Below are 113198 nucleotides of genomic sequence, written 5' to 3' on the forward strand. Positions count from 1 at the left end.
ATTACGAAAATCCCCTCAAAAGTCGATTCAATTTTTCAAAAACGCTAAACCATACCACCAGAACGGCGATGGCTCAAGGAAGGCGGTGCGGCTGAAACGGTTAATGGTGAGATATTTTATGCCATCCAATGTGAAATGCCCCGCCGGAGCAAATCGCTCAGACGGGGCATTTATCCCGTTCCCGGCGTCGCGTCGCTCGGCCGGGCTACTCGTTCAGGTTCGCGTCAGGAAGCCAGCAGCTGGTTCATACGGCGGATAAACTGGTTCGGATCTTCCAGCGTGCCGCGCTCGGCCAGCAGCGCCTGATCCAGCAGCAGTTCCACCCATTCGCCGAACTGCGCGTCATCCTGGGTATCGGCTGCGCGTTTCACCAGCTGATGCGCCGGGTTCAGTTCGAAGATGTATTTCACTTCCGGCGCCGCCTGGCCCGCAGCCGCGAACAGCTTCGCCATCTGGGTGCTCATCTCGTCGGCATCGGTGGTGACAATCGCCGGGGTATCGGTCAGACGATGGGTCAGACGCACCTCTTTGACCCGGTCGCCAAGCAGGTTTTTCACACGCTCAACGAACGGCTCCAGCGCTTTTTCGGCTTCTTTGGTGGACTCGTCCACTTCGTCCGCCAGTTTGTCCAGCGACTCGTCGGCTTTAGCGACAGACTGGAACGCTTTGCCGTCGAATTCGGTCAGGTAGCTCATCATCCACTCGTCGATGCGATCGGAGAGCAGCAGCACTTCGATCCCTTTCTTACGCAGCAGTTCGAGGTGTGGGCTGCTTTTCGCCGCCGCATAGCTGTCGGCTGTGATGTAGTAGATCTTCTCCTGACCGTCTTTCATACGCGAGACGTACTCTTCCAGCGACACGGTCTGCGCGGAGGAGTCGGTATGGGTGGTCGCGAAGCGCAGCAGTTTGGCGATCGCCTCCTGGTTGCTCGGATCTTCCGCCGGGCCCTCTTTCAACACCAGGCCGAACTGTTTCCAGAAAGTCTGATATTTTTCGGCGTCGTCTTTCGCCAGCTTATCCAGCATCTGCAGCGCGCGTTTGGTCAGCGCGGTGCGCAGGTTACGGGTCACGCTGCTGTCCTGCAGGATTTCACGGGAGACGTTCAGCGGCAGATCGTTGGAGTCTATCAGGCCGCGTACGAAGCGCAGGTAGTTCGGCATAAACTGCTCGGCGTCGTCCATAATGAACACGCGCTGGACGTACAGCTTCAGGCCGTGTTTATGATCGCGGTTCCACATATCCCACGGCGCCTGCGACGGGATATACAGCAGGCTGGTGTACTCCTGCTTACCTTCCACGCGGTTGTGGCTCCAGGTCAGCGGGTCGCTGTAGTCATGGGCAATGTGCTTATAGAACTCTTTGTACTCGTCGTCGTTAACTTCAGACTTGCTGCGGGTCCACAGGGCCTGCGCCTTGTTGATTTTTTCCCAGCTGATAACGGTTTCGCCGTCTTTCTCTTCCTGTTTTTCAATCTCAACCGGCAGCGCGATGTGGTCGGAATACTTGCTGATGATGGAGCGCACGCGCCAGTCGTTGAGGAAATCGTCCTCACCTTCACGCAGATGCAGGGTGATTTCGGTCCCGCGATCGGCTTTGGTGATGTCGGCCACGGTATATTCCCCTTCGCCGGCGGATTCCCAGAACACGCCGTTTTCAGGTTTATCGCCTGCCGCACGGGTGCGCACGGTCACTTTATCTGCCACGATGAAGGCCGAATAGAAGCCGACGCCGAACTGGCCAATCAGCTGGCTATCTTTTGCCTGGTCGGAACCCATGGATTCCAGGAACGCTTTGGTGCCGGATTTGGCGATGGTGCCGAGATGATCGATAACCTCTTCCCGGTTCATGCCGATACCGTTATCGGCGATGGTCAGGGTACGGTTGTCTTTATCAAACGAAACCCGCACGCGCAGCTCGCCGTCTCCCTCATACAAATCCGGCTGCGACAGCGCGCGGAAACGCAGCTTATCGGCCGCATCAGAGGCGTTGGAAATCAGCTCACGCAGAAAGATTTCTTTGTTGGAATAGAGGGAATGGATCATCAGGTGCAGAAGCTGTTTTACTTCTGACTGAAAACCACGAGTTTCTTGTCCTTTCATCTGATTCAACCTCAACAATGCCATTTTAAATGGGTAAAAAACCGTTGAGTGGGAGATGGGGACAGCGGGGAAATTTTTCAAGCGGAGGCGGCGATGGCCGCCTCCATTTGTTCAGAAAGTAATCTTGTGGCGACCGGCCAGCGAGTGGGACAGCGTGGTGCCGTCGACCATCTCCAGCTCGCCGCCCACCGGCACGCCGTGGGCGATTCGGCTGGCGTCGACGCCATACTGCGCGCACAGCTCTGCGATGTAGTTGGCCGTCGCCTCGCCCTCAACGGTCGGGTTGGTGGCAAGGATCACCTCGGTGATCGACTCCGCCTCCAGCCGTTGTTCCAGGCGATCGAGCCCGATGTCGTCAGGCCCGATGCCGTCGAGCGGCGACAGGTGCCCCATCAGCACGAAGTAGCGGCCGGAATACTGCCCGGTCTGCTCAATGGCGTAGATGTCCGCCGGACTCTCCACCACGCAGATTTGGCCGTTTTCCTGGCGACGCGGGTTGCTGCAGATATTGCACACCTCCTGCTCGGTGAAGGTGCGGCAATCGGCGCAGTGGCCGATCTCCGACATCGCGCGCGTCAGCGCCTGCGCCAGACGCATCCCGCCGCTGCGATCGCGCTGCAGCAGGGTAAACGCCATGCGCTGCGCGGACTTCGGGCCGACGCCCGGCAGACAGCGCAGCGCTTCCATAAGCTGAGTTAACAGCGGGCTGGTTTGCATCAGAACGGCATCTTGAAGCCTGGCGGCAGCTGCATACCGGCAGAGACGGAAGCCATCTTCTCTTTCTGGGTCTCTTCGATACGGCGCGCGGCGTCGTTGAACGCGGCAGCCACCAGATCTTCCAGCATCTCTTTGTCATCTTCCAGCAGGCTTGGGTCGATCTCCACGCGGCGGCAGTTGTGCGCGCCGTTGATGGTCACTTTCACCAGACCCGCGCCGGACTCGCCGGTCACTTCCAGCTGAGCGATCTCTTCCTGCATCTTCTGCATTTTGTCTTGCATCTGCTGGGCCTGCTTCATCAGGTTACCCAGGCCGCCTTTTCCACCAAACATAGGCTTCTCTCTCAGTCAGTCATCATTAAAGGTACTGACTGCAAGTCAAACTTGCAGTCAAATGGGGCGGATACTCTCTTCATCCAGATCGGCGTCGAAGAAACGACGCAGGGTCTGAATGTTATTATCCGCAATAATCGCGTCGCGCGCCTGCGCGAGCTTCTCTTCATAAATAGCCTGCCGCCACTCCAGCGGCGTGCGCATCGCGGGATTATCGTCTTCCACGATGGTCAATTCAACCGGCGTACCGTACAACACCCCCAGCGCTTCAGCCAGCTTTTGCTGCGCGCCGGCGGAATTGAGGTGGCGCTGACTGGGGCGCAGATGCAGACAGACGCGATTGCCCTCCTGCTCTTTCCACGCGTTGAGCGCCACCTGCTCGACCAGCTTCGGTACCGCCAGCTGGCTCACTTCCGCCGCCCAGCTGTCGCGCTCGACCGCTTCAACGGCAAGCTTAGCCGCCAGCTCCGGCGTTTTTTCATGCTCCAGCGCTTTTTTCAGCGCTTTAGGCGTGGCGACTTCGACTTTGGTCTCTTCAACCACCGTCGTCGCCTTCCAGCGATAGGCCTCTTTCTTCGCCGGGGCCTGCTCCAGCGCCGCCGCGGCCGGACGAGCCTGGACGCGCTCGGTAATCGAACTCAGTCGCTCCAGCGCAGCGTTATTCACCGGCCGCGCGCGGGAAGCGGCTGCCGGTTCACTCTTTTTTGGGGTGGTTGCTCCCTGGCTGCGCTGCAGGTGGCTGCGGGCCGCCAGCACCTGGCTGGTGGTCGGCGGCAAACTCTGCGACGGCTGCGGCGGCGGCGCTGCGGGGGAAACCGGCTGGCGCGGCGCGGGCGCGGCGGCCTGTGCCGGCTGCACCTCCGGCTCGGGCAGCGGCTTACGCGGATGAAACGCCAGGGCGCGCAGCAGCGTCATTTCGACGCCCATCCGCCGGTCCGGGGCATAGGGCAGCTCTTTGCGGCCAATCAGCAGCGTTTGGTAGTAAAGCTGAACGTCGCCCGGCGGTACGGTGCGCGCCAGTTCGCGCATTCGCACTTCGACCGCGGCCATGTCGGCGCCCAGCGCCGAAGGGGACAGCTGAACCATGGCGATGCGGTGCAGCAGGCTCTGCATCTCCACCAGCAGCGCCTCCCATTCAACGCCGCGCGCGGCGGCGTCATTGACGCCCGCCATGACCCGCTCGCCATCGGCGGCGACCAGGGCTTCAATCAGCGACAGCGCCTGATCGTCATCGAGGGTGCCGAGCATGGCGCTCACCGACGCCGCCGTCAGTTGCCCTTCTCCACTGGCAATAGCCTGATCGGTCAGACTTAAGGCATCACGCAGGCTGCCGTCGGCGGCGCGCGACAGGAGCTGCAGCGCGCGGGGCTCGAAGGCAATCTGCTCTTCGCCAAGAATATGCTCCAGCTGATGGCGGATCTGTTCAACGTCCAGCGCCTTCAGGTGGAACTGCAGGCAGCGGGATAAGATCGTCACCGGCAGCTTCTGCGGATCCGTCGTCGCCAGCAGGAATTTGACGTGCGCCGGCGGCTCCTCCAGCGTCTTTAATAACGCGTTGAAGCTGTGGCGCGACAGCATATGGACTTCGTCGATGAGATAGACCTTAAAGCGGCCGCGGGCCGGCGCGTACTGGACGTTATCCAGCAGGTCGCGAGTATCTTCGACTTTGGTTCGCGAGGCGGCGTCAATCTCAATCAGATCGACAAAGCGCCCCTGTTCTATTTCCCGGCAGTTATCGCACACACCGCAGGGGGTGGCGGTGATGCCGGTTTCACAGTTTAACCCTTTCGCCAGCAGGCGGGCGATGGAAGTCTTACCGACCCCGCGGGTACCGGAAAAGAGATAAGCGTGATGAATGCGCCCTAACGACAAGCCGTTCGCCAGTGCGGTCAGCACATGTTCCTGGCCGACGACGTCAGCAAAGGTTTGTGGGCGCCATTTACGGGCTAAGACCTGATAACTCATGGGCTGGCTCTGAAACGCTGGAAGGTGAAATCACGAAGGGGTCATGCTATCACAGCCCCGCCCGATCGGCGAGGCTATGTGGAGGGATTTGCTTAGTGGCCCGGGAACGGCACCAGACTGTAGCAGTGGACCCCCAGCTTCTCCAGGCGCTGTTCGCCGCCCAGATCGAAGAGATTGATAATGAAAGCGGCATCCTGTACTTCGCCGCCGAGACGGCGGATCAGTTTGACCGTCGCGTCGATGGTTCCGCCGGTCGCCAGCAGATCGTCCACCACCAGCACTTTGTCGCCCGGTTTGATGGCGTCAACGTGGATCTCCAGCTGATCGGTGCCGTACTCCAGCTCATAGCTCTCAGCGATGGTTTCACGCGGCAACTTACGCGGCTTGCGTACCGGAACAAAGCCCACGCCCAGCGCCAGCGCAACCGGTGCGCCGAAAAGGAAGCCACGCGCCTCAGTCCCTACCACTTTGGTAATTCCCGCGTCTTTGTAGCGCTCAGTCAGCAGTTCAATGCTGAGCGCGTAAGCTTTCGGGTCTTCCAGTAAACTGGTGACATCGCGGAAAAGAATGCCAGGTTTTGGATAATCCTCGATACTCTGGATGCTGTTCTTCAGATATTCAAGCTGCTGTGCAGTTGCGGTCATAAGTGTATGCCTGATTGAAACGGTGTTACCCACGGGCGTGCAAAAGGGGCCAAAGAAACATTTGTTTAACCTTTGACCAGGCTTACCCGCGCTCGAAAACGCCAGAATTTACTGGCTGTCAGCAACAATTGCAACAGGCATTATTGCGCATCAGTGCTTTTGTTGCTTTGCGTCAACCACCGGAATGCGCCACATAAAGATCAGCAGACAGGCCAGAATGACCAACAGCATGATGCGCACCCACGTAAGCTTAACCAGCCACAGCGAAATAGCAAAAGTCGCCACGATCATGGCAATGGCGCGCGGTTTGGCGCCGCGGGGCATGGCGCGGTACTGCTGCCAGTGGCGAAGATAGCCGCCGAACCATGAGCGATACAGCAGCCACTGGTGAAAGCGCGGCGATGAGCGGGCAAAGCACCAGGCGGCGAGCAGAATAAACGGCGTCGTCGGCAACAACGGTAAGAAGACGCCCAGCGTACCCAGCGCTACCGCCAGCCAGCCGATAATGGTTAAAATAACAGGTGGCATAATGCGAATCGTTATCAACAGATACGGCTACTGTAGCACAGTTGGCTGATGGAAAATGGAGGGGGTGGGTGAAAACAGCTCAACTTTTACAAACGCTGAACAATCAGCTCAGCGAGCTGGCCGCGCTGGTGGCGCCGCTGGCGGAGCACGCGACCCTCAGCCCGCGCTTTGACCGCCAGCTCTTCCACACCCGCAGCACGCTGATGCAGGCCTATCTGGCGGAAGCCCAACACAACTTCAGCCAGCTCCGCCAGGCTGTCGAGCGCCAGCAGCTGCCGCAGGTAGCCTGGATCGCCGAGCGGCTGGCGGCGCAAATCGCCGCGCTGCGTCGCGAAACCGCCACCTGGTCGCTGCGCAGTTGGGACCATGCCTCGCCAACGCTGAGCCGCTGGCAGCGCCGTCGCCTGCAGCATCAGGAGTATGAGCGCCGCCTGCTGGCGATGCGCGACCAACGCCAGCGCCAGCTGACGCAGGCTACCAGCCTTGACGAGCAGCAGCGGCTGGCCAGCGAAGTCGAGGTCTACAGCGGACGGCTGGCGCGCTGTCGACAGGCGCTGGACAAGATTGAAAACGTACTGGCGCGGCTGACGCGCTAACAGGAGAGTCCGATGTCGCTGGAAAATGCCCCCGATGAGGTCAAACTGGCCGTCGATTTAATCATGTTGCTGGAGTCGCATCAGATCCCGGCGCAAACGGTGCTGGACGCGCTGGAAATTGTCAGGCGGGATTATGCAAACAAGTTAAAAAACGCGGAAAGCGCCTCGCAAACGCCGGAGAAGTAAGATGTTGCCCACGACGACGTGCTGGCAGAGTGCTCCTCTGCGCATAACGCCGATGGAGGCAATATTGATGGAAAAGGTCAGTCAAACCCCGCACGATGCGGTTTTTCGCCAGATGCTGATGCATCAGGCGGTGGCGAAGGATTTCCTGCAGCTGTATCTGCCCGCGCCGTTTCTGGCAATTTGCGAGCTGGATTCACTGCAGCTGGTCTCCGGTAGCTTTGTTGAAGAGGACCTGCGCGCCAGCTATTCCGATATCCTTTACTCACTGCGCACCCGCCACGGACCGGGCTATGTTTACGCGCTGATTGAGCACCAGAGTACCCCGGACAAGCTGATGGCGTTTCGCCTGCTGCGCTACGCGCTGGCCGCCATGCAGCGTCATCTGGACGCTGGCCACGACACGCTGCCGCTGGTGGTGCCAATTCTGTTTTATCACGGCAAGGTCAGCCCCTGGCCCTGCACCCGCAACTGGCAACAGCTATTCGCCGAACCGGCGCTGGCGAAGGCGCTCTATAGCGGTGATTTTCCGCTGGTGGACCTCACCGTTATGCCAGATAATCAGATCGTCCGTCATCGGCGTATGGCCATGCTGGAGCTGTTGCAAAAGCATATCCGCCATCGCGATCTGGCCGAGCTGCAGGTGCCGCTGATTGCGCTGATGACGCAAGGCTATCTGACAGAAGCGCAGTTAAATACGCTGCTGCGCTATATGTTGCAGGCGGGTACCACGGAACATCCGGGGGCGCTGATCCGCGCGCTGGCGGCGCAGTCGCCCAGACATAAGGAGCTGATGATGACCATTGCCGAATGGCTGGAAGAGAAAGGCCGTAAACAGGGGCAGCAGGAGGGCGAACAGGAAGCCACTCGCAGCATCGCCGCCAGAATGCTGGCGCGCGGCCTCGAACGTCAAATCGTGCGGGAACTCACCGGGCTTAGCGACGAAGAGCTCGCCGCGCTGACGCCCTGATGCAGCAGGGGCGGCTTTGCGCCGCCCCTTTTCAGTTAAGACGCGACGGAGGGCGCTAAATCGTCACCCTTTCCGTCCCGCTTCACTTCCGTGACCTCGTCGCCCTTTTCATTTCGCAGATGGACTTCCAGCTGGTTAAAGGCAATGTTGATGTCATTCTCCCGGCACAGACGGTCGATGGCGCGGTTGAGCTCATCCACCGTGTAGCTGCGATCGCGCAGTTCACGGACATACAGACGCAGTTCATGATCCAGGGTACTGGCCCCGAAGGTGGTGAAGAAGACCGCTGGCGCTGGCTCCTGCATCACTTTCGGATGATCGTGCGCGACCTTCAGCAGCACCTCCTTCACCTTATCCAGATCGGAACCGTAGGCGACGCCGAGGCGGATCACCACGCGGGTCACGGTGTCGGAGAGCGACCAGTTGATCAAGCGCTCGGTAACGAACGCCTTGTTCGGGATGATCACCTCTTTACGATCGAAGTCGGTGATGGTGGTGGCGCGAATACGGATTTTGCTTACCGTACCGGAGAAGGTGCCGATAGTCACCGTATCCCCAATGCGCACCGGACGTTCGAACAAAATAATCAGGCCGGAGACGAAGTTACCGAAGATCTCCTGCAGACCAAAACCTAAACCAACCGACAGCGCGGCCGCCAGCCACTGCAGTTTATCCCATGAGACGCCCAGCGACCCGAATACCGTCATCGCCCCGATGGCGATAATCGCATAGTTAAGAATGGTGGTGATGGCGTAGGAAGTCCCCTGGCGCATGTTGAGCCGCGACAGGACCAGCACCTCCAGCAGCCCCGGCAGGTTGCGGATCAGCGCCCAGGCAACCATCGACGCCACAATGGCAAACAGCAGGCTGCCCATCGTGACGCTGCGCACCACGCTGGCCCCTGCCTCGGTGCCGTTGTAATGCCAGAGAGTAATGCTGTCGAGGTAGGCGAAAACGGTGATCAAATCCGACCAAATCGCCCAGAACATGACCGCGAACAGCGCGATCATCACCAGCATGGTGATGCGTAACGTCTGCTGGTTGACCTGCTCGAGGGCGATAGTCGGCTCCTCCTGCGGCTCGGCGCCTTCCGCGCCCTCCTTCACCAGATGCTGACGGCGCGCCAGCGCCCGGCGCCAGGCGATGCGCCTCGCCGCCACGCTCAGGCCGCGCAGTACAGTCTGGTACAGCAGGTTCCAGATCATGACCAGATAGACGGTCTCGATCCAGCGTCCCGCCAGGCGCAGCGTGGTGTAGAAGTAGCCGGTCGCCGTCAGCACCATCAGGGCCACCGGAACGATAGACAGCACCGTGATCGTCAGCAGGCGCAGGCTGTGCGACTCTTTATCGCGCCAGCTTTCCCGGCACATCGGCCAGACCAGCACCGCTATCAGCAGTAAGTTGAAGAATATCACCAGCTGCCCCAGCACGTCGTCCATCAGGTTCAGCGGCGACAGCTCGGAAATCACCGACCAGAAATTCAGCGGCAGCAGCGCCAGGCTGACGCGAACAATCTGCCGTCGCCAGTGGCTGGTCAATTGCGCCGGCATATTAAAGTGGCTGACCGCTACGCCGTTCTTTTCCAGCACTTTCCAACACAGGCCAAACACCAGCCAGAACATCGCCAGCTTTTTACTGTACGCCCACAACAGAGCACTGATATTGAGCTGCATGGTGAGTAAGATCAGGCCAATCGCCAGAATCACCAGCACCACCGGTAAGGCGCGGATCAGGTCGATAAGGATCGCCTTCGGCGTATGCAGTTGGGTATCATTGCGCAGCTGGCCTACCTGGGAAGCAAGCTTTGCCTGATAATCTTTGAGCCACTGCAAACGCCAGCGGATCAGGCCGGCAATCAGCAGCAGCGGTAATCCGGCAAGAAAAGCGACAAACACCGCCGGCCACGCTTTTTCCCAGTTCACGGTGATTTTCATCGCCTTAAACTGACCTTTCAGCGCTTCCGGGAAGGCCTTAATCCACTCCCAGTCCATCGGTTTATTGCTGTTCACCCAGAAAATTTGCTGGGTCAGAATTTCTTTCAGGCTGCTCGAGACGCTCATCAGCTGCTGCTGGTTGATCTGCAGGTTGATGGCCATCATCAGCTGATTCCCCAGCTGTTTATTGAACTGGTCGAGCAGCTCCCGGCGCATGTCGATCACTTCCAACAGCGCGGCGTGCACTTCATCGTTTACTTCAGCGCTGTGCCCCTCTTCCAGCTTAGCGACATAGGCATCGCTCTGGAACAGCGCGTCGCGTTTCTGATTCACCTCGAACTGTTCGAGCCGCAGATCGGCAATGCGATTGGTCATATCCTGCAGCTCATCCGCCGACGGCAGCGTCTGCTGCTGCTGGTAGAGAATGCGCGACAGCAGCAGGCTGCCCTTGAGCACGGAAATTTGCTCTTTAATATCCCGCTCAGACTGCAGGGCGCGGTCGAGCCAGTTCTTCACCTGAATATTGCGCTGCACCAGCTGGTTGCCGTTCTCCGTCGCCTGAATCAGTTTCTCGCTCAGCTGATGGTTGATATCCAGCTCCTGCTTGACCAGCGGGTTGGCCTGAATACGCGCCGTTTCGTCGGGCGTGACCGCCTCCTGGGCGGTTTTCTCAGTCAGCGTCAGCCGCTTGCTGTTCACCGCCTCCTGCAGCAGCTGCAGCTGATGCTCCAGCCGGTTGCTCCAGGCGGTGACGTAGTCACGCTGCTTCTGCAGGGTATCCTGCAGCACCGTATTGCCTTCGAGGCTCTTGCGCTGCTGCTCGATCTGCGCGTTAAGCAACGCCTGCTGGGCCTGCAGCAGCACCTGCTGGGTCGGACGCAGAGTCTCATCCCCCACCGAGGTGCCATTCAGACGATTGCGGATCTGCTGCAGCTGCTGGGAGGCTTTGTACATTGCATTTTGCACGCGTTCCGGCTGCGTTTGCAGGGAAACTAACTGGCTGTTGTAGGTCGCCAGGTCGTTTTGCGCATTCTGCAGATCGTCCAGCGTTTGGGTGACGCGCGATTCCAGCTGACGCAGGGAGAGCGTGCTCAGCGTTTTGCGCGTCGCGTCGTCGTTCGGGACATCACTCAGATTGTTAAGGCTGTCCACCGCCTGGCGCAGCTTCGCCGGGGCTTGCTCGACCTGCTGGCGGAGCTGCGTCGTCTCGCTCTTGATGCGATCGATTTTATCCAGCGTTTCCAGGGTCTGGGTCAAATCCTGCTGGACCAGTTTGTCCTGCGGAGTCAGTTCTTTTTGCTTGTTTAATGTATTGAGCTGACTCTGCACTTCCGCCCGGTCAGGGAGGTCCGCGGCGCGGCCCTGAACTGGACTGAAAAGACCAATAAAACAGAGCAGCATAATGATAAAGATGAACGTGGCGCGTTGCCTGGAGATCGTGTGCAGCATAGTTAATATGAATGAATGCAAATGCCGGAGAATACCGGGGGTCGTCGCAAGCGCGAAGAATAGCACTTCTCATCGCTGGCGAATAGCGGCGGACGGCGCTAAAAATTCACGTCCCTCCGCGCGCGACGTTTACGCTGACAGGTTCTCCGGGCCGCGCAGCGTGGGGCAGAACTGATACATCTCCAGCAGGATGGCGACATAGTCGCGCGCCTCCGCATGCAGGTCGAACGAGTCGGGGGCAAACAGCCAGTTCTCCATCAGGCCGGAAAGATAGCTGCGCATTAAAATCGCCGCTCGCCGGGTGAGTAAATTGGCGGGCAACAGCTTCGCGGCGATGCACTCTTTCAAGGTCTGCTCGATGCGCTCGTAGCTCGCCAGGGATAACTGCCGCTGGGCCTGCTGCACCACGGTCATTTCACCGACGAATTCACACTTATGGAAGATAATCTCCATCATCAACCGACGGCGCTCCTCTGTCACCGTCGCTTCAAGAACATAGATTAGTATCTCCCTGATAACTGAGAGTGGATCGTTAGGGAATTTTGCCCGATACTCAATTTCGAGATCGCTAATACTGGCGTCTGACAGCTCCCAAATTTCGTTGAATAAATCTGATTTATTCTTGAAATGCCAGTAGATAGCCCCCCTCGTTACACCCGCAGCTTTTGCAATTGTTGCCAACGAGGTAGATGATACGCCTTGCTGCGAAAACAGACGCAGAGCAACATCCAGAATCAGTTGCCGGGTTTCACGTGCCTGTTGTTTGGTTTTTCGTGCCATAGGTTAATGACTTTACAGAGGTTACGTTTACATACATTTGTGAATGTATGTACCATAGCACGACCATAATAGAAAGACTGTAGTGGGTTTGTGGTTGTTTGAGCCACTGAACATTTTGAAATTGGACACTCGAGGTTTACATATGAACAAAAACAGAGGGTTAACGCCTCTGGCGGTCGTTCTGATGCTCTCAGGCAGCTTAGCGCTAACAGGATGTGACGATAAACCGGCTCAACAGGGAGCCCAGCACATGCCGGAAGTCGGTATTGTGACGCTCAAATCCGCACCTCTACAAATGACCACCGAACTGCCAGGCCGCACCAGCGCCTATCGCATTGCGGAAGTCCGCCCTCAGGTCAGTGGCATTATTTTGAAACGTAACTTCGTCGAAGGTAGCGATATCCAGGCCGGCGTCTCCCTGTATCAGATCGATCCAGCCACCTATCAGGCCAGCTATGACAGCGCCAAAGGCGACCTGGCAAAAGCCCAGGCGGCGGCAAACATGGATCAACTGACGGTCAAGCGTTATCAGAAACTGTTAGGCACTAAGTATATCAGTCAACAAGACTACGATACCGCCGTCGCGACGGCGCAGCAGAGCAATGCGGCCGTGGTCGCGGCGAAAGCGGCCGTGGAAACCGCGCGCATCAATCTGGCCTACACCAAAGTCACCTCGCCGATCAGCGGCCGCATTGGTAAATCCGCGGTGACCGAAGGGGCGCTGGTGCAGAATGGTCAGTCAACCGCTCTGGCAACCGTTCAGCAGCTGGATCCGATCTATGTTGACGTCACCCAGTCGAGCAATGATTTCCTGCGCCTGAAACAGGAGCTGGCCGATGGCCGTCTGAAACAGGAAAACGGTAAAGCGAAAGTGGAGCTGGTGACTAACGACGGTCTTAAGTATCCGCAGTCCGGCACCCTGGAGTTCTCGGATGTGACCGTCGACCAGACCACCGGTTCTATCACGCTGCGCGCCATTTTCCCCAACCCGGATCACACCCTGTTACCGGGGATGTTTGTCCGCGCGCGTCTGGAAGAAGGGGTTAACCCTGACGCCCTGCTGGTGCCGCAACAGGGCGTGACCCGTACGCCGCGCGGTGACGCCAGCGTCATGGTAGTGGGTGAAGGCGATAAGGTCGAAGTCCGCCAGGTCACTGCTTCTCAAGCGATTGGCGATAAATGGCTGGTCACTGACGGTCTGAAATCCGGCGATCGCGTTATCGTCACCGGCCTGCAAAAAATCAAACCAGGCGTGCAGGTAAAAGCGCAGGAAGTAGCTTCTGATGATAAACAGCAAGCCGCAGGCAACGCGCCATCAGAACAAACCAAGTCTTAACTTAAACAGGAGCCGTTAAGACATGCCTAATTTCTTTATCGATCGCCCCATATTTGCATGGGTGATCGCCATCATCATCATGCTGGCTGGGGGATTATCGATCCTCAAATTGCCGGTGGCGCAATATCCGACGATTGCGCCGCCAGCAATTTCCATTACCGCCATGTACCCCGGTGCTGACGCCGAAACCGTGCAGAACACCGTGACTCAGGTTATCGAACAGAATATGAACGGTATCGATCACCTGATGTACATGTCCTCGAATGGCGACTCCACCGGTACGGCGACCATCACCCTGACCTTCGAATCCGGTACCGATCCGGACATCGCCCAGGTTCAGGTTCAGAACAAGCTGGCCCTGGCCACCCCTCTGCTGCCGCAAGAAGTACAGCAGCAAGGGATCAGCGTTGAGAAAGCGTCCAGCAGCTTCCTGATGGTTGTCGGCGTCATTAACACCAACGGCACCATGAACCAGGACGACATTTCGGACTACGTGGCGGCCAACATGAAGGACCCGATCAGCCGTACCAGCGGCGTCGGCGACGTTCAGCTGTTCGGTTCCCAATACGCGATGCGTATCTGGATGGATCCGAATAAACTGAATAACTTCCAGCTCACGCCGGTGGACGTGATCAGCGCGCTGAAAGCGCAGAACGCCCAGGTAGCCGCTGGTCAGTTAGGCGGTACGCCGCCGGTGAAAGGCCAGCAGCTCAACGCCTCCATCGTCGCACAGACGCGTCTGACCAATACGGAAGAGTTTGGCAACATTCTGCTGAAGGTGAACCAGGATGGTTCCCAGGTTCGTCTGCGTGATGTCGCCAAAATTGAACTGGGTGGCGAAAGCTATGACGTGGTGGCGAAGTATAACGGCCAGCCTGCGTCCGGTCTGGGTATTAAACTGGCTACCGGCGCGAACGCGCTGGATACCGCCAACGCGATCCGCGCTGAACTGGCGAAGATGGAGCCGTTTTTCCCGTCGGGGATGAAAATCGTTTACCCGTATGACACCACCCCGTTCGTGAAAATCTCTATTCACGAAGTGGTTAAAACGCTGGTGGAAGCGATCATCCTGGTCTTCCTGGTGATGTACCTGTTCCTGCAGAACTTCCGCGCCACCCTGATCCCGACCATCGCGGTGCCGGTGGTCCTGTTAGGGACCTTCGCGGTGCTGGCGGCGTTTGGCTTCTCGATAAACACCCTGACGATGTTCGGGATGGTGCTCGCCATCGGCCTGCTGGTGGATGACGCCATCGTGGTGGTCGAGAACGTCGAGCGCGTCATGGCCGAAGAAGGCCTGCCGCCGAAAGAAGCGACGCGTAAATCGATGGGGCAGATTCAGGGCGCGCTGGTAGGTATCGCCATGGTGCTGTCGGCGGTATTTATCCCGATGGCGTTCTTCGGCGGCTCAACCGGGGCCATCTATCGCCAGTTCTCCATCACCATCGTTTCCGCGATGGCGCTATCGGTACTGGTCGCGCTGATCCTGACGCCGGCGCTGTGCGCCACGATGCTGAAGCCTATTCAGAAAGGCAGCCATGGCGCGACCACGGGTTTCTTCGGCTGGTTTAACCGCATGTTCGATAAGAGCACGCACCATTACACCGACAGCGTAGGCAACATTCTGCGCAGCACCGGTCGTTATCTGGTGCTGTATCTGATCATCGTGGTGGGTATGGCGTGGCTGTTCGTTCGTCTGCCGAGCTCGTTCCTGCCGGACGAAGACCAGGGGGTGTTCCTGAGTATGGCCCAGCTGCCTGCCGGCGCCACCCAGGAGCGCACGCAGAAAGTGCTGGATGAGATGACGAATTACTATCTCACCAAAGAGAAGGACAACGTGGAATCCGTGTTTGCGGTTAACGGCTTCGGCTTCGCCGGCCGCGGCCAGAACACCGGTATCGCGTTCGTCTCGCTGAAAGACTGGAGTCAGCGTCCAGGCGACGAAAACAAAGTTGAAGCGATCACCGGTCGGGCGATGGGCTACTTCTCGCAGATTAAAGACGCGATGGTCTTCGCCTTTAACCTGCCGGCTATCGTTGAACTGGGTACCGCGACCGGCTTTGACTTCCAGCTGATTGACCAGGGCGGCCTGGGACACGAAAAACTGACCCAGGCACGTAACCAGCTGTTTGGCATGGTGGCGCAGCATCCTGACGTGCTGACCGGCGTGCGTCCTAACGGTCTGGAAGATACACCGCAGTTCAAAGTCGATATCGATCAGGAAAAAGCCCAGGCGCTGGGCGTCTCCATCAGCGACATTAACACCACGCTGGGCGCCGCCTGGGGCGGAAGCTATGTCAACGACTTTATCGACCGCGGCCGCGTGAAGAAAGTGTACATCATGTCTGAAGCGAAATACCGTATGCTGCCGGAAGACATCGGCAAGTGGTATGTTCGCGGTAGTGATGGCCAGATGGTGCCGTTCTCCGCCTTCTCCACCTCGCGTTGGGAATACGGTTCGCCGCGTCTGGAACGCTACAACGGTCTGCCATCAATGGAAATTCTTGGCCAGGCAGCGCCAGGCAAGAGTACCGGTGAGGCGATGAGCCTGATGGAAGAGCTGGCGGGTAAACTGCCGTCGGGTATTGGCTACGACTGGACCGGGATGTCTTATCAGGAGCGGCTGTCCGGTAACCAGGCCCCTGCCCTGTATGCCATCTCGCTGATTGTCGTCTTCCTGTGTCTGGCAGCGCTGTATGAGAGCTGGTCGATTCCGTTCTCGGTCATGCTGGTCGTACCGTTGGGTGTGGTCGGCGCGCTGTTAGCCGCCACCTTCCGCGGTTTAACCAATGACGTTTACTTCCAGGTTGGCCTGTTGACCACCATCGGCCTGTCGGCGAAGAACGCGATACTGATCGTTGAATTCGCCAAGGACCTGATGGAGAAAGAGGGCAAAGGGCTAATTGAGGCGACGCTTGAAGCGGTACGTATGCGTCTGCGTCCGATCCTGATGACCTCCCTGGCGTTTATCCTTGGGGTTATGCCGCTGGTTATCAGCTCCGGAGCGGGCTCCGGTGCGCAGAACGCCGTAGGTACAGGCGTAATGGGCGGGATGGTGACCGCGACGATCCTGGCAATCTTCTTCGTGCCGGTGTTCTTTGTGGTGGTGCGACGCCGCTTTAGTAAGAAATCAGAAGATATTGAGCACAGCCATCAGGTTGAGCATCATTAATCTGCACTGCTGAACAAAGGGCCGCTACTGCGGCCCTTTTTTTGATCATTACCCACAGGGCACATATTGCCATTGTTTATTTTTCGCGCTGCATTTAATATGTATTGATGTGTTCCCGGCTATATCTATCACGCTGTTTAGCCCTTAGGATCTTCTTACGCTCATTTACTAGGAATAATCCTAATATCATCATCACGGCCAGCGGTTTCTGAACGCGACGACTGCCTGCCTTAAGCCAATGATTGATAAGACATCTCTATTTTTCAGGCTGCGCGCCCGGGCCGGAGAATTTAATTCGTCTATTTTTAAGATAATTTCTCTCTGATAATTGTAATTTTTCGTAATAGCACGATGAAATCTGTTGGAGAGTGGATTATAGTTAAATCAGCAGGATTACTCAGTTAGTGTCAGGTCAGTTAGTCGTGTTCATCCCACAACGGTGTTTGTTAGTCGTCGTTTAAACCACTCAAAAGGGGATGCGTTATGGACGAATACTCGCCAAAAAGACATGATATCGCACAACTACGCTTTCTCTGCGAAACGCTGTATCATGACTGCCTTGCAAACCTGGAAGAGAGCAACCATGGCTGGGTCAACGACCCGACATCGGCTGTCAATCTCCAGTTAAATGAACTGATCGAGCACATTGCCACGTTCGCCCTTAATTATAAAATTAAGTACGCTGAGGATAATAAGCTGATCGCTCAGGTTGACGAATATCTGGACGATACATTTACATTGTTCAGTAACTACGGCATTAACTCTACGGATTTGCAAAAGTGGAAAAAATCCGGTAATCGGTTATTTCGTTGTTTTGTCAACGCCAGCCGGGAAAATCCGGCCAGTCTTTCGTGTTAGGATTATTACAATCAAAAGGTGGAATTATGTCTGATAAGCCATTAACTAAAACAGACTATTTGATGCGCTTACGCCGTTGCCAGACAATTGACACGCTGGAGCGCGTCATTGAAAAAAACAAATATGAACTTTCTGATAATGAGCTGGCGGTATTTTACTCAGCCGCCGATCATCGTCTGGCTGAACTGACCATGAATAAGCTGTACGATAAGATCCCGACGTCCGTCTGGAAATTTATCCGCTAATTACCGCGCCCGACGCAGTCTGCTGACCGGACGGTAATCGCCAGCCTCAGCAGGGTATCTTTGTGATAGTCATCACATCATTTAGCCAACAGCAAACCTGTAACCGGTTTCTTTTTTATACTGCTTTGGCCATCTAACGTCAGGTATAAGGAAGACCAATGAGTGAAGAAAAACGCAAAATGATCGCCGGTGAGCTCTATTTATCTGGCGACCCAACGCTACGCGCCGATCGCCTGCGCGCCAGACAGCTGCTGCACCGTTATAATCATTCCGCCCCGGATGCGCAGGAAGAACGTCAGCGTATTCTCGCCGAGCTGCTCGGTCGCGCTGGCGATGCGTATATCGAGCCAAGCTTTCGCTGCGACTACGGCTACAATATCTTTCTCGGCGCCGGTTTTTACGCCAATTTTGACTGCGTGATGCTGGACGTCTGCCCTATCCATATTGGCGATAACTGCATGCTCGCCCCGGGCGTCCATATCTATACCGCCACCCATCCGCTGGATGCTGAGGCCCGAAACAGCGGCCAGGAATATGGCAAACCGGTGACCATTGGCCACAATGTGTGGATTGGCGGTCGGGCGGTGATCAATCCCGGGGTGACCATTGGCGATAATGCGGTCATCGCGTCCGGAGCGGTGGTCACTAAAGACGTCCCCGCCAGTACCGTTGTCGGCGGCAACCCGGCGCAGATCATCAAGCGCCTTCCGCCGCCAAATGCGTAACTGTTATGCTTTTCTGTAACTGATCTGTTACTTTCTCCGCAGAATACTGCAACATAAAATAGCCTTCAGGCTGAGCCTGCCACGCCCGAGCCACCGGGCGCACGGTGCAGGCTTATTGCAGAATTCGGGGACCAAGATGACAGAAATACAACGCCTGCTAACTCACACCATTGACGAACTGAACGTGCAGGAAAAACGCGATAATCGCCCGCGTTTTAGCATCAGTTTTATCCGTAACCATCCGGGCCTGTTTGTTGCCATGTATGCCGCATTTTTGGCGACGCTGGTGGTGATGCTGCGCTCTGAAACGCTGGTGGATTCGGTCTGGTTGTTGGTGGTGCTGTTCATCCTGTTCAACGCTTTTTTCTTCTTTGACGTCTATCCACGCTATCGTTACGAAGATATCGATGTCCTCGACTTTCGCGTGTGTTACAACGGCGAATGGTACAACACCCGCTTTGTCCCCCGACAGCTGATCGACCGCATCCTGCAGTCGCCGGACGTCGATAGCGAGCAGAAGGCGCAGCTTAAAAAAATGGTCGACACCAAAGGCGATCTCTCCTTTTACGATGTCTTTACGCTGACCCGAGCCGGTACTGCGCAATAAGACGATTCAGCGTCCGCAGCGCCAGCGGATAGCGGGAAGCAGAAGTATTGCCATACCCCAGCACCAGCCCGCTCCGCCCCTGCCGCGGGTCGAGATAGAAATGACTTAGCGCAGCGGGCGCCAGCTGAAACTGACGCGCCTGCTGCGCTATCGCGCGATCGTCGATCCCCTCTATGGCCAGCGTCAAATGGAGCCCCCCTTCCCCACCAAGGACTTCGCACGGCACGGTGATCTCTTGCGCCAGCGCCTCGCGCAGCAGCTGCTGACGTTTGCGGTACAGACGACGCATCGCCGCCAGATGACGCGCATAGTGCCCCTTCTCGATAAAGCTGGCCAGCGCCCGCTGTTCAGCGCGGTGTCCCCCGCGCAGCAGCGTGCCAATGGCCTCCTGAGCGGCATCCGCCAGCGCGGGCGGCATTACCATAAAACCGATACGCAGCGCTGGAAAAAGGGTTTTGCTGAAGGTGCCGAGATAGACCACCGGGGCATCCGGGACCATTCCCAGCATCGCCGGGATCGGCTCTCCGCTGTGGCGAAACTCGCTGTCGTAGTCATCCTCCACAATCCACGCGCCGTGCCGATGGGCATACTCCACCAGCGCCAGACGCCGCGCGGCGCTCATAACGCTCCCAAGGGGATACTGATGAGAGGGAGAGGTGAAAATCAGCCGGGGTGGCTCTGCCGCGCCGTTGGCCATACACATCCCTTCATGATCGACGGCCATCCCGCAGACCTGCAGCCCCGCCCGCTGGAAACCACTCCTGGCGCCCAGGTATCCCGGCTCTTCCTGCCACACGGTGTCGCCCGGGTTGGTCAACAGCGAGGCGCATAAGTTGACCCCTTCCAGCGCCCCCTCGGTGATGACGATCTGCCGGATATCGCACTGAATACCCCGGGAGAGCGCCAGATGGCGAGCGATAGCCTCCCGCAGTTGGGGATCGCCCGCGGCCTCACCGTAACCCAGCAGCGTGCTGCCCTCGTCACGCAATGCCTTATCCATTAACCGCCGCCACAGCGGCAGCGGGAAATAGTTCACCGCCGGCATGCCAGGCGTAAACGGCAGCGCCGGCGAGTCACGGCGCATAGCGGCTGGCAGCCCCTGCAGCCTCTCAGACAGCACAACGGGTGGCGCGTTTACCTCCTGCCGGCGGCTGGCGGCGAGCGGCACAACCTGCGTCCCCTGACGGCTTCGCGTCAGGTATCCTTCCAGCGTCAGCTGCTCGAGTGCGGCATTCACCGTATTGCGCGACAGATGCAGTCGACCGGCAATCACGCGCGATCCTGGCAAACGGCAGCTGGCCGCCAGGGTTCCCTGCAGGATGGCATGGCGCAAAGTGTGGTAAAGGGCGCGCTGCAGGGTTTCGTCCGTTCGCTGCCGCATCCCCTGCGTCACCAATCCATAAAACGCATCGTCCGGTATGTTCATGTCACCTCCTCGTGGATCCATAAAAACATACTCTGGTGGCACTTTTTAGGGAACCAGCCAGCGCGTACGCTGCCTGTACATCCCCAATAAGGAAACCGCAATGTGTGAATACAATCAGTTTGGACAGGCGCTCGGCGCCGCGCTGCCCGACTGGCAACCCCGCCCCTGGCCAACGCGGCAGGTACTGCAGGGCAGCCGCTGTCGGCTCGAACCGCTCACCCCCGCCCACGCCAGCGATCTGTTTGCTGCCCACCAGCTGGCGCCCGACGCCCGCAGCTGGACGTGGCTGCTGCGCGAACCGGAAAGCAGTCTAGCTGAATTTAGCGCCTGGGTGGCGCAGGTTGCGACGCTGACCGATCCTATCCATTTCGCCGTCGTTGACCAGCAGCGCGGGACGGCGGTCGGGTCGCTGGCGTTAATGCGCATCGATGCCAACCACGGCGTGATCGAGGTGGGGCATGTCCATTTCTCTCCGTTGCTGAGCCGAACGGCTATGGCGACCGAAGCGCACTGGCTGTTGATGCAGTATGTTTTCGGGACGCTCGGCTACCGTCGCTATGAATGGAAATGCAATAGCCTCAATACGCCGTCAGGTCGGGCGGCAAGGCGACTGGGATTTCAGTACGAAGGACGTTTTCGTCAGGCGCTGGTGAGCAAAGGACACAACCGGGACACGGACTGGTTTTCAGTGATTGATGGCGAATGGCCGGAGCTGGATAGCGCCATGCGCCAATGGCTGGCCGCCGACAATTTTACCGCCGACGGCCAGCAGCGCCGCCCCCTGGAAAGCTTCCGTTAACGACGTTTTTTGCGCCCCTGCACCGCTTTAAAGCGGGGGTTGCTCTTACAGATCACGTACAGCCGCCCTTTGCGTTTGACCAGCTGGCAATCCGGGTGGCGCTGTTTGGCGCTGCGTAATGAGTTAACGACCTGCATCATGCCTTCCTTTTTGCATCAATAAAGCCGCCGAAACGCTGGCGGAAACGGGCCGCGCTACCCTCGCTGGCGAACGTTTTTTGTTTGCCGGTGTAGTAAGGATGCGATTTCGATGAGACATCGATCGTCACATACGGATACGTCTCACCGTCGAGCTCAATCACGCGTTCGGTGCGGATGGTTGAGCCAACTTTAAAATATTCATTGGCGCTGGTGTCGTGAAACACCACCGTGCGATAGGGAGGATGGATATGGGCTTTCATGATGACCTCATCATTATGTTATAACATAACAATTAAGTTACGCCGTTCCACGACAAAGATCAACCATGGTCATAGCAGGGGTAATAACAAAGAGGCGAGTTTCCTCGCCTTTGGCTTCAGGGCGCCAGACGGTGGGCGATAGCGCGAAGTTGCTCCGCGATGGCCTGCAGATCTTTCCCCTGCTCGACTCTGGCGCCGCTGGAATGGCGAATCACCAGGCGCGCCGGCAGGATGGATGAGGTATGCGCCGCGCCGCTGGTACTGGCGAGGATCCGCCGCACCGCCTCTTTACCCTGCAGGTCGAGGTCCAGCGATACCGTACTCAATGCCGGATAGAAAAAGGAGCTTTCATAGGTATCGTCATAGCCAATCACCGATTTCTCTCCCGGCACCGCCACCTGATGCTGATGGAAGGCGCTGAGCACCCCCAGCGCCATCTGGTCATTGCCCACCAGCACAGCGCTGAAGTTCGGCGTTTCACGCAGCATCTGCAGCGCGCCGGCGTAGCCGCTTTGCGCATCCCAGTTGCCGTGCAGGACGGTCACCGGCTTCAGGCCGTAGCCATCCAGGGTCTCCAGCCAGCTTTTCAGCCGCAGTTTGGCCGATACGGAGCTGTCCGGCCCCGCCAGCAGCGCGATCTCCCGATGCCCCATCTCGTAGAGATATTTGACGCTGGCCCGGGTGCCGTCCGCCGGGTTAAACGAAACGTTAAACACGGAGCTGTAGGGATCAACATCGAGAAACAGGCAGACGATATCATCGTTGTCAGCGGCGATTTTCTGCGCCTGTTCGGTCTCCAGCGGCACGTTGATAATGACCTTATCCACCCGCTGAGACTTCAGCTCATTGATGGAATCCTGGATGCTTTGGTTGACGCTCTCATCGATCATCGAAATCAGGACCTGGTAACCTTCCAGATTGGCATAGCGTTTTACCGCCGCCGCTACCTGGGAGGGGGCATGCCAGGCCAGCGAAATCGTCACCAGCCCCACCGTCTGGCTCTCCTTCCCCACCAGCTGCTGCGCCAGCCGGTTGGGCACATAGCGTAGAGCCTCTATCGATTTCTCCACCTTGCGGCGCGTCGCTTCGGATACATTGGCAGATTTGTTGAGTACCCTGGACACGGTCTGGTAAGAGACACCCGCATGACGTGCGACGTCTTCCAGAGTAGCGCTTTTAGACTTCATGGTCCGGTTCCTTATGTTGTTATCCCATGATTGTAACAGGGGCCATTTGAAAAAACGCTCACCGCCACTTCTCACCGCAAAATTAGACCACAAAAAGTATTACGTTCACAACCAGTTTAATTGTGAATCACCTCACTCATCACAACAAAAAACAGCGTTATTATTTGCACTTAGTCACACAATAATCATATCTCGTTTGCCTGAAGTTACATTTAGGCATTTTATGACATCAGTTATGTGAACGTAATACAAAACAATAAGAGGATAGAGATGAATACGACACTGCGCGCCCTTTCCACAGCATTAGCCGCTGCGCTAATCACCCCTTCCGCCTTTGCGGCTACCGCTGCGATCCCGACCGTTGATTTTCATGGCTATTTGCGCGCCGGGGTTGGGGTCTCCGGCGACGGTAGCGAAGCGGAATGGCAAAAGAACAAGCTGGGCCGGTTGGGGAACGAATCGGATACCTATGGCGAACTGGAATTGGGCTCCGAGGTCTACAAAAAAGATGATGTCAGTTTCTATCTCGACAGCATGGTCAGCATGGTCTCCGATGGCTCTAACGATAATGAAACCACGTTGAACGATGACGCGCAGTTCGGCTTACGTCAGCTGAATCTGCAGATCAAAGGGCTGATCCCGGGCGATCCGAATGCGGTGATCTGGGGCGGCAAACGTTACTATCAGCGTCACGATCTGCACATCATCGATACCAAATACTGGAACATTTCCGGCTCCGGGGCCGGGGTGGAAAACTACACCCTTGGCCCGGGCGCCGTCTCGCTGGCGTGGATCCGCGGCGATGCCAACGACGTTGACTATCGCGTCGATGGCGACAGCAACGTCAATATCAACTATATCGATTTACGCTATGCGGGATGGAAGCCGTGGTCCGGGTCGTGGACCGAATTCGGCATCGACTACGCCATGCCGAACACCACCAAAAAACAGGACAGCTACGGCGGGCTGTACGATGCCGAAAATGGCGTGATGCTAACCGGTGAAATCAGTCAGGATATGCTGGGCGGCTATAACAAAACCGTGCTGCAGTATGCCAACAAAGGGCTGGCGCAGAATATGGTCTCCCAGGGCGGCGGCTGGTACGATATGTGGAACTACGTGAATGACGCCACCGGCTATCGCGTGATTAACACCGGTCTGATCCCCATTACCGAGAAGTTCTCCATCAACCACGTTCTGACCTGGGGCTCGGCGGATGATATTACCGACTACACCGACAAAACGCGGATGCTGTCGCTGGTCGCCCGCGGGCAGTATCAGTTCACCGACTACGTGCGCCTGATTGGCGAAGTCGGCGGTTTCTATCAGAAAGACAGCTACAACAATGGCACCAGTTACAAACAGGCCGGTGAGAAATATACCATTGCGCTGGGTCTGGCGGACGGGCCGGACTTTATGTCACGTCCGGAATTACGTATTTTCGCGTCGTATCTGAATGATTCCGAAGATGGTAAACCATTTGAAGACCAGACGGCGAATAATACCTGGAATTTCGGCGTGCAGGTTGAAGCCTGGTGGTAATATCGCTCTGGTAAGAAAAATACGTTATTGATATCTCCAACGCTAAGGTCATTAATTACCCTCCGGTAATCATTATTGCCACTGCTGTCTTTGTCTTATTTTCGGGATAACCTGTTTTCAGGTTATCCCATTTTATTTATTTCCGCGCGGCAAAATGGTCATCCAGCAATTGACGTAGCGCATCGGACTGCTTACCGAAAATAGCATGAACCTGCTGACCAAGAATAATGACGCCCAGCGCGCCCTGCTGCTGCAAAGCGTCAGAGTCCACGGCCGCCAGATGACGAACCGTTACCCGCAGACGGGTAATACAGGCGTCCACTTGGGTAATATTCGCTTCACCGCCGAAGGCCTGAATCAGCGCCTCGATTTGCTGTTTTTCCGCTTCGCTTAACGGCTGTGCCGGACGCGCAGGCGAGAAATAGTGCAGGAAAGATTTTAAACTCACCATCATAAACTCCAGGGTAATAGATAAAAAAAAAGCCTGCTCGGCAGAGCAGGCGTGGAGAAAAAGGATTACGCGTGGCGACGGAGAATACGGCAATCCCATGCTGACAGGGTCAGCGGGTCCGACACCGCCGCGTCGGTCAGGCAATCCCGATACCCTGGCGGCAGGCTCAGGGTATGGCTTTGCGCGCTGTAGTTCTGCAGGAAGACAAACGTACTCTCACCGTCGGTGCGCGCGGTGGCCACCACTCCGGGCGGTAAATCCGCCGCGATCGCCCGCGGCAGCGCCAGCTCCTTGCTCAGGGCGGCAAAAAAGTCGCGCTGGAAGGCCAAATCGTTGCGGGAGGCCACATGCCAGGCTTTACCTTTCCCGAAGCCGTTCACCGTCACCGCTGGCCTTCCGGCATAAAAATCATCCCGGTAGGTGGCCAGCGTCTGCGCGCTTTCGGTATGGATCAGTTCACAGAGATGGCGCACCTGATAGGGGCCCTGAAGACCGCACTGATTCCCGGCCAGGCCCTGCACCAGATTAAACTCGCCGTCATTCAGACAATCGATCTCCTCCGCCCAGATGCCCAGAAGATTGCGCAGCGGGCCCGGGAAGCCGCCGAGATAGCAGAGATCGGACTCGTTGACGATGCCGGTCCAGTAGGTGGTCACCAGATGGCCGCCGCTGGCGACGAACGCCTCCGCCCGCCCGGCAAAGCCGTCGCGCACCATGTATAACATCGGGGCGATCACCAGCCGATACGGCGTTAAATCAGCGTCGGCGTCAATCACATCGACGGCGATGCCCTGCTCCCAGAACGGACGGTAGTGCTCATTGACCGTCTTCTCATACTCCATACCCAGATTGCGCGGCCCCTGGGCGTCATCAAGCGCCCAGCGGTTCTGCTGGTCGAAGATAATCGCCACTTTCGCCTCGGTGCGACACCCCCTCACCGCCGGCAGCTTGCTGAGGATCTCGCCGAGCTGGCTGACTTCACGGCCAATGCGGGTATCAATATGCCCAACGTGGTCGACCACCGCGCCGTGGAATTTCTCAACCGAACCACGGCTCTTGCGCCACTGGAAATACTGCACCGAGTCGGCGCCATGCGCCACCGCCTGCAGCGAAGAGAGAATATGCATCCCCGGTTTCTTCAGTTTGCTGGTCGGCTGCCAGTTGGTGGCGCCCGGCGTGGACTCCATCAGCACAAACGGCTGGCCGCCCTTCAGGCTGCGCATCATGTCGTGATACATCGCGGTATAGCAGGCCAGCGCGGTTTCGTCTTTGTCGCGATGCCACATCGGATAGCTGTCCCAGGAGATAAAGTCCAGCACCTCCGCCAGCTGCCAGTAGTCGTAATCGTAAAAATACTCCATAAAGTTGGTGGTCACCGGCAGGGCGGCATTCGCCGCCTTCAGCGGGGCGATTTCATGGCGGCAGAAATCGGTCACCTGGGCGGTATTAAAGCGATGCCAGTCCAGATTCAGGCCGTGGATCGACACCTCGCCCTGCGGCGCAGGCGATTCAATCTGCGACCAGTCGCTGTAGGTATGGCTCCAGAAAGTGCTCCACCAGGCCTGGTTGAGATTCTCCAGGGTCTGGTACCGCGCCTTCAGCCAGTCGCGAAAGCGAGTCTGGCAACGCTCGCAATGACATTCGCCGCCATATTCATTGGAAATATGCCAGCCCAGCACCGCCGGATGCGCAGAATAGCGCTCTGCCAACAGGGTATTGATTTTAAGGGTCTTCTCACGATAAACCGGCGATGACATACAGTGGTTGTGACGGCCGCCGTGCAGGGCTGGCACCCGATCGCGCCCCACCCGCAGAACCTGCGGATAGCGCTGTGACATCCACGCCGGACGCGCTCCGCTCGGCGTGGCCAGAAAAACATGAATGCCGGCGGCATACAGTTTATCGAGGATGGTATCCAGCCAGGCGAAATCAAATACCCCTTCGCGCGGCTCAAGTTTCGCCCAGCTAAATATTCCCACCGACATCACATTACATTTTGCCTGCTGCATCATGGCAATGTCTTTATCAATAATATCGGGGTCATTCTCCCATTGTTCCGGGTTATAATCTGCGCCATGCAGCAGCGTATTAACCTTTGGATGTAAAGGTGCAAATTTATTCATAATAAACTTCCTGAAAAGAACGACAAAAAATTAATTAAATACTTTTACCGACGGCAATACTTTTCCCTGACAATCAAATAGCGCCTGATTTTCACGCGCATTGCCCTCTTTCCATTCGTCATGGATATATTTCATCCCCGCCGGGGTGGCCCAGGTATTTCCCGGAACGGCAATCCACGTGGGCTCCCAGTAAAAAATCCCTTTGCCGCGCTGGTCGGGAACATCAATGACCGCCTGCATCAGATCGTGGATATAGCGATATTGTCCCTGCACGCTGGCGGGATATCCCCCGTCCTTTTCCTCTTTGGCCTGGAAACTGTTTTCCGCGTTATCGCAATTGGCCAGGGTATAGGCATAAGCCGCCTCGACGACAATAACGTCTTTGTTATAGCGTTTGCTGATGTCATCCATATTGGCCTTCAGGGCGCTGATCGGCCCGTTCCAGTAGGTGTACATCGACAAACCGATCACGTCATACGGCACATGGCGTTTCTCTATTTCGTCAAACCACCAGCGGAAGGTATCGTTTTTGGTCCCTTCAGCCAGATGCAGCATGATTTTCACCTGCTCGCCGTTGTGCAGGTTCGCCTTCAGGCCATCAATGGCCGCGTTCAGCAGACCAGCCAGCCGGTCGAACTCTCCGCCCCCCTGCCCCCAGCTTTTCCCTTCCGGCCACAGCATACCGCCATTGATCTCATTGCCGATCTGCACCATATCCGGCAGGACGCCCGCCTGCTTAAAGCGGGCGATGGTATCCCGGGTATAGTCATGAATCGCCGTTTTCAGCTTTGGGTAATCCATCTTTTCCCAGGCCTTCGGTTTGAACTGCTTGCCGGGATCGGTCCAGAAATCGCTGTAATGAAAGTCGAGCAGCAGCTTCATTCCCTGGGCTTTCGCGCGTTTCGCCAGTGCCAGGGTCGTGGCCAGATCGTTATTCCCGCCGCCATAGCCCTCGCCGCTTGCCGATTGCGGATCCACCCACAGGCGGAGGCGAACATAGTTGACGCCGTTCTCTTTCAGAATGGCGATCGGATCCTTACGCTGGTTATTCTGGTCGTAGAAGGTCGCCCCGTGCTTTTCAGCATCCAGCAGCGTGGAGATATCCGCGCCTTTAATAAAGTCCGCCGGCATGCCCTGAAAGGCGCGGGTTTCAAGCGCGTCAGCCGCCAGCGAAGGGGGGGAAAAACTGCATGCCAGACAAACCGCAAGCCATGCGGGTGTAAATCTTTTCATGTGCTTATCCTTTAGTACTGCCCGAGGTCAGGCCGGAGACGAAGTATTTTTGTAACGCCAGATAGAGGATCGCGACCGGCACGGCAATCAGCACCGCCCCCGCCGCGTAGGTGGTGTAGCTGGCCCCCATTTTTTGCGCCACCAGGTTATACAGACCGATAGGCAGGGTGTATTTATCCGGGGTACGCAGGATGGTGCTGGAGAGGATGAAATCCCCCAGCGGGCCGGTGAAGGAGAACAGCGCCACCACCGCGAGGATCGGCCTCGACAACGGCATGATGATCTCGATAAAGATGCGAAAGCTGCTGGCGCCGTCCATGCGGGCGGACTCATCCAGATCTTTGGGGATCGCGTCGAGATACCCCTTCATCAGCCAGGTGTTCATCGGGATCATTCCCCCGACGTAGATCAGCACCAGCGCCAGATGGCTGTTAATCAGGCCAAGCAGTTGCGACAGCACAAAGATGGCAATCAGCGCGGAAAACTGCGGGATCATCTGCAGCAGCAGGAACAGCATCAGCCCGTTCTGCCGCCCTTTAAAGCGGAAGCGGGAGAAGGCGTAGGCGGTAAAGCTGACGCTAATCAGGGTCAGCACCATGGTCAGGAAGCTGATTTTCATCGAGTTCCAGTACCAGGTAAGGTAATTCACATTGCCATTGAACAGATCGGCATAGTGCTGGAACGACAGATTTTCCGGAATGATCGAGGTACTCAGCAGGCTATTGCCGGCGTTCAGCGACGCCCCGACGGTCCAGACCAGCGGATAGATAATCACCACCGAGACCAGGATAACCACCAGCCAGGTGAGAGAGAGTCGGATCCACTTTTCGCGTTTAATACTGGGTGATTGAGCCATGTTGCTTCCCTTACGCCATGTCGTCATTTTTGAAGGATTTGGTGGCGCGGAACTGCCACAGCGCCAGGCCGACGACGAAGATCGACAGCAGGATAGTGATGGTCGCCGCGATGGCGTACTGCGACGAGGACATCGTCAGCTTATAGATCCACGACACCAGAATATCCGTCCCGCCGGCGTTAGATCCCGCCACCGCAGGGCCGCCGTTGTTAAACAGATAAATGATGTTGAAATTATTAAAGTTGAAGGTGTACTGGGTGATGATGATCGGCGCGATCGCGTACAGCACCAGCGGCAGGGTGATGGTGCGCAGGCGGGTAAAGGCGCTGGCGCCGTCCATCGTCGCCGCTTCATACAGATCGTCCGGGATCGCCTGCAGCACGCCGGTGGTCATGGCAAAGACAAACGGGAAGCCAAGCCAGGTCTGCATCATGATCAGCGCGGTTTTGGTCCAGAACGGGTCGGTCAGCCATGCCTTTGGACTGATGCCGAAGAATGACAGGATCGCGTTGTTAATCACCCCGAAGGAGTCATTGAACATCCCGGCAAAGACGAGGATGGTGACAAACCCCGGCACCGCCCACGGCAAAATAAAGATAGTGCGGATCAGCGGCTTAAAGCGCAGATCTTTTTGGTTCACCAGAATCGCCAACAGCACGCCCACCGTACACTGCAGGGTGGTCGCCAGCAGCGTCCACACCACGGTCCACTGCAGCACATCCAGGAAGGTGGAGCGCCAGATGGAGAGGGTGAAAATATTGACGAAGTTTTTCAGGCCCACCCAGTCCACCAGCTTCGCCGGCGGCGTGTGGTAAAGGTTATAGTTGGTGAAGGCGATGGCGAAACCAAACAGAATGGGAAAGATCACCACAAAGACCAGCAGAATAAAGCCTGGCGTGATCATCAGGTACGGGAAGCCATCGCTCAGCAGCATCTGGTACTGCTTACGCACGCTGTTCAGCGCGACCCCCTCATCGCGTTTTTTGCCGTTCAGCCACGCGTCCCGCAGCGAGAGAAAATAGATCAGCACGCCAAAAGCGACGATCAGCACGCTGATAATCCCCTCCGCTAACAGGAAGATAGAGTTATCCCGGGGCACCTCTTCACCCAGGGTATAGAGCCCCCACAGCCCCTCGCGCAGGAAGTCATAAAAAATACCCAGAAAGCTGCTCAACAACACCAGGAAGACCAGCCCCTTCAGCCACTGGCGATGATAAAACTGACCGAAACCCGGCACGATTGCCAGCAGCAGGCCGCACCACGCATGGCGCCCGGGCCCGCGCGCGTCGCTATAATTTTCGCTGGAATGGATGCTCACACTCGACTCCTTCTACAAACGGGAGGTCCCCCTCCCGCTCGGTGACTTCACGTGACGGTAAATTACTGATTGCTGGCCTGCATCGCTTCGATCTGCATCTTGATCTGTTTCACCGCGTTATCGAGCGCGGCCTGCGGCGCCTGCTTGCCGGTGAGGCTCAGTTCAAGCGCGGCATTAGCCGGCCCCCACACTTCCCCCATCTCCGGAATGCCCGGCATGGCCATCGCCCGCGCCGACTGTACGGCGACGGCGCTGGCCTTTTCGTCATTTTTAATCACCGGGTCGTCAATCATCGCCTTCAGCGGCGGGATTTCGCCGGTGGCGACATAGCGGGCTTTTACATACTGCGGCTGGTTGATGAACTCGATAAACTGTTGCGCCAGCGCCTTGTCTTTACTCCAGGTCGATACCACGTAGCCCTTAACGCCGAGGAAGGAGCTCATCGGCTTGCCGTCCGGCAGGGTCGGCAGCGGCACCACGCCATAGTTGATACCGGCGGCTTCATACGGCTGGAAGGCCCAGGGGCCGTTGATCACCGCCGCCGCTTTTTTCTCGGTAAACAGCGAATCAATGGCGTTCAGCCCGTTATCGCCGAGGATCCCTGCAGGGAAGGCCTTCTCGGCATAGAACTTTTTCAGGAAGGTCACGGCTTCCACGGCGCCGGGAGTATTGAGCCCCACCTGCTGCGGGTTGAAACCGCCGCCGTCGTTCTTCGCGAAGATATAGCCGCCCATCGGGCCAATGGCTCCCCAGCTGTAGTAGATCTGATCAAACTTCGCCAGCAGGCCGTATTTGTTCTGCTCACGCTGGGTCTTCGAGTAGTCCAGCCATGCCTGCAGGCTGTCCAGCGGCTTGTCGATCAGGTCCTTGTTGTAGATAAGCACCAGGGTTTCCACCGCTTTCGGGATCCCGTACAGCGCGTTGTCCATGCGGAAGGCATTGATAGAGGCTGGCGTAAAGGCATCCTGTTTCGCCTGCTCGACGTTGAGCGGCGAGAGAAGCCCCTGAACGACGGCGCCGCCGAGCTGGTCATTCGGGATCACCAGCACGTCCGGCCCAATGCCCGCCGGGCCGTCGAGGCGCAGCTTTTCCAGCTGTTGGGCATAAGGCATCTCCTGCAGATTGACCTTCACGTTGTACTGCTTCTCAAAATCGCTGACCGCGGTTTTGATGCCAGTGGATTTTTTAATGTCTTCCCAAACGTTGAGCTGCCCGGCGGCATGCGCCTGCAGGCTGGTAAGTTGCCCCGCCGCGAGGGTGGTAAGGATCAGTGCAGCAAGCGTGTTCTTTTTCATTATCAACCTCATGTGAAGGTATAACAATTTAATGGTTTTTATTTGAATTACGTCTGACAGTTAGAAAAAAAATCATTTCAAACTGCGTTGTTACATAGAAAACAGACGCTGATTCGCTTTTGTTATACGCTACGCTTTGATTGGGGATAAAACTACCATAAGCTATCAGTTGTGTGATCATCTTTGCAGAAATGAAACGCCGCTGTATGGCGCAAAAACCGCGGAAGTTATAGTCAGGACATTATTTTAGCGCTGTTGAATATCGTCACGCTGTTTTGTTACACGTAATACAATTTCACTCAAATCAGCGACACGCCAACGGCAAACAACGGCTACTCACTTCGGGGAATGTGGATGTCCAATATACGACTGAGGAATGTCACCAAAAGGTTCGGCAGCACGGTGACGCTGCACCAGGTCAATCTCGATATTGAAGATGGCGAGTTTGCGGTCTTCGTCGGCCCTTCCGGCTGTGGAAAATCGACGCTGTTACGTATGATTGCCGGGCTGGAAGAGGTTAGCGACGGGGAAGTGCTGATCGGCGATGAGGTGATGAACGATGTGGTCCCCGCCCGCCGCGGCGTGGCGATGGTTTTTCAGTCCTATGCGCTCTACCCGCACATGACGGTGGCGGAGAATATGGGCTACGGGCTGAAGGTGAATAAAGTGCCGAAAGCGGAGATCCGTCGCCAGGTGGAAATGGTGGCCAAAACGCTGCAGCTCTCTCACCTGCTGGACCGTAAACCGAAGCAGCTCTCCGGCGGCCAGCGGCAGCGCGTGGCCATAGGCCGCGCTATCGTGCGTAATCCCCGGGTGTTTATGTTCGATGAGCCGCTTTCTAACCTCGACGCGGAACTGCGCGTCGATATGCGCCTGCATATTGCCCGCCTGCACCAGGAGCTGAAGACCACCATGGTGTATGTCACGCACGATCAGGTGGAGGCGATGACTCTCGCTGATAAAATCGTGGTTATGAACTACGGAAAGGTTGAACAAATGGGTTCGCCGATGGCGCTGTACTACAATCCGGTCAACAAATTCGTCGCCGGTTTTATCGGCTCGCCAAAGATGAACTTTTTACCCGCCACCGTCAGCGACTGGCAGCCAGAGCGTTTAACGGTCACCCTCGCCCAGGATCATCAGCTCACCCTGAACGTTGCCACCCAACCGCTTAACCCCGGCGCCGCGGTAACGCTGGGGATCCGGCCAGAGCATCTCACGCCTGAAGTCTCCACCGGTACCGTGGTGGAGTTTCAATGTGAAGTGGTGGAACGTCTGGGCAACAATACCTACTTGTTCGGCCAGTGCTATGGTCACGATAACGTCAAGGTTCTGCTGCCCGGCGACGTCCATTTCCGCCCGTGGCAGAAGATTAATCTGGCCTTCGATGACCGCTTCTGCATGGTGTTTGATGAGAACGATCTGCGCATCAGCGCCGATATCACGGCGCCAGACGCGCATTAAGCCAACATATTGCTGTCATCTGCGCAGCGTATGCTGCGACTGAATGCCGGAATACATCCTGCCCGGCATTCACACCCTCATTTTTATTCTGCTGCATCGGAATCATCCTTCTCTCCCGGCATCGCAGGCTATTGTGATGCCGGTTTTTTTCCCCGCACAGCGCGATTTCTCCCACTGCGCCCGGTTTATCTTTCGCATATACTGATGACACCCGGCGAACGATAAGGACACAGGCATGAGGACCCGGCATCTGATGGCGCTGTTTACAGGGGTGCTGATACTGGCCATCATCCTGCCCATCTCGCTCAGCATCTGGCAGGCGGCGCGGCAGGCCAAAATGCAGTTCTATCGTGAACTGGATGATTATTCCAACCGCATCGTCGCCCGCACGCTGCAGGTCGCCGATCAGGCCCGGGAAGCGCTGCGGGAGGCCGATGCACATACAGCCTCGTCCTGTAGCCCTGAACATCTGCTCATGCTCCGCCGGATCGCCTATACCCACCGCTACGTTCAGGAAGTGCTCTGGCTGCAGGATTCCGTGCCGCAATGCTCCTCGCTGGAAGACCATAGCGTCGCGGTGACCTTCCCGCCACCGGACCACATTGCCTCCGACGGCTATCGCACCTGGCTGACCTCGATTAACGATCTTGGCCTCAATCACCAGATGACGGCCATGGCCAGCCAGCAGCATATGGTAATGATCGATCCCATCTCCTTCATTGATGTGGCGCCCGTCAGCGAGGAGAAGATCCATAGCATGCTGTTTGGTTTGGACCATCTGAAAATGGTGATCAGCAGCCAGCCGCTGCCGGCGAAGGCCTGGCAACGGATTAAAGACCCGCACCTGAATATGCTTACCCTGGATAATACGGTCTACCGGATCCAGCGCATTCCCGAGCTGGGATCCGGCATTGTGACCTGGTCATCCACCCTGCCCCTGCAGCAGCACATACGGCAGCAGTTGATCTTCTGGCTCCCGGCCGGCATCTTCACCAGCCTGCTTGCCACCTGGCTGCTGCTGCGCCTGCTGAGACACCTGCGTTCACCGCGTAACAGTATGCTGGACGCCCTCCATTCCCAAGCGATTCAGGTTCACTATCAGCCGATTATTTCATTGCAGGACGGGAAAATCGCCGGAGCCGAAGCGCTGGCGCGCTGGCAGCAACCCGACGGTACCTATTTATCGCCGGATATCTTTATTCCCCTGGCCGAGCAGACCGGACTGATCACCCAGCTGACGGAAGATATCGTCAGGAAAATTTTCGCCGATCTGGGCCCCTGGCTGAGGCAGCGGCCGGAAGTGCATATCTCCATCAACCTGTCGGTGGATGACTTACGCTCTCCCACCCTGCCCACGCTGTTACACGATCAGCTGCAGCACTGGGGGATCGCCGCCGAACAGATCATCCTTGAGATCACCGAGCGCGGGTTTGTCGACCCGGAGACCACCATGCCGGTGATCGCTCACTACCGTCAGGCTGGCCATCGGATCTCGATTGACGATTTCGGTACCGGCTACTCCAGTCTGAGCTATCTGCAGAAACTGGACGTCGACACGCTGAAAATCGATAAATCCTTTGTCGATACCCTCGAGTACCGGCCGCTGACGCCGCACATTATTGAAATGGCCAAGGCGCTCAATCTGACCACCGTCGCCGAAGGGGTGGAAACCGAAAGCCAGCGCGACTGGCTGCGACAGCATGGCGTTCAGTACGCCCAGGGGTGGCTGTACAGCAAAGCGCTGCCAAAAGAGTCATTTATTCAGTGGGCGGAAGATAATCTCCATGCGCATTAAGCGGCAGGCAGCCTGCGCAGAAGGTCAGCGGGCGCGGCCTCTTCGCCGCCCTCTGCCGGAGGCTACTTCAGATAGGATTTAATCACCTGCATCACCGTCTCCAGATCCGCTTCACGCTGCGTCTCATCTGGCTCTTTCACCACATGGTCGGTCAGATGCCCCTGGATAACCTGCAGCATCATGCCATTGACCGCGCCGCGGATCGCCGCCAGCTGCTGTAGCACCTCAGCGCACTCATGCTCGCGATTAAGCATTTTCTCTAATGCGGTACTCTGCCCCTGAATTTTCTTCAGCCGGGTCAGTAACTTCTTTTTGTCTCTCACTGTGTGTGACATTGCGCGATCCACCGTTTTATTCTGCCGTCATTGCCCGACCTTCGACGCCGGCAACGCCTGCCAGCATAGCATGATCCCTTTTATCAGCCTCTTTTTCTACTGGGGGGTAGTATTTTGCTACTGGGGGGGAGTAGCATAGAGCCACTTTTGGCAAGGATCCCGATATGAACGATTTCACTTCCCTTCTGCAGCAGGGCAATGCCTGGCTGTTTATTCCCAGCGCGATACTGCTCGGCGCGCTGCACGGCCTTGAACCCGGCCACTCAAAAACGATGATGGCCGCCTTTATCGTGGCGGTACGGGGAACCTTAAAGCAGGCGGTTCTGTTGGGGCTGGCGGCGACGGTCTCGCATACCGCGGTGGTCTGGCTGATCGCCATGGCCGGCCTGTGGTTTGGCCGCGGCTGGAACGCCCAGACTTCTGAGCCCTGGTTTCAGCTGATCTCGGGGATTGTCATTGTGTTGATTGCCTGCTGGATGCTCTGGCGCACCTGGCGCGAATCGCGGCCCCACGCCCACCACCATCATCCTCAGCACGGGCACGACCATGACCATCACCATGACCATCATCATCATGAACATCATGATCACCATCATTCTCACTCCCCTGGCGCGCCGCTGGTGGCGGAGGAGTGGCAGGACGCGCATCAGCGGGCCCATGCTCAGGAGATTAACCGGCGCTTCGATGGCCGCCAGGTGACGACCGGGCAGATTGTGATGTTTGGCCTGACCGGCGGGCTGATCCCCTGCCCGGCGTCCATTACCGTGCTGCTTATCTGTTTACAGCTGAAGAAATTCTCGCTGGGCGCCACGCTGGTACTCGGCTTTAGCGTCGGTCTGGCGCTGACGCTGGTAGCTTCCGGGGCTATCGCCGCCCTGAGCATGAAACATGCCACCCGCCGCTGGCCGTGGCTTAACGACATCTCGCGCAAAGCGCCCTGGATCTCAGGCTTACTGATTATTGTGGTGGGGATCTACATGATGCTTCATGGCCTGAGCGGCCTGTAAACCACAATGCGCCCTCTTCTCGACGACGAGGGCGCGGGTTCCCTTCAGGAGACGCTCTCCCGGGGAGTGCTGACCGCCCGGCGGCGGACGGGCTGGCTGAACCACGGCAGGCACAGCTGGATCAGCGGCCCAATCGACAGCGCGTAAATGACGGTTCCGACGCCAAACTTGCCCCCCAGCAGACAACCAATCAGCAGCACGGAGAGCTCGATCGCCGTACGGATACCGCGCAATGACCAGCCGGTGCGAGCGTGCAGGCCGGTCATCAGGCCATCGCGCGGACCCGGGCCAAAGCCCGCGCCAATGTACATCCCGGTGGCGATAGCGTTCATCACAATCGCCACCACCAGCAGCGCACTGCGCGCCACCAGCGACTCCAGCGGAGGCAGGACGGCCAGCGTGGCGTCCGCCGCCAGCCCCAGCACGATAACATTACTCACCGTGCCGAGCCCCGGCATCTGCCGAATCGGGATCCATAGCAGCAGCACCGCGGCGCCGGTCAGGATAATCACGGTCCCGAAACTGATCCCCAGCTGTTTAGCCACCCCAAGATGAAAAACGTCCCACGGATCGGCGCCGAGATTAGCATGCACGAAGAGCGCCGTGGACACGCCGTAGAGCACCAGACCGATATATAACTGCAGCAGGCGACGAAGCATATTTTTTCCTCAACATCATTGCGAATGCCCTTATCATCAGCAAAAATGGACTGATAATTAATGGCCAGTTTTGGAAAAGTGGATCGCTATGTCAGCCCGACGCTTTGGAACACAGTCCCTGGTACGCCTGCTTGGCAACTGGCAGGAGTCCAGTCCCCGCACACCGCTATGGCGCCAGCTGGCGGAAGCGCTCCGCCTGCTGATCCTCGATGGCCGTCTGACGCTACAGACGCGCCTGCCCGGCGAGCGCGAGCTGGCGGCGGCCCTCAACGTCAGCCGGACGACCATCGCCAGCGCCCTCGGCCAGCTGCGGGAGGAGGGGTTTCTCCATAGCCGCCAGGGGAGCGGGTCGCGCATTGTCCTGCCGGAACGCCCTGCCGATCTGCCGCCGCCCTCTGCGACCCCCTCGACGATCAATCTCTCTACCGCTGCCCTCAGCGCCGGTCCGGAGCTCCATCAGGCCTTCCAGCACGCCATGACCCTGCTGCCGCCCTATCTCACCCAGACCGGCTACGATCAGCAGGGGCTCCCGGTGCTGCGGGAAGCGATTGCCCGGCGCTACAGCGAACGTGGCCTGCCGACGCGGCCCGATGAAGTGATGGTGGTCAACGGCGCGCTTAGCGCCTTCGCGCTGATCCTGCGTCTGTTCACCGGCCCCGGTGACCGGGTGGTCATTGACGCCCCGACCTACCCAATGGCCATCAGCGCCATTCAGGGCGCCTCCTGTCGGCCCGTTGGGGTCGCACTCCCCCAGCAGGGATGGGACTGCGATGGATTAGCGGCGACCATTGCGCAGACCGCGCCGCGTCTGGCATGGCTGATGCCGGATTTTCACAACCCTACCGGGCGCTGTATGGATGCCCCTACCCGCCAGCGGGTCGCGGACATCGCGGCCAGGACGCGAACAACGCTGGTGATCGATGAGACCATGGTCGACCTCTGGTATAACGCCCCGCCCCCGCCGCCGCTGGCCTGCTTTAATCCCGACGCCGCGGTGCTCACTATCGGTTCGGCCGGGAAAAGTTTCTGGGGGGGACTGCGCATCGGCTGGATCCGCGCCAGCGCGCGAACGATCGCCTCGCTTATTCAGGCCCGCGACTCTCTGGACCTGGGTACGCCGCTGCTGGAGCAGTTGGCCTGCAGCTGGCTGCTGGCAAACGCCGCCACGCTGCTGCCGCCGCGACGGGAGATGCTGCAGGCGCGCCGGGACATGTGCGAAGTGCTGATGAAAGAGTATTTTCCCCGCTGGCGCTTTACGCCACCGGAAGGCGGACTCTCTTTTTGGGTGGAACTCCCTGACATGCTGGCCACCCTGTTCTCTGCGCGGGCGGAAAGCCAGGGGATCCATATCGGCACCGGGACGCGGTTTGGTCTGGAGGGCGCGTTCGATCGCTATTTACGTCTGCCGTTTACCTTGCCGGACGAAGCATTGCGCCAGGCCTTCTCCACGCTACAACCATTGTGGCATAGCCTTGCAGAACAGCGGGAAAATACGCGTTTGCGGAAAATAATATAAGAAAATATCGACGGGCTGGCTTCAGCCCGTCAAAAGTCCGTCATCCATGAGGTATATGAGATGTTTTTATAAAATTGCCTGAGTATCCTGCCATCTGGTTATGGCAACCCGGTGACGGAAATAAGGCAATTTCATTAATGCTGGCGCGGAATAGGAAACCCTTTCAGGGAAATAATAAAGCCATCTTCATCTTTTTTAATTTTAGCGCCGGTGTCACACCAGTCGGATGCAATGCGAAAGAACTCATCACTACCGATATTCCAGTTCAGGCGAACGTGTTTTACGTATCCTGAGCGCAACATATCGCAGGCTTCGCTATAGTTGCTGGCTGTAGAGAATTGTTGTTTCATTTTTTCTTCTTCAGAAGTTTTCTTAATGCTTTGATTTCTTTAGGGGTTAATGGCGTCGCTTCCTCTTCGGTATGCTGGCTGTCAATGTCCTCTTCCGTCACCCCCGCCTCACCTGCTGATGCCTCCAGCTGAAAAGCCAGCTGCAGCAGCTTTTCCGTTGCCGTACCCAGGTTCTCGTTATTCACTTCCGCATAATGACGCAACTTTTCTTTTAACTCAGCGTCAATTTTTACATTCAAAACCACTGTGGTCATAGCTACGCTTCCCGTGCAATAAAATCATCATAATTAATACACGAAGTTAACATGCTGATCCAGAGATATATTTAATAGCATGGATCTGGCAACAAATTCCCAGCAATAAGATGCGCTTTATTTATGACACGAAAATGACATTAATATTGCAGTAGCATTTCAGATTTATGACAAGTCAATATTATGGAATAAAAACGGGTTGTTTTAGCAACAAAAAATAATATGTGATCTGTATCAGGTATTAAATATAGCAGGAATAAAGACCGGGAAAATATAAGGGATATATCATAAGGGCGAAATGGGTGGGGGCCCTGCCAGCTACATCCCGGCACACACGTCGTCTGCTCTGGCTGCTTCCTTCCGGACCTGACCTGGTAAACAGAGTAGCGTTGCGGGAGAACCAACAGAGCCCCCATTGAGAGCGTTGTTACCCAACGCGCTGGCGCATTATCCCTGCTGACCTGGTGAATTGCAAGCGCGCCCCGACTGCCTGCTGGTTTATTGCGCAATAACGCGAATAAAACCAGTCACTCACGCTCAATCTGTGAGAGTGAGAGCGTGCGCTCAGCACACCTCCGGGATATCCACCATACTTATCCACCTTATGTTCTCTTTTATCATCAGCGCATTGTCTCTACGGTAATCGAATGACTGACTCATCACCACAGACCATCACTCTGCCTTTACCCGCCATTGAAGGGATGACCATCGCCTTTCAGGGGGTGAATTATCTGCGCCCTGAAAAAATGCTCGACTTCGTGACTATCAGTCAGGCGCCGGTGCGGGCGGTCACGCCGCTGGCGCTGCTCTATTCCACCGTCGGCGTGCTGCGTCAGGTGGAACTGCGCAAGCTACCGGTCTACATCAGCGGTCGGGTGGTCTACCCCATCTCGTCGCTGACCATGCCGGGCCTGCGCGCGAAGCTGATCATCAACGCCACCTCGCAGCGGTTAAAATTCCTGGAGAGCCTCATCGCCAGTTCACCTTCCGACAATGTCCATGGCATGCAGATCCTCGGCCTGGCCCTGACGTTCACCGTCGAACAGCCCGCCTGATCTGCAGGCTGTACAGCCTGCAGATCAGCGCTTATGCTGGCGTTTTTCGGGTAACAGGACTGAATATGGATCCGCTCGATACATTTCCCCAACGTGTCTGGCACATTGTGGCGTCAATACCGGAAGGGTATGTCACGACCTATGGCGATGTCGCCAGGCTGGCCGGTTCTCCGCGCGCGGCGCGCCAGGTGGGCGGTGTGCTGAAGCGTCTGCCGGAAGGGTCCACTCTGCCCTGGCATCGGGTGGTCAATCGCCATGGCGATATCTCCCTCACCGGCCCCGATCTGCAGCGGCAGCGTCAGGCATTGCTGGCCGAAGGGGTACAGGTCTCCGGCAGCGGCCATATCGATCTCCAGCACTATCGCTGGGTTTACTGAAGACAAAAAAAAGCCCCCATCCGGGGGCTCATCGAGCTTACTGTGCGACAGGCACGGCGGTCTGCTGAACCGGAACCAGCGTCAGGTCGGCATGGGTGCCCCCCTGGTTGATCACCGTCTGCACGGTATCGGTAATGAACATCAGCTGGCCATTAACCGTAATCGCTGCGCTCAACAGAATGCGGGCGTTCGGTTGAATATCTGCCGGGTTGTAAGGCAGGGCAAAGTTAAATGGCGCCTGCTTGCCTTCGGTACGCACCGCTTTTTGCGACAATACGCGGGCTGGCGCATCTGCCAGAGAAGCATCCGACAGGGTCACCGTCAGCACCGCATCCGGCGGTAATGCGATTCTCTGGCGGATATTAATCGTCCCCGTGACGCTCGGCTGCTGCTGCGCCACGCTCAGCGTCGCAATACCGTAAGGGTCGGGTGCGGCTGCCTGAGCGGAAGAACTGGTGGAGTGGTGATTAGCACAGGCGGTCAGCGTCGCGGCGACGGCTAAGGCACTAAACATATAGGCAAATTTCATGATGTTCTCCTTATCATCCCTTTATACCCAGGAGGATGTTCCGCCGCTTCGCCGGCAGGAACTTTCGTGTCGTCAATAAGTGTGGCACAGATCTCAGATTTCTTCCTGTTGACCGGTTGTTATTCAGATTATTACACCCATCGGACCACTTGCGATTCCAGGTTATACTTTGCCACATTACGCGCACGGCGCCGCCATTGTTAATTGAGGATAAGTATGAGTCAGGCACTCTCTAACCTGCTGGCATTATTAGATCTGGAAAAAATTGAGGAAGGGTTGTTCCGTGGACAGAGCGAAGACCTGGGATTGCGCCAGGTTTTTGGCGGCCAGGTGGTGGGCCAGGCGCTGTATGCCGCAAAAGAGACCGTGCCCGTAGAACGTCTGGTGCATTCGTTTCACAGCTACTTTCTGCGCCCCGGCGACAGTCAAAAACCGATCGTCTACGATGTGGAGGTCCTGCGCGACGGCAACAGCTTTAGCGCCCGCCGGGTCGCCGCCATCCAGAACGGGAAGCCGATCTTCTATATGACCGCCTCCTTCCAGGCGCCAGAGCACGGCTATGAGCATCAGAAAGCGATGCCGGCCGCCCCCTCCCCTGACGGACTGCCTTCGGAAACCGACATCGCCCGCAAGCTGGCGCATCTCCTGCCGCCGCAGGTGAAAGACAAATTCCTCTGCGATAAGCCGCTGGAGATCCGCCCGGTGGAATTTCATAACCCGATGAAAGGCCATATCGCCGAGCCGGCGCGCCAGGTCTGGCTGCGCGCCAACGGCGCCGTTCCCGACGATCTGCGCATTCATCAGTATCTGCTGGGCTATGCCTCGGACTTTAACTTTCTGCCGGTGGCGCTGCAGCCGCACGGCGTTGGTTTCCTTGAGCCCGGCATGCAGGTCGCCACCATCGACCACTCAATGTGGTTCCATCGGCCGTTTAATATCAATGAATGGCTGCTGTACAGCGTTGAAAGCACCTCGGCCTCCAGCGCCCGCGGCTTCGTTCGCGGCGAGTTTTACACGCAGGATGGCACGCTGGTTGCCTCAACGGTCCAGGAAGGGGTGATGCGCAACCGCAATTCATAAAAAAAAGCCTCCCTGACGGGAGGCTTTTTGCTACATGGAGAAGGGGTTTCTGTCAGGCGTTGTAGGCGTTTTCGCCATGGCTGTTGACGTCCAGCCCTTCGCGCTCCTGCTCTTCCGGTACGCGCAGCCCTACGGTCATATCCGCCACTTTGTAGCCGATGAAAGCGACGACGCCGGACCAGACCACGGTAATGCCGATACTTTCCAGCTGCACCAGCAGCTGATGGCCCATGGTGACGCCTTCCGCATAACCGACGCCGCCCAGTGAAGTCGCCGCGAAGATACCGGTCAGGATACAGCCGACGATGCCGCAGACGCCGTGGACGCCGAAGACGTCGCAAGGGTCATCCACACGCAGCCAGCGTTTCAGCGCAGTCACGCCCCAGATACCCGCCAGGCCAGAGGCGATACCGACGATCAGCGCGCCGCCGACACCGATATAACCACACGCCGGCGTAACGCCAACCAGACCGGCAATTGCCCCGGAGCAGGCGCCCAGCAGTGAAGGTTTGCCGCGCAGAGCCCATTCGCCAAAGGTCCACGCCAGGATAGCCGCGGCGGTCGCCACGACGGTGTTAACGAACGCCAGGGCCGCGATTTCATTCGCTGCGCTGGCAGAGCCGGCGTTGAAGCCGAACCAGCCCACATAGAGGATAGCGGTGCCGGTGAACACCATCGGCAGGTTATGCGGTTTGAACGCTTCTTTGCCGAAGCCCACGCGTTTGCCCATCATATAGGCGCCCACCAGCCCGGCGACCGCGGCGTTGATGTGCACAACGGTGCCGCCGGCGAAATCCAGCGCGCCATGGGTCGCCAGCAGACCGCCGCCCCAGACCATATGCGCAATCGGCACGTAGGAGAGCGTCATCCACACCACCACGAAAATCAGCACCGCGGAGAAACGGATACGTTCAGCCAGCGCGCCGACGATCAGCCCGACGGTGATGCAGGCGAACGAGCCCTGGAAGGCGACGTGGATATACTGATAGAAGGTGCCCATCAGCGCTTTCAGTTCAATATTTTTCAGCATTACCCAGTCAAAGCTGCCGAAGAAGCTGCCGCCTGTGCCGAAGGCCAGGGTATAGCCATAAATGACCCACAGTACGCAGACGAGGCCAAAGGTGACAATCACCTGCGTCAACATGGAAAGAACGTTCTTACCGCGGATCAGCCCGCCGTAAAACAGCGCAATCCCCGGGATAGTCATAAACAGAACCAGCGCGGTGCAAATCATCATAAACGCATTATCGGCTTTGTCCGCCACCGCAGGCGCGGCCATCGCCAGCCCCGGAAGAAGGGCTAACGCCCCCAGACCCGATTTCATTGTTGCCATTTTCATTGTTTCGTTCCCCATCACTGTGTGGTCTGGAAATTACAGTGCCGCTTCGTCAGCTTCGCCGGTACGGATGCGAATGACGCGCTGCAATTCAGCGACAAAAATTTTGCCGTCGCCAATTTTTCCGGTGTAAGCCGCTTTGCTGATGACATCGATAACTTCATCCAGCTGATCGTCGGCGATCGCCACATCAATCTTCACTTTTGGCAGAAAGTTGACGCTATACTCGGCGCCGCGGTAGAGCTCCGCATGACCTTTCTGACGGCCAAATCCTTTGACTTCAGTGACCGTCAGGCCCTGAATGCCGATGGAAGACAAGGCTTCACGCACGTCTTCCAGTTTGAATGGTTTGATTACCACGGTAACCAGCTTCATAAGTCCCCTCCAGTCAGTATTCGGTAATGGCCGCAGCTAACACGATGGATATAAAGCAAGGGCTATGCCAGAAATGAAAAAAGGCCGCTGAGCGGCCCTTTGATGGCAAAAAACAGGCGAGAGGTCAGGCATTAGCCTGCGTAAAGGCGTTTAACGGGCAAAAATGCACCACGGCGGTGCATTTGATGTAACGTTTTTGCACCACGACAGGCCGACCCGCCTTCGCTGCCTGCTGGTGGTGCATCAGGCGCTGAGCGACTCTTCTCTGGCGCTGGCCGCCAGCTCTTCACCAGCCAGCTGTAGCTGATACATCTGCCAGTAGCGGCCTTTCGCCGCCAGCAGCTGCTGATGGTTGCCCCGCTCGACGGCCTGACCGCGATGCAGGACCAGAATGGTATCCGCCTCAACGATGGTCGACAGACGATGGGCGATAACCACCAGGGTGGTATGCTGGCGAACCTTCGCCAGCGCCTGCTGGATCGCCTGCTCGGTGCCGGAGTCGATGTTCGCCGTCGCCTCATCCAGAATCAGAACCTGCGGGGTCTCCACCAGCACGCGCGCCAGCGCCAGCAGCTGCTTCTGTCCGACGGAGAGATTATTGCCCTGCTCGCCCAGCTGGGTGTACAGGCCGTCGCGCATGCTGCGCGCCACCGCCGCCAGCTGCACCGCCTCCAGCGCTTCCCAGACCTGTGTTTCGCTGATGTCCCGGCCCAGCGCGACGTTGGCGTAGAAGGTATCCGCCAGCACCACCGGATCCTGTTGCACCATCGCGATGCCCCGACGCAACGCGCTGTGGCTGAGAGAAGAGAGCGGCCGGCCATCGATGCGGATCTCCCCGTGGGTTAACGGGTAATAGCCCATCATCAGACTGGCGAGGGTACTCTTCCCACTGCCGGTATGCCCGACCAGCGCCACAAAACTGCGGGAAGGTATATCCAGCGTGATATCCTGGAGGACCAGACGATCCCCGCGGTAGGCAAAGGAGAGATGGTCGATTTCCACCCGACCGCTGCTCAGCGGCGCGTCATCGGCGCCCCACGCCTGGCGCGGACGGTCCATCAGTTCGAAAACGCGTTCGCCGGCGACCACCGCCTGCTGCAGCATCGACTGCTGGGTGGTCAGCTCAATGAGCGGCTCGTTGAGGCGTCCGAGATAGCTGATAAACGCGTACAGCACCCCGACCTCAATCGTGCCCGCCGCGCTAAAGCCGAACAGCATCAGCAGCCCGCACAGCACCAGCGAGGAAAAGAGGCTCAGCAGCGGACGCAGCAGAAAACCGTCCAGGCGCAGCGTCTGCATCCGCGCCAGGTAGTGGGCGTAGCTGGCCTCGCGCATCCGTTCGCCAAAACGCGCCTGCTGGCGGAACTGCTGGATGACCCCCATGCCGTTGATCACTTCGTTAAAGCCATCGTTGATGTCGGCAAGCCAGGCGCGCACCCGGCGCACGATCGGCGTGCTATAGCGCTGATAAATGATCATCACGATCAGCACCGCCGGGAAAATCGCGATCGCCACCAGCGCCATCCGCCAGTCGAGGCTAAACATCGCCACCAGCATCGCGCCGATCAGCGCCGCGCTGCGGAGCACCGTCGCCACTACCGTCACATACAGGTCACGAATGACTTCGGTATCGTTGGTCACGCGTGAGATCAGCTGCCCGACCGGCTGAGTATCAAACTCGCTGAGCGGCTGATGCAGGGCGGCATCCATCACATCGCTGCGTAACTGCTGGACCACGCCGACCGCGGCGCGGTTAAACAGCAGCGACTGGTTATAATGCAGTAGCGCCGCCAGCAGCTGCAGACCGATATAGGCTGCCGCCAGGCCTGCCACCAGCTTCAGCGGCAGAGTCTGTTTCGCCACCATATTGTCAATGAAATAGCTGATAAGCAGCGGGCCGCTCACCTCCGCCGCCGCCGCGATCCACATCATCGCCACCGCGATGGCCAGCGGCTTACGCCACGGTGAACCATAGGCCAGCAGGCGTCTAAGCGTCGGCCAGAGTTCGGTAAAGCTACGCATCCAGGGCCTCCTCTTGCTCCTGGGGAACCTCGTCGAGCGCGGCTTCCAGCTGCTGATACCGATACATGTCGCGGTACCAGCCGGGCTGCACCGCCAGCGCCTCATGGCGGCCGCGCTGGGCGACATGCCCATGCTGCAGCACCAGGATTTCGCTGGCCTCAGTCAGCGCCGACAGGCGGTGGGCGCTGATGATCACCGTCCGCCCCTCTCCCCACTGGCGCAGGTTATGCAGGATCTGGTGTTCGGTGCGGCCATCCACCGCGGATAAAGCATCATCAAGGATCAGAATTTCGGCCTCCAGCAGCAGGGCGCGGGCAATCGAGATGCGCTGTTTCTGGCCGCCGGAGAGCATCACGCCGCGCTCGCCTACTTCGGTATCGTACCCCTGGGGCAGACGCAGAATGTCGTCATGCACGCTGGCCAGCCGCGCCACCCGCTCAATCTGTTCCGGCGTCGCGTCCGGTTTTCCCAGCGCGATATTATTGGCGACGGTATCGGAGAATAAAAACGGCGTCTGATTGACCACCGCCAGCCGTTCGCGCCAGCTGTCGAGCTGCAGACGCGGTAGCGGCAGATCGTGAAAGCGGATCTCGCCGCTGGTGACGTCAAAATGGCGCTGCAGCAGGGCCAGAATGGTGCTTTTGCCAGCGCCCGTCGGCCCGCAGATGCCCAGCATTTGCCCCGGCTGCAGGGTAAAATTAACCTGTTCCAGCGAAGGTTTGCTCGCCTGTGGATAGATGAAATCGCGGATAGCGACCTGCAGGACGCCGCGGCCAGCCGGTACCGTCTCGGTCCCGTCGTCCACCGCCGGCGCCTCTTCGAGCATGGTGCGAATACGACCATAGGCCGCGCTACCGCGCTCCACGATGTTAAACATCCACGCCAGCGCCAGCATCGGCCAGATCATCAGACCAAGGTACATCACAAAGCTGGTGAGCTGACCCAGCGTCAGGCTACCGTGGATCACCATCCAGCTGCCGCCGCCGATGGCCAGCAGATTCGCCGCCCCGATGGCGATATAGATAGTAGGGTCGAAGCGAGCGTCAATGCGCGCCACGCGCATATTTTTCGCTCCAGTATCGGCCGCATCTGCGGCAAACTGCGCCGACTGGCGATCCTCCAGCCCGAACGCCTTAATCATGCGGATGCTGGTCAGACTCTCCTGCGTGCGATCGTTGAGGCTGGAAAAGGCCGCCTGGGCAACGCGAAAACGTTCGTGAAGGGCATCGCCGTTGCGTTTAATCGCCAGGGCCATCAGCGGCATCGGCAGCAGCGCCAGCAGGGTGAGCTGCCAGCTAATCTGCGTCGACATCACAATCAACACCGCACAGCCCATCACCAGAGAATCCACCAGGGTTAACACCCCTTCACCGGCGGCAAACACCACCCGGTCCACGTCGTTGGTGGCGCGGGCGATCAGATCCCCGGTGCGATGGCGCAAATAGAACGCCTGATGCTGGCGGCTCAGCTGCCGGTAAAAGTCTTCCCGCAGTTCAACCGCCAGCTGGTAAGAGGCGCCGAACAGCAGCACGCGCCAGACATAGCGCAGCAGGTAAATCATCACCGCGATCAGCACCAGCGCGCCGATCCACATCCACACCTTCTCCGCGGTGTAATGTTGTTGCGTCACGCCGTCGACCACAATGCCCACCACCTTCGGCGGAACAAGCTGCAGGACGGCAATAATGGCCAGCAGGGCAATGGCGCCAAGATAGCGGCGCCACTCCCGGCGGAAATACCAGCTGAGTTGTGCAAATAATCGCAAGCAGTAAGATCCTGATTTTGTTATGGGTTACGGCGCAATACCGTTATTCGACAGGCAAGGCGGTGGTGTATTTTATCTGTTCCATGGCAAAACTCGAAGTGACATCCGACAGCCCCGGCACGCTGTTCACCAAACGTTTATAAAAGTCGTCATAGCGCTTCATATCGGCCACCTGCACCCGCAGCAGATAGTCATACTCCCCCGCCATCCGCCAGAAGCCGAGCACTTCAGCCATCTGCGTCACTTCGCTCACAAAATGGCAATACCAGTCGCTGCTGTGATGTTGGGTCTTGATCAGGACAAACGCCGTCAGCCCAAGCCCCACCTTTTCCGCATCCAGTAAGGCGACGCGCCCGCGGAGAATACCGTCATCCTCGAGTCGTTTCAGGCGTTTCCAGCAAGGGGTCGTGGTCAGATTAACGGCATCAGCCAGCGCCTGCAAAGAGAGGGTGCAATCTTCCTGCAGCAGCGCCAGCAGCTTACGGTCAATTTTATCTAACATAAGGCCACCAGAGAGAATAATTTACTCCTGCAATTGTAATTGAAAGGCTAAATAGCAACAATTTTTCCCGCACAATCCGCTAAGCTGGGCACAAAATGACAAACAGGAATCCGAGATGAATAGCGCCTGGGTAAAACACGCCATTAGTGAAATTAACGCCGACTATCAGCGTTCCGCCGATACACACCTGATTCGCCTGGCGCTGCCTGGTTTTCCCGGGATCCCGATTTATCTGAAGGATGAAAGTACGCATCCGACCGGTAGCCTCAAACACCGTCTGGCGCGGTCGCTGTTTCTCTATGGCCTGTGCAACGGCTGGATCAAAGAAGGCACCACGATTATCGAATCGTCTTCGGGTTCGACCGCGGTTTCTGAAGCCTATTTCGCCCGCCTGCTGGGGCTGCCGTTTATCGCCGTGATGCCCTCCTGCACCGCCAGACGTAAAATCGAACAGATCGAGTTCTACGGCGGACGCTGCCATTTTGTGCAGAACGCCTGCGAAATCTATGCGGCTTCCGAAACGCTGGCGCGCGAGCTGAACGGTCACTATATGGATCAGTTTACCTTCGCCGAGCGGGCCACCGACTGGCGCGGCAATAACAATATCGCCGACAGTATTTTCCGCCAGATGAGCCATGAGCCGCACCCGCAGCCATCGTGGATCGTGATGAGCGCCGGCACCGGCGGCACCTCAGCGACCATTGGCCGCTATATTCGCAGCCAGGGCTACGAGACGCAGCTGATGGTTGTCGACCCGCAAAATTCGGTGTTCCTCGATTACTGGCAGACACGCGACGCCAGCCTGCGCAGCCCGGTCGGCAGCAAAATTGAAGGCATCGGCCGCCCGCGGGTCGAACCATCGTTTATTCCCGACGTTGTAGATGAGATGCTGCGCGTGCCGGATGCGGCAAGCGTGGCCACTGCTTTGTGGCTGGAAACGCAGCTTGGACGGAAAGTCGGCGCCTCGACCGGAACCAATATGTGGGGGGTGCTGCAGCTGGCCGCGCGGATGCGCGAGGAAGGACGCACGGGTTCCCTCGTGACCCTGCTGTGCGACAGCGGCGAGCGTTATCTGGAAAGCTATTACAACCCACAGTGGGTGGCGGCCAACATCGGCGATATCGCCCCCTGGCAGGCGGAGCTAGCCCGGCTGGTCAGCAGAACATAAAAAAAGCCAGATAGAATGCTATCTGGCTTGCTGGAAGGGTCTCTCTATTCGGGGGAATAAGGAAGATCAGGATTATCCAGCCAATGCGTTAAAAAATGGGAGACCGCCTGATGCCGGCAGTCGCCGATAACCGGGAGATGCGGCAGCTCGGCTTTCAGCTGCGGCATCGCGTTGCCCATGATGAACCCCCGCCCGACGCTGCGAAGCATCTCGCGATCGTTCATCGCATCGCCGAAGGCCATGCACTCCTGTAGGGTGAGGCCCAGGTGCTGGCTCAGCCTCGCCAGCGCCGCGCCTTTATTGCAGCCAACCGGCAGCACTTCCAGACAGTCCAACGCCGAGAAGCAGAGAAACGCGCGCTGGCCCAGCGCCTCATTCAGTTGGATCCGCAGGCGGCGCAGATCGTCATGATCGCCGCAGAAGCAGATCTTGGTGACATGATGCGCCGACATACGTTTCGGATCACACAGTTGATAGCGAAACCCGCTAAAGACATGCGCCTTCAGCAGCTCAGGCCTTGCCTGGCCGGTGAACCAACCGCCGTCATTAAACACGTGCATGCTGGCCCGGGTATCCCATCGACTATGCAGCACTTCTTCCGCTACCTCGGGATTGAGATCCTGACGGTACAGCTCCTCCCCTTCCAGCGAGTGGATGCGCGTCCCGTTGCCCGTGATCAGAAAAGCGTCCAGGGAAAACTCACCCATCACATGGTGCATCTCCAGCGCATGGCGGCCGGTGGCGAACGTCAGGGTGATATCGCGTTCCCGCAGCCGTTTCAGCGCGGTGAGCGTCTTTTCTCCGAGACGATGGTCCGGCATCAGCAAGGTGCCGTCCATATCAAATGCTGCCAGTTTTGCCATGGTGTTTTCCCCAATGTGTGATGGGCTTCGCTTGTGTTGCAGTATCACCTGGGATATACGGAAGTAATAGTGAATAGATAATATAAATTGTTCCGGGTTTATTACGGCCCGGTGGACGACAGCGCTTATGCGACTCTTACACCGTTTAAATCAGTACCAGCGGCTGTGGCAACCCTCAGCCGGGGCGCCGCAGCAGGTCACCGTCGGCGAACTGGCGGAACGCTGTTTTTGCAGCGAACGCCATGTCCGTACCCTGCTGCGTCAGGCGCAAGAGGCCGGATGGTTAAGCTGGCAGGCCCGCTCCGGGCGCGGCAAGCGCGGACTGCTCTCTTTTTATAAAACGCCGGAACGTCTGCGCAATGAGATGATGGAGCTGGCGCTGCATAAAGGTCAGCAGCAAAACGCGCTGGAGCTGGCGCAGCTGGCCCCGGTGGAGCTGAAAGCCCTGCTCCACCCCTTTCTGGGCGGTCAGTGGCAAAACAATACCCCGACGCTGCGTATTCCATACTATCGCCCGCTGGAACCGCTACGCCCCGGCTTTCTGCCCGGACGCGCCGAGCAGCATCTGGCCGGGCAGATCTATGCCGGGCTGACACGCTTCGACGAAGGCGACACTATGCCAATCGGCGATCTGGCGCACCACTGGCAGGTCTCCCCTGACGGCCTGCGCTGGCAGTTTTATATCCGCTCCACACTGTGCTGGCACAACGGCGATGCAGTGGAAACCGCACAGCTGCGGCAGCGCTTACTGCTGCTGCTGGATCTGCCCGCCTTGCGGACCCTCTTCGCCAGCATCAGCCGCATCGACGTCACTCACGCCCAGTGCCTCACCATCACGCTGCATCGTCCTGACTACTGGCTGCCGTTCCGCCTCGCCAGCTATTGCAGCGTGCTGGCCCATCCTGACGATCCGGCCATCGGCTGCGGACCGTTCCGCCTGAAGCGGTTTAGTCCGGAACTCGTCCGCCTTGAGAACCACCCCCGCTACCATCTGCGGCATCCGCTGATCCAGGCGGTGGAGTACTGGATCACCCCCCAGCTCTTCGATCGCGATCTCGGGACCAGCTGTCGCCACCCGGTGCAGATCACGATTGGCGACCGCGAAGAGCTCCATAACCTGCGCCAGGTCAGCAACAGCATCAGTCTTGGCTTCTGCTATCTGACCCTGCGTCACAGCCCTCGGCTTAGCAAAGCGCAGGCCCAGCGGCTGGTATCGATAATTCACCGATCGTCGTTGCTGGAAACGCTGCCGCTCGACGAGGATCTGATTACGCCAAGCCATGAGGTGTTGCCGGGATGGTCCATCCCGCAGGGGCCGGAAAACAGCGCGGTGCCACTGCCGGCCAGGCTCACGCTGCTCTACCATCTGCCGGTCGAACTCCACGCCATGGCCGAACAGCTGAGACAGCGGCTGGCTGTGCTGGGCTGCGAGCTGACGCTTCTGTTTCATGACGCCAAAAACTGGGAGGGCTGCCAGCATCTGGGGCAGGCCGACCTGATGATGGGCGACCGCCTGATCGGCGAAGCGCCAGAGTATGCCCTGGAGCAGTGGCTGCGCTGCGATATGCTGTGGCCCAATTTGCTGACCGGGGCGCAATATGCCCATCTGCAGGCGACATTAGACGCGGTACAGGCGCAGCCGGAAGCCCGCAGCCGCAACGATGCGCTGCGCAACGTATTCAACAACCTGATGGAAGACGCCATCATGACGCCGCTGTTTAAATACAACTATCGGATCAGCGCCCCGCCGGGTGTCAATGGCTTGCGCCTCAACGCCCGCGGCTGGTTCGACTTCGCCAGCGCCTGGCTGCCGGCGTCGACGTGAGAGAGCTGGTGGTGGCGGGCGTCTGGCGCTACCATATCGCCTTTACTCATTAAGTCAGGAATTGCCATGAAACGCGCCGTAGTTGTCTTCAGCGGAGGACAAGATTCAACCACCTGTCTGGTGCAGGCTCTGCAACAGTATGATGAAGTGCATTGCGTCACTTTTGATTATGGCCAACGCCACCGCGCGGAAATCGACGTTGCGCGCGAACTCGCCCTGAAACTTGGCGCCGTCGCGCATAAAGTGCTGGACGTTACCCTGCTCAATGAACTGGCGGTCAGCAGCCTGACCCGCGATAACATTCCGGTACCGGACTATCAGCCTGATGCCGAGGGCATTCCCAATACTTTTGTCCCGGGGCGCAATATTCTGTTTTTAACCCTGACGGCAATCTACGCCTATCAGGTAAAAGCCGACGCTATCATCACCGGCGTGTGCGAGACCGATTTCTCCGGCTACCCGGACTGCCGCGATGAGTTTGTCAAAGCGCTGCACCACGCCGTCAGCCTTGGGATGGCGAAAGACATTCGCTTTGAAACCCCGCTGATGTGGCTGAACAAAGCCGAGACCTGGGCGCTGGCCGACTACTGGGGTCAGTTGGATCTGGTGCGCCGGGAAACCCTCACCTGCTACAACGGCATTAAGGGCGATGGTTGCGGCCAGTGCGCCGCCTGCAACCTGCGCGCTAACGGGCTCAACCAGTATCTGGCCGATAAGGTCGGGGTAATGGCGGTGATGAAGCAAAAAACCGGCTTGACACAGGCATAGCCTCCGAAGAGGTATCTGCCCGAAGCTTCAGTTCAAATTCCCCGGTGGCGCTACGCATACCGGGGCAAGGGGTTGATCACCTTCCGGAGGTCGAAGCGCGCCACCGCCCGGCACGCACGCGACGGTTGTCAGCGCAAGTTCATCTGGTCGAGTTTCTCACGTAGTTCCCCTTCCAGCGGCAGCGCCTTCTGGGTTTTCAAATCAATACAGACGAAGGTGATCAGCGCATCGGCCACCACCTCGCCATTGGGGTTGAGGGTGACCACTTGGCTGAGCGTGCCGCTTTTGCCGTTGAGTTGCTCCAGTTTGCTGCTCACCGTCAGCACATCGCCCAGGACCGCCGGACGGCGGTAGTTGATATTAATATTCACCACCACGAAGGCGATGTTTTTCTCGGTCATCCACTGAAACGCCGGGCTATTTTCCAGACCATCCCAGCGGGCCTCCTCAAGGAACTCCAGGTAGCGTGCGTTATTCACATGCTGGTAGACGTCCAGATGATAGCCGCGAACTTTAATTTGTGTTTGCATAGCATCAATGCCTTTCTGTTATTGTTGTTTGCGAGGTAAGAGGTCACACCACTTAATGCAACCTCTTTATCCTGGCAAAAAATTACTGCTGTGCAAGCGCTGGCATAAAATTTACAGCGTCAGATGGGCTAAATTCCGCTCCACCAGCGCACTGCCCATCCCCGGGACCTGCTTCAGGTCATCAAGGGTTTTGAATGGCCCATACTCCTCACGGTAGCTGACAATCGCCTGGGCTTTTTTCAACCCCACGCCATTCAGAGCCTGCGCCAGCTGCTCGGCGCTGGCGTGGTTAATGCTGACTTTGGTCGCCCCGTTGTCGGCCTCGCCGGGTTCCGCTTTCGCTTTCGCCGAAGAGGACGCCGGGACATGCTCTTTGGTTACCACCGCTTTGCCGCTGGCGGGGGCGGCCAGCGCGCCCTGTGCGCCTACCGCGAAAACCAGAACGCCCGCGGCCATCAGTGCTTTTATTCCATATTTCATGCTGATATCTCCTTGTGTGTAGACAGCAAGGCTACGATAGCGTCAGTGCGGATGGCCGACAAAAGGCAAATCACAGAAATGGAAAGGGCCGCGAAAGCGGCCCCTGAGGATTACATGGTGTTGCGTATTTTTGCGAAACGACGCGAAATTACTGCTGCTGGTCGATGCTGTCGCCCAGCTTAATTTTCGCCGCCTTGCGCAGGTTGCTCATCAGCGCTTCGAAAGCGATTTGGGCATTGTTCTGGGTAATCCCCTGAACCATAGCCTTCTTCTGCTCTTCCGGCATGCTGCCTGCTTTCACTTCATCCAGCGCCACCAGCACCACATCGCCTTGCATGTTGCTGCCAACGCCATAGACCGGTTTGCCCTGCTGCGGCAGCGGCAGAGTGAATGCCAGCTGGCTCAGCGGATCCTGGCCGGTACGGGACAGCGTCTGCGGCGCGCCAAAGCTCAGGCCAGCCGCCTTCATCGCCTCATCGCCTTTGCCGTCTTTCAGCGCCGCCAGCAGCTTATCGGCATCCAGCTTCGCCTGCTGTTCCGCTTTATTGTGCTTAACGATATCGCTGACCTGCGCCTTCACTTCGGCCAGCGGTTTCACCGCCTCGGCTTTGTGCTCGCTGATACGCAGAACAAAAGCGCGATCGCCATCAACGGTAATGATGTCAGAGTTGCTGCCCGGCGCGCCGTTCGCACCGACCAGACCGCCGTTGAAGATAGCGTCAGCGACCGGTTTAAAGTTCAGCTCTTCCGGCAGGTTATCGCGGCCAAACCAGCCGGTTTCCACCACCTGCACTCCGGCGACCTGCGCCGCGCCCGCCAGCGATTCATTATCGTTGCTGGCCGCATCGCTCACCTTCTGCTGCAGCGCATAGTAAGCATCCAGCGCTTTCTCCTGCTTCACTTTCGCCGCAATGTCATTGCGCACGTCAGCCAGCGGCTTGACCTGCGCCGGCTGGACGTCGTCCAGACGGGCCACCAGGAAGCCAACCGAGGATTTGATCACTCCGGAGAGCTGGCCTTTCTCTTTCAGGCCGGCCTCTTTCAGCTCAGGCACGGTAGAGGCATCTTCCATCCACCCCATATCGCCGCCGTTGCGGGCAGAAATAATATCGGTCGATTTTTCTTTTGCCAGCGTGGCGAAATCAGCGCCTTTTTGCAGCTCGGCCAGCACCGCTTTCGCGTCGGCTTCAGTTTTAGTCTGAATCACGCTGTAGCGATTACGCTGCGGCTGAGTGAACTGATCTTTATGCTGGTCATACCATGACTGGATTTCTTCGTCAGAGGCGTTTTCCTGCATGCTGGCGGCATCCATCTTGATGTAGCTCACGCGGAACTGCTCCGGCGCCATAAAACGGGCCTGATTCTGCTGCCAGAAAGCGTTGATTTCCTCATCGCTGGCGGTCTGTTTTGTCGCCAGGGCGTTGACGTTGATGGTCGCTTCGCGGACGACACGCTGCTGAGACACCAGCGCCGCCAGCTGATCGGACTCACCCGGCAGCATGAAATCGGTACCCGCAATGGCGTTAATCAGCTGCTGCGTGGTCAGCTGGTTACGCAGCGCCTGGGCGTACTGATCGGTGGTCATTCCCATCTGGGCGACAATACCGCTGAAACGCTGGTTGTCGAACTTACCGTTCGTCTGGAACGCCTGGGTCTGGAAGATCGCCTGCTTCACCTGCTCATCGCTGATGCTGAGGCCCAGCTCGCGGGCATACTGATCCAGAAGCGACTCATCGATCAGGCGGTTCAGCACCTGCTGGCGCATGGTTTTCATGTAGTTTTCGTTCGCCGCCAGCTCGGAGAACTGGTCGCCAAGCTGCTGCTGCATACGGTTACGTTCGCTGGCGACGGCGTTTTCAAACTGCCCACGGCCAATCTCCTGGCCATTCACTTTTGCGGCATAGTTTTTGCCACCGCCAATCAGGTAACCACTCACCCCGGTCAAAATGAACGAGACGATAATGATACCGAAAATAATCTTGAGCACGACGCTGTTGGCGGCCGTGCGTAGGTTGTCCATCATGGTGTAACAACGCTCCGCTGTAGATGACTTTAGCTCGCGCAGCATAGCACGTGATGGCCGCCGCGCGTGAGGACGTATTTTGACAAGAAAACAGGGTGATTGTCAGCCCACAAGTGGCGATAAACACACATAAAGTGGTCTGAAAAGGCAATAAAAAAGGCACATCTCACGATGCGCCCTTGTACTTCGTCACATTCCCTGACGGGAAAGCCGATCAGTTCACCGCGTCTTTCAGCGCTTTACCAGCACGGAAGCCCGGCACTTTTGCGGCAGCGATAGTAATTTCTTTACCTGTTTGTGGGTTGCGACCAGTACGGGCGGCACGTTCTTTAACAGCAAAGGTACCGAAACCTACCAGCGCAACGTCATCCCCAGCCTGCAGAGATTCAGTAACAGAAGCGATTAAAGCATCTAACGCACGTCCAGCTGCAGCTTTAGAAATGTCCGCACCCGCAGCAATTTTGTCAATCAGTTGAGATTTATTCACTGTTCTCTTCCTCTCTTTATAATTTATATCGCACCAGAGTCCTTCATAGTGCGACCGCGCAGCAGTTATATCAGGACTGTCATGCCCTTACAACAGCAGTTGTCGATGACCCCCCTGCCAGCGATCTAAGTTAGCTACACAAAAAAAGGCTGGCAAGTCCGAAATGACTTACCAGCCCTATTTTTATTAGCGCAATTTGCGCAGAATCACTATTTCGCGGTCACAACCTGCATGCCGAACGGTTCGTTCTGCAGCGCAAGTGTCAGAACTTCCTCGATTCGTTTCACCGGATGGATATCCAAATCGGCGATAACGTTATCCGGAATTTCTTCTAGGTCGCGTTTGTTCTCATCAGGAATCAGAACAGTCTTAATACCGCCGCGATGCGCCGCCAGCAGTTTTTCCTTCAAACCGCCGATCGGCAGCACCTGACCACGCAGCGTAATCTCCCCGGTCATCGCCACATCGGCGCGTACCGGGTTGCCGGTCAGGCAGGAGACCAGCGCCGTACACATGGCGATACCCGCGCTCGGGCCATCCTTCGGCGTCGCCCCTTCCGGTACGTGGACGTGAATATCACGCTTCTCGTAGAAGTCGGCGTTAATGCCCAGCTTGTCCGCCCGCGAACGTACCACGGTCAGCGCAGCCTGAATCGACTCCTGCATCACCTCGCCCAGCGAGCCGGTGTAGGTCAGTTTGCCTTTACCCGGTACGCAGGCGGTTTCGATGGTCAGCAGATCGCCGCCCACTTCCGTCCACGCCAGACCGGTCACCTGACCGACGCGGTTCTCACTATCGGCGCGACCATAGTCGAAGCGCTGTACGCCGAGATAATCATGCAGATTCTCACCGTTAATTTCGATGTGTTTCAGCGTTTTATCCAGCAACAGCTGCTTAACGGCCTTACGGCACAGCTTGGAGATTTCACGCTCCAGGCTACGAACGCCCGCTTCACGGGTGTAGTAACGAATAATGCCGATAATGGCGCTATCGTCGACGGTCAGTTCGCCTTTCTTCAGCGCGTTGCGTTCGATCTGCTTCGGCAGCAGGTGACGCTTGGCGATGTTCAGTTTTTCATCTTCGGTGTAACCCGAGAGGCGAATCACTTCCATACGGTCCAGCAGCGGCGCCGGAATGTTCATGGAGTTGGACGTCGCCACGAACATCACGTCGCTGAGATCGTAATCCACTTCCAGATAGTGGTCGTTAAAGGCCACGTTCTGTTCCGGATCCAGCACCTCAAGCAACGCGGAAGCCGGGTCGCCGCGCATGTCGGAAGACATTTTGTCGATCTCATCCAGCAGGAACAGCGGGTTTTTCACCCCCACTTTCGCCATTTTCTGGATCAGTTTGCCCGGCATCGAGCCAATATAGGTCCGACGATGACCGCGAATTTCCGCTTCATCGCGCACGCCGCCCAGCGCCATGCGGACGTATTTCCGGCCGGTCGCTTTGGCGATAGATTGACCCAATGAGGTTTTACCTACCCCCGGCGGTCCCACCAGGCAGAGGATCGGCCCCTTGATTTTGTTGACCCGGCTCTGCACCGCGAGATACTCAAGGATGCGGTCCTTCACGCGCTCCAGACCATAGTGATCGGTATCGAGGATCTCCTGGGCCTGACGCAGGTCTTTCTTGACCTTACTGCGCGCATTCCACGGCACCTGCACCATCCAGTCGATGTAGCCACGCACGACGGTCGCTTCCGCAGACATCGGCGACATCATCTTCAGCTTCTGCAGTTCCGCTTCGGTTTTCTCTTTCGCCTCTTTCGGCATTTTCGCCGCGTCGATCTTGCGCTTCAGCGCTTCGTTTTCGTCCGGGGCGTCGTCCATCTCGCCGAGTTCTTTCTGAATCGCTTTCATTTGCTCGTTCAGATAGTACTCGCGCTGGGATTTCTCCATCTGCTTTTTGACGCGGTTGCGAATGCGCTTCTCAACCTGCAGCAGATCGATTTCCGATTCCATCATCGCCATCAGATATTCCAGACGTTCGTTGACGTCGGACATCTCCAGCACGGACTGCTTGTCCGCCAGCTTCAGCGGCATATGCGCCGCGATGGTATCCGCCAGGCGCGCCGGATCGTCGATGCTGTTCAGCGACGTCAGCACTTCCGGTGGGATCTTTTTATTCAGCTTGATATAGCCTTCAAACTGGCTGATAGCGGTACGAACCAGCACTTCCTGCTCACGTTCGTCAATCGCCGGCGAGTCGAGATACTCCGCTTTCGCCGAGAAATGTTCGCCATTATCAGACAGCGCAGAAATGCGTGCACGCTGTAGCCCTTCGACCAGCACCTTCACGGTGCCGTCCGGCAGCTTCAGCATCTGCAAAATAGACGCCACGGTTCCAACGGTGAAAAGATCGTTTACACCCGGCTCATCCGTCGACGCTTCTTTCTGCGCAACCAGCATGATTTTTTTATCATGGTCCATGGCCGCTTCGAGGCAACGGATAGATTTTTCCCGCCCTACGAACAGGGGTATGACCATGTGCGGATAAACCACCACATCGCGCAACGGCAATACGGGGATTTCAATGCGTTCAGAACGCTCAGGATTCATAGAGCTCTCTCTTAGTTTAAAGTCCGCCAGGTAGCCGACGACGCCACACTCCACTGCATCGTCGTTAATATGTAATCCAGTATATGGGGATGTATTCCACACATTCAACGGCGGGAATGCAGGAAAAATAAAAGGGGAGATAAAATCCCCCCTTTTTGTTAACTGCTTGAGTGAAATGGCTAATTATTCGCCAGATGCCTGCTGAGCTTCCGGTTTGCCGTAGATCAGCAACGGTTTGCTCTGCCCGGCGATAACCGACTCATCAATGACCACTTTTTCGACATCTTCCATCGAAGGCAGGTCATACATGGTGTCCAGCAGCGCCGCTTCCACAATGGAACGCAGGCCACGGGCGCCGGTTTTACGCGCCATCGCTTTCTTGGCGATGGCATCCAGCGCTTCGTCGCGGAATTCAAGCTCTGCGCCTTCCAGGCTAAACAGCGCCTGATACTGCTTGGTCAGGGCGTTTTTCGGCTCTTTCAGGATCTGGATCAGCGCTTCTTCGCTCAGCTCGTTCAGGGTCGCCACTACCGGCAGACGGCCAATGAATTCCGGAATCAAACCAAACTTGATCAGATCTTCCGGCTCGACCTGGGCCAGCAGTTCGCCTTCGCTCGCTTTGTCGGACTTCGCTTTAACCGTCGCGCCAAAACCAATGCCGGAGCCGGTTTCCACACGGTGGGAAATCACTTTATCCAGACCGGCAAACGCGCCGCCGCAGATAAACAGGATCTTGGAGGTATCAACCTGCAGGAACTCCTGCTGCGGGTGTTTACGCCCGCCCTGCGGCGGAACGGCGGCGACGGTGCCTTCGATAAGCTTCAGCAGCGCCTGCTGCACGCCTTCGCCGGAGACGTCGCGGGTAATCGACGGGTTGTCGGATTTACGCGAAATTTTGTCGATTTCGTCGATATAGACGATGCCGCGCTGCGCTTTCTGCACGTCGTAGTCGCACTTCTGCAGCAGTTTCTGAATGATATTTTCGACGTCCTCACCCACATAACCGGCTTCGGTCAGGGTGGTGGCGTCCGCCATGGTAAACGGCACATCCAGCAGGCGCGCCAGCGTTTCCGCCAGCAGCGTTTTACCGGAGCCGGTCGGCCCGATCAGCAGAATGTTACTTTTACCCAGCTCTACGCCATTGCTGGTATCGCCATTGCGCAGACGTTTGTAGTGGTTGTATACCGCGACCGCCAACACTTTTTTCGCCTGTTCCTGACCGATGACGTAGTCATCAAGGTGGTGGCGAATCTCGTGCGGCGTCGGCAGCGCGCTGCGCTCGCGGTGCGGCGCAACTTCTTTAATCTCTTCGCGAATGATGTCGTTACATAAATCAACGCATTCGTCGCAGATATACACGGATGGCCCGGCGATCAGCTTACGCACTTCATGCTGGCTTTTGCCGCAAAAAGAGCAATACAACAATTTGCCCGATCCATCTTTGCGTTTATCTGTCATGAGTCCAAACCTCTTTTTAAGTTCTTTGTGCCGCACACGACGACGCAAATGCCATTCTCAGGCGCAAGCCGCCATATAGCGTTGTGCCGCCCTTCATTAGTATATACACAAAATCCTTCGCGCTACATCGAGGCGGTAGCGAAGCTACCGGCCGCCTGCCTGCCCGGCAAGCCTCCGGAAAAATGCCAACCGCTTAGCAGACGTGGCGAGAAGGATGCAGCGTAAAGCGGCACCCTTGCGCCTCGGGCATCAATTACGATGGGTCAAAATAGAGTCGACCAGTCCGTACTCCACGGCTTCCGCAGCAGAGAGGAAGCGGTCACGCTCGGTGTCACGCTCAATCTGCTCAAGAGACTGGCCGGTATGATGCGCCATCAGCTCATTCATCCGTCCTTTCACCTTCAGGATTTCACGGGCGTGGATCTCAATATCCGTCGCCTGCCCCTGATAGCCGCCCAGCGGCTGGTGGATCATCACGCGGGAGTTCGGCAGGCAGAAACGCTTGCCCTTCGCCCCGGCGGTCAACAGGAACGCGCCCATGGACGCGGCCTGTCCCATACAGATGGTGCTGACGTCCGGCTTGATGAACTGCATGGTGTCATAGATCGACATCCCGGCGGTGATCACCCCGCCCGGAGAGTTAATGTACAGGTAAATGTCTTTTTCCGGGTTTTCCGCTTCCAGAAACAGCATCTGCGCCACGATCAGGTTTGCCATGTGGTCTTCGACCTGGCCGGTCAGAAAAATGACGCGTTCCTTAAGCAGACGGGAGTAGATATCAAAAGAACGTTCACCGCGTGAGGTCTGTTCAATGACCATCGGCACCAGGGCCATATGGGGTGCAAAGTTGTCTCGTTCGCCACTGTATGACATTTCCGTCTCCTGGAGTAATTTTAAAATACCTGCTGCACTGATTGTAACCTTACGGACGGATTATCAGCCACAGTTTCTATCCGCTGAACGCGTCACCGCCTCTTCAACACGCGTGCAATTGCGGATGCAGTTGCCTCCCCCGGTAATGGGGATGGCGTTGCCATATTTCAAGCATAACAAGCTTTTGCTGTAACGCTATCATGGTAAATGCGTTTTAGCACCGTGCCTGAGGCTGGCATTATCCTAAAAAAAAACCCGCCGCCTTTCGGCAACGGGTTTTTGCCCGAACCTTACACCATCGCGGCGAAATTACGCCTGCTGGTTCATCAGTTCGTTGAAGGAAGTGGCTTTTTCAGACACTTTGGCTTTCGCCAGCACGGCTTCAACAGCCTGCTCTTCCAGCGCCACGTTGCGCATGTTGTCCATCAGCTCTTTGTTCTTGCTGTAGAACTCAACCACTTCTGACGGATCTTCGTAAGCAGAAGCCATCTCTTCGATCAGGCCTTTCACGCGCTCTTCGTCAGCTTTCAGCTCGTTGGTGCGAATCACTTCGCCCAGCAGCAGGCCAACCACTACGCGGCGTTTAGCCTGCTCTTCGAACAGCTCACGCGGCAGTTCCAGAGCCTGTTTCTCGTTGCCACCGAAACGCTGAGCAGCCTGGCGACGCAGCACGTCGATTTCGCTGTCGATCAGGGCCGCCGGAACGTCGATTTCGTTAGCTTTAACCAGACCTTCGATAGCCTGAGACTTCACGCGGTTACGCACAGCGCCTTTCAGCTCGCGTTCCATGTTTTTACGCACTTCAGCGCGCAGGCCAGCGACGGAACCATCTTCCACGCCGAAACGTTTGATGAATTCTTCGGTCAGCTCCGGCAGTTCACGTTCTTCAACTTTCTTCAGGTTGATAACGAACTTAGCCGCTTTACCTTTCAGGTTTTCAGCGTGGTACTCTTCCGGGAAGGTCACGTCGATGGTGAACTCGTCACCCGCTTTGTGGCCTTTGATACCGTCTTCGAAGCCCGGGATCATACGACCCTGACCCATCGCCAGTACGAAGTCAGACGCTTTGCCGCCTTCGAACTCTTCGCCGTCTACGGAACCGGTGAAGTCGATGGTTACGCGATCTTCAGCGTCAACTGCGCCTTCTTTGTCTTTCCAGGTGGCCTGCTGCTTGCGCAGGGTTTCCAGCATGGTGTCAACGTCAGCGTCGGTCACTTCAACAACCGGTTTTTCTACTTCGATCGCTTCCAGACCCTGCAGTTCAACTTCCGGGTACACTTCGAACTCTACCGCGTAGGTGAAGTCTTCGCCCAGTTTGTATTCGCCCGGAACGTAGTTCGGCGCGCCGGCCGGATTGATTTTTTCTTTGATGATCGCGTCAACGAAATGACGGCTCATCAGGTCGCCCAGCACGTCCTGGCGAACGGATGCGCCATAACGCTGAGCAACAACATTCATCGGCACTTTGCCTTTACGGAAGCCGTCAATGCGAACTTTTTTCGCTACGTTGACCAGCTCGCTTTTGACAGCATTCTCGATGCTGTCAGCGGCGATAGTAATCGTTACACGGCGCCCAAGGCCCTGAGTGGTTTCAACTGAAACTTGCATCTTGTTACCTCAAAAAAATCACAGTGCTCGGTCAACTCTGGAAGCGCGTGTAGGTGGCTTCGCAGAACCGGGATGCCCTCTTCAAATCAGAAACACATTCCCTGTCGTCAGAATCATCCCGAAGACATTCATATATAAGACGCGGCATTATAGCGGCATCACTTTTGTGAGTCGAGAACGGTTGTCGCCTGGTGCTGCGGCATTTTTCACATTTCCCGCTCAATTTTGTCCGCAAAAGCGCTGACTTTGCGCATTTTCCAGGCAAAACAAAACGGCCCGTAGGCCGTTTTTGCTAAATCTGCAAGCAACATACTGGAAAAGCGCCAGCGGTTGCAAATAGGATTTCTAGGCGATGCTCCCCGCGCCGCGGCATGGCGGCGAGGCGAAAACCGTATCCTGTAGCGCTTCCCATTCTTTAATCGTGTAGGTGTGCAACGCCAGGGCGTGCACCGTATTCGACAGCTCCTCGGTTAGCGTGCCGTAGATCATACGGTGGCGATTAAGGAAACGCTCGCCAGTGAAGCGATCGCTCACTAACACCACTTTAAAATGACTTTCAGAGCCCGCAGGGACGTTGTGACGATAACTTTCATCCACGACTTCGAGATACATCGGGTCGAACGCTGCTCTAAGTTTTGCTTCGATCTGTTCACGTATCATCATGAATTTTCTCCTCCGACAACGCTGAGATGCCGCCACTCCTTTTAAATGTTAGCCGCTTTTACCGCTTCCATTAGGAGAAAACAACAAAAAATTAGCATTGTTCTGATATTTTCATTCAAAAGTATCACGTTTACTGGCTCTGGTCGCCAGATCCGCCGGGGAAAGAGCGATTAAACGTAGCGGGGCGCTCAGAAAACCGCCAGGGCGATGGATTTACACGCGTTGCCACTTCCCCTTGCCGTTGGCAATGCTATGATGGCGGTAATTTTCCTTATAACAACACCATGCGTTGAGACCTGAACATGCTTAAGAAGATCCTTTTCCCGTTGGTCGCCATGTTTATGCTGGCAGGATGCGCCACGCCGCCGACCACCATTGAAGTATCGCCGAAAATCACGCTGCCGCAGCAGGATCCGAGCCTGATGGGCGTGACCGTCAGCATCAACGGCGCCGACCAGCGTCCGGACCAGGCGCTGGCGAAAGTGACGCGCGACAACCAACAGGTCACCCTTACCGCCTCCCGCGATCTGCGCTTCCTGCTGCAGGAAGTGCTGGAGAAACAAATGACCGCGCGCGGCTACATGATTGGCCCGAACGGCGCAGTCGATCTGCAGATCATCGTCAACAAACTCTACGCTGACGTCTCCCAGGGCAACGTGCGCTACAACATCGCCACCAAAGCCGATATCGCCATCATCGCCACCGCGGCAAACGGCACGAAGATGACCAAAAACTACCGCGCCAGCTACTCGGTTGAAGGTGCCTTCCAGGCCTCGAACAAAAACATCGCTGATGCCGTCAACAGCGTCCTGACCGATACCATCGCCGATATGGCGCAGGACACCAGCATTCACGATTTCATCAAGCAAAACGCGCGTTAATGCCACCACGAACCCGGCCTCCGCCGGGTTCGTGCTTTATGCTATGTCCAGTCACTACTTACGCATTTTTCAGCAGCCTAAATCAGCGATTTTGCTGATCCTCGGCTTCGCCTCCGGTCTGCCGCTGGCCCTCACCTCCGGTACCCTGCAGGCCTGGATGACGGTGGAAAACATCGATCTGAAAACGATCGGTTTTTTCTCGCTTGTCGGCCAGGCCTATGTCTTTAAATTCCTCTGGTCCCCGCTGATGGACCGCTACACGCCGCCGTTTCTCGGGCGCCGTCGCGGCTGGCTGGTCACCACCCAGATCCTGCTCCTGTTGGCCATCGCGGCGATGGGCTTTCTTGAACCCGTCTCCCAGCTGCGCTGGATGGCGGCGCTGGCGGTGGTGATCGCCTTCTGTTCAGCGTCGCAGGATATTGTCTTTGACGCCTGGAAAACCGACGTTCTGCCGGCGGAAGAGCGCGGCGCCGGCGCCGCGATCAGCGTGCTGGGCTATCGCCTCGGGATGCTGGTCTCCGGCGGTCTGGCCCTGTGGCTCGCCGACCGCTATCTCGGCTGGCAGGGCATGTACTGGCTGATGGCGGCGCTGCTGGTGCCCTGCATCATCGCCACGCTGCTGGCGCCCGAGCCGAGCGACGTCATCCCGGTTCCCCGATCGCTGGAGCAGGCGGTGGTTGCGCCGCTGCGTGATTTTTTCGGCCGTAACAACGCCTGGCTTATTCTGTTGCTCATCGTTCTTTATAAGCTTGGCGATGCGTTTGCCATGAGCCTGACCACCACCTTTCTCATCCGCGGCGTCGGTTTTGACGCCGGTGAAGTGGGGATGGTGAACAAAACCTTAGGCCTGTTCGCCACCATTCTCGGCGCCCTGTACGGCGGCGTCCTGATGCAGCGGTTGACGCTGTTCCGGGCGCTGCTGATCTTCGGTCTGCTGCAGGGGGTCTCCAACGCCGGCTACTGGCTGCTGTCGATTACCGATAAGCACCTCTATTCCATGGCGACCGCGGTATTCTTTGAGAACCTGTGCGGGGGAATGGGCACGGCGGCGTTTGTGTCGCTGCTGATGACGCTGTGCAACAAGTCGTTCTCCGCCACCCAGTTCGCGCTGCTCTCGGCGCTGTCCGCGGTTGGCCGCGTGTACGTCGGGCCGATCGCCGGCTGGTTCGTCGAGGCCCACGGCTGGTCCACCTTCTATCTCTTCTCTGTGGTCGCGGCGGTGCCGGGGATCGCGCTGCTGCTGCTGTGCCGGCAAACGCTCGAGCATACCCAACGCACGGCAAGCTTTATACCGCGTCGCGAATACCCGCAGGCCTATGCGCTGGCGCTGGGGATCCTGACGCTGGGCTGCCTGCTGCTGGCGGTATGGCTGGGTCTGCTGATCCTCAACGCGCTGGATTATACGTCGTTCAGCTTCCTGTCCGGCCTGCTGGAGGTTGCCGCGCTGACGGCCGTTGGCGGTATTTTGCTCGGCGGCCTGCTCGACTACCTGGCGCTGCGTAAAACCCACCTGATTTAAGGACGCTGCATCATTATTAGCCGTTGTAATTACGAAACGTAATTATAACGGCTTATTAACGCTTTTATATTGCCCGCCGCGCTATTTGTTGTTTTGTGCGTTTTTGTTTTCTGGAAATTATTGACAGTTTTTATTCGATTCTTTAAATAATTTAACCGATTCAGCTAAGCCGATTTTATTTTACGTTTCCACAATGTCTTTTATTTGATAATTAAATGTTAAACAATTGTTCTAATTTTTGGGTGGTTATGCCCATTCGCCGCTAAGCACTCCTTTTCTTATCCCTTTCGTTATCGATCCCACGAAAATCAGGCTTTGCAAGCGATTACGTAACACTACGTAACATATGTGACAAAGCAAGCAGAAGCCGCTAACACAGAACTGACAGAGATCCAATCATGTTTACAGTAATGCAACCTTACCGTAAAATGCCCGTACACTTTAAACGCCACCAGATCCCGTGGAATTGAGGTCGTTCAATGAGACTCAGGAAATACAATAAAAGTTTGGGATGGATGTCATTAATCGCAGGTACTGTATTACTCAGTGGTTGTGATTCTGCACTCCTTGACCCAAAAGGACAGATTGGACTGGAGCAACGCTCTTTGATTCTGACGGCCTTCGGCCTGATGATGATTGTCGTTATTCCCGCCGTCTTGATGGCAGTAGGATTTGCCTGGAAGTATCGCGCGAGCAATAAAGATGCGAAGTATAGCCCGAACTGGTCACACTCCAATAAAGTGGAAGCTGTGGTCTGGACGGTACCTATTCTGATCATCCTGTTCCTGGCCGTTCTGACCTGGAAAACCACTCACGCACTGGAGCCAAGCAAACCGCTTGTCCATGACGAGAAACCAATCACCATCGAAGTCGTATCGATGGACTGGAAATGGTTCTTTATCTATCCGGAACAGGGTATTGCTACCGTTAACGAAATCGCCTTCCCGGCGAACGTACCGGTACACTTCAAAGTGACCTCTAACTCGGTGATGAACTCGTTCTTTATTCCGCGCTTAGGCAGCCAGATCTACGCAATGGCCGGGATGCAGACTCAGCTGCACCTCATTGCTGACGAAGCTGGTACTTATGACGGTATCTCCGCTAGCTACAGTGGCCCGGGCTTCTCTGGTATGAAGTTCAAAGCGATTGCTACCCCGGATCGTGCAACTTTCGATCAGTGGGTTGAAAAAGCGAAACAGTCTCCGAACGCTATGGACTCTATGGCCGCGTTCGAGAAAGTGGCTGTGCCTAGCGAATATAACAAAGTGGAATACTTCTCTAACGTGAAGCCGGATCTGTTCAAAGATGTTGTGAACAAATTCATGTCTCACGAGAGCATGAACATGTCCAAACCTGAAGGCGAGCATGCCGCTCACGACGGGATGGAAGGCATGGACATGAGCCACGCGGAAACCGCTCACTAAGGGGCCGAGGAAGAAAACGATGTTCGGAAAACTTACACTGGATGCAGTGCCCTACCACGAACCTATTATCGTGGTAACGGTGGCTGCGATTATCATTGGGGGACTGGCGCTTCTGGCGGCCATCACTTACTTCGGTAAGTGGTCCTACCTATGGAACGAGTGGCTGACCTCTGTCGACCACAAACGTCTCGGTATCATGTACGTTATCGTGGCAATCGTCATGCTGCTGCGTGGCTTTGCTGACGCCATCATGATGCGTAGCCAGCAGGTGCTGGCCTCGGCCGGGGAAGCAGGCTTCCTGCCGCCTCATCACTACGATCAGATCTTTACCGCCCACGGCGTTATCATGATCTTCTTCGTGGCGATGCCGTTCGTTATCGGTCTGATGAACCTGGTGGTTCCGCTTCAGCTCGGCGCACGCGACGTAGCCTTCCCGTTCCTCAACAACCTGAGCTTCTGGTTCACCGTTGTGGGCGTGATTCTGGTTAACCTGTCTCTGGGCGTCGGTGAGTTCGCGCAGACCGGTTGGCTGGCCTATCCGCCGCTGTCGGGAATTGAGTACAGTCCTGGCGTAGGGGTCGACTACTGGATTTGGGCGCTGCAGCTCTCCGGTATCGGTACTACCCTGACCGGTATTAACTTCTTCGTGACCATTATCAAGATGCGCGCCCCGGGCATGACCATGTTCAAGATGCCGGTATTCTCCTGGGCATCTCTGTGCGCTAACATCCTGATTATCGCCTCTTTCCCAATTCTGACCGTCACCATCGCGCTGCTGACCCTGGATCGTTACCTGGGCACCCATTTCTTTACCAACGATATGGGTGGCAACATGATGATGTACATCAACCTGATTTGGGCCTGGGGTCACCCGGAAGTGTACATCCTGGTTCTGCCGGTGTTCGGGGTCTTCTCCGAAATCGCCGCGACCTTCTCGCGTAAGCGTCTGTTCGGTTACACCTCTCTGGTGTGGGCAACCGTCTGTATTACCGTTCTGTCGTTCATCGTTTGGCTGCACCACTTCTTCACCATGGGTGCCGGCGCAAACGTAAACGCCTTCTTCGGTATTACCACCATGATTATCGCGATCCCGACCGGGGTTAAGATCTTCAACTGGCTGTTCACCATGTATCAGGGTCGCATCGTCTTCAACTCAGCGATGATGTGGACTATCGGCTTTATCGTGACCTTCTCCGTAGGTGGGATGACCGGCGTGCTGCTGGCGGTACCGGGCGCGGACTTCGTTCTGCACAACAGCCTGTTCCTGATCGCGCACTTCCATAACGTTATCATCGGCGGCGTGGTATTCGGTTGCTTCGCAGGTCTGACCTACTGGTGGCCGAAAGCCTTTGGCTTCACCCTGAACGAAACCTGGGGCAAACGCGCTTTCTGGTTCTGGATCATCGGCTTCTTCGTGGCGTTTATGCCGCTGTACGTGCTGGGCTTCATGGGGATGACCCGTCGTCTGAGCCAGCAGATCGATCCGCAGTTCCACCCGATGCTGGTTGTTGCAGCTTGCGGTGCGGCGCTGATCGCCTGCGGTATCCTGTGCCAGCTGATTCAGTTCTACGTCTCTATTCGCGACCGCGATCAGAACCGTGACCTGACCGGTGACCCGTGGGGTGGCCGTACGCTGGAGTGGGCAACCTCTTCTCCACCGCCGTTCTACAACTTCGCTATCGTTCCTCAGGTTCACGAGCGTGACGCCTTCTGGGAAATGAAAGAGAAAGGTGAAGCGTACAAACAGCCTGCTCACTATGAAGAAATTCATATGCCGAAAAACAGCGGCGCCGGCATCGTCATTGCCGCCTTCGCGACGGTATTTGGTTTCGCCATGATCTGGCATATCTGGTGGATGGCGATCGCCAGCTTCATCGGCATCGTAGCGACCTGGATTATTAAGAGCTTTGACGAGGACGTGGATTACTACGTACCGGTTGCAGAAGTCGAAAAACTGGAAAAACAGCATTTCGATGAGATTAACAAAGCAGGGCTGAAAAATGGCAACTGATACTCTTGCGCATACTGCCCACGCGCATGAACACGGGCACCATGATACAGGACCGATGAAGGTATTCGGTTTCTGGATCTACCTGATGAGCGACTGCATTATCTTCGCTACGCTGTTTGCTACCTATGCCGTTCTGGTGAACGGCACGGCCGGCGGACCGACTGGCAAAGATATTTTCGAACTGCCGTTCGTTCTGGTTGAAACCGCACTGCTGCTGTTCAGCTCCATCACCTACGGCATGGCGGCTATCGCCATGTACAAAAACAACAAGAGCCAGGTGGTTTCCTGGCTGGCGTTGACCTGGCTGTTTGGCGCCGGATTTATCGGGATGGAAATCTATGAATTCCATCACCTGATCATGGAAGGCTTTGGTCCGGATCGTAGTGGCTTCCTGTCCGCGTTCTTCGCGCTGGTCGGCACCCACGGTCTGCACGTGACCTCTGGCCTTATCTGGATGGCGGTGCTGATGTTCCAGGTTTCACGTCGTGGCCTGACCAGCACTAACCGCACGCGTATCCTGTGCCTGAGCCTGTTCTGGCACTTCCTGGACGTCGTGTGGATCTGCGTGTTCTCGGTTGTCTATCTGATGGGGGCGATGTAATGAGTCATTCTACCGATCATAGCGGCGCTTCTCACGGCAGCGTGAAGAGCTACATGACAGGATTTATCCTGTCCATCATCCTGACGGTCATTCCGTTCGCCATGGTGATGAGTGGCTCCGCCTCGCATGCGGTTATCCTTGGCACCATTCTGGTGACCGCTGTGGTGCAGATCGTGGTACACCTCGTGTACTTCCTGCATATGAACAGCAAGTCCGATGAAGGCTGGAACCTGACCGCATTTATCTTCACCGTAATCATCATTGCGATCGTGGTTGTCGGCTCCATCTGGATTATGTGGAACCTGAACTACAACATGATGATGCACTAAGAGCGGCGAGTATGTTTAAGCAATACCTGCAAGTTACGAAACCAGGCATTATTTTTGGCAACCTGATCTCCGTGATCGGCGGTTTCCTGCTGGCCTCCAAAGGCCACATCGACTATCCGCTGTTCGTCTGGACGCTCCTTGGAGTATCCCTGGTGGTCGCCTCGGGTTGTGTATTCAACAACTACATCGACCGGGACATCGATCGTAAGATGGAACGGACGAAAAACCGGGTGCTGGTCAAAGGGCTGATCTCGCCAGAAGCTTCGCTGGTGTACGCCACCTTGCTGGGTATTGCTGGCTTTATGCTGCTGTGGTTCGGCGCAAATCCGCTGGCCTGCTGGCTGGGGGTGATGGGGTTCGTGGTTTATGTCGGCGTCTACAGCCTGTACATGAAACGCCACTCTGTCTACGGCACGCTGATTGGCTCACTCTCCGGCGCAGCGCCGCCGGTGATTGGCTACTGCGCGGTCACCGGTGATTTCGACAGCGGTGCGGCGATCCTGCTGGCTATCTTTAGCCTGTGGCAGATGCCTCACTCCTACGCCATCGCGATTTTCCGCTTCAAGGATTATCAGGCGGCGAATATTCCGGTGCTGCCGGTGGTGAAAGGCATTTCGGTCGCCAAAAACCATATTACGCTGTACATCGTCGCCTTTGCCGTTGCGACCCTGATGCTCTCGCTGGGCGGCTACGCCGGGTATAAATACCTGGTCGTGGCGGCAGCGGTCAGCGTCTGGTGGCTGGGCATGGCGCTGCGTGGCTACAAAGTGGCAGATGACAAAGTCTGGGCGCGCAAGCTGTTCGTCTTTTCCATCGTCGCCATCACTGCGCTGTCCGTGATGATGTCCGTTGACTTTATGGTGCCGGATTCACATAGCCTGCTGGCTTACGTGAGATAATCTCGCTCTCCAGTACGATATAAAGCCCCGTTTTGTCGGGGCTTTTTCTTTTCTGTTACAAATTGGTTCCTTTCTCATTTCATACTTCCCCTCCCCTCCCCCGCATCGGTTTCGCTATCTCACGCCCAAAAAATGAGGAAAAAATGAGCTTGTGCTAACCGGGTATCGCTCGCGCCGCACGCGCCCGCGATGCTACTTTTCGCCTCGGGTTTACCCCCGTTTGGGAAATATTCACTACAAGGAATCGCAATGAAAGAATTAACACTGAACGAAATGGCGTACATCTCCGGCGGCTTTAACCTGTTCGGTGCGGCCAACGGCTTCGCCAGCTTTGTCGCCAACTCTGCCGTCGGCTTCACCTCGTTTGTCCTCACCTCCGGTACCGCCTTCGCCTCATTCGTTGGCGACAGCGCGATGGCGTTTGGTTCCTTCCTGACCGGTCAGACAAACTGGGAAACCTTTGTGACCACCGGTAAGGAAAACTGGGGTAGCTTCGTCAATACCGCCGGCACCAGCTGGAACACCTTTGTCGATAACGCCGCCAGCGACTGGAGCAGCTTCCTCAACAAAGCGTCAGCCTAAGCGACGTCTCGCCGAGGGCAGCGCATCGGCTGCCCTGTTTAACCCACCAGCATCGCCTGCGCGCTATAGAGCAGATCAAGGTGGTCGCGGCATAACGCGTCCAGCGAAGTCCGCGATTGATGACTGGTCAGACTTAACGCTCCCCACCAGGTCCCTTCCCTGTCGGTTAACGGTACCGCCAGCACCAGCATACCAATCTCAAACTCCTGCTCGATAGTGGCATACCCCTGACGCCGCACCTGGGCAATCTTCTCCATCAACGACGCGACGTCGGTCACCGTATAAGGCGTGCGTTGTTCCCGGGTAATGCGCTGTAGAACCGCTTCACACTCTGCTTCCGGCAGCGAAGCCAGCCATAACCGCCCCCCGGCGGTACAAAAGATGGGCACCCGCTCCCCAAGCCGAACCGACGTGGAGTTAAATGGCGTGTGACGGCTGCGGGCGATATAGACCAGCTCATCTTCATCCACCACCCCCACCGAGGCGTGCTCCTCGGTCCGGCTGGCGATGTATTCGACAATCGGCCGCACCATGCGGGGAAACTGCGCCGAATCGACGTAGGCCTGACCAAGCCGCAGCGTCTTCGGGGTAAGCCAGTAATAGCGCCCATCGGTTTGCAAATAGCGCTCATGCAGCAGCGTCAACAGAAAACGTCGTGCCGCGCTTTGCGTCAGGCCGCTCATTTTCGCCGCCTGAGCGACGGTGAGCTTTGGGCAGGTTTTAGAAAAAAGCTGGATGAGCGCCAACCCTTTTTGTAAACCGACGATCAGATCGCGAGGATGAATGGTGTTTTGCATATTCGCTCACATTTTTGCAACATCATTATCGATTTCCTGCGATTATCGCAGCAATCGTGCGATTAACAACCGACATGTCCGAATTCTGCGTTGTCGCTCCCAGCTTCCACTGAAATACTTTCACAACATTCATTTAACAAATGAGGTTTGCAATGGTCAGTGGAACTACCCAGGTTGTCGCCGTGATTGGTCATCCGATCGCCCAGGTGAAATCACCGGATAACTTCAACCGCTACTTTGCCGAACAGCACATGGACAGCGTCATGATCCCGGTGGATATCGCCCCGGACGCGGTGGCCGCCTACCTCAACGCCCTGCGCGGCTGGCAGAACATGAGCGGCGTGCTGGTGACGGTGCCGCATAAACAACGCGCCGCCGCGCTGGTCGACGAGCTTACGCCGCGCGCCCGCCGACTCAACGCCATCAATGTGATCCGCAAGCTGGCGGATGGCCGGTTACAGGGCGATATGCTGGACGGCGTCGGCTTTCTGCTCGCCGCCGAGGCACAGGGTTTTCAGCCGGCAGGTAAGCAGGCGCTGCTCTCCGGTTGCGGCGGCGTCGGCAGCGCCATCGCCTGGGGATTGTGCGAGGCGGGGCTCCGTCAGCTGGCTCTGCACGATCAAAACCCCGCCACCCGGCAACGCCTGCACGACCTTCTGGCTGAAGCCTTTCCGGCGGTGCGACTGAGCGCGCTGCCGGACACCCTGCACGGCGTCGATCTGCTGGTCAACGGCTCGCCGGCCGGCATGGCCGGATTTGATGCGCTGCCCCTGCCGCAGGCGCTGCTGGAGACGCTCGACAGCGCCACCCACGTGGCTGACGTTGTCACCGCCCCGGTGATGACGCCGTTGCTCACCTTCGCCGCCGCCCGCGGCTGCCGGGTACAGACCGGGCCGGAAATGGCGCTGGCGCAGATGACGCTGATGGGCCAGTTTATCGGCGCCATCCCGCCGGCGCAGGGAGCGGCGGCATGAAGAGCTGGGATGTGATCGTCATCGGCAGCGGCGCCGCTGGCTTTGCCGCCGCGGTCACCGCCTGCTGCAAAGGGCTGTCGGTGCTGATGCTGGAGAAAGCCGGTCAGTTCGGCGGCACCTCGGCCATCTCTGGCGGCGCCGTGTGGCTGCACGATACTGACCAGGCGCGCGCCGCGGGCAAAAGCGGTAGCGCCGAAGCGATCAAAACCTATCTGCGAACCATTATCGGCGAGGCCCACTACCGCGAAGATATCGCCGAGGCGTTTATCAGCGCCGGGCGAGAGGCCCTCGCCTTTCTGGAGCGCGAGGGGGCGGTGAAATATAGCCTGCGCCCACTCTCACCTGATTACTATCCGGATGAGCCCGGCGCCGTCGACGTCGGTCGGGCGCTGGAGGTGGTGGAGTATGACGGCCGTGAACTGGGGGACGCGTTTCGCGACCTGCGCTCGCCGCCGCCGGGGATGCTGCTGTTTGGCGGAATGATGGTCAACCGCGTCGACATTCAACATTTTCTCGATATGCGTCGCTCGCTGCGCTCCCTGGCCCATTGCACCCGACTGCTGCTGCGCTACGCCCGCGACCGGGTGACATACCCTCGCGGCACCCGCCTGGCGATGGGCAATGCGCTGATTGCCCGCATGGCGACCACGGCGCTGCGTAAAGGCATGAGCCTGCGGCTGAATGTCAATGTTCTGGCGCTGCGCGAAGCGCAAGGCGCGGTCACCGGGGTAGAGATCGAGTGTCAGGGGCAAAGAGAGACGCTGCACGCCCGGCGAGGAGTGGTGCTGGCCGCTGGCGGTTTTGCCGCTGGCGCGCTGGCGGCGCGCTATCGGCCTGACACCCGAGAGCACTTCACCATGTCGCCGCCGGCCAATGATGGCGCCGCGCTGCTTCTCGCGGCGGCGCTTAACGCTCGCGAGGGAGCCGATCGGGCATCCAACTTTTTCTGGGCGCCGGTATCGGTGCTGACCCGGGCCGACGGCAGCGAGGAGCGCTTCCCCCACCTGGTGACCGACCGGGCCAAGCCGGGCGTGATTGCCGTCAATCAGCGGGCGGTACGCTTCGTTAATGAGTCCAGCTCCTATCACCATTTTGCCAGCGCGATGCAGCGTGCCGCGGAGAATGCCCCCTGCTTTTTACTGTGCGACGCTCAGGCGATGAAGCGTTACGGCCTCGGGCTGGCGCGCCCGGCGCCGGTGAACAATGACGCCCTGATCGCCGCCGGCTATCTGCACAAAGCCGACACCCTGGCCGCGCTGGCGCAGCAGCTTGGGCTGGATGCCCACACCCTGAGCGAGACGGTCGCCCGCTACAATCGTGACGCCGCGCAGGGCGTGGACCGTGAGTTTGCCAAAGGCGGCAACAGCTATAACCGGGCGATGGGCGATCCGGGCCATCACCCTGACGCCTGCAACGCTCCCCTGCTCAGCGCGCCGTTCTATGCCATCAAACTCTATACCGGCGATCTGGGGACTTCCCGGGGTCTGGTCACCACCGCCGATGCCCAGGTCGTCAACGCCGAAGGAAAGCCTATCGCGGGGCTGTACGCGGTGGGAAACGACATGGATTCGCTGATGGCCGGCACCTACCCGGGTCCCGGCATCACCCTTGGCCCGGGGCTGACGTTTGGCTACCTCGCCGCCTGCCATCTGGCGCAACCCGCCACCCACTAATCAGGAAAACATCATGATCTACGAAAAACGCACCTACACCATCAATCCGCTGAAAATGGCCGACTGGCTGGCGCTGTACCAAAGCGATGCCCTGGCGGTGCAAACTGACCATCTCGGCAAACTGATCGGCTTCTTTTTTACCGAGATCGGCGTGGTCAATCAGGTAGTGCACATCTGGGCTTACGAAAGCCTGGACGATCGCCTGGTACGCCGCGCGCGGATGGCCCAGGACGAGCGCTGGCAGACCTTCTCGCGGAAAAATCGCGAACTGGCCGCCGTGGAGCGCCTCGAGTCGGTGCTGATGCGCCCCACTGCTTTTTCACCATTGCAGTAAGGAGTCCATCATGAGCGGGCCTGTGAAGGTAGATGTGCTGGTGGTCGGCTCCGGCGCGGCGGGACTCTCTGCCGCGGTCACCGCGGCAATGCACGGCGCCAGCGTCATGGTGGCGGAGAAGGCGTCAGTGCTCGGCGGAACCAGCGCCTGGTCCGGCGGCTGGCTGTGGATCCCCCGCAACCCGCTGGCGCGGGCGGAGGGAATCGACGAAGCGGCCGATGCTCCGCTGACCTATCTGCAGCATGAGATGGGGGGCGAAGCCGCCGACGAACGGCTGCAGACCTTCCTGCGTCACGGGCCGGAAATGGTGGATTTTTTTCATCAGCGGACGGCGGTGAAGTTTCTGTCGGGCAGCGCTATGCCGGACTTTCACGCGTCGCCGGGCGCGGCGAACGGTGGGCGGTCGGTGACCGCTCAGCCCTACGATGGCCGCCTGCTCGGCGACTGGCTCCACCGACTGCGCCCGCCGCTGGAAACCATCAGCCTGGCCGGGATGGGCATCGCCGGCGGCGCGGACATGGCGCATTTTTTTAACGCCACCCGCTCGCCGCGCTCCGCGCTGTATGCCGCCCGCCGCCTGCTGCGCCACGGCTGGCAGCGGCTGCGCGCCGGACGGGGGCAGCATCTGGTCAATGGCAATGCGCTGGTCGCCCGTCTGCTGCGATCCGCCCTCGACGCCGGAGTGCGCTTTCAACTCAATGCGCCTGCGGTTCGGCTGCTGCAGGGGCCGCAGGGCGTGTCCGGCGCGGTGCTGCGCAGCGATGACGGGGAGATGCACGTCGAAGCGGGCGCCGTGGTGCTGGCCTGCGGCGGTTTTCCTCACGATCGGCAGCGCCTGGCGCAGGTGGTGCCTCACGCCGCGGAGGGCTACGGCCATTTCTCCGCCGCGCCGCCTGACAATCAGGGCGAGGGGATCCGCCTTGGCGAATCCGTCGGCGGCCAGTTCGATACCCGCCTGCGCCACCCGCTGGCCTGGGCGCCGGTGTCCCGCGTCACCCTCGCCAGCGGCCAGCAGCTGATGTTTCCCCATCTGGTGGAGCGAGCCAAGCCCGGGGTGATCGCCGTCCTGCCTAACGGCAAACGCTTTGTTAACGAGGCCGACTCCTATCACGACTTTATCGCCGCCCTGCTGGCGGCGACGCCCACGGGCGACACGCCGCAGGCCTGGCTGCTGGCCGATCGGCGCGCGCTGCGTCGCTATGGCCTGGGCCACGCCAGGCCCTTCCCGTTCACCCCTACCGCCTGGCTGCGAACCGGCTATCTGCTGCGAGGAAACACCCTGGCCGAGCTGGCGAAACTTTGCGCCATCGATACCGATGCGCTGGTGGAAACCGTTGAACGCTTTAATCACTTCGCCAGCACCGGTGAAGACGTCGATTTTCACCGCGGCGCATCGGCCTATAACCGCGCGCAGGGTGACCATCAGGTGACGCTCGGACCGCTGCGCGAAGGGCCGTTCTACGCGGTGCGCATTCTGCCCGGCTCGCTGGGCACCTTCAGCGGATTGCAAACCGACGAACACGCTCGGGTGCTGGACGGGCAGCAGCAGCCGATACCGGGCCTGTTCGCCATCGGCAACGACATGTCGAGCGTGATGCGCGGCTATTACCCCAGCGGAGGGATCACCCTCGGGCCGGCGATGACCTTCGGCTACCTGGTGGGCAAAAAACTGGCAGAAAACACAATAAAAACAAAGCAATAAAAACCAGGGACGGCAATACCCCTGGCTAACTTCACCTGCAACTGAACCGGAGCCATTTATGAACATGCGTACCCTATCGCTCGCCGCGCTGAGCCTGCTCGATGTCTCTCCCCCCGAACAGGTGCGGATAGCGGCCAGAACCGGTTTTACCCACGTGGGTCTGCGGCTGCTGCCCGCCACCCCCGCCGACCCGGACTACGATATGCTGGGCGATACCCCCGCCGTCCGCGCGACCCTGGCCGCGCTGATGGAAACCGGCATCCGCGTCTCGGACGTGGAGATCGTCCGCCTGAGCCCGGGGTTTACCCTCGACGATCGGCTGCAGCGCTTTATGGAGACCGCCGCGCGGCTTGGCGCCGGGCAGGTGTTAGTCGCCGGGAATGACGACAACCTGCAGCGCAGCGCCGACAACCTGGCCACTCTCGCCGCGGCCGGTCGCCCGTTTGGCCTGACCATGAACCTTGAGCCAATGCCCTGGACCCAGTTGCGCACGATCGCCGATGCGCAGGCGCTGATCGCCGCCAGCGGGCGGGATGATATCGGCATCCTGGTGGACGCCCTTCATTTCTGGCGCGCGGGAGAATCGCTCGCCGCCCTCTCCAGCCTGCCCGCGCATCATCTGAACTATATGCAGCTCTGCGATGGCGCGGCGCAGCGGCCGGAAAGCGAGCAGGAGCTCATCCGCCAGGCCCGCTCAGCGCGCAACGTGCCGGGGGAAGGCGGTTTGGATCTGCACGGTCTGATGTCGGCTCTGCCGGCGACGCTGCCGGTCTCCCTCGAGGTGCCGCTCGACGGCGAGCAGGGCGCCCTGCCGCCCCTCCAGCGGGCGCAATTACTGTTCAATGCCGCGCAGCCCTACCTGCGCTCCTGCGCATAAGGAATCCGCTATGACACAGACTCAACGCCTGGATGTCAGAGAGTTAATTAACCGTAACCCGCTGAGCCGCTTTCAAAAGCAGATTATTTTTCTCGGCTTTTGCGTTATCGCTCTCGATGGGTTTGATATCGCGATCATGGGCTTTATCGCCCCGACGCTGAAGCTGGAGTGGGGGGTAAGCAACCACCAGCTGGGCCTGGTGATCAGCGCCGCGCTGATCGGCCTCGCGCTGGGCGCTATTTTCTCTGGCCCGCTCGCCGACTGGCTGGGACGCAAAATGATCATCATCAACAGCGTCTTCTTCTTCGGTTTCTGGACCATCGCCACCGCCTTCTCGCACAACATTGAGCAGATGATTTTCTTCCGCTTTATGACCGGCCTTGGACTGGGCGCCGCGATGCCGAACATCGGGACGCTGGTTTCGGAATACGCCCCGGAACGCCAGCGCTCATTTATTATTACCGTCATCTTCTGCGGCTTCACCTTCGGCGCGGCGGCCGGAGGATTCACCGCATCATGGCTGATCCCGCAGTTTGGCTGGCACTCGCTGATGGCGCTCGGCGGCATTCTGCCGCTGCTGTTTGCCCCCCTGCTTATCTGGCGGTTGCCGGAATCGGTTCGTTTTCTGGTGATCAAACAAGCGCCAGCGGCGCGCATTCGCGCCATCCTTAATCGTCTTTATCCCGGACAAATCAGCGACAACGTGACGTTTATCCTGCCGGCGCAGCCGGCGGCCGGCAACGCGATGCGCATTGTGCTCTCCCGCCAGTACGGCTTTGGCTCGTTGATGCTATGGCTGGTCTATTTTATGGGGCTGTTCCTGGTCTATATTCTCGGCAGCTGGCTGCCAACGCTGGTTAAGGAGGTCGGGCTTACCGTCAGCCAGGCGGCCATTATGACGGCGATCTACCAGGCGGGAGGCACACTCGGCTCGCTGTTTGCCGGCTGGCTGATGGACCGCATCAATCCCCATCGCGCGCTGGGAATGATCTACGCCGTCGGCGGTCTGTTTACCATGGCGATGGGCTACGCCGCGGGCAGCTTTGCCTTGCTCTGTATGCTGGCGTTTATCAGCGGCGCCTGCCTGAACGGCGCCAATACGGGCATGAACGCCCTCTCCGCCCGTTACTACCCCACGCAGGCGCGGGCGACCGGCTCCAGCTGGATGCACGGCGTCGGGCGGATCGGCGCGATCCTCAGCGCCTTTGCCGGCGCTGAGATGATGGCGCTCAACCTGCCCTTCGAAAGCGTCTTTTTGATCCTCGGCATCCCGGCTGCCCTCACCGTCGCAGGCCTGGCGGCGAAGGGCATCTTCGCCGCGGGTAATCCTCCCGCTGCTTCGCCAGCCCCCGCGTCTGTGCGCGGAGCGTAATACGGTATTCTTCCTCCGGTGCAATCTGCGGATTGCACCGCGCACTGCGGCTAAAAAGAACATTTATTTCATCTTTCTGTGTAACGAAAAGCGCTGCGCAACCGTCCGGCCTGCTCCCATTGCCGTTGTTTCCCCTCCCCTCTCTTCAAGCCAGCAGAAAATAAACTTCTCCTTATTCGATCCCCTTCGCATATATGAAAAATAAATTCCACATAACAATTGAAACAGAACAAACATTTCCTTAAGTTTAGGTCAGTTTATCCGGATGCGCGTTGCCGCAGGCGTCGGCATTGAGCGCCTCAGAGTGCGAATGATTTCAAAAAGGAGAGCACCATGTTAAACGGTCTGAAACCCTTATCCCGTTCCCTGCGTTGGGGCATGGTCGGCGGCGGGGGAACCAGCCAGATCGGCTACAGCCACCGCTGTGCGGCGCTGCGTGACAATGTTTACACCCTGCTGGCCGGCGCGCTTGACGTCGATGCCGAGCGCGGGCGCGCGTTCGGTGAGCAGCTGGGCATCGCCCCGGAGCGCTGCTACGCCGACTACCAGACCCTGTTTCGTGAAGAAGCCCGCCGTCCTGACGGGATCGAGGTCGTCTCGGTCACCACCCCGAATAATACCCATTTCGCCATCACCAAAGCGGCGCTGGAAGCGGGCCTCCACGTCATCTGTGAAAAGCCCCTCTGCTTTACCGCCGAAGAGGCGCGCGAGCTGGTGGACCTGAGCAAAAAACAGAACAAAATCGTCGGCGTCACCTACGGCTACGCCGGCTATCAGATGATCCAGCAGGCGCGGCAGATGATTGCCGATGGGCTGCTCGGCGAGATCCGCATCGTCAATATGCAGTTCGCCCACGGCTTTCATAACCAGGCCGTCGAGCTGCAGGCAGAATCCACCCGCTGGCGCGTAACGCCGAAGTTCGCCGGGCCCAGCTATGTGCTGGGGGATCTGGCCACCCATCCGCTGTTTGTCGCCGAAACCATGGCGCCGCAGCTCAATATCAAACGGCTGATGTGCTCCCGCCAGAGCTTTGTCCCCTCCCGCGCGCCGCTGGAAGATAACGCCTTTGTCCTGATGGAGTATGACAACGGCGCGGTTGGCTCGATGTGGACCAGCGCGGTGAACAGCGGCGCCATGCACTCGCAAAAAGTGCGCATCGTCGGCGAAAAGGCGAGTATCGAATGGTGGGATGAGCATCCTAACCAGCTCAGCTATGAGGTGCAGGGCGAGCCAGCGCGCATTCTGGAACGCGGGATGCCCTACCTGAGCGCAAACGCGCTGGCGGACGATCGCATCGGCGGCGGCCACCCGGAAGGGCTGTTTGAAGCCTGGGCCAACCTGTATCGCCGCTATGCGCAGGCGATTGACGCCACGGACCGTGACGATCGCGCCTTCCTGCAAGACTTCTGGTATCCGGACGTCGAAGCCGGGCTGCACGGCGTCTACTGGGTCGAGCAGTGCGTCAAATCGGCTGATGCCGGCAGCCAGTGGGTTGACTTTACTTTACCTTAATTTTCCCCCTCGCCAGTGGAGTCCCCCTCCACTGGTTTATTGATTTTTACCAACTTGTCGCATCGCGCAACAGCCCCGTAATATCTGTTAAACAAACATTTATTTACGCTTCTTACCCCCCGCCGCTACACTAGGCGCAGTTTTTATATTGAGGTGGTAATGAACGATAACAAAATGACGCCAGGGGAACTGCGCGCGACCTGGGGTTTGGGGACGGTATTCTCCCTGCGCATGCTTGGCATGTTTATGGTCCTGCCGGTTCTGACCACGTATGGCATGGCATTGCAGGGCGCCAGTGAAGCGCTGATTGGCCTGGCGATCGGCATCTACGGTCTGGCGCAGGCGGTGTTCCAGATCCCCTTCGGACTGTTATCTGACCGTATTGGCCGTAAGCCGTTGATCGTCGGCGGCCTGCTTATCTTCGTGCTCGGCAGCGTCATCGCCGCGCTCACCGACTCCATTTGGGGCATCATTCTTGGCCGCGCCCTGCAGGGTTCCGGCGCCATCGCCGCCGCGGTCATGGCCCTGCTCTCCGATCTCACCCGCGAACAGAACCGCACCAAAGCGATGGCGTTTATTGGCGTCAGCTTCGGCGTCACTTTCGCTATCGCCATGGTGCTGGGGCCGATTATTACCCATCAGCTGGGCCTGCACGCCCTGTTCTGGATGATCGCCATCCTGGCGACCGTCGGCATCCTGCTCACCCTGTGGGTGGTTCCCAACAGCCAGAATCATGTGCTTAACCGCGAATCCGGGATGGTGAAGGGCTGCTTTAGCAAGGTGCTGGCGGAGCCGCGCCTGCTGAAGCTCAACTTTGGCATCATGTGCCTGCACATCATGCTGATGTCCACGTTTGTCGCGCTGCCCGGACAGCTGGAGGCCGCCGGCTTCCCGGCCGCCGAGCACTGGAAGATTTACCTGGTCACCATGGTTATCTCCTTCATCTCGGTGGTGCCGTTTATTATCTACGCCGAAGTGAAGCGCAAGATGAAGCGCGTCTTTTTGCTCTGCGTGGCCATCCTGCTGATTGCGGAAATTGTCCTCTGGGGCGCCGGAGGCTACTTCTGGGAGCTGGTAGCGGGCGTTCAGCTCTTCTTCCTGGCGTTTAACCTGCTGGAAGCGCTACTGCCGTCATTGATTAGCAAAGAGTCGCCGGCGGGCTATAAAGGCACCGCGATGGGCGTCTACTCCACCAGCCAGTTCCTCGGGGTGGCGATTGGCGGCGCCCTTGGCGGCTGGGTAGATGGTTTCTTTGATTCACAGACCGTGTTTCTGCTGGGCGCGCTGCTGGCGATGCTGTGGCTGCTGGTGGCCAGCACCATGAGCGAGCCGCCCTACGTCAGCAGTCTGCGGGTGGAGGTACCGGACGGCGTGGTGGTCGACAGCGCGCTGCAGGCGCGTCTGCTCAGCGCCAGCGGGGTTCATCAGGCGCTGGTGGTGCCCGAGGAGCGTTCGGTGTATATCAAAATCGACAGCAAGGTCACCAACCGCTTCGAGATAGAGCAGCTCATCAAAGGGGTATAAAAAAAGCGGGGAATTCCCCGCTTTTTGCTGTCAGTCTGCCGCCTTAGTCGCGGAAGTTTTTGAACTGGAACGGTTGTCCCAGATCGCCACCGCGCACCAGCGCCATCACCGACTGCAGATCGTCGCGGGACTTACCGGTCACGCGGATCTCTTCGCCCTGAATCTGGGCCTGCACTTTCAGCTTGCTGTCTTTGATCAGTTTAACGATCTTCTTCTGCACCGCGCTTTCAATGCCCTGTTTCAGCTTCGCTTCAACAAACCAGGTTTTACCGCTGTGTACGATATCTTCCGGCACGTCGAGGGAGGTGCCTTCAATGCCGCGCTTGAGCAGCTTGGCGCGCAGGATATCCAGCAGCTGATTCACCTGGAAGTCAGACTCGCTCAGCACTTTAATGGTCTTGTTGGCGTCGTTTAATTCAAACGTGGCTTCAACGCCACGAAAATCAAAACGCGACTCGACTTCGCGGCTCGCGTTGTCCACCGCGTTACGGGCTTCCTGAAGATCAACTTCAGAGACAATATCGAAAGATGGCATCTTTTCCTCTCCTTCCGTTTCTTTTGCGTTGCATAATACCTGCAACGCGGCATAACTCAACTTGTTATCCCGGAAGCTTAGCTGATTACGCAACGCTCGCGCTATTTTCCCCATGCTGCCCGACGACGCCGAAACCCCCTTTCCGTCCGACGATGCGAAAAGCGACGAGATATACTTTAGCCATCAGCGCCTGGGGTAGCGGCAGATGAGGAGGAACAATGAAAGTAACCGTACTGGGATGCGGTGCACTGGGACAACTATGGCTGACCGCGTTGTGCAAACAGGGACATGAAGTCCAGGGCTGGCTACGCGTACCGCAGCCATTCTGTAGCGTCAACGTCATTGAAACCGACGGCTCGGTGTTCAACGAGTCGCTGACGGCCAACGACCCCGATTTTCTTGCCAGCAGCGAGCTGCTGATTGTCACCTTAAAAGCCTGGCAGGTTTCAAACGCGGTGAAGCACCTGGCCGCGATCCTGCCGGACACCACGCCGATTGTGCTGGTGCATAACGGCATGGGAACCGTCGAGGAGCTGCGCAGCGTGAAACAGCCGTTGCTGCTGGCCTCCACCACCCAGGCGGCTCGCCGGGACGGGAATGTCATCATCCACGTCGCCCAGGGCACCACGCATATCGGGCCGGCGAAAAGCTACGAACAGGACTACAGCTACCTCGCTGAAGTGCTGCAGAACGTGCTGCCGGATGTCGCCTGGCACAACAATATTTTCTCGGCCACCTGGCGCAAACTCGCGGTTAACTGCGTGATTAACCCCCTGACCGCGATAAAAGGGTGTAAAAATGGCGATCTGCGCGACTATCCGCAGGAAGTTGCGGCCATTTGTCGCGAGGTGGCGGCAGTGATGGAGCGCGAAGGTATTCATACCTCGGCGGAAAACCTGCTATTTTATGTCGAACAGGTGATTGAAAGTACGGCAGAAAATATCTCATCCATGCTGCAGGACGTTCGCGCCCAGCGGCACACGGAGATCGACTATATCACCGGGTTTCTGCTCAACCGCGCCCGCGCCCACGGCGTTGCCGTACCGGAAAACGCCCGCTTATTTGAACTGGTCAAGCGTAAGGAGAATGAATATGAGCGCGTCGGCACTGATTTGCCTCGCCCCTGGTAGCGAAGAGACCGAAGCGGTCACCACCATCGACCTGCTGGTCCGCGGCGGAGTCAAAGTGACCACCGCCAGCGTCGCCAGCGACGGCAACCTGACCATCGTCTGCTCGCGCGGCGTCAAACTGCTGGCGGATGCCCCGCTGGTCGAGGTGGCCGATGGCGATTTCGATATCATCGTCCTCCCGGGCGGTATCAAGGGCGCAGAGTGCTTCCGCGACAGCCCGTTGCTGGTGGAAACCGTCCGACAGTTCCATCTCTCCGGGCGCATTGTGGCCGCCATCTGTGCCGCCCCGGCGACCGTGCTGGTGCCCCATCAGCTGTTCCCGATCGGCAACATGACCGGTTTTCCGGCGCTGAAGGATCATATCCCCGCCGATCAGTGGCAGGATAAACGGGTGGTCTGGGATCCACGGGTGAATCTGTTAACCAGCCAGGCGCCGGGAACATCGATTGATTTCGCCCTGAAAATGATCGATCTGCTGGTGGGGCGCGAGAAAGCGTATGAGGTCGCCTCGCAGCTGGTGATGGCCGCCGGCATCTATAATTACTACGAAGCCTGATAGCCGGTCCGCGCCGCGGGCTGGCTCCCCCTTTTCCTGAGGAGTCGTAGCATGTCCCGTAGCGCAACCGATTCTCGCGATCTTGTTATCAGCCGCCTGCTCAGCGCGCCCGTCCCTGCCCTGTGGCGCGCGTGGGCCGACCCGGCATTACTCAAAACCTGGTGGTGCCCGAAGCCCTGGCAAACCGAGGTGCTGGCCTTTAATTTTCGCGCCGGCGGGGCCTTTCACACCGTGATGCACGGCCCTGACGGTGAACGCAGCGATAACCCCGGCTGTTTTCTTGAGGTTATCCCGCAACAAAAAATCGTCATGACCTCGATGCTGACGGCGGATTATCGTCCCGCCGTTTCACCCTTCGCGATGACGGCCATCATCACCTTTGCCGATGAACAGGGCGGGTGTCGCTATACGGCCACGGTGCTGCATGCCGACGATGAAACCCGCGAGCAGCATGAGCAGATGGGATTTTTCGCGGGCTGGAATATTGTCATCGATCAGCTGAATGACCTGGCGCTGACCCTGCGCTAATACACGCCCCTGCCAATAGTAAAAAGGCCTTCCATCAGGGAAGGCCTTTTGCATCCTATTAACCTGTTACGGGCGATAAACTTTTACGTTGCTGAAGCCCTGCTCGCGCAGATAAAGCGCCTGCAGACGGCTCATCACCCCGCGTTCGCACCACAGCAGCCAGGTTTTGCTCTGATCGAGATCGCCAAATTTGGTGCTCAGCTTGTAGAACGGCAGGGAAACGACCTCAACCCCCTCGACCTTCAGCGGCTTGTCTTCCTGCTCGTCGATGGAGCGAATATCGAGGATCGCATCGTTGGCGCCAAAGCCGGTCACGGTTTCCACTTCCACCACCGTCTCTTCCGTCTGCTGGGCGATTTCGCGAATATCGATATTGCTCGCCTCTTCCACCACTTTATCGAGGATGCTGAAATCGAAGTGTTCTTCTTCCGCTTCAATCTTCGCCTTCACCGCCTTCACGGTCGGGCTTTTGGAGATCACGCCGCAGTACTCCGGCATGGTGCGGGCGAAATCTTCCGTGCCGATCTCGCGGGCCAGGTCGATGATGTGCTCTTTATCGTGCGAAATCAGCGGACGCAGGATCAGGGTATCGGAGACGTTGTCGATCAGGCGCAGGTTGGTGAGAGTCTGACTGGAGACCTGGCCCAGCGCTTCGCCGGTGACCAGCGCCTGCACGCCGTAGCGTTCCGCGACCTTTGACGCGGCGCGGACCATCATGCGCTTGAGCACCACGCCCATCTGACCGTCATCCACTTTTTCGAGGATTTCGCCGACCACCGGCTCAAAGTTAATCGCCACAAAGCGAACGCGGTGCGAGCTGCCGAAGCGGTTCCACAGATAATGCGCGACCTGGCGGACGCCAATCTCATGGGCGGCGCCGCCAAGGTTAAAGAAGCAGTAGTGCACACGGCAGCCGCGGCGCATCAGCATGTAGCTGGAGACGCCGGAGTCAAAGCCGCCGGAAATCAGCGACAGCACATCTTCCTGCGTGCCGATCGGGAAGCCGCCGATACCTTCATAGCGGCCTTTCACCAGCAGCAGGCGATCGTTTTCAATCTCAAGATTGACGGTGACGTCCGGGTCGGTCAGCTTCACGCGCGCCGTTTCAATATGCTGATTCAGGCCGCCGCCGACGTAGCGCTCCACCTCAATTGAGGTGAATTCATGTTTGCCGCGACGCTTCACCCGCACGCAGAAGGTTTTGCCTTCCAGCGCCTCGCGCCACAGCGGCAGCGTCTGCTCAAAAATATCGTGCAGCGAGGTGAACGGTACGTCTTCGACTTCCAGAATATGGTGGATGCCGGGAATACGGGTCAGCGCATCGCGAATAGCCGGGCGCTGATTTTCATCTTTCGCGCGAACTTCGATATGATCCCAATGACGAACGACGGCCAGCGTCTCGTCATAGTTTTTGAGAACGTTACGAATGTTCCCGGTTAAGATTTTAATGAAGCGCAACCGCACAGATTGGCTTTTGATGGTGATTTCCGGGAACAATTTAATGATAAACTTCATGGCGACAATAGTTCGTTGGCAAGCCCGACGGGGCTTTAAGCAAAAGTTGTAAAGCAGCGCACACCGGTGCCTGCATCCTGGGCGCGGAGTATATCACCATTGCGCGTTATTTGCTTACACGCGTGACTTCGTTACCATACCCGGTATTGCCGTCGCGACATAACAAGAGTCTACATTCACTATGCCAAAGAAAAATGAGGCCCCGGCCAGCTTTGAAACTGCGCTGGGCGAACTGGAGCAGATCGTTAATCGTCTGGAAAGCGGCGATTTACCGTTAGAAGAAGCGCTCAGCGAATTTGAGCGCGGGGTCCAGCTGGCCCGCCAGGGGCAAAGCCAGCTACAGCAGGCCGAACAGCGCGTGCAGATCCTGCTGGCGGATAGTGAAGATTCCCCGACCACGCCTTTTACGCCGGACGCTGAATAAATGGATTTCCCGCAACAATTGCAGGCCTGTGTGGAACAGGCTAACGAGGCGCTGCGCCGTTTTATCGCGCCGCAGCCCTTTCAGAACACTCCGCTGGTGGAAGCGATGCATTATGGCGCACTCTTAGGCGGTAAACGCCTGCGTCCCTTCCTTGTCTACGCTACCGGCGAGATGTTCGGCGTGAGCCGCACCACGCTGGACGCCCCTGCCGCCGCGGTCGAATGCATTCATGCTTATTCCCTGATGCATGATGATTTGCCGGCGATGGATGATGACGATCTGCGTCGCGGACTGCCGACCTGCCATATTAAATTTGGCGAAGCCAACGCAATTCTTGCGGGAGATGCCCTGCAAACGCTGGCGTTTTCTATACTCAGTGATGCGCCGATGACGGACGTCCCTGACCGGGATCGTCTGGCGATGGTTTCTGAACTGGCGCAGGCCAGCGGCGTGGCGGGCATGTGCGGCGGCCAGGCGCTGGATCTGCAGGCGGAAGGACAGCAGGTGAATCTGCAGGCGCTGGAGCGTATCCACCGCCACAAAACGGGCGCGCTGATCCGCGCCGCCGTCCGCATGGGGGCGCTGAGCGCCGGCGAACGTGGGCGCGCCGCCCTTCCCGCGCTGGATCGCTATGCGGAAAATATCGGCCTGGCCTTCCAGGTCCAGGATGACATTCTCGACGTGGTAGGGGATACTGCGACCCTTGGCAAACGTCAGGGTGCCGACCAGCAATTGGGTAAAAGCACCTATCCCGCCCTCCTGGGCCTTGAGCAAGCCCGGAAGAAAGCGCACGACCTGATCGCTGATGCCCGCCGGTCGTTAGATGAACTGGCCGCACAATCTCTGGATACTTCGGCACTGGAAGCGCTCGCGAATTACATTATTCAGCGCGATAAATAAACAATAAATGAGTCTCTGATGAGTTTTGATATTGCCAAATACCCGACCCTGGCGCTGGTAGATTCCACCCAGGAGTTGCGCCTGTTGCCAAAAGAGAGCCTGCCGAAGCTGTGTGATGAGCTGCGGCGCTACCTGCTGGACAGCGTCAGCCGCTCCAGCGGTCACTTTGCCTCTGGCCTCGGCACCGTGGAACTGACCGTGGCGCTGCACTACGTCTATAACACGCCCTTCGATCGCCTGATCTGGGACGTCGGCCACCAGGCCTACCCGCATAAAATTCTGACCGGCCGCCGCGACAAAATCGGCACCATTCGCCAGAAAGGCGGCCTGCACCCCTTCCCGTGGCGCGGTGAGAGCGAGTACGACGTACTGAGCGTCGGTCACTCCTCCACCTCCATTTCCGCTGGCATCGGGGTGGCTATCGCCGCCGCGAAAGAGGATAAGCAGCGGCGCGCGGTGTGCGTGATTGGCGACGGGGCGATCACCGCCGGCATGGCGTTTGAGGCGATGAACCACGCCGGAGATATCAAACCCGATCTGCTGGTGGTGCTGAATGACAATGAAATGTCGATCTCTGAGAACGTCGGCGCGCTGAACAATCATCTGGCGCAGCTGCTCTCCGGTAAGCTCTACTCCACCCTGCGCGAAGGCGGCAAAAAGGTCTTCTCCGGCGTACCGCCGATTAAAGAGCTGCTTAAGCGGACCGAAGAGCATATCAAAGGCATGGTGGTGCCTGGGACGCTGTTTGAAGAGCTGGGCTTTAACTACATCGGCCCGGTGGATGGCCACGATGTGCTCGGTCTGGTCAGCACGCTGAAGAACATGCGCGACCTGAAGGGCCCGCAGTTCCTGCATATTATGACCAAAAAAGGCCGCGGCTATGAGCCCGCCGAGAAAGACCCGATCACTTTCCACGCGGTGCCGAAGTTCGACCATACCAGCGGCGTGCTGCCCAAAAGCAGCGGCGGTCTCCCCTCCTACTCGAAAATCTTCGGCGACTGGCTGTGCGAAACGGCGGCCAAAGACAGCAAGCTGATGGCCATCACCCCGGCGATGCGCGAAGGTTCAGGGATGGTGGAATTTTCGAAGAAATTCCCCGATCAGTACTTTGACGTCGCCATCGCCGAGCAGCATGCGGTCACTTTCGCCGCCGGACTGGCGATTGGCGACTACAAGCCCGTCGTCGCCATCTACTCCACGTTCCTGCAACGAGCCTACGATCAGGTGATCCACGATGTGGCTATTCAGAAGCTGCCGGTGCTGTTTGCCATCGACCGCGCCGGGATTGTCGGCGCAGACGGCCAGACGCATCAGGGGGCGTTCGATCTCTCCTTCCTGCGCTGTATTCCGGATATGGTGGTGATGACGCCGAGCGATGAAAATGAATGCCGCCAGATGCTGCACACCGGCTACCACTACAGCGACGGACCCTGCGCGGTGCGCTATCCGCGCGGCAGCGGCACCGGCGCGACGCTGGAGCCGCTGGCATCGCTGCCGATCGGCAAAGGGGTCGTGAAGCGCCAGGGCGAGAAGGTAGCGATCCTTAACTTCGGCACCCTGCTGCCGGAAGCCGCGGCGGTGGCGGACAAACTCAACGCCACCCTGGTGGATATGCGCTTTGTGAAGCCGCTGGATACCGCGCTGATCCTGCAGCTGGCAGGCGAGCACGACGTTCTGGTGACGCTGGAAGAGAACGCCATTATGGGCGGCGCCGGCAGCGGCGTGAATGAAGTGCTGATGGCCCATCGCCGGGCGGTACCGGTACTCAATATTGGCCTGCCGGATGTCTTTATTCCGCAGGGCACTCAGGAAGAGATCCGCGCCGACCTCGGCCTTGATGCCGCCGGCATTGAAGCCAAAATCCTCGACTGGCTGGCATAATCGCCCCTCCCGCTCCTGCTATGCTTAAGGGATACCCTTGATGAATAGCAGGAGCGCACTATGCACTATATCCCCCTCGGCGATACTGCCTTACGTGTTTCCCGACTCTGCCTCGGCTGCATGACCTTCGGCGAGCCGGACCGCGGCAGGCACGCCTGGACGCTTCCGGAAGAGAGCAGTCGCCCGCTCATTCAGCACGCCATTGAAGGCGGCATCAACTTCTTCGATACCGCAAACAGCTACTCCGACGGCAGTAGCGAAGAGATCGTCGGCCGCGCCCTGCGCGACTTTGCCCGCCGCGATGAGGTGATTGTCGCCACCAAGGTCTATCACCAGGTCGGCGATCTGGCGGAAGGGCTTTCCCGGGCGCAGATCCTGCGCTCCATCGACGACAGCCTGCGCCGTCTCGGGATGGACTATGTCGACCTGTTGCAGATCCACCGCTGGGACTACAGCACCCCGATTGAAGAGACGCTCGAAGCGCTGGACGAGGTGGTGAAAGCCGGCAAAGCGCGCTATATCGGCGCCTCGTCCATGCATGCCCGGCAGTTTGCCCAGGCGCTGGCGCTTCAGCAGCAGAACGGCTGGGCGCGCTTCGTCACCATGCAGGATCACTACAACCTGATTTACCGGGAAGAAGAGAATGAGATGCTGCCCCTGTGCCAGTGTAACGGCGTGGCGGTGATCCCGTGGAGCCCGCTGGCGCGCGGCAGGCTGACCCGCCCATGGGGTGAGACCACCGCCCGGCTGGTATCGGATGAGTTCGGCAAATCGCTTTACAGCACCAGCGAAGAGAACGACGCGCAAATTGCCGGGAATCTTGCGGACGTGGCGGAAGAGCTCGACGCCAGTCGCGCGCAGGTCGCCCTCGCCTGGCTGTTAAGCAAGCCCGGCGTCGCCGCGCCGATTATCGGTCCGTCGCGTCAGGAGCAGCTCGATGACCTGCTGCTGGCGGTGGATTTGACGCTATCTTCGGAACAGATCGAAAAACTGGAGGCGCCCTATCAGCCGCATCCGGTGGTGGGATTTAAGTGACGGGCGTGATTTCCCCGACAGCATGGCGCTGCCGGGGAGAAGCGGTCAAAGCAGACCGATCGGCCAGTGATGGCCAATAACATACAGCACGCCGGCGGAGATCACGCCGGCGACGATATCGTCCACCATGATCCCCATTCCGCCGTGAATATTGCGGTCAAACCAGCGAATCGGCCACGGTTTCCACATATCGAAGATACGGAAAATGACGAAGCCGGCGGCCACCCACTGCCAGTCGAGGGTCGGCAGCGCCATCAGGGTGATCCACATCCCGACGAACTCGTCCCAGACGATGCTGCCGTGGTCATGGGTGCCCATATCTTTGGCCGTACGATGGCACAGATAGACTCCGATACAGATGCTCATCATCACCACCAGCGAGTAGAGCTGCCAGGGGAGAAAAGTCATCAGATACCAGAACGGGATCGCCGCCAGCGAGCCCATCGTCCCCGGCACCACCGGGCTTAAGCCGCTGCCAAAGCCGGTCGCCAGCAGATGCCACGGATTACGCATACTCAGGCGGCTAAGCGCCTCGTCTCGACTACGCAAAGTGATCGTATCCCTTTAAATCAAGCGTGACCGGCTTACCGTCGCGGATAAACTGCAGACCTTCGCTCTCCGGCGCAATCTGTCCGATACAGGTAAAACGCGCGCCTAGATGGCCAAGGGCCACGTCCAGCGCCCCGCGGTTCAGTTCCGGTACGGTAAAGCACAGTTCGTAATCTTCTCCACCGGCGAGCGCCCAGCGCAGCGCCTGCTCGGGCTCAACCTGGCGCAGCATGGCGTCGGAGTACGGCATGGCATCAAGATCGATGCGCGCGCCGCAGTCGCTGGCTTTGAGAATATGACCCAGATCGGAGATCAGGCCGTCGGAGAGATCGATGGCCGACGTCGCCAGGTCGCGCAGCGCCTGGCCCTGCAGCACGCGGGGCATCGGACGCAGGTGACGGGCCAGCAGGTAATCGGCATCCGTCGGCGCATCCACCGTCAGACGGTTCTGCAACAGCGCCAGGCCGGCGGCGCTGTCCCCCGGGGTGCCGGTGACATAGATCCAGTCTCCCGGCTTCGCGCCTGAACGTTTCATGGCGCGCCCTGGCGGCACAAAGCCGTGGATACCCAGGGTCATGGCGAGCGGGCCGCGGGTGGTATCGCCGCCAATCAGCTGCATATCGTAGTAGTCAAGCTGGACAAACAGGCTGTCGCTGAAGGCTTCCAGCCAGGCTTCATCCACCTCCGGCAAGGTCAGCGCCAGGGTGAGCCACGCCGGCTCCGCGCCCATCGCCGCGAGGTCGCTCAGGTTTACCGCCAGCGCTTTATAGGCGAGGTCGGCCGGGTCGATATCGGGTAAGAAGTGATTGCCCGCCACCAGAGTGTCGGTGCTGATTGCCAGCGTTTTTTTCTCGGGAATATTCAGGAGAGCGCAGTCGTCGCCGATACCGGTTTCGACATCAAGACGAGCGCTTTTAACGCGATCAAAATAACGGGCAATCAGGGAGAATTCGCCACATGCCATACGTTATGCCTCAGCAAAATAATAAATAAGGCCGGGTTGCGAGGCGACCCTCGCAAAACCCGGCCTGCAGTTTACTTCTTGTGGGGACGAATTACCGGAGCCGCTTTGTCCAGCACGCCGTTGACGAACTTGTGGCTATCTTCAGCGCCGAAGGTTTTCGCCAGTTCGATAGCTTCATTGATGGCCACTTTATACGGTACGTCATCACGTTTGGATAGCTCAAACAGCGCGATACGCAGCACCGCTTTTTCCACCTGACCCAGCTCTTCCAGCTGACGGGACAGGTAGGGCTTCATCAGGCCGTCGAGGTACGCGCTGTTAGTCGCCACTCCGGACAGCAGTTCGCGGAAATACAGAACATCAACATCTTTTACGTCCTGTTCCGCCAGGAACTGGTATTCGACATCAGCGATGTCGTTGTGGGACAACTGCCAGGAGTAGAGCGCCTGAACGGCACACTCACGGGCGCGGCGACGAGCAGCAGGTTTCACGGAATTCCCCTTACAAAAATCAGGCCTTGATGGCTTTCAATACGTTAATCATTTCCAGCGCGGTCAGCGCAGCTTCAGCGCCTTTGTTACCGGCTTTGGTGCCAGCGCGCTCGATGGCTTGTTCAATACTTTCAGTGGTCAGAACACCAAAGGCTACCGGGATTTCGCTGTCCTGAGCGACGTGCGCCAGGCCATTGCTGGCACCGCCAGCCACATATTCAAAGTGGGCGGTACCGCCGCGAATCACCGTACCCAGCGCAATCACCGCGTCATATTTACCGGTTTTCGCCAGTGCGCCAGCCGCCAGCGGCAGCTCGTACGCGCCTGGAACCCAAACAACGGTGATGTTTTCATCTTTTACCTGACCAATGCGTTTCAGGGCGTCAATCGCACCTTCCAGCAGGCTGTCATTGATAAAGTTGTTGAAACGCGCAATGGTGATGGCGACGCGAGCGTCCGGGGTAGCAACGTTAGCTTCAATAATGTTCATACTCTTCCTTCGGGTTCATGTGCCCCGCAAGGGGGGCGGATTTTATCATATTATTCTGAGCGCTGCTTCCTAATAATCAGGAAAGCCTCACGCAGTGGTTAAATGCAGGCAGACATCCGGGCCAACCTGACGTATCTCATTGAATTTGAAATGGGGCGCCTGGCTCAGTTCTTCAAGCCCCGGCAGCGCGCATAATCCACGCGCCGCATTGCCTAACAGTTTAGGCGCAATATAGACGATAAGCTCGTCGACCAGGCCCGCCTGCAGCAGCGCCCCGGCAAGCGTGGCCCCCGCCTCCACCCAGATGCTGTTGATCTGCTGTTTGCCAAGCAGCATCATCAGCAGCACCAGATCGAGATGGCCGTTATGTTCCGGAACCAGCAGCGTGCGCACGCTGTCCGGCCACTGGCGCTCATCGGCGCCCAGGCGGGCAAACAGCATTTCCCCCGCCTGCTGCACCATACGATGCTCAGGCGTGACGCGGTTCTGGCTGTCGATAACGACGCGCAGCGGCTGGCGCAAATTCTCTTCGGGATACAGCGCCTGGGTATCGGCGCTCAGCTCCTGCCAGCGCACGGTCAGCGCCGGATCGTCCGCCAGCACGGTGGCGCTGCTGGTCAGGATAGCATGGCTCTGGGCGCGCAAACGCTGCACGTCGCGTCGCGCCTGCGGGGAGGTGATCCACTGGCTTTCGCCGCTGGCCATCGCCGTGCGGCCGTCCAGCGAGGCGCCCAGCTTGAGCTGGACCCAGGGAAAACCGGTGCGCATCCGCTTCAGGAAGCCCTTATTCAGCGCTTCCGCCTCGTTCATCATCAGCCCGTGGCTGACGTCAATACCGGCCTGCTGCAGACGGTACAGGCCGCGCCCCGCCACCTGCGGGTTAGGATCCTGCATCGCGGCGACCACGCGGCTGACGCCGGCGGCAATCAGGGCGTCGCAGCACGGCGGCGTACGACCGTGGTGGCTGCAGGGCTCGAGGGTGACGTAGGCGGTGGCGCCTCGCGCCTTTTCCCCGGCCATCCGCAGGGCGTGCACTTCGGCATGCGGCTCGCCGGCGCGATAGTGGAACCCTTCGCCGACGATCTCGCCGTCTTTAACAATGACGCAGCCAACGTTAGGGTTAGGATGGGTGGTAAAGCGACCGCGGGCGGCGAGCTTGAGCGCACGCGCCATGTACATTTCGTCCTGCATGGCTTAGTCCTGTAAGCGGGCGATCTCTTCGCCGAATTCTTTGATATCTTCGAAGCTGCGATAGACCGACGCAAAGCGAATATAGGCGACTTTATCCAGTTTTTTCAGCTGCTCCATCACCAGGTTGCCGATCATTTTGCTGGCCACTTCGCGCTCGCCGGTGCCGCGCAGATGGGTTTTGATATGGTTGACCGCCATTTCGACGTCATCGGCGCTGACCGGACGTTTCTCCAGCGCTTTCAGCATCCCACTGCGCAGCTTGTCTTCGTTGAAGGGTTCACGCACATCGTTACTCTTCACCACCCGCGGCATGACCAGCTCCGCCACTTCGAAGGTAGTAAAGCGCTCATTACAGACCAGACACTGCCGACGGCGACGCACGGAAGAGCCTTCCCCTACCAGACGAGAGTCGATCACTTTGGTATCCACGGCGAAACAGAAAGGGCAATGCATAGCGCGTCCTGACAGGTAGTTAAACTGAAGGGTAGTTTACCGCGAAGTGACCTGACTACAAAGAAAGAGCTTTTGAGACAAAGGATCTATGGGAGAGTCAGGCGGTTTGGCTACCATTAAGCATCCTCTGCAAACGGAATCCTGACCATGACAAGACGTTACCTGAAACTCGCCATCGCGGGCAGCCTGTTTACCCTGACCGCCTGCGCCCAGCAAAGCGAAATCCGCCAGATGCACCAGAGCGTGAGTACGCTGAGCCAGGAGATGACCCAGCTAAATCAGCAAACGATCAAAATTACCCAGCAAAACGCGCTGAACGCGAAATCCACCCGCGGCGTCTATCTGCTGCCGGAGGCGAAAACCCCGGCGCGGCTGGAGAGCCAGATCGGCACCCTGCGCATGTCGGTGGCGAGCATTACGCCGGATGGCGACGGGTCACGCCTGACCTTACGTATTCAGGGCGAATCCAACGATCCGCTGCCGGCCTTTACCGCCACCGTCGCCTCCGGACAGATCACCGGTACTACCCACAGCTACCAGGAAGTGAATGTTCAGGATCAATTGATCAGCGCCCCGGCCAGCATTCTCGCCCCCAGCGATGTCGATATCCCGCTGCGCCTGAACGTGACGCCGGACAAAGTCGGTTTTATTCGCGTCCACGATATCCAGCCCGCCGCCGCGCAGTAAGCCTTGCCGCCGGGCTTCCCCCTGCCCGGCGACGCCCTGTCCCGTTATTCTTATCCACTTACAACTTTTCGCAAGAGTTCATTAGAAATCGTTCTGCATCGCGATTTTCAGTAGCATTTTGTCAAGAAATGCATAGAATCGTGAACGCAATCGATTACGCATGTTCTGGTTATGTGAAACAACACGTATTTTTGTGAGCAATGATTCCTATAATAGACCCCCACAGAAACACGAAATATTTAGAAACGCTTCGGCACTTCTTTTAACGCCTTCAGGCTCAATTTAAACAGTGGCATTCCTATGAAAAAAACATTACTGGCAGCGGGTGCGGTTGTGGCGCTCTCCACTTCTTTTACCGCGGGCGCGGCAGAAAACGATAAACCGCAGTATCTGTCTGACTGGTGGCACCAGAGTGTTAACGTGGTGGGTAGCTACCACACCCGTTTTGGACCGCAGATCCGTAACGATACCTACCTGGAATACGAAGCGTTCGCCAAAAAAGACTGGTTTGATTTCTACGGCTATATCGATGCCCCGGTATTCTTCGGCGGCAACAGCACGGCAAAAGGTATCTGGAACAACGGCTCCCCGCTGTTTATGGAGATCGAACCGCGCTTCTCTATCGATAAGCTGACCAACACCGACCTGAGCTTCGGGCCGTTCAAAGAGTGGTATTTCGCGAACAACTATATCTACGATATGGGCCGCAATGACTCCCAGGAGCAGAGCACCTGGTATATGGGTCTGGGTACCGATATCGACACCGGCCTGCCGATGAGCCTGTCGCTGAACGTCTACGCCAAATACCAGTGGCAGAACTACGGCGCGTCCAACGAAAACGAGTGGGACGGCTACCGCTTCAAAGTGAAATACTTTGTGCCGCTGACCGACCTGTGGGGCGGTTCGCTGAGCTACATCGGCTTCACCAACTTCGACTGGGGCTCTGACCTCGGCGATGACAACTTCTACGATCTGAACGGGAAGCACGCGCGCACCAGCAACTCCATCGCCTCCAGCCATATCCTGGCGCTGAACTATGCGCACTGGCACTACTCGGTGGTGGCCCGTTACTTCCATAACGGCGGCCAGTGGGCTGACGATGCCAAGCTGAACTTCGGCGATGGCGATTTCAGCGTCCGCTCAACCGGTTGGGGTGGTTACTTCGTGGTTGGTTACAACTTCTGATTGCTGAAACGGCAGGACAGCGCCCGGGCCACCCGGGCGTTTTTATTTCTCCCACACGTCGCAGCGGACCTTGCGCAGAAAATCGCTTAACGAGCGGTCGGCGCACTCGCTGAATCGACGCTCGGTCGCCCTGACCGCCAGACAGCGGTCGAGGCGAAAGTTGCGATAATCATTGCGCAGCTCGCACCAGGCCACCAGCAGCCAGCGCTCCCCCCAGAAAAACAGCCCCAGCGGCAGCACGTCGCGCTCGGTCACCCGACCGGACTCATCCTGATAGCGCAGCGCCAGCACCTGCTGGCTGGAGACCGCCTGATGAATGACGTCAAAGAAGGTTTTGGCATAGCGATGGGCGCCGAGATCGGGGGCAAACAGGCGGGTCTGCTCCGCCTGGCGCCGGCGCGCCTCCGGCAGGATCGCCAGCATCTTCTCCTGGGCAGACTCCAGCGATTGCGACAGCGCCTCGCCGCCCCAGGTTTTCAGCAGCCGGATCGCGGCGATCAGCGCTTCGGATTCTTTGGTGGTCAGCATCAGCGGCGGCAGATCGTAGCCCGCCAGCAGGCGATAACCACTCCCCGCCTCGCCCTCCACCGGCACGCCGGAGAGGGAGAGATCGCGAATATCGCGATACACGGTGCGCTCCGACACGCCCAGCCGCTCCGCCAGCAGCGCGGCGGTAGTGAGCCGCCTGCCGCGCAGGATCTGCACAATCTGAAATAAACGGTCGGCGCGTCGGGTCATGTCTCACTTCACAAAAAGTTCAGGTTAAGCCGGTTGGTGCAGGCCGACGCGGTTGCCCTCGCTGTCAGTAAACAGCGCGATGGTGCCAATATCATTCGGCAGCGTCAGCGGCCCGAAAACACATGCCCCACCCGCCGAGGCAACGCGGTCGAGGGTGGCGGCAAGATGGTCTGTATGCAGGTAAATAATAGCGCCCTGCGCAGAGGGCGCGATACCCTCAAATTTGGCCAGCGCGCCGCCGGGGGCCGGATCCTGATGCGGGAACACCGCCAGCTCGGCGCAGTCCATGGTTTCGCGACGCAGTGTCACCTGCATCACCGGCTCATAAAACGCGACGGCGCGATCCATATCGGCGACCGGAATTTCAAACCAGTTAATCACGTTATTCATACTTCCTCCTGCTCGTTAGTGAGTTCAGAAGGAGTGTATGGGAGGGCTCCTGACAGCATACTGTCAGCAGGTTTTGTCGCGGGCAAAAAAAATCCCGGCCGCCTGGCCGGGATTGCGTTATTTCTACTGAACCGTATTACGGCAGAATAGACGGCTGGTCCGCCCCTTCTTTTTCGACCTTCTGCTGCAGCAGATGCTCGCGCTTCATGCCCAGCTTCAACGCCAGCGCGGAGGCGACGTAGATAGAAGAAGCCGTACCGATGGAGACACCGATCAGCATGGTCAGCGAGAAGCCTTCCAGAATCGGGCCGCCGAACAGGAACAGCATCAGGATCACCATCAGGGTGGTCCCGGAGGTGATCAAGGTACGGTGCAGCGTCTGGGTCAACGACACGTTGAAGATCTCGTACGGCGTACCGCGGCGGATCTTACGGAAGTTTTCACGGATACGGTCCGATACCACGATACTGTCGTTCAGCGAGTAGCCGATAACCGACATCAACGAGGCCACAATGGTCAGGTCGATCTCGATATGGAACAGCGACAGCACCCCCATGGTGATCACCACGTCGTGCGCCAGGGCGATAACCACCCCCGCCGCCAGACGCCATTCGAAGCGGAAGCCGACGTAGATCAGGATACAGACCAGCGCGGCAATCAGCGCCAGGGCGCCGGTTTGCGCAAGGTCCGCGCCGACGCTCGGGCCGACAAACTCAATACGCTTCACCGCCGCGTTCTGGCTGGTCGATTCGTTAATCACCGTCACGACCTTGCTGCCCAGCTCCTGGCTGACGTTGGCGTCATGCACCGGCGGCATACGTACCATGATGTCGCGGCTGCTGCCAAAGTTCTGCACCTGCGGCTCTTCAAAGCCCGCTTTCTGCAGGGAATCGCGCATCTGGTCCAGATCGACCGGCTTCTCAAGGGTAATTTCGATCACCGTACCGCCGGTGAAATCGAGACCCCAGTTAAAGCCGCGGACGCCGATGATGGCGATCGACACAATCAGCAGAAAGCCTGAAATGCCGAAGGCCCAGTAATCCCAGCGCATAAAGTCCCAGACTTTACGGCCGTGGTTCAATTGTTCAACAGTATATTCCTGTGCCACAACGCACTCCTCAGATAGACAGCTTTTTAACGCGCTTGCCGCCGTACAGCAGGTTCACGATGGCACGGGTGCCGACGATAGCGGTAAACATTGAGGTCGCGATACCGATACCGGTGGTAATCGCAAACCCTTTAATGGCACCGGTACCGACCGCGTACAGGATGATCACTTTGATAAGCGTCGTCACGTTGGCGTCGAAGATCGAGCTGAACGCGCCGCGATAACCTTCGTCAATCGCCTGCTGAACGGTACGCCCGTTGCTCAGCTCTTCTTTGATACGCTCGTTGATCAGAACGTTAGCATCGACCGCCACCGCAAGGGTTAACACGATACCCGCGATGCCCGGCATGGTCAGCGTCGCCCCCGGGATCAGGGACATAATGCCGACAATCAGCACCAGGTTGGCAATCAGCGCCGAGGTCGCAATCAGACCGAACTTCTTATAGAAGAGGATCATGAACAGGATAGAGACCACCAGACCGGCCAGACAGGCTTCCAGACCCTGCTTGATGTTCTGCATGCCAAGGGTTGGGCCGATAGTCCGCTCTTCGACGATCTGAATCGGCGCAATCAACGCGCCGGCACGCAGCAGCAGCGACAGCTGGCGAGCTTCGTTCGGGTTGCTGATACCGGTAATACGGAAGCTGTTGCCCAAGCGCGACTGGATGTTGGCGATGTTAATCACCTCTTCCTCTTTCGCCAGGATAGCGCGACCGTTGGCGTCTTTCTTACCGCTGTCTTTATACTCCACGAACAGGGTCGCCATCGGCTTGCCGATGTTGTCCTTGGTGAAGTTGGACATGATGTTGCCGCCCGCGCTGTCCAGCGAGATGTTGACCTGCGGCTGGTTGTACTCATCCATGCTGGAGGTCGAGTCGGTGATATGGTCACCGGTCAGGATCACCCGCTTGTACAGCACCACCGGCTGGCCTTCACGCGTCTCTTTCACTTCCGAGTCGCCTGGCACGCGGCCTGAGGCGGCAGCGGACTGGTCCACGTTGGTATTGACCAGACGGAACTCGAGGGTCGCGGTCGCGCCAAGGATCTCCTTCGCCCGCGCGGTATCCTGGATACCCGGCAGCTCAACCACGATGCGGTCAGCGCCCTGACGCTGAACCAGCGGTTCGGCGACGCCCAGCTGGTTCACACGGTTACGCAGAATGTTAATGTTCTGCTGAACCGCATACTCACGAGCTTCTTTCAGGCGCTCATCGGTCATCACCGCTTTCAGGCTGTTGTCACCCTGAGAGGAGATCACCAGATCGCGATGGCGAGGGCTGAGATAAGAGATAGCCTGGTCGCGCGCCGCGCTGTCGCGGAAGACGATGCTCAGACCATAGTTGTCTTCCTTACGCACGGTCGCGTAAGGAATGCCTTTGTCGCGCAGCTCGCTGCGCAGGCTATCGATGTTCTGTTCCTGCAGTTTGCCTAACGCGGTGTCCATGTCGACTTCCATCAGGAAGTGCACGCCGCCGCGCAGATCAAGACCCAGCTTCATCGGCTCGGCATAGAGTGCCGCCAGCCAGCGTGGGGTTGCCGGAGCAAGGTTTAGCGCCACGACGTATTTGTCACCCAACACGGTAAGCAGCGCTTCACGCGCACGCAGCTGGGTATCAGTGGTGTCGAAGCGCGCAAGAATAGCGCCCTCTTCCAGTGCCACAGACTTCGCGGTAATTTTTTCTTCTTGTAAAGTTTTCTGGACCTGGATCAGCGTTTGCTCACTGGCGGCGACGCCGCGCGCGCCAGTGATTTGAACAGCCGGATCCTCACCATACAGGTTGGGAAGCGCATAGATCAGGCCGACGACAATGACGACGACCAGCATGACATACTTCCACAAAGGATAACGGTTTAACACGGCAGTTCCCTTTGGGAAAAGTTAGATTACAGCGCCTTCATGGTGCCTTTCGGCAGAACGGCAGCAACGAAGTCACGTTTGATAACCACTTCAGTGGTATCGTTCAGCGCGATAGCAATGTAGCCAGTTTCCGCTACTTTGGTCACGCGACCGACCAGACCGCCGTTGGTCAGCACTTCATCACCTTTGGCGATGGAGTTCATCAGGTTCTTATGTTCCTTGGTGCGCTTCTGCTGTGGACGCAGGATCATGAAGTAAAAAATCAGACCGAACACCACCAGCATCAGAATCAGAGACATCGGGCTGCCCTGCGCCGGTGCACCCGTTGCCGCTACCGCATCAGAAATAAAAAAGCTCATTGAAATTCCCTCATTATTAAAATTAATCAACGTTCAAAGGAGGCACGGTGCGCCCCTGACGTTGGTAAAAATCGGTCACGAAGCTCTCTAATTTACCCTCTTCGATAGCCTTGCGTAAACCAGCCATTAAACGCTGATAGTAGCGCAGGTTATGAATGGTATTGAGACGCGCGCCCAATATTTCGTTGCAACGGTCAAGGTGATGCAAGTAAGCGCGTGAATAATTGCGACATGTATAGCAATCACACTCGGCGTCCAGCGGCGCGGTATCGCTTTTGTGCTTCGCGTTGCGGATTTTCACCACGCCGTCGGTGACGAACAGGTGGCCGTTACGCGCGTTGCGCGTCGGCATGACGCAGTCGAACATATCGATACCGCGACGTACCCCTTCCACCAGATCTTCCGGCTTCCCGACGCCCATCAGGTATCGTGGTTTATCGGCCGGGATCTGCGGGCAGACGTGCTCCAGAATACGGTGCATGTCTTCCTTCGGCTCGCCGACCGCCAAACCGCCGACAGCGTAGCCATCAAAGCCAATCTCTACCAGACCTTTCACCGAGATATCACGTAAATCTTCGTAAACGCTGCCCTGAATGATGCCGAACAGCGCATTTTTATTGCCAAGGCTATCGAAACGGTCGCGGCTGCGCTTCGCCCAGCGCAGAGACATTTCCATCGAGCGCTTGGCGTAATCCCAGTCCGCCGGGTACGGCGTACATTCGTCGAAGATCATCACGATATCGGAACCGAGATCGTACTGAATCTCCATGGATTTTTCCGGATCGAGGAAAATCGGATCGCCGTTGATCGGGTTACGGAAGTGGACGCCCTGCTCGGTGATCTTACGGATATCGCCAAGGCTGAACACCTGGAAGCCGCCGGAGTCGGTCAGGATCGGTCCTTTCCACTGCATAAAATCGTGCAGATCGCCGTGCAGCTTCATGATCTCCTGACCCGGGCGCAGCCACAGGTGGAAGGTGTTGCCGAGAATAATCTGCGCGCCGGTGGCTTCCACCTCTTCCGGCGTCATCCCTTTGACGGTGCCGTAGGTGCCAACGGGCATAAAGGCCGGTGTTTCCACCACGCCGCGCTCAAACACCAGGCGACCGCGGCGGGCGCGACCGTCGGTGGTATCCAGTTCAAATTTCATGCTTGCTCCTGCGTCAGAAAAACAGTCCGACGTTTTGATACTCGCCACGGAATGATTCCGTGGCTAAAAATGCGTCATGGCGTGCCAAAAGCCGGCGGGCCGGCCTTTTCAGGGACGCTCAGAAATAGCCTGCGGATTGTACGTGATAAACATCGCATCCCCGTAGCTAAAAAAGCGATATTTCTGCTCCACCGCTACCTTATAGGCGTTCATGGTGTGCTGATAACCCGCAAACGCCGACACCAGCATAATCAGTGTGGATTCAGGGAGATGGAAGTTGGTCACCAGCGCATCGATCACCTGGTACTGATAACCCGGATAGATGAAAATCTGCGTATCGTCGAAGAAAGGCGCGATCAGGGCGTCTTTCGCCGCCTGCGCCGCGCTCTCCAGCGAGCGTACCGAGGTGGTGCCCACCGCGATCACGCGATTGCCGCGCGCTTTCGCCGCCAGCACCGCATCAACCACCTCCTGCGGCACTTCCGCATATTCTGAGTGCATCGTGTGCTCTTCAATGCTGTCGACGCGCACCGGCTGGAAGGTACCCGCGCCCACGTGCAGGGTGACAAACGCCATCTCAACGCCTTTAGCGCGCAGTTTATCCAGCAGCGGTTCGTCGAAGTGCAGACCCGCGGTCGGGGCGGCTACCGCGCCCGGCCGGGTACCGTAGACGGTTTGATAGAGCTCGCGGTCAGCGTCTTCGTCCGGGCGATCAATGTAGGGCGGCAGCGGCATATGGCCGATCCCGTTTAGGATCTCCAGCACCGGGCGCTCGTCGTTAAATTCCACTTCAAACAGCGCGCCGTGACGCGCCAGCATGGTGGCCTGAATGCTCTCGTCGTCGCCCAGCAGCAGCTCGGCGCCCGGCTTCGGCGCTTTCGAGGCGCGAATATGGGCGAGGATGCGCTTATCATCCAGCATCCGCTCCACCAGCACTTCAATCTTGCCGCCGCTGGCCTTGCGGCCGAACAGACGCGCCGGGATCACCCGGGTGTTGTTAAACACCAGCAGATCGCCGGGATTGAGCTTATCGAGGATGTCGGTGAAGGTGCCATGCGTCAGCGCGCCCGTCGGCCCGTCCAGGGAGAGTAAGCGGCAGCTACTGCGCTCAGGCATCGGATAGTGGGCGATCAGGGATTCGGGTAGTTCAAAAGCAAAATCGGTAACGCGCATGACGATAACTCAGACTGAATAAAGAGGCGGGTAGTCTAGTGCCGGGGCGGTCTGCCTGCAACCTTTACCCCTCCGGATGAATGACATAATCTATATTCCAAATCATTCCGAATGCCGCCATGCGGCAGCCGAATGCATCATCGGTGGCAGAGGGCCCCGCGCGGCCAGACAGCACGCCATCCGGGCACCGGGGCTGCCGTTCAGGGCGACGCGCAGCGCTACACCGCTCACTCTGCCCGCCAGAAAGTATTTGAAGGATGTCGTCACTATGAATTTTCTCGCCCACCTGCACCTGGCCCATCTCGCCGACAGTTCGCTGCCCGGCAATCTGATGGCCGACTTTGTGCGCGGCAACCCGCAGGGCGACTATCCGGCGGAGATTGTTGACGGCATCTATATGCATCGGCGGATTGACGTGCTGACTGACAACCTGGCGGAAGTCAAAGAGGCGCGGGAGTGGTTTCGCCCGCAGACCCGCCGCGTCGCCCCGATCACCCTCGACGTCATGTGGGATCATTTCCTGTCGCAGCACTGGGCGCAGCTCTCCCCTGACCTGCCGCTGGAGGAGTTCGTGCGCTACGCCGAGCGGCAGATCGTCCCCATCCTGCCCGACTCGCCGCCCCGCTTCGTCAATCTCAACCAATATCTCTGGTCGGAGCGCTGGCTGGAGCGCTATCAGGAGATGGATTTTATTCAGCGCGTGCTCAACGGCATGGCCAGCCGCCGCCCGCGTCTCGAGGCGCTGCGCGACTCCTGGCAGGATCTGGATACCCATTACGACCGGCTGGAGGGGCAGTTCTGGCGCTTTTATCCGCAGATGATGCGTCAGGCGAAAAACAAACAGCTGTAATCGCTGCGACATTGATAGGTAAAAGCTGGCTGAACGATTGTCGGTGCCTCTTTGTGTTATTGGCGGACAGGCTCTATACTTGCCGGCGTTGCGTTTTAAATAACCTTAGTAATTACAGGAGAATCAAATGGTTCTGGTCACTCGTCAAGCGCCGGATTTTACTGCAGCCGCTGTGCTGGGTAATGGTGAGATCGTTGAGAAATTCAATTTCAAACAGCACACCAACGGTAAACCTACCGTTCTGTTCTTCTGGCCAATGGACTTCACCTTCGTTTGCCCGTCTGAGCTGATCGCGTTCGACAAACGTTACGAAGAATTCCAGAAACGCGGCGTAGAAGTCGTTGGCGTTTCCTTCGACTCCGAGTTCGTGCACAACGCATGGCGTAACACCCCGGTAGACCAGGGCGGCATCGGCCCGGTTAAATACGCGATGGTTGCTGACATCAAACGTGAAATCCAGAAAGCTTACGGTATCGAGCATCCGGACGAAGGCGTTGCCCTGCGCGGTTCCTTCCTGATCGACGCTAACGGCGTGGTTCGCCACCAGGTGGTTAACGACCTGCCGCTGGGCCGTAACATCGACGAAATGCTGCGCATGGTTGACGCGCTGCAGTTCCACGAAGAGCACGGCGAAGTTTGCCCGGCGCAGTGGGAAAAAGGAAAAGAAGGTATGGCTGCCTCTCCGGAAGGCGTTGCAAAATACCTGACCGAAAACGTCTCCAGCCTGTAATCGGCACACGTTTTTATAAAAGGCTCGCTCAGGCGGGCCTTTTTTGTTAGCGACGTCAAAATTTAGGAAAATGACCCGGCGATATTTGTGACCAGGAATACACTTCTGCCGAAAAATTTCGCTCTTCCTCTCATTTTTTCTCTGTCAAATTTCAGCGCCAAATCTCGACCACTCCGTAACCCACTGAAAATAATATAAATTATTTATATGGTTTTCTGCCGGCACTTTGCCGTCGATGTGATCGCCATCAATATTTAAAACCGCGGATGTGATCTCATCCATCATTTTTATCAATGTATTTGGTCATGATTTTACTCAGGAACAGGAATACGTTCAGGAGAAGAGAATGGATATTATTTTTGACCCGACGTTAATCGCCCTGAAGCAGAATATTTCCCATGCGGAAGAGGCCATCGAACTGGCGGGTTCATTACTCGCCAGGCGTCAGATTTGCAGCGCCGAATATGTCAGCAAGATGCTGACGGTATACGAAGATTTTGGCGCCGCCATCGTGATAGATGACGGGATTGCCATGCCGCACGCCCGCCCGGAAAAAGGGGCATTGCAGACCGGATTTTCGCTTGTCACCACCGCCACGCCAGTGACCTTCGGCCACGATGAGTTCGATCCGGTTACCGTCGTCATCGCCATCGCCGGCGCCGATGCTGACAGTCATATCAAAATGATCCAACTGATAGCCTCGCTGATCGAGTCAGATATCGTGACCTTTCTTCAGCAGGAAACTGACGTGAATTCAGTCTTACATTTCATCCAAAAACAAATGGAGTAGTCATTATGTTAGTTATCAGAACGGTTTGTGGTAACGGTATTGGCAGTTCATTGATGGCTGCGAATAATGTGAAGAAGATCTGTGAAGAATTAGGTATCAAAGCGGACGTCGCCTCGGTCGATTTTGCTAACGCCGTCGGGGAAAAAGCCGACCTTTATGTCACGATCAAAGAACTGGCAAATCAATTTCCGGCCCACTGTCATGTCGCCATTATTCGCAGCTATGTCCATAAAGCAAAAATCGCCGAGGATATTACCGACGCGCTGATGAAAATTGCTGCGACTCACTCTTAATCAGCATAGAGGGAACGACCATGCAGGCTATTCTTAGTTTCTTAACGGAAATATTCAGTCAACCCGCTTTTTTAATGGGGCTTATCGCCTTCGTTGGCTTAGTGGCGCTGCGCTCCCCCGGCAACAAACTCCTTACCGGCACATTAAAGCCGATTTTAGGCTATTTGATGTTGAGCGCTGGCGCAGGCGTTATCGTTGCCAATCTCAACCCGTTGGGCGGCATTATCGAAGCGGGATTTAATATCCGCGGCGTTATTCCGAACAATGAAGCCATTGTCTCCGTCGCCCAGAAGATGCTGGGCGTGGAAACCATGAGTATTTTGCTGTTGGGCTTTATTTTCAATCTGATCATTGCCCGCTGCACAAAATATAAATATATCTTTCTCACCGGTCATCACTCATTCTTTCTCGCCTGCCTGTTCTCCGCCGTCCTGCAGGCGGCGGAGTTCCAGGGCTGGATGTTGATCCTGATCGGCGGATTCCTGCTGGGCTCATGGTCGGCCATCTCCCCCGCCATTGGCCAGCGTTACACCAGGCAGGTGACCGAGGACGGCGGGATCGCCATGGGCCATTTCGGCTCACTGGGCTACTACCTCTCGGCGTGGATCGCCAGCCGGACCGGTAATCCGGCAAACTCCTTCGCCGATACCGAAATCTCAGAGAAATGGGGTTTTCTGCGCGATACCACCGTCACCACCGGTATCGTGATGTTTGTCATCTACTTTGTCTGCAGCGCTGTCGCCGGGTCGGCGTACCTGAGCACCATCACCGACCAGAACATGCTGATCTTCTCCGTGCTGACCGGTCTGCAGTTCGCCGTTGGCGTAGCCATTGTCTACAACGGCGTGCGCTTGATCCTGGGCGATCTGGTGCCGGCATTCCAGGGCATCAGCCAGAAACTGATCCCGGACTCCATCCCGGCCGTTGACTGCGCGGTGTTCTTCACCTTTAGCCCCACCGCAGTGGTGGTGGGATTCATCAGCTCCTTTGTGGGCGGGCTGGTCGGGATGCTCATGCTCGGCGGACTGGGCATGGCGCTGATTATTCCCGGCATGGTGCCGCACTTCTTCTGCGGCGGTACCTCCGGGGTCTTTGCCGACAAGCTGGGCGGTAAGCGCGGTTGTATCATCGCCGCCTTTATCGGCGGGATCTTCCTGGCCTTCCTGCCGGCGATGCTGCTGCCGGCGCTCGGCAACCTCGGGTTTGAAAACAGCACCTTCGCCGATTTCGACTTCGCGGTGTGGGGCATCATTATCGGTAACGCGTTTACCCAGTTTGGCCAGGTCACTATCTACCTGATTTGTCTGGCGCTGCTCGTCGCGCTGCTGGCGCCTTTCTGCTTCCGTCAGGTACGAGTGGTGGGCAACACGCTCAGCTATGAGGAGCTTATCGCCAAGCAGAAAAATGAATAAGCGAGGTCATTTTTCCCGGCGGGACGGTCAAGCTTCCCGCCGCTGACAAATAATCAGGAGTGGTTATGGCTATTTTGTCCATTGGATTTGCTTGTTTCGATCAGTTTTTCTTTCTCAATGAATGGCCCCAGGAGAATACTAAAAACTTTTGTCATGATTTTATCGAAAGCGGCGGCGGCCCGGCGGCCAATGCGGCCTGGCTGCTGGGATTATGGGGGGAGGAGGTCTATTACATCGGCCATCTGCATCAGGATCTTTACGGTCAGCGCATTATCGATGAGTTTGCCGAAGCGGGCGTGGATACCAGCCAGGTGGTTTTCTCCGATGACATGATCACCCCGCTGGCCTCGGTGCTCGTCAATCGCTTAACGGGTTCGCGGACGATTATTACCCGCAAGATGCAAACACCGCCTTCCCTGACCTACGATCAAAAGCTCAAACTGGACGACCTCGCCGAGCGACTGATTGCCGCCGAGGAGCCAGTCACTATTTTAATTGACGGCCATGAGGCGGAAATCAGTGAATATTTAATTAAGAAACTACCCAACGCCAGAGTCGTGATGGACGGCGGGTCACTGCGTGCCAGCAATATTAAACTGGCGGCCTGGACCGACTATTTTGTGGTGAGCGAACATTTTGCCCGCGACTATATGAGCTATCGCTCTCTGAGCACCGAAGCAGAAATTAAAGCGGCGCTGATTGAGCTGAATAAAATTTGCCGCGGCGAGGCATTTATTACCCTTGGCGAAAAAGGCTGCGCTTTTTTAAAAAGCGGTATGCTGCAGATCGTTCCTTCCTGGCTGTGCAATGCCGTGGATACCACCGGAGCCGGGGATGTATTTCACGGCGCCTTCACCTATGGCGTCCACTACTCATGGCACATAGATAATATTATTTTATTTGCCAGCCTCACCGCCGCCATTTCTATTGAGAAAAAAGGGGTACGGGAATCTATGCCGGACCTGGCGGTCGTCCACCACTCGTTAAATAGCTACGAGAGAAACTTAAAGCAATATTTTGAAGAATAACTGTATTTAATAAATATCAAGAGGTGAATATGTTAGTGTCGATGAAGGACATGCTTCAGCATGCCCTGAGGGACGGCTACGCCGTCGGTCAGTTCAACATTAATAATCTGGAATGGGTTGGCGCCGTATTAAGCACCGCCCAGCAGTGCCGCTCACCGGTTATTTTGGGCGTGTCCGGCGGCACGGTTAAGCATATGCTCGGGTTAAAATGTATTCATGACATCGTGGTTAACGCCATGGAGTATTTACATATTGATGTTCCGGTGGCGCTGCATCTGGATCATGGCACCACCCGGGAGGCCTGCGAAGCGGCGATCGCCGCCGGCTTCAGTTCCATTATGTTTGATGGCTCGCATCTGCCGTTCAGGGAAAACCTGGCCATTACCCGCCACCTGGTGACGCTGGCGCACAGCAAAGGTATCTCCGTGGAGGCCGAACTGGGGACTATCGCTGGTAGCGAAGACGGCATTGTCAATTCCGAAGTCATCTATGCCGATCCGCAGGAGTGCTACACCCTAGTGACAGAAACCCAGGTGGACTGCCTCGCCGCCGCGCTGGGCTCCACCCATGGCCTGTATAAAGGCAAAGCCAGGCTGGGATTTAGCGAGATGAAAGCCATTGCCGAGCGGGTGAAGGTTCCGCTGGTACTGCATGGCGGCACCGGTATTGCCGATGAGGATATGCGCCGGGCGATTGCCTGCGGCACCGCCAAGATTAACGTTAATACCGAAAATATGTACGCCTGGTGCCAGCAGGTGAAGGCGATCTTCGCTGCCGACACCGGGCACGATGTGAACGATCCGCGGAAAGTGATCGCCCAGGGACTGCAGCCGGTACGCGAGATGATTGCCCGCCGCATGGCGCTATTTGGCTCACAGCAGCGCTATTGATGCGTGAAAGGTGGCTGAGACCTCCGCCCCTGAGCTACCGGGGCGGAGGCGTCAGGCATCAGAAGGCAAAGCAGGAGCAGCCCAGCACGCCCCAGAAGGCCTGCTCGTCGGAGACCGGGATCGACGATTTCCGCGCGATATCATGCTGATGGCCGTGAACGCCGCAGCTACCGCAGCACTGGTGCATCTGTACCATGGCGCCAATTTTAGCCGCCGCCGGCGGAGCGGAACGGTAATGGCCCGGGACCTTCGCCACCGGCGACCACTCCGGCAGCACTGGAATCGGCGGCGGCGCCAGCGGCGAGAAGTGACCGGCGGCATACACCACTTTGCCGTCAACCACCGTCAGCACCGACTCAATGCCTTTGATCTCCTCTTCCGCGACGCTGAAATAGTCCTTCGACAGCACCACCAGATCGGCAAGCTGACCGGCGGCCAGACGGCCCTTTTTCCCCTGCTCGCTGGAGAACCAGGCGCTGCCCGCCGTCCACAGCTCCAGCGCGACATCGCGCGGCAGCCGGTTGTTGTCGTCATACATCGCCATCCCGCCGACGGTGCGCCCGGATACCAGCCAGTACAGCGCGGTCCACGGGTTATAGCTGGCGACGCGGGTGGCATCGGTCCCCAACCCTACCGGTACGTCCAGCTCCAGCATTTTCGCCACCGGCGGCGTATGTTTCACCGCCTCTTTGCCGTAGCGATCGACAAAATATTCGCCCTGGAAAGCCATCCGGTGCTGCACCGCAATGCCGCCCCCCAGCGCCTTCACCCGCTCAATGTTGCGCTCGGTAATGGTCTCGGCATGGTCGAAGAACCAGTGCAGGCCGTTAAACGGAATGTCGCGGTTCACCTTCTCAAACACGTCCAGCATCCGGCTGATGGACTCGTCGTAGGTGGCATGCAGGCGGAACGGCCAGCGATGTTCCACCAGGTGGCGCACCACCCGCTCCAGCTCATCCTCCATGCCTTGCGGCAGATCCGGCCGCGGCTGCAGGAAATCTTCAAAATCCGCCGCCGAAAACACCAGCATCTCGCCGGCGCCGTTGGCGCGATAGAAGTCGGTCCCCTGCCCCGGCTTCAGCATGTCGGTCCAGCGTTCGAAGTCCTCCAGCTCCTGCTTCGGCCGCTGGGTAAACAGGTTGTAGGCGATGCGCACGGTCATTTGCTCTTTCGCATGCAGCTGTTCGATAATTTCGTAATCTTCCGGGTAGTTCTGGAAACCGCCCCCGGCGTCGATGGCGCTGGTCAGCCCCAGCCGGTTCAGCTCGCGCATAAACTGGCGGGTGGAGTTCACCTGCAGATCCAGCGGCAGCTTCGGCCCTTTGGCCAGGGTGGCGTAGAGGATCATGGCGTTTGGTTTGGCGATCAGCATCCCGGTCGGGTTGCCGTGGCTATCGCGGACGATCTCGCCGCCCGCCGGATCCGGCGTCTCTTTGGTATATCCCACAGCTTTCAGCGCCGCGCGGTTCAGCAGCGCGCGATCGTAGAGATGCAGCACAAACACCGGCGTATCGGGCGCCGCGTCGTTTAGCTCTTCCAGGGTCGGCATCCGTCGTTCGGCGAACTGGAATTCGCTCCAGCCGCCGACCACCCGCACCCACTGCGGGGAGGGTGTGCGATCCGCCTGCTCCTTGAGCATTCGCAGCGCATCGGCCAGCGAGGGCACCCCCTCCCAGCGGAGCTCAAGGTTGTAGTTCAATCCACCGCGGATCAGGTGCAGGTGAGAATCGTTGAGGCCCGGGATCACCGTATGCCCTTTGAGATCGACGATCTGCGTCCCCTCGGCGGCAAAGCTCATGATCCGATCGTGGCTTCCGGTGGCAACAATTTTTCCGTCGGCGATGGCCACGGCTTCCGCCAGCGGATTCGCGCGATCGAGGGTATGAATCTGGCCGTGGGTCAGAATCAGTGTGGCAGTTTGCGACATAACGCACTCCTTGGGGAGGCTGACTCAGTTTTTCTTCAACCAGCCAGCAAACAGGCGGGTCACGATGGGCATCCAGAACCAGACCACCAGCGCAACCACGCAGGCATCATTGATCAGGTGCAGCAGCAGGCTCCCCTTAAGCGACGGCAACAGCATGCCGGTCACCGCCGGCACCAGGTTGGTGCTGGGGAAAATCACCAGCAGGGTGATCAGAAACTGTTTCCAGCGCCGCGGCTGGCGCACATTCGCCACCGGCGGGGTAAACCAGAAGGCCGGTTCGGTCCGCACCTCCGTCCGATCGCCCTCCGTCAGCAGCGGGGCAATCTCCGCCACCAGCTGACGACGGGTTTCCGACTGCGTCCAGGCGTAGAGATGCTCCAGGGTGTCGAAGCGGATAATCACGCTCCACAGATTCTGCCCTGCGGCGGGCCGGATCACATTTGCCCCGAGATGGCCGGGAAATTCAGCCGCGATGGGCATAATTTTGCCGAGCCACTCTTCGTAGCGCTGGCCGTGTTGCGGATCGAGCAGATGGCTGATGACCAGGGTCACCGATTTTTGCTGCGCCATAAAGAGTTCCTTGCTTCAGGGGAATGGCAGGATTGCTCCTGCCATTAGCGATAAATGGCTCTGCACAACATCATTCATGCTGCGTCGGGGCGGACAAACGCAGCCAACAAAGAGGCAGCTTGAAGGATGAAGTGAGTTACGCTTTACGCTCTGGCGCGCCGTGCACCATGGTATAAGCGTAATCCACGCCCATCCCGTAGGCGCCGCTGTGTTCGCGCACCAGGTCCATGACCGCATCGTAAGTCGCTTTGCGCGACCAGTCGCGCTGGTACTCCAGCAACACCTGCTGCCAGGTCACCGGCACCGCACCCGCCTGCACCATCCGGTCAATAGAACGCTCATGGGCGTCGACAGAAGTACCGCCGGAGGTATCGGTGACCACATACACTTCGTAGCCCGCTTCCAGGGCCATCAGCGCCGGAAACGTCAGGCAGACTTCGGTCCACAGAGCGGAGATCACCAGCTTTTTACGGCCGGTCGCTTTCACCGCCGCGACGAAGGCATCGTCTTCCCAGGAGTTCATTGAAGTACGCTCAATCGGCTTGACGTCAGGATGCACGGCCAATAATTCCGGCCAGATATAACCGCTGAAGCTTTTGGTCTCTACGGAAGTGTAAATCACCGGTACATTAAAAATTTTGCCGGCTTTGGCCAGCGCCACGGTGTTATTTTTGAGGGTCTGGCGATCGATATTCGCCACGCCAAATGACATTTGTGGTTGATGATCAATAAAGATAAGGGCGGAATTAGTGGGATCGAGCAGTTCACGAATAGACATTAAATACCTTCTTAATCAATTAGTTAAAAAGATGACATGATGGTTAATGCGTCGTGTAGATCCTGACTGATAAAGCATGGTGAGTATAGCCAGTTATTTCTAACAAGTTATTAAAGTTTTTTTGTGATTTA

113 protein-coding genes, 1 other RNA gene, 1 pseudogene and 1 other annotated feature (1 of these 116 only partly in view) are annotated in these 113198 nt (G+C 57.8%); of the genes and pseudogenes, 53 read left to right on the forward strand and 62 right to left on the reverse strand.

Annotated features, from left to right (window positions below; all coding sequences use genetic code 11):
* The 7 genes from adk to ABLU95_RS13630 all read right to left on the reverse strand — a co-directional run.
* Positions 1 to 2, reverse strand: a 2-nt sliver of a protein-coding gene (gene adk / locus ABLU95_RS13600) for an adenylate kinase (protein ID WP_002892184.1). Its footprint begins 643 nt before the window's first position; a 2-nt sliver of its 645-nt coding sequence is all that appears in the window; its start codon straddles the left edge of the window (only 2 of its three bases are visible, at positions 1 to 2); the stop codon falls past the left edge of the window.
* A 222-nt stretch (positions 3 to 224) separates the two neighbouring features.
* Positions 225 to 2099 carry a molecular chaperone HtpG gene (gene htpG, locus ABLU95_RS13605; protein ID WP_023288652.1) on the reverse strand — a complete coding sequence of 625 codons (1875 nt, stop codon included), beginning with the start codon at positions 2097 to 2099 and terminating at the stop codon, positions 225 to 227.
* A 111-nt stretch (positions 2100 to 2210) separates the two neighbouring features.
* Positions 2211 to 2816, reverse strand: coding sequence for a recombination mediator RecR (recR, locus tag ABLU95_RS13610; RefSeq protein ID WP_002892177.1), 606 nt, complete (start codon positions 2814 to 2816; stop codon positions 2211 to 2213).
* Positions 2816 to 3148, reverse strand: a complete 333-nt coding sequence (locus tag ABLU95_RS13615; protein ID WP_008805448.1) for a YbaB/EbfC family nucleoid-associated protein — start codon at positions 3146 to 3148, stop codon at positions 2816 to 2818. The genes recR and ABLU95_RS13615 overlap by 1 nt, the downstream gene beginning before the upstream one ends.
* A 57-nt stretch (positions 3149 to 3205) precedes the next feature.
* Entirely contained in the window at positions 3206 to 5113 is a 1908-nt protein-coding gene (gene dnaX / locus ABLU95_RS13620; protein WP_065812398.1) for a DNA polymerase III subunit gamma/tau, read from the reverse strand.
* Positions 3809 to 3873 (reverse strand) — a sequence feature (DnaX frameshifting element). (Overlaps the previous gene by 65 nt.)
* Positions 5114 to 5205: 92 nt before the next feature.
* Positions 5206 to 5757 (reverse strand): adenine phosphoribosyltransferase, encoded by a 552-nt coding sequence (apt, locus tag ABLU95_RS13625; protein WP_023288650.1) that lies wholly within the window; start codon positions 5755 to 5757, stop codon positions 5206 to 5208.
* A 150-nt stretch (positions 5758 to 5907) separates the two neighbouring features.
* Positions 5908 to 6285: a DUF454 family protein gene (locus ABLU95_RS13630; protein ID WP_004204740.1), complete on the reverse strand. Its 378-nt coding sequence runs from the start codon at positions 6283 to 6285 to the stop codon at positions 5908 to 5910.
* Positions 6286 to 6353: 68 nt separating this feature from the next.
* Here ABLU95_RS13630 and priC point away from each other — a divergent pair, with 68 nt between their 5' ends.
* From priC to ABLU95_RS13645, 3 genes are all read left to right on the forward strand, one after another.
* On the forward strand, positions 6354 to 6881 hold the full coding sequence (priC, locus tag ABLU95_RS13635; protein ID WP_048296890.1) for a primosomal replication protein N'': 528 nt from the start codon (positions 6354 to 6356) through the stop codon (positions 6879 to 6881).
* 12 nt (positions 6882 to 6893) lie between these two features.
* Positions 6894 to 7067 carry a pleiotropic regulatory protein RsmS gene (gene rsmS, locus ABLU95_RS13640; protein ID WP_086075279.1) on the forward strand — a complete coding sequence of 58 codons (174 nt, stop codon included), beginning with the start codon at positions 6894 to 6896 and terminating at the stop codon, positions 7065 to 7067.
* A gap of 67 nt (positions 7068 to 7134) precedes the next feature.
* On the forward strand, positions 7135 to 8034 hold the full coding sequence (locus ABLU95_RS13645) for an Rpn family recombination-promoting nuclease/putative transposase (protein ID WP_348879765.1): 900 nt from the start codon (positions 7135 to 7137) through the stop codon (positions 8032 to 8034).
* A 35-nt stretch (positions 8035 to 8069) separates the two neighbouring features.
* Here the strand turns inward: ABLU95_RS13645 and mscK are convergent, their stop codons facing one another.
* Entirely contained in the window at positions 8070 to 11417 is a 3348-nt protein-coding gene (gene mscK / locus ABLU95_RS13650) for a mechanosensitive channel MscK (protein WP_048334197.1), read from the reverse strand.
* Positions 11418 to 11546: 129 nt separating this feature from the next.
* Positions 11547 to 12197 carry a multidrug efflux transporter transcriptional repressor AcrR gene (acrR, locus tag ABLU95_RS13655; protein ID WP_243805474.1) on the reverse strand — a complete coding sequence of 217 codons (651 nt, stop codon included), beginning with the start codon at positions 12195 to 12197 and terminating at the stop codon, positions 11547 to 11549.
* A gap of 142 nt (positions 12198 to 12339) precedes the next feature.
* On the opposite strand from acrR, the gene acrA reads away from it, so the two are divergent.
* The 5 genes from acrA to maa all read left to right on the forward strand — a co-directional run bounded on the left by acrA (position 12340) and on the right by maa (position 18530).
* Positions 12340 to 13533: a multidrug efflux RND transporter periplasmic adaptor subunit AcrA gene (acrA, locus tag ABLU95_RS13660; protein ID WP_023288645.1), complete on the forward strand. Its 1194-nt coding sequence runs from the start codon at positions 12340 to 12342 to the stop codon at positions 13531 to 13533.
* 22 nt (positions 13534 to 13555) lie between these two features.
* Positions 13556 to 16702, forward strand: coding sequence for a multidrug efflux RND transporter permease subunit AcrB (gene acrB, locus ABLU95_RS13665; RefSeq protein WP_023288644.1), 3147 nt, complete (start codon positions 13556 to 13558; stop codon positions 16700 to 16702).
* Between the two features lie 483 nt (positions 16703 to 17185).
* On the forward strand, positions 17186 to 17560 hold the full coding sequence (gene tomB / locus ABLU95_RS13670; protein WP_002892066.1) for an Hha toxicity modulator TomB: 375 nt from the start codon (positions 17186 to 17188) through the stop codon (positions 17558 to 17560).
* Between the two features lie 26 nt (positions 17561 to 17586).
* Positions 17587 to 17805, forward strand: coding sequence for an HHA domain-containing protein (locus ABLU95_RS13675; protein WP_002892050.1), 219 nt, complete (start codon positions 17587 to 17589; stop codon positions 17803 to 17805).
* 158 nt (positions 17806 to 17963) lie between these two features.
* Positions 17964 to 18530 carry a maltose O-acetyltransferase gene (gene maa, locus ABLU95_RS13680; RefSeq protein WP_023288643.1) on the forward strand — a complete coding sequence of 189 codons (567 nt, stop codon included), beginning with the start codon at positions 17964 to 17966 and terminating at the stop codon, positions 18528 to 18530.
* On the opposite strand, the gene ABLU95_RS13685 is transcribed toward maa, so the two are convergent.
* Entirely contained in the window at positions 18502 to 18633 is a 132-nt protein-coding gene (locus ABLU95_RS13685) for a hypothetical protein (protein ID WP_032428629.1), read from the reverse strand. The two genes, maa and ABLU95_RS13685, sit on opposite strands and share 29 nt — an antisense overlap.
* Positions 18634 to 18666: 33 nt before the next feature.
* Between ABLU95_RS13685 and ABLU95_RS13690 the strand changes: the two genes are divergently transcribed.
* Positions 18667 to 19137 carry a YlaC family protein gene (locus ABLU95_RS13690; protein WP_023288642.1) on the forward strand — a complete coding sequence of 157 codons (471 nt, stop codon included), beginning with the start codon at positions 18667 to 18669 and terminating at the stop codon, positions 19135 to 19137.
* Here ABLU95_RS13690 and ABLU95_RS13695 read toward each other — a convergent pair.
* Positions 19106 to 20563, reverse strand: coding sequence for a PLP-dependent aminotransferase family protein (locus tag ABLU95_RS13695; RefSeq protein WP_348879768.1), 1458 nt, complete (start codon positions 20561 to 20563; stop codon positions 19106 to 19108). The two genes, ABLU95_RS13690 and ABLU95_RS13695, sit on opposite strands and share 32 nt — an antisense overlap.
* A 100-nt stretch (positions 20564 to 20663) precedes the next feature.
* On the opposite strand from ABLU95_RS13695, the gene ABLU95_RS13700 reads away from it, so the two are divergent.
* Entirely contained in the window at positions 20664 to 21362 is a 699-nt protein-coding gene (locus ABLU95_RS13700) for a GNAT family protein (protein WP_065882812.1), read from the forward strand.
* Here the strand turns inward: ABLU95_RS13700 and ykgO are convergent.
* The 3 genes from ykgO to ABLU95_RS13715 form a co-directional block, all read right to left on the reverse strand.
* A complete protein-coding gene (gene ykgO / locus ABLU95_RS13705; protein ID WP_002892018.1) occupies positions 21359 to 21499 on the reverse strand; it encodes a type B 50S ribosomal protein L36 in 141 nt (46 codons plus the stop codon). The genes ABLU95_RS13700 and ykgO overlap by 4 nt on opposite strands.
* Positions 21499 to 21762, reverse strand: a complete 264-nt coding sequence (locus ABLU95_RS13710) for a type B 50S ribosomal protein L31 (protein WP_004204754.1) — start codon at positions 21760 to 21762, stop codon at positions 21499 to 21501. Before ABLU95_RS13710 ends, ykgO begins: the two co-directional genes overlap by 1 nt.
* 116 nt (positions 21763 to 21878) lie before the next feature.
* Positions 21879 to 22949 carry a LacI family DNA-binding transcriptional regulator gene (locus ABLU95_RS13715; protein WP_023288639.1) on the reverse strand — a complete coding sequence of 357 codons (1071 nt, stop codon included), beginning with the start codon at positions 22947 to 22949 and terminating at the stop codon, positions 21879 to 21881.
* A 270-nt stretch (positions 22950 to 23219) separates the two neighbouring features.
* Between ABLU95_RS13715 and ABLU95_RS13720 the strand changes: the two genes are divergently transcribed.
* A complete protein-coding gene (locus tag ABLU95_RS13720) occupies positions 23220 to 24491 on the forward strand; it encodes a maltoporin (RefSeq protein WP_023288638.1) in 1272 nt (423 codons plus the stop codon).
* A 136-nt stretch (positions 24492 to 24627) separates the two neighbouring features.
* Here ABLU95_RS13720 and ABLU95_RS13725 read toward each other — a convergent pair whose 3' ends face one another.
* The 6 genes from ABLU95_RS13725 to ABLU95_RS13750 all read right to left on the reverse strand — a co-directional run bounded on the left by ABLU95_RS13725 (position 24628) and on the right by ABLU95_RS13750 (position 31767).
* Complete coding sequence (locus ABLU95_RS13725) at positions 24628 to 24942, reverse strand: glucose PTS transporter subunit EIIB (RefSeq protein WP_023288637.1); 315 nt, start codon at positions 24940 to 24942, stop codon at positions 24628 to 24630.
* A gap of 65 nt (positions 24943 to 25007) precedes the next feature.
* Positions 25008 to 27065 carry a beta-galactosidase gene (locus ABLU95_RS13730; protein WP_101978175.1) on the reverse strand — a complete coding sequence of 686 codons (2058 nt, stop codon included), beginning with the start codon at positions 27063 to 27065 and terminating at the stop codon, positions 25008 to 25010.
* 30 nt (positions 27066 to 27095) lie between these two features.
* Positions 27096 to 28298: an arabinogalactan endo-beta-1,4-galactanase gene (locus tag ABLU95_RS13735; RefSeq protein ID WP_348879771.1), complete on the reverse strand. Its 1203-nt coding sequence runs from the start codon at positions 28296 to 28298 to the stop codon at positions 27096 to 27098.
* A 4-nt stretch (positions 28299 to 28302) separates the two neighbouring features.
* Positions 28303 to 29154 carry a sugar ABC transporter permease gene (locus ABLU95_RS13740; RefSeq protein ID WP_004204761.1) on the reverse strand — a complete coding sequence of 284 codons (852 nt, stop codon included), beginning with the start codon at positions 29152 to 29154 and terminating at the stop codon, positions 28303 to 28305.
* Positions 29155 to 29164: 10 nt separating this feature from the next.
* Positions 29165 to 30472 (reverse strand): sugar ABC transporter permease, encoded by a 1308-nt coding sequence (locus tag ABLU95_RS13745; RefSeq protein ID WP_048296875.1) that lies wholly within the window; start codon positions 30470 to 30472, stop codon positions 29165 to 29167.
* A gap of 62 nt (positions 30473 to 30534) precedes the next feature.
* Entirely contained in the window at positions 30535 to 31767 is a 1233-nt protein-coding gene (locus tag ABLU95_RS13750; protein WP_017898899.1) for a maltodextrin ABC transporter substrate-binding protein, read from the reverse strand.
* Positions 31768 to 32121: 354 nt separating this feature from the next.
* On the opposite strand from ABLU95_RS13750, the gene ugpC reads away from it, so the two are divergent.
* Both ugpC and ABLU95_RS13760 read left to right on the forward strand, forming a co-directional pair.
* Positions 32122 to 33231, forward strand: coding sequence for a sn-glycerol-3-phosphate ABC transporter ATP-binding protein UgpC (ugpC, locus tag ABLU95_RS13755; RefSeq protein WP_023288632.1), 1110 nt, complete (start codon positions 32122 to 32124; stop codon positions 33229 to 33231).
* A 235-nt stretch (positions 33232 to 33466) separates the two neighbouring features.
* Positions 33467 to 35026, forward strand: coding sequence for an EAL domain-containing protein (locus tag ABLU95_RS13760; protein WP_218801661.1), 1560 nt, complete (start codon positions 33467 to 33469; stop codon positions 35024 to 35026).
* Between the two features lie 62 nt (positions 35027 to 35088).
* Here the strand turns inward: ABLU95_RS13760 and ABLU95_RS13765 are convergent, their stop codons facing one another.
* Positions 35089 to 35361 (reverse strand): metal-sensing transcriptional repressor, encoded by a 273-nt coding sequence (locus ABLU95_RS13765; protein WP_004204767.1) that lies wholly within the window; start codon positions 35359 to 35361, stop codon positions 35089 to 35091.
* Positions 35362 to 35525: 164 nt separating this feature from the next.
* Between ABLU95_RS13765 and ABLU95_RS13770 the strand changes: the two genes are divergently transcribed.
* Positions 35526 to 36368: a nickel/cobalt efflux protein RcnA gene (locus ABLU95_RS13770; protein ID WP_101978173.1), complete on the forward strand. Its 843-nt coding sequence runs from the start codon at positions 35526 to 35528 to the stop codon at positions 36366 to 36368.
* Between the two features lie 44 nt (positions 36369 to 36412).
* Here the strand turns inward: ABLU95_RS13770 and ABLU95_RS13775 are convergent, their stop codons facing one another.
* Positions 36413 to 37027 carry a membrane protein gene (locus ABLU95_RS13775; protein WP_032453862.1) on the reverse strand — a complete coding sequence of 205 codons (615 nt, stop codon included), beginning with the start codon at positions 37025 to 37027 and terminating at the stop codon, positions 36413 to 36415.
* A gap of 88 nt (positions 37028 to 37115) precedes the next feature.
* On the opposite strand from ABLU95_RS13775, the gene ABLU95_RS13780 reads away from it, so the two are divergent.
* Positions 37116 to 38543 carry a PLP-dependent aminotransferase family protein gene (locus ABLU95_RS13780; RefSeq protein WP_348879773.1) on the forward strand — a complete coding sequence of 476 codons (1428 nt, stop codon included), beginning with the start codon at positions 37116 to 37118 and terminating at the stop codon, positions 38541 to 38543.
* A 134-nt stretch (positions 38544 to 38677) separates the two neighbouring features.
* Here ABLU95_RS13780 and ABLU95_RS13785 read toward each other — a convergent pair whose 3' ends face one another.
* The 3 genes from ABLU95_RS13785 to ffs form a co-directional block, all read right to left on the reverse strand.
* A complete protein-coding gene (locus tag ABLU95_RS13785) occupies positions 38678 to 38893 on the reverse strand; it encodes a hypothetical protein (RefSeq protein WP_004142688.1) in 216 nt (71 codons plus the stop codon).
* Complete coding sequence (locus ABLU95_RS13790) at positions 38890 to 39147, reverse strand: hypothetical protein (RefSeq protein ID WP_023288627.1); 258 nt, start codon at positions 39145 to 39147, stop codon at positions 38890 to 38892. Before ABLU95_RS13790 ends, ABLU95_RS13785 begins: the two co-directional genes overlap by 4 nt.
* A 309-nt stretch (positions 39148 to 39456) precedes the next feature.
* Positions 39457 to 39553, reverse strand: an RNA gene (gene ffs / locus ABLU95_RS13795) — signal recognition particle sRNA small type.
* Between the two features lie 241 nt (positions 39554 to 39794).
* On the opposite strand from ffs, the gene ABLU95_RS13800 reads away from it, so the two are divergent.
* Together ABLU95_RS13800 and ABLU95_RS13805 are read left to right on the forward strand one after the other, a co-directional pair.
* The gene (locus tag ABLU95_RS13800) at positions 39795 to 40202 is read left to right on the forward strand and encodes a hypothetical protein (protein ID WP_017898905.1); all 408 of its coding nucleotides are present in this window, start codon (positions 39795 to 39797) and stop codon (positions 40200 to 40202) included.
* A gap of 65 nt (positions 40203 to 40267) precedes the next feature.
* Complete coding sequence (locus ABLU95_RS13805; protein ID WP_023288626.1) at positions 40268 to 40579, forward strand: MGMT family protein; 312 nt, start codon at positions 40268 to 40270, stop codon at positions 40577 to 40579.
* 37 nt (positions 40580 to 40616) lie between these two features.
* Here ABLU95_RS13805 and ABLU95_RS13810 read toward each other — a convergent pair whose 3' ends face one another.
* Entirely contained in the window at positions 40617 to 41108 is a 492-nt protein-coding gene (locus tag ABLU95_RS13810; protein ID WP_023288625.1) for a YbaY family lipoprotein, read from the reverse strand.
* A gap of 216 nt (positions 41109 to 41324) precedes the next feature.
* Between ABLU95_RS13810 and tesB the strand changes: the two genes are divergently transcribed.
* The gene (tesB, locus tag ABLU95_RS13815; protein WP_241516275.1) at positions 41325 to 42188 is read left to right on the forward strand and encodes an acyl-CoA thioesterase II; all 864 of its coding nucleotides are present in this window, start codon (positions 41325 to 41327) and stop codon (positions 42186 to 42188) included.
* A gap of 52 nt (positions 42189 to 42240) precedes the next feature.
* Here the strand turns inward: tesB and amtB are convergent, their stop codons facing one another.
* The 5 genes from amtB to ABLU95_RS13840 all read right to left on the reverse strand — a co-directional run bounded on the left by amtB (position 42241) and on the right by ABLU95_RS13840 (position 48188).
* Complete coding sequence (amtB, locus tag ABLU95_RS13820) at positions 42241 to 43527, reverse strand: ammonium transporter AmtB (protein WP_004204781.1); 1287 nt, start codon at positions 43525 to 43527, stop codon at positions 42241 to 42243.
* Between the two features lie 33 nt (positions 43528 to 43560).
* Positions 43561 to 43899 carry a P-II family nitrogen regulator gene (gene glnK, locus ABLU95_RS13825; RefSeq protein WP_002891893.1) on the reverse strand — a complete coding sequence of 113 codons (339 nt, stop codon included), beginning with the start codon at positions 43897 to 43899 and terminating at the stop codon, positions 43561 to 43563.
* A 243-nt stretch (positions 43900 to 44142) separates the two neighbouring features.
* Positions 44143 to 45921 (reverse strand): SmdB family multidrug efflux ABC transporter permease/ATP-binding protein, encoded by a 1779-nt coding sequence (locus tag ABLU95_RS13830; protein WP_032453858.1) that lies wholly within the window; start codon positions 45919 to 45921, stop codon positions 44143 to 44145.
* A complete protein-coding gene (locus ABLU95_RS13835; protein WP_348879777.1) occupies positions 45914 to 47686 on the reverse strand; it encodes a SmdA family multidrug ABC transporter permease/ATP-binding protein in 1773 nt (590 codons plus the stop codon). The genes ABLU95_RS13830 and ABLU95_RS13835 overlap by 8 nt, the downstream gene beginning before the upstream one ends.
* Before the next feature lie 43 nt (positions 47687 to 47729).
* Positions 47730 to 48188, reverse strand: coding sequence for an Lrp/AsnC family transcriptional regulator (locus ABLU95_RS13840; RefSeq protein WP_048296864.1), 459 nt, complete (start codon positions 48186 to 48188; stop codon positions 47730 to 47732).
* 115 nt (positions 48189 to 48303) lie between these two features.
* Here ABLU95_RS13840 and ABLU95_RS13845 point away from each other — a divergent pair, with 115 nt between their 5' ends.
* The gene (locus ABLU95_RS13845; RefSeq protein ID WP_065882819.1) at positions 48304 to 49356 is read left to right on the forward strand and encodes a PLP-dependent cysteine synthase family protein; all 1053 of its coding nucleotides are present in this window, start codon (positions 48304 to 48306) and stop codon (positions 49354 to 49356) included.
* 44 nt (positions 49357 to 49400) lie between these two features.
* Here the strand turns inward: ABLU95_RS13845 and cof are convergent, their stop codons facing one another.
* Positions 49401 to 50219 (reverse strand): HMP-PP phosphatase, encoded by an 819-nt coding sequence (cof, locus tag ABLU95_RS13850; RefSeq protein WP_065882820.1) that lies wholly within the window; start codon positions 50217 to 50219, stop codon positions 49401 to 49403.
* A gap of 127 nt (positions 50220 to 50346) precedes the next feature.
* Here cof and ABLU95_RS13855 point away from each other — a divergent pair, with 127 nt between their 5' ends.
* Both ABLU95_RS13855 and queC read left to right on the forward strand, forming a co-directional pair.
* Positions 50347 to 52044, forward strand: coding sequence for an SgrR family transcriptional regulator (locus tag ABLU95_RS13855; protein WP_048296861.1), 1698 nt, complete (start codon positions 50347 to 50349; stop codon positions 52042 to 52044).
* 66 nt (positions 52045 to 52110) lie between these two features.
* Positions 52111 to 52812 carry a 7-cyano-7-deazaguanine synthase QueC gene (gene queC / locus ABLU95_RS13860; RefSeq protein WP_023288618.1) on the forward strand — a complete coding sequence of 234 codons (702 nt, stop codon included), beginning with the start codon at positions 52111 to 52113 and terminating at the stop codon, positions 52810 to 52812.
* A gap of 128 nt (positions 52813 to 52940) precedes the next feature.
* On the opposite strand, the gene ABLU95_RS13865 is transcribed toward queC, so the two are convergent.
* The 9 genes from ABLU95_RS13865 to bolA all read right to left on the reverse strand — a co-directional run bounded on the left by ABLU95_RS13865 (position 52941) and on the right by bolA (position 63498).
* Entirely contained in the window at positions 52941 to 53342 is a 402-nt protein-coding gene (locus ABLU95_RS13865) for a YbgC/FadM family acyl-CoA thioesterase (RefSeq protein ID WP_023288617.1), read from the reverse strand.
* A gap of 111 nt (positions 53343 to 53453) precedes the next feature.
* Complete coding sequence (locus tag ABLU95_RS13870) at positions 53454 to 53822, reverse strand: helix-hairpin-helix domain-containing protein (RefSeq protein WP_023288616.1); 369 nt, start codon at positions 53820 to 53822, stop codon at positions 53454 to 53456.
* Positions 53823 to 53970: 148 nt separating this feature from the next.
* Entirely contained in the window at positions 53971 to 55845 is a 1875-nt protein-coding gene (ppiD, locus tag ABLU95_RS13875; protein WP_243805457.1) for a peptidylprolyl isomerase, read from the reverse strand.
* Between the two features lie 214 nt (positions 55846 to 56059).
* On the reverse strand, positions 56060 to 56332 hold the full coding sequence (hupB, locus tag ABLU95_RS13880) for a nucleoid-associated protein HU-beta (protein WP_002444653.1): 273 nt from the start codon (positions 56330 to 56332) through the stop codon (positions 56060 to 56062).
* A 209-nt stretch (positions 56333 to 56541) separates the two neighbouring features.
* Positions 56542 to 58896 carry an endopeptidase La gene (gene lon, locus ABLU95_RS13885; protein WP_023288614.1) on the reverse strand — a complete coding sequence of 785 codons (2355 nt, stop codon included), beginning with the start codon at positions 58894 to 58896 and terminating at the stop codon, positions 56542 to 56544.
* A gap of 183 nt (positions 58897 to 59079) precedes the next feature.
* Entirely contained in the window at positions 59080 to 60354 is a 1275-nt protein-coding gene (gene clpX, locus ABLU95_RS13890) for an ATP-dependent protease ATP-binding subunit ClpX (RefSeq protein WP_002891807.1), read from the reverse strand.
* Between the two features lie 249 nt (positions 60355 to 60603).
* A complete protein-coding gene (gene clpP, locus ABLU95_RS13895) occupies positions 60604 to 61227 on the reverse strand; it encodes an ATP-dependent Clp endopeptidase proteolytic subunit ClpP (protein WP_002891804.1) in 624 nt (207 codons plus the stop codon).
* Positions 61228 to 61536: 309 nt separating this feature from the next.
* The gene (gene tig, locus ABLU95_RS13900) at positions 61537 to 62835 is read right to left on the reverse strand and encodes a trigger factor (RefSeq protein WP_023288613.1); all 1299 of its coding nucleotides are present in this window, start codon (positions 62833 to 62835) and stop codon (positions 61537 to 61539) included.
* Between the two features lie 345 nt (positions 62836 to 63180).
* Positions 63181 to 63498, reverse strand: coding sequence for a transcriptional regulator BolA (bolA, locus tag ABLU95_RS13905; protein WP_002891649.1), 318 nt, complete (start codon positions 63496 to 63498; stop codon positions 63181 to 63183).
* A 302-nt stretch (positions 63499 to 63800) separates the two neighbouring features.
* Between bolA and ABLU95_RS13910 the strand changes: the two genes are divergently transcribed.
* The 8 genes from ABLU95_RS13910 to ABLU95_RS13945 all read left to right on the forward strand — a co-directional run bounded on the left by ABLU95_RS13910 (position 63801) and on the right by ABLU95_RS13945 (position 71744).
* Positions 63801 to 64379: a lipoprotein gene (locus ABLU95_RS13910; RefSeq protein WP_004204800.1), complete on the forward strand. Its 579-nt coding sequence runs from the start codon at positions 63801 to 63803 to the stop codon at positions 64377 to 64379.
* A gap of 43 nt (positions 64380 to 64422) precedes the next feature.
* The gene (ampG, locus tag ABLU95_RS13915) at positions 64423 to 65898 is read left to right on the forward strand and encodes a muropeptide MFS transporter AmpG (RefSeq protein WP_348879780.1); all 1476 of its coding nucleotides are present in this window, start codon (positions 64423 to 64425) and stop codon (positions 65896 to 65898) included.
* A 479-nt stretch (positions 65899 to 66377) separates the two neighbouring features.
* On the forward strand, positions 66378 to 67322 hold the full coding sequence (gene cyoA / locus ABLU95_RS13920) for a cytochrome o ubiquinol oxidase subunit II (protein ID WP_004204802.1): 945 nt from the start codon (positions 66378 to 66380) through the stop codon (positions 67320 to 67322).
* Positions 67323 to 67341: 19 nt separating this feature from the next.
* Positions 67342 to 69333, forward strand: a complete 1992-nt coding sequence (cyoB, locus tag ABLU95_RS13925; protein ID WP_004204804.1) for a cytochrome o ubiquinol oxidase subunit I — start codon at positions 67342 to 67344, stop codon at positions 69331 to 69333.
* Entirely contained in the window at positions 69323 to 69934 is a 612-nt protein-coding gene (locus ABLU95_RS13930) for a cytochrome o ubiquinol oxidase subunit III (protein WP_002891635.1), read from the forward strand. Before cyoB ends, ABLU95_RS13930 begins: the two co-directional genes overlap by 11 nt.
* Positions 69934 to 70263, forward strand: a complete 330-nt coding sequence (locus tag ABLU95_RS13935; protein WP_002891634.1) for a cytochrome o ubiquinol oxidase subunit IV — start codon at positions 69934 to 69936, stop codon at positions 70261 to 70263. The genes ABLU95_RS13930 and ABLU95_RS13935 overlap by 1 nt, the downstream gene beginning before the upstream one ends.
* Before the next feature lie 11 nt (positions 70264 to 70274).
* Positions 70275 to 71162, forward strand: coding sequence for a heme o synthase (gene cyoE, locus ABLU95_RS13940; RefSeq protein ID WP_002891629.1), 888 nt, complete (start codon positions 70275 to 70277; stop codon positions 71160 to 71162).
* Positions 71163 to 71411: 249 nt separating this feature from the next.
* Complete coding sequence (locus ABLU95_RS13945) at positions 71412 to 71744, forward strand: hypothetical protein (protein WP_101978165.1); 333 nt, start codon at positions 71412 to 71414, stop codon at positions 71742 to 71744.
* 38 nt (positions 71745 to 71782) lie between these two features.
* Here ABLU95_RS13945 and ABLU95_RS13950 read toward each other — a convergent pair whose 3' ends face one another.
* Positions 71783 to 72541 (reverse strand): IclR family transcriptional regulator C-terminal domain-containing protein, encoded by a 759-nt coding sequence (locus ABLU95_RS13950; RefSeq protein WP_023288610.1) that lies wholly within the window; start codon positions 72539 to 72541, stop codon positions 71783 to 71785.
* Positions 72542 to 72693: 152 nt separating this feature from the next.
* Between ABLU95_RS13950 and ABLU95_RS13955 the strand changes: the two genes are divergently transcribed.
* The 8 genes from ABLU95_RS13955 to ABLU95_RS13990 all read left to right on the forward strand — a co-directional run bounded on the left by ABLU95_RS13955 (position 72694) and on the right by ABLU95_RS13990 (position 82509).
* The gene (locus ABLU95_RS13955) at positions 72694 to 73515 is read left to right on the forward strand and encodes a shikimate dehydrogenase (RefSeq protein ID WP_044521259.1); all 822 of its coding nucleotides are present in this window, start codon (positions 72694 to 72696) and stop codon (positions 73513 to 73515) included.
* Positions 73512 to 75188, forward strand: coding sequence for an FAD-dependent oxidoreductase (locus ABLU95_RS13960; protein WP_348879783.1), 1677 nt, complete (start codon positions 73512 to 73514; stop codon positions 75186 to 75188). Before ABLU95_RS13955 ends, ABLU95_RS13960 begins: the two co-directional genes overlap by 4 nt.
* Positions 75189 to 75201: 13 nt before the next feature.
* A complete protein-coding gene (locus ABLU95_RS13965; RefSeq protein WP_004204812.1) occupies positions 75202 to 75522 on the forward strand; it encodes an NIPSNAP family protein in 321 nt (106 codons plus the stop codon).
* Positions 75523 to 75532: 10 nt separating this feature from the next.
* Entirely contained in the window at positions 75533 to 77224 is a 1692-nt protein-coding gene (locus tag ABLU95_RS13970; protein WP_348879786.1) for an FAD-dependent oxidoreductase, read from the forward strand.
* A gap of 58 nt (positions 77225 to 77282) precedes the next feature.
* Positions 77283 to 78101 (forward strand): TIM barrel protein, encoded by an 819-nt coding sequence (locus ABLU95_RS13975; RefSeq protein WP_348879788.1) that lies wholly within the window; start codon positions 77283 to 77285, stop codon positions 78099 to 78101.
* A 10-nt stretch (positions 78102 to 78111) separates the two neighbouring features.
* Positions 78112 to 79473: an aromatic acid/H+ symport family MFS transporter gene (locus tag ABLU95_RS13980; protein WP_348879790.1), complete on the forward strand. Its 1362-nt coding sequence runs from the start codon at positions 78112 to 78114 to the stop codon at positions 79471 to 79473.
* A 333-nt stretch (positions 79474 to 79806) separates the two neighbouring features.
* Positions 79807 to 80985, forward strand: coding sequence for a Gfo/Idh/MocA family oxidoreductase (locus ABLU95_RS13985; protein ID WP_023288604.1), 1179 nt, complete (start codon positions 79807 to 79809; stop codon positions 80983 to 80985).
* A 159-nt stretch (positions 80986 to 81144) separates the two neighbouring features.
* Positions 81145 to 82509: an MFS transporter gene (locus ABLU95_RS13990; protein WP_023288603.1), complete on the forward strand. Its 1365-nt coding sequence runs from the start codon at positions 81145 to 81147 to the stop codon at positions 82507 to 82509.
* Between the two features lie 43 nt (positions 82510 to 82552).
* Here ABLU95_RS13990 and ABLU95_RS13995 read toward each other — a convergent pair whose 3' ends face one another.
* Positions 82553 to 83044: a YajQ family cyclic di-GMP-binding protein gene (locus ABLU95_RS13995; protein WP_002891465.1), complete on the reverse strand. Its 492-nt coding sequence runs from the start codon at positions 83042 to 83044 to the stop codon at positions 82553 to 82555.
* 218 nt (positions 83045 to 83262) lie between these two features.
* Between ABLU95_RS13995 and panE the strand changes: the two genes are divergently transcribed.
* The 3 genes from panE to ABLU95_RS14010 are packed head-to-tail and all read left to right on the forward strand — an operon-like array spanning position 83263 to position 85258.
* Positions 83263 to 84174, forward strand: a complete 912-nt coding sequence (gene panE / locus ABLU95_RS14000) for a 2-dehydropantoate 2-reductase (protein ID WP_017898925.1) — start codon at positions 83263 to 83265, stop codon at positions 84172 to 84174.
* Entirely contained in the window at positions 84137 to 84730 is a 594-nt protein-coding gene (gene yajL / locus ABLU95_RS14005; protein WP_023288601.1) for a protein deglycase YajL, read from the forward strand. The genes panE and yajL overlap by 38 nt, the downstream gene beginning before the upstream one ends.
* 51 nt (positions 84731 to 84781) lie before the next feature.
* Entirely contained in the window at positions 84782 to 85258 is a 477-nt protein-coding gene (locus ABLU95_RS14010) for an SRPBCC family protein (protein WP_262962689.1), read from the forward strand.
* Positions 85259 to 85324: 66 nt separating this feature from the next.
* On the opposite strand, the gene thiI is transcribed toward ABLU95_RS14010, so the two are convergent.
* The gene (gene thiI / locus ABLU95_RS14015; RefSeq protein WP_004151340.1) at positions 85325 to 86773 is read right to left on the reverse strand and encodes a tRNA uracil 4-sulfurtransferase ThiI; all 1449 of its coding nucleotides are present in this window, start codon (positions 86771 to 86773) and stop codon (positions 85325 to 85327) included.
* 181 nt (positions 86774 to 86954) lie between these two features.
* Here thiI and xseB point away from each other — a divergent pair, with 181 nt between their 5' ends.
* The 4 genes from xseB to ABLU95_RS14035 are packed head-to-tail and all read left to right on the forward strand — an operon-like array spanning position 86955 to position 91013.
* Positions 86955 to 87197: an exodeoxyribonuclease VII small subunit gene (gene xseB, locus ABLU95_RS14020; RefSeq protein ID WP_004204824.1), complete on the forward strand. Its 243-nt coding sequence runs from the start codon at positions 86955 to 86957 to the stop codon at positions 87195 to 87197.
* On the forward strand, positions 87198 to 88097 hold the full coding sequence (gene ispA, locus ABLU95_RS14025; RefSeq protein WP_004204826.1) for a (2E,6E)-farnesyl diphosphate synthase: 900 nt from the start codon (positions 87198 to 87200) through the stop codon (positions 88095 to 88097).
* Between the two features lie 18 nt (positions 88098 to 88115).
* Positions 88116 to 89978: a 1-deoxy-D-xylulose-5-phosphate synthase gene (dxs, locus tag ABLU95_RS14030; RefSeq protein ID WP_023288599.1), complete on the forward strand. Its 1863-nt coding sequence runs from the start codon at positions 88116 to 88118 to the stop codon at positions 89976 to 89978.
* Between the two features lie 60 nt (positions 89979 to 90038).
* Positions 90039 to 91013, forward strand: coding sequence for an aldo/keto reductase (locus ABLU95_RS14035; protein ID WP_348879797.1), 975 nt, complete (start codon positions 90039 to 90041; stop codon positions 91011 to 91013).
* Between the two features lie 45 nt (positions 91014 to 91058).
* Here ABLU95_RS14035 and pgpA read toward each other — a convergent pair whose 3' ends face one another.
* The 6 genes from pgpA to nrdR form a co-directional block, all read right to left on the reverse strand.
* Positions 91059 to 91562 carry a phosphatidylglycerophosphatase A gene (pgpA, locus tag ABLU95_RS14040; protein ID WP_004177266.1) on the reverse strand — a complete coding sequence of 168 codons (504 nt, stop codon included), beginning with the start codon at positions 91560 to 91562 and terminating at the stop codon, positions 91059 to 91061.
* Entirely contained in the window at positions 91555 to 92526 is a 972-nt protein-coding gene (thiL, locus tag ABLU95_RS14045) for a thiamine-phosphate kinase (protein WP_023288597.1), read from the reverse strand. Before thiL ends, pgpA begins: the two co-directional genes overlap by 8 nt.
* A gap of 71 nt (positions 92527 to 92597) precedes the next feature.
* Positions 92598 to 93017, reverse strand: a complete 420-nt coding sequence (gene nusB, locus ABLU95_RS14050; protein WP_002891356.1) for a transcription antitermination factor NusB — start codon at positions 93015 to 93017, stop codon at positions 92598 to 92600.
* A gap of 19 nt (positions 93018 to 93036) precedes the next feature.
* Positions 93037 to 93507: a 6,7-dimethyl-8-ribityllumazine synthase gene (gene ribE, locus ABLU95_RS14055; RefSeq protein ID WP_001021161.1), complete on the reverse strand. Its 471-nt coding sequence runs from the start codon at positions 93505 to 93507 to the stop codon at positions 93037 to 93039.
* An 87-nt stretch (positions 93508 to 93594) separates the two neighbouring features.
* Positions 93595 to 94698 carry a bifunctional diaminohydroxyphosphoribosylaminopyrimidine deaminase/5-amino-6-(5-phosphoribosylamino)uracil reductase RibD gene (ribD, locus tag ABLU95_RS14060; RefSeq protein ID WP_348874418.1) on the reverse strand — a complete coding sequence of 368 codons (1104 nt, stop codon included), beginning with the start codon at positions 94696 to 94698 and terminating at the stop codon, positions 93595 to 93597.
* A gap of 3 nt (positions 94699 to 94701) precedes the next feature.
* Positions 94702 to 95151: a transcriptional regulator NrdR gene (gene nrdR / locus ABLU95_RS14065; RefSeq protein WP_002890417.1), complete on the reverse strand. Its 450-nt coding sequence runs from the start codon at positions 95149 to 95151 to the stop codon at positions 94702 to 94704.
* 147 nt (positions 95152 to 95298) lie between these two features.
* Between nrdR and ABLU95_RS14070 the strand changes: the two genes are divergently transcribed.
* Together ABLU95_RS14070 and ABLU95_RS14075 are read left to right on the forward strand one after the other, a co-directional pair.
* Positions 95299 to 95838, forward strand: coding sequence for a DUF3251 domain-containing protein (locus ABLU95_RS14070; protein WP_023288595.1), 540 nt, complete (start codon positions 95299 to 95301; stop codon positions 95836 to 95838).
* 300 nt (positions 95839 to 96138) lie between these two features.
* On the forward strand, positions 96139 to 97023 hold the full coding sequence (locus ABLU95_RS14075; RefSeq protein WP_004204836.1) for a nucleoside-specific channel-forming protein Tsx: 885 nt from the start codon (positions 96139 to 96141) through the stop codon (positions 97021 to 97023).
* Positions 97024 to 97065: 42 nt separating this feature from the next.
* On the opposite strand, the gene ABLU95_RS14080 is transcribed toward ABLU95_RS14075, so the two are convergent.
* From ABLU95_RS14080 to ABLU95_RS14115, 8 genes and pseudogenes are all read right to left on the reverse strand, one after another.
* Positions 97066 to 97761 carry a YafY family protein gene (locus ABLU95_RS14080; RefSeq protein WP_049013800.1) on the reverse strand — a complete coding sequence of 232 codons (696 nt, stop codon included), beginning with the start codon at positions 97759 to 97761 and terminating at the stop codon, positions 97066 to 97068.
* 24 nt (positions 97762 to 97785) lie between these two features.
* Positions 97786 to 98151, reverse strand: coding sequence for a VOC family protein (locus tag ABLU95_RS14085; protein WP_016160371.1), 366 nt, complete (start codon positions 98149 to 98151; stop codon positions 97786 to 97788).
* Positions 98152 to 98287: 136 nt separating this feature from the next.
* Complete coding sequence (gene secF, locus ABLU95_RS14090) at positions 98288 to 99259, reverse strand: protein translocase subunit SecF (protein WP_008805371.1); 972 nt, start codon at positions 99257 to 99259, stop codon at positions 98288 to 98290.
* Positions 99260 to 99269: 10 nt separating this feature from the next.
* Positions 99270 to 101117, reverse strand: coding sequence for a protein translocase subunit SecD (gene secD / locus ABLU95_RS14095; RefSeq protein WP_008805370.1), 1848 nt, complete (start codon positions 101115 to 101117; stop codon positions 99270 to 99272).
* Between the two features lie 26 nt (positions 101118 to 101143).
* Entirely contained in the window at positions 101144 to 101476 is a 333-nt protein-coding gene (gene yajC / locus ABLU95_RS14100) for a preprotein translocase subunit YajC (RefSeq protein WP_002890398.1), read from the reverse strand.
* 22 nt (positions 101477 to 101498) lie between these two features.
* Entirely contained in the window at positions 101499 to 102626 is a 1128-nt protein-coding gene (gene tgt, locus ABLU95_RS14105; RefSeq protein ID WP_002890395.1) for a tRNA guanosine(34) transglycosylase Tgt, read from the reverse strand.
* A 108-nt stretch (positions 102627 to 102734) separates the two neighbouring features.
* Entirely contained in the window at positions 102735 to 103799 is a 1065-nt protein-coding gene (gene queA / locus ABLU95_RS14110) for a tRNA preQ1(34) S-adenosylmethionine ribosyltransferase-isomerase QueA (protein ID WP_004204841.1), read from the reverse strand.
* 64 nt (positions 103800 to 103863) lie between these two features.
* Positions 103864 to 103979: pseudogene (locus ABLU95_RS14115) on the reverse strand (hypothetical protein).
* A gap of 88 nt (positions 103980 to 104067) precedes the next feature.
* Between ABLU95_RS14115 and acpH the strand changes: the two are divergent.
* Both acpH and ABLU95_RS14125 read left to right on the forward strand, forming a co-directional pair.
* Positions 104068 to 104649, forward strand: a complete 582-nt coding sequence (acpH, locus tag ABLU95_RS14120) for an ACP phosphodiesterase (RefSeq protein WP_023288592.1) — start codon at positions 104068 to 104070, stop codon at positions 104647 to 104649.
* Positions 104650 to 104776: 127 nt separating this feature from the next.
* Entirely contained in the window at positions 104777 to 105379 is a 603-nt protein-coding gene (locus ABLU95_RS14125; RefSeq protein ID WP_004178733.1) for a peroxiredoxin, read from the forward strand.
* A 144-nt stretch (positions 105380 to 105523) separates the two neighbouring features.
* On the opposite strand, the gene ABLU95_RS14130 is transcribed toward ABLU95_RS14125, so the two are convergent.
* A complete protein-coding gene (locus ABLU95_RS14130) occupies positions 105524 to 105670 on the reverse strand; it encodes a hypothetical protein (protein ID WP_277475387.1) in 147 nt (48 codons plus the stop codon).
* A gap of 55 nt (positions 105671 to 105725) precedes the next feature.
* Between ABLU95_RS14130 and ABLU95_RS14135 the strand changes: the two genes are divergently transcribed.
* The 5 genes from ABLU95_RS14135 (at position 105726) to fba (ending at position 109792) form a co-directional block, all read left to right on the forward strand.
* A complete protein-coding gene (locus tag ABLU95_RS14135; protein ID WP_277475340.1) occupies positions 105726 to 106169 on the forward strand; it encodes a PTS sugar transporter subunit IIA in 444 nt (147 codons plus the stop codon).
* A 5-nt stretch (positions 106170 to 106174) separates the two neighbouring features.
* Positions 106175 to 106462, forward strand: a complete 288-nt coding sequence (locus ABLU95_RS14140) for a PTS sugar transporter subunit IIB (protein ID WP_017898931.1) — start codon at positions 106175 to 106177, stop codon at positions 106460 to 106462.
* Between the two features lie 20 nt (positions 106463 to 106482).
* Positions 106483 to 107874, forward strand: a complete 1392-nt coding sequence (locus tag ABLU95_RS14145) for a PTS ascorbate transporter subunit IIC (protein ID WP_032453580.1) — start codon at positions 106483 to 106485, stop codon at positions 107872 to 107874.
* 65 nt (positions 107875 to 107939) lie between these two features.
* Complete coding sequence (locus ABLU95_RS14150; protein ID WP_032453579.1) at positions 107940 to 108902, forward strand: PfkB family carbohydrate kinase; 963 nt, start codon at positions 107940 to 107942, stop codon at positions 108900 to 108902.
* A 35-nt stretch (positions 108903 to 108937) separates the two neighbouring features.
* Entirely contained in the window at positions 108938 to 109792 is an 855-nt protein-coding gene (gene fba / locus ABLU95_RS14155; protein WP_072199152.1) for a class II fructose-1,6-bisphosphate aldolase, read from the forward strand.
* A gap of 58 nt (positions 109793 to 109850) precedes the next feature.
* On the opposite strand, the gene ABLU95_RS14160 is transcribed toward fba, so the two are convergent.
* From ABLU95_RS14160 to ABLU95_RS14170, 3 genes are all read right to left on the reverse strand, one after another.
* On the reverse strand, positions 109851 to 111719 hold the full coding sequence (locus ABLU95_RS14160; RefSeq protein WP_317590543.1) for an amidohydrolase: 1869 nt from the start codon (positions 111717 to 111719) through the stop codon (positions 109851 to 109853).
* Between the two features lie 24 nt (positions 111720 to 111743).
* The gene (locus ABLU95_RS14165; RefSeq protein WP_023288586.1) at positions 111744 to 112289 is read right to left on the reverse strand and encodes an antibiotic biosynthesis monooxygenase; all 546 of its coding nucleotides are present in this window, start codon (positions 112287 to 112289) and stop codon (positions 111744 to 111746) included.
* A 136-nt stretch (positions 112290 to 112425) separates the two neighbouring features.
* Positions 112426 to 113067, reverse strand: coding sequence for a hydrolase (locus ABLU95_RS14170; protein ID WP_002890357.1), 642 nt, complete (start codon positions 113065 to 113067; stop codon positions 112426 to 112428).
* Positions 113068 to 113198: the final 131 nt, after the last annotated feature.

This window comes from Klebsiella sp. GG_Kp146, from assembly GCF_040061975.1.
Classification (GTDB): domain Bacteria; phylum Pseudomonadota; class Gammaproteobacteria; order Enterobacterales; family Enterobacteriaceae; genus Klebsiella; species Klebsiella quasipneumoniae.

Coding starts and splice junctions, on each gene's coding strand:
- htpG (WP_023288652.1), bottom strand. CDS start 2,099: ATGAAAGGACAAGAAACTCGTGGTTTTCAGTCAGAAGTAAAACAGCTT.
- recR (WP_002892177.1), bottom strand. CDS start 2,816: ATGCAAACCAGCCCGCTGTTAACTCAGCTTATGGAAGCGCTGCGCTGT.
- ABLU95_RS13615 (WP_008805448.1), bottom strand. CDS start 3,148: ATGTTTGGTGGAAAAGGCGGCCTGGGTAACCTGATGAAGCAGGCCCAG.
- dnaX (WP_065812398.1), bottom strand. CDS start 5,113: ATGAGTTATCAGGTCTTAGCCCGTAAATGGCGCCCACAAACCTTTGCT.
- apt (WP_023288650.1), bottom strand. CDS start 5,757: ATGACCGCAACTGCACAGCAGCTTGAATATCTGAAGAACAGCATCCAG.
- ABLU95_RS13630 (WP_004204740.1), bottom strand. CDS start 6,285: ATGCCACCTGTTATTTTAACCATTATCGGCTGGCTGGCGGTAGCGCTG.
- rsmS (WP_086075279.1), top strand. CDS start 6,894: ATGTCGCTGGAAAATGCCCCCGATGAGGTCAAACTGGCCGTCGATTTA.
- ABLU95_RS13645 (WP_348879765.1), top strand. CDS start 7,135: ATGGAAAAGGTCAGTCAAACCCCGCACGATGCGGTTTTTCGCCAGATG.
- mscK (WP_048334197.1), bottom strand. CDS start 11,417: ATGCTGCACACGATCTCCAGGCAACGCGCCACGTTCATCTTTATCATT.
- acrR (WP_243805474.1), bottom strand. CDS start 12,197: ATGGCACGAAAAACCAAACAACAGGCACGTGAAACCCGGCAACTGATT.
- acrA (WP_023288645.1), top strand. CDS start 12,340: ATGAACAAAAACAGAGGGTTAACGCCTCTGGCGGTCGTTCTGATGCTC.
- acrB (WP_023288644.1), top strand. CDS start 13,556: ATGCCTAATTTCTTTATCGATCGCCCCATATTTGCATGGGTGATCGCC.
- tomB (WP_002892066.1), top strand. CDS start 17,186: ATGGACGAATACTCGCCAAAAAGACATGATATCGCACAACTACGCTTT.
- ABLU95_RS13675 (WP_002892050.1), top strand. CDS start 17,587: ATGTCTGATAAGCCATTAACTAAAACAGACTATTTGATGCGCTTACGC.
- maa (WP_023288643.1), top strand. CDS start 17,964: ATGAGTGAAGAAAAACGCAAAATGATCGCCGGTGAGCTCTATTTATCT.
- ABLU95_RS13690 (WP_023288642.1), top strand. CDS start 18,667: ATGACAGAAATACAACGCCTGCTAACTCACACCATTGACGAACTGAAC.
- ABLU95_RS13695 (WP_348879768.1), bottom strand. CDS start 20,563: ATGAACATACCGGACGATGCGTTTTATGGATTGGTGACGCAGGGGATG.
- ABLU95_RS13700 (WP_065882812.1), top strand. CDS start 20,664: ATGTGTGAATACAATCAGTTTGGACAGGCGCTCGGCGCCGCGCTGCCC.
- ykgO (WP_002892018.1), bottom strand. CDS start 21,499: ATGCAGGTCGTTAACTCATTACGCAGCGCCAAACAGCGCCACCCGGAT.
- ABLU95_RS13710 (WP_004204754.1), bottom strand. CDS start 21,762: ATGAAAGCCCATATCCATCCTCCCTATCGCACGGTGGTGTTTCACGAC.
- ABLU95_RS13715 (WP_023288639.1), bottom strand. CDS start 22,949: ATGAAGTCTAAAAGCGCTACTCTGGAAGACGTCGCACGTCATGCGGGT.
- ABLU95_RS13720 (WP_023288638.1), top strand. CDS start 23,220: ATGAATACGACACTGCGCGCCCTTTCCACAGCATTAGCCGCTGCGCTA.
- ABLU95_RS13725 (WP_023288637.1), bottom strand. CDS start 24,942: ATGGTGAGTTTAAAATCTTTCCTGCACTATTTCTCGCCTGCGCGTCCG.
- ABLU95_RS13730 (WP_101978175.1), bottom strand. CDS start 27,065: ATGAATAAATTTGCACCTTTACATCCAAAGGTTAATACGCTGCTGCAT.
- ABLU95_RS13735 (WP_348879771.1), bottom strand. CDS start 28,298: ATGAAAAGATTTACACCCGCATGGCTTGCGGTTTGTCTGGCATGCAGT.
- ABLU95_RS13740 (WP_004204761.1), bottom strand. CDS start 29,154: ATGGCTCAATCACCCAGTATTAAACGCGAAAAGTGGATCCGACTCTCT.
- ABLU95_RS13750 (WP_017898899.1), bottom strand. CDS start 31,767: ATGAAAAAGAACACGCTTGCTGCACTGATCCTTACCACCCTCGCGGCG.
- ugpC (WP_023288632.1), top strand. CDS start 32,122: ATGTCCAATATACGACTGAGGAATGTCACCAAAAGGTTCGGCAGCACG.
- ABLU95_RS13760 (WP_218801661.1), top strand. CDS start 33,467: ATGAGGACCCGGCATCTGATGGCGCTGTTTACAGGGGTGCTGATACTG.
- ABLU95_RS13765 (WP_004204767.1), bottom strand. CDS start 35,361: ATGTCACACACAGTGAGAGACAAAAAGAAGTTACTGACCCGGCTGAAG.
- ABLU95_RS13770 (WP_101978173.1), top strand. CDS start 35,526: ATGAACGATTTCACTTCCCTTCTGCAGCAGGGCAATGCCTGGCTGTTT.
- ABLU95_RS13775 (WP_032453862.1), bottom strand. CDS start 37,027: ATGCTTCGTCGCCTGCTGCAGTTATATATCGGTCTGGTGCTCTACGGC.
- ABLU95_RS13780 (WP_348879773.1), top strand. CDS start 37,116: ATGTCAGCCCGACGCTTTGGAACACAGTCCCTGGTACGCCTGCTTGGC.
- ABLU95_RS13785 (WP_004142688.1), bottom strand. CDS start 38,893: ATGAAACAACAATTCTCTACAGCCAGCAACTATAGCGAAGCCTGCGAT.
- ABLU95_RS13790 (WP_023288627.1), bottom strand. CDS start 39,147: ATGACCACAGTGGTTTTGAATGTAAAAATTGACGCTGAGTTAAAAGAA.
- ABLU95_RS13800 (WP_017898905.1), top strand. CDS start 39,795: ATGACTGACTCATCACCACAGACCATCACTCTGCCTTTACCCGCCATT.
- ABLU95_RS13805 (WP_023288626.1), top strand. CDS start 40,268: ATGGATCCGCTCGATACATTTCCCCAACGTGTCTGGCACATTGTGGCG.
- ABLU95_RS13810 (WP_023288625.1), bottom strand. CDS start 41,108: ATGAAATTTGCCTATATGTTTAGTGCCTTAGCCGTCGCCGCGACGCTG.
- tesB (WP_241516275.1), top strand. CDS start 41,325: ATGAGTCAGGCACTCTCTAACCTGCTGGCATTATTAGATCTGGAAAAA.
- amtB (WP_004204781.1), bottom strand. CDS start 43,527: ATGAAAATGGCAACAATGAAATCGGGTCTGGGGGCGTTAGCCCTTCTT.
- glnK (WP_002891893.1), bottom strand. CDS start 43,899: ATGAAGCTGGTTACCGTGGTAATCAAACCATTCAAACTGGAAGACGTG.
- ABLU95_RS13830 (WP_032453858.1), bottom strand. CDS start 45,921: ATGCGTAGCTTTACCGAACTCTGGCCGACGCTTAGACGCCTGCTGGCC.
- ABLU95_RS13840 (WP_048296864.1), bottom strand. CDS start 48,188: ATGTTAGATAAAATTGACCGTAAGCTGCTGGCGCTGCTGCAGGAAGAT.
- ABLU95_RS13845 (WP_065882819.1), top strand. CDS start 48,304: ATGAATAGCGCCTGGGTAAAACACGCCATTAGTGAAATTAACGCCGAC.
- cof (WP_065882820.1), bottom strand. CDS start 50,219: ATGGCAAAACTGGCAGCATTTGATATGGACGGCACCTTGCTGATGCCG.
- ABLU95_RS13855 (WP_048296861.1), top strand. CDS start 50,347: ATGCGACTCTTACACCGTTTAAATCAGTACCAGCGGCTGTGGCAACCC.
- queC (WP_023288618.1), top strand. CDS start 52,111: ATGAAACGCGCCGTAGTTGTCTTCAGCGGAGGACAAGATTCAACCACC.
- ABLU95_RS13865 (WP_023288617.1), bottom strand. CDS start 53,342: ATGCAAACACAAATTAAAGTTCGCGGCTATCATCTGGACGTCTACCAG.
- ABLU95_RS13870 (WP_023288616.1), bottom strand. CDS start 53,822: ATGAAATATGGAATAAAAGCACTGATGGCCGCGGGCGTTCTGGTTTTC.
- ppiD (WP_243805457.1), bottom strand. CDS start 55,845: ATGATGGACAACCTACGCACGGCCGCCAACAGCGTCGTGCTCAAGATT.
- lon (WP_023288614.1), bottom strand. CDS start 58,896: ATGAATCCTGAGCGTTCTGAACGCATTGAAATCCCCGTATTGCCGTTG.
- clpX (WP_002891807.1), bottom strand. CDS start 60,354: ATGACAGATAAACGCAAAGATGGATCGGGCAAATTGTTGTATTGCTCT.
- clpP (WP_002891804.1), bottom strand. CDS start 61,227: ATGTCATACAGTGGCGAACGAGACAACTTTGCACCCCATATGGCCCTG.
- tig (WP_023288613.1), bottom strand. CDS start 62,835: ATGCAAGTTTCAGTTGAAACCACTCAGGGCCTTGGGCGCCGTGTAACG.
- bolA (WP_002891649.1), bottom strand. CDS start 63,498: ATGATGATACGTGAACAGATCGAAGCAAAACTTAGAGCAGCGTTCGAC.
- ABLU95_RS13910 (WP_004204800.1), top strand. CDS start 63,801: ATGCTTAAGAAGATCCTTTTCCCGTTGGTCGCCATGTTTATGCTGGCA.
- ampG (WP_348879780.1), top strand. CDS start 64,423: ATGTCCAGTCACTACTTACGCATTTTTCAGCAGCCTAAATCAGCGATT.
- cyoA (WP_004204802.1), top strand. CDS start 66,378: ATGAGACTCAGGAAATACAATAAAAGTTTGGGATGGATGTCATTAATC.
- cyoB (WP_004204804.1), top strand. CDS start 67,342: ATGTTCGGAAAACTTACACTGGATGCAGTGCCCTACCACGAACCTATT.
- ABLU95_RS13930 (WP_002891635.1), top strand. CDS start 69,323: ATGGCAACTGATACTCTTGCGCATACTGCCCACGCGCATGAACACGGG.
- ABLU95_RS13935 (WP_002891634.1), top strand. CDS start 69,934: ATGAGTCATTCTACCGATCATAGCGGCGCTTCTCACGGCAGCGTGAAG.
- cyoE (WP_002891629.1), top strand. CDS start 70,275: ATGTTTAAGCAATACCTGCAAGTTACGAAACCAGGCATTATTTTTGGC.
- ABLU95_RS13945 (WP_101978165.1), top strand. CDS start 71,412: ATGAAAGAATTAACACTGAACGAAATGGCGTACATCTCCGGCGGCTTT.
- ABLU95_RS13950 (WP_023288610.1), bottom strand. CDS start 72,541: ATGCAAAACACCATTCATCCTCGCGATCTGATCGTCGGTTTACAAAAA.
- ABLU95_RS13955 (WP_044521259.1), top strand. CDS start 72,694: ATGGTCAGTGGAACTACCCAGGTTGTCGCCGTGATTGGTCATCCGATC.
- ABLU95_RS13960 (WP_348879783.1), top strand. CDS start 73,512: ATGAAGAGCTGGGATGTGATCGTCATCGGCAGCGGCGCCGCTGGCTTT.
- ABLU95_RS13965 (WP_004204812.1), top strand. CDS start 75,202: ATGATCTACGAAAAACGCACCTACACCATCAATCCGCTGAAAATGGCC.
- ABLU95_RS13970 (WP_348879786.1), top strand. CDS start 75,533: ATGAGCGGGCCTGTGAAGGTAGATGTGCTGGTGGTCGGCTCCGGCGCG.
- ABLU95_RS13975 (WP_348879788.1), top strand. CDS start 77,283: ATGAACATGCGTACCCTATCGCTCGCCGCGCTGAGCCTGCTCGATGTC.
- ABLU95_RS13980 (WP_348879790.1), top strand. CDS start 78,112: ATGACACAGACTCAACGCCTGGATGTCAGAGAGTTAATTAACCGTAAC.
- ABLU95_RS13985 (WP_023288604.1), top strand. CDS start 79,807: ATGTTAAACGGTCTGAAACCCTTATCCCGTTCCCTGCGTTGGGGCATG.
- ABLU95_RS13990 (WP_023288603.1), top strand. CDS start 81,145: ATGAACGATAACAAAATGACGCCAGGGGAACTGCGCGCGACCTGGGGT.
- ABLU95_RS13995 (WP_002891465.1), bottom strand. CDS start 83,044: ATGCCATCTTTCGATATTGTCTCTGAAGTTGATCTTCAGGAAGCCCGT.
- panE (WP_017898925.1), top strand. CDS start 83,263: ATGAAAGTAACCGTACTGGGATGCGGTGCACTGGGACAACTATGGCTG.
- yajL (WP_023288601.1), top strand. CDS start 84,137: ATGAGCGCGTCGGCACTGATTTGCCTCGCCCCTGGTAGCGAAGAGACC.
- ABLU95_RS14010 (WP_262962689.1), top strand. CDS start 84,782: ATGTCCCGTAGCGCAACCGATTCTCGCGATCTTGTTATCAGCCGCCTG.
- thiI (WP_004151340.1), bottom strand. CDS start 86,773: ATGAAGTTTATCATTAAATTGTTCCCGGAAATCACCATCAAAAGCCAA.
- xseB (WP_004204824.1), top strand. CDS start 86,955: ATGCCAAAGAAAAATGAGGCCCCGGCCAGCTTTGAAACTGCGCTGGGC.
- ispA (WP_004204826.1), top strand. CDS start 87,198: ATGGATTTCCCGCAACAATTGCAGGCCTGTGTGGAACAGGCTAACGAG.
- dxs (WP_023288599.1), top strand. CDS start 88,116: ATGAGTTTTGATATTGCCAAATACCCGACCCTGGCGCTGGTAGATTCC.
- ABLU95_RS14035 (WP_348879797.1), top strand. CDS start 90,039: ATGCACTATATCCCCCTCGGCGATACTGCCTTACGTGTTTCCCGACTC.
- thiL (WP_023288597.1), bottom strand. CDS start 92,526: ATGGCATGTGGCGAATTCTCCCTGATTGCCCGTTATTTTGATCGCGTT.
- ribE (WP_001021161.1), bottom strand. CDS start 93,507: ATGAACATTATTGAAGCTAACGTTGCTACCCCGGACGCTCGCGTCGCC.
- ribD (WP_348874418.1), bottom strand. CDS start 94,698: ATGCAGGACGAAATGTACATGGCGCGTGCGCTCAAGCTCGCCGCCCGC.
- nrdR (WP_002890417.1), bottom strand. CDS start 95,151: ATGCATTGCCCTTTCTGTTTCGCCGTGGATACCAAAGTGATCGACTCT.
- ABLU95_RS14070 (WP_023288595.1), top strand. CDS start 95,299: ATGACAAGACGTTACCTGAAACTCGCCATCGCGGGCAGCCTGTTTACC.
- ABLU95_RS14075 (WP_004204836.1), top strand. CDS start 96,139: ATGAAAAAAACATTACTGGCAGCGGGTGCGGTTGTGGCGCTCTCCACT.
- ABLU95_RS14080 (WP_049013800.1), bottom strand. CDS start 97,761: ATGACCCGACGCGCCGACCGTTTATTTCAGATTGTGCAGATCCTGCGC.
- ABLU95_RS14085 (WP_016160371.1), bottom strand. CDS start 98,151: ATGAATAACGTGATTAACTGGTTTGAAATTCCGGTCGCCGATATGGAT.
- yajC (WP_002890398.1), bottom strand. CDS start 101,476: ATGAGCTTTTTTATTTCTGATGCGGTAGCGGCAACGGGTGCACCGGCG.
- tgt (WP_002890395.1), bottom strand. CDS start 102,626: ATGAAATTTGAACTGGATACCACCGACGGTCGCGCCCGCCGCGGTCGC.
- queA (WP_004204841.1), bottom strand. CDS start 103,799: ATGCGCGTTACCGATTTTGCTTTTGAACTACCCGAATCCCTGATCGCC.
- acpH (WP_023288592.1), top strand. CDS start 104,068: ATGAATTTTCTCGCCCACCTGCACCTGGCCCATCTCGCCGACAGTTCG.
- ABLU95_RS14125 (WP_004178733.1), top strand. CDS start 104,777: ATGGTTCTGGTCACTCGTCAAGCGCCGGATTTTACTGCAGCCGCTGTG.
- ABLU95_RS14135 (WP_277475340.1), top strand. CDS start 105,726: ATGGATATTATTTTTGACCCGACGTTAATCGCCCTGAAGCAGAATATT.
- ABLU95_RS14140 (WP_017898931.1), top strand. CDS start 106,175: ATGTTAGTTATCAGAACGGTTTGTGGTAACGGTATTGGCAGTTCATTG.
- ABLU95_RS14145 (WP_032453580.1), top strand. CDS start 106,483: ATGCAGGCTATTCTTAGTTTCTTAACGGAAATATTCAGTCAACCCGCT.
- ABLU95_RS14150 (WP_032453579.1), top strand. CDS start 107,940: ATGGCTATTTTGTCCATTGGATTTGCTTGTTTCGATCAGTTTTTCTTT.
- ABLU95_RS14160 (WP_317590543.1), bottom strand. CDS start 111,719: ATGTCGCAAACTGCCACACTGATTCTGACCCACGGCCAGATTCATACC.
- ABLU95_RS14165 (WP_023288586.1), bottom strand. CDS start 112,289: ATGGCGCAGCAAAAATCGGTGACCCTGGTCATCAGCCATCTGCTCGAT.
- ABLU95_RS14170 (WP_002890357.1), bottom strand. CDS start 113,067: ATGTCTATTCGTGAACTGCTCGATCCCACTAATTCCGCCCTTATCTTT.